Genomic DNA, 115,343 nt, shown 5'->3' with positions numbered 1-115,343 from the left:
CAATGTAACTTGAAACTTCTGTGATTAAAGCTTTTAATTCATCAGAAGTTACAACTGAGTTAACTAACTCTACAAATGAATCTTGAGGAATAACTTTTTCTTTTAGGTAACTATGTGTTTCCTCATCAAAGATGTTTCAAATAATTTCACCTAAGTTAATTTTGTCCTTGAATAAGTGAAGCGCATTTGTAATCAGTGAATATAAATCTTGTTGATGATTTCCTTGTTTAAGTGAGTTGATTACTAAGTTAAGCGATCTGATTGTTTTTTGTTCAAATCCTTCTTGTTTATTAATTGCACCAAGTGCACTTCTAATCGCTGAAGTAATATCTGAAGTTGTAATATTAGTTTGTCTTTGTAATAATAAGTTAACTATAGAATTTGCAACTTGCTCAATAATATTCAATTCATTATCAAATCCTTCAATGTTAGCTAAAAGCAGTTTAACTAAATGTGTAGGATCACTTATGTCATTGAAAATTGAAGCATAAGGCGATGATTTAAGATATCTTACAACTGCAGTCGCTACCATATCTTGAACATTTTGTTCGCTTGTGATTGTGTAAATAATTCTAGAAACCAAATTTGTAATTGATTCTTTAAGATCAGGTGTTTTTAATATAATCACAATCAATTCATCAAATGAGTTTGCATTGGCTCAACTTGATCAGTTTTTGAATAAGAATCTTAAGACTGTGTTAATTAATTCCTTAACTTCAGGCATTTTTACAATTAAATCATAAGCTTGTTTGATTTGGTCTTTTGTAATACCGAAGCTTTTAAGTAATTTATTTAATGGTAACTTAGAAATGATTGTTTCTTTAAGCTCATCATTAACTTTAATAGTTTCAATTATTGCATTAACTAATTTGATAACTTCATTTTGGTTAACTGCCAATGTTGATAAATGTTTGAATAATGATTTAACAATGTTAAATGCATCTGATTTTAGTAATCCTTTGATGTATTCAACTACAGCACTTATAGCTTGGTTTGTATCTTTAGTTGAAATAAATGTATCAACAAAGATATTTGCAACATCAGGTAATAATTTGGCAGAGATTGCAAATGAGTTTAAGTTTTGTAATAAATCACCTACAACTTTATCTAAATTAATTCCAGCTAATTGAATGTTATATTTTCTACCGAATGTATTGATTAAATCTAAAACAATAACTTTAGTTGAGTCAAACTTAAGCGTTTTTTCAATGATTAATTGAATTTTTGATTTAAGTAATTCAGTTTTTTCTGTATTAGTATCGAATTTTTCAATTACATCAAGTGGTAAATTTATGTAATTTGTTCAAGATTTATCTTCAAGTAATCAAGGAACAAACTCAAGAAGTAAATCATCTATCTCGCTAATTGAAATAAGTTCGTTTACAAAGCTTCTTAAATGTTCTTTAGTTGTGTATTGGAATAATGTATTTGAATCAGAAAGCTTATTAATTTGTGAATTTACAAGTTTTGTAATTGTTCCGTTGTTTCTTAACGCAATTATTACTTTAGGAATTAAGTTAATAATTGTTTCATAGTTATCAGTAACAACGTCAAGATTAATGATTCTGTCAACAAATCCTTTAATATCTGAAAGAACTTGTTTGTTAATTAAATCTGATAATTCTTGTGGAATTTGACCTAATATAGTTAAGATTTGTTCATTTTTAGCTTGTGAGGCTTTTGTTAACTTATCAAAGAATATATCCAAGGCAGGATTTACAAGTTCTAGTGAATCAATAAGTGATTTTAAGTTATTTGATAAATCACTGAACAATTTATCAACTTGAGGAGTAACTTCAATGTTTAAGTTTCCAAATAATTTCACAAGTGATTTATAAACAAAATCTTTTGTAACTTGGTTAGTTAATAATCCGTTTAATAATCCGATTGTATCTTCTTTAACTGATTGAGGGTCAATTAAAACAAACGCTTTCTTGATAATATCAATGTAAGAAGTTACATCAGCAAATTCGTTTGCTTTTTGAATTGCATTAGATGCAATCTTTTCAAATAAGTTCTTAAAGTGTTGATTACTTAAGATAAATTCAAGAAGCGAAATTAATTTGTCTCTAGAGAAGTAGTTTTCGATTGAATTTCCTGCTTTTGACATTATTTGGTTAACAATACTTGTGGCTAATTCATTAGCAGGAATAACATTGAATACATTGTCAATAATTTTTAGTAAATCATCCTTGCTCTTTGTGAATAAGTCAGAAGTAATTATTTCTTTGAATGTTGAAACAACTTTTGTTTCAAATGCTGATGGATCTTCTGAAATTCTTTCCTTAATTGTTAAAGTAAATGAAGAAAGAACTGATGAAATTGAGAAGTTTGTAATTCCTGATTTTTTAATGTAGTTAATTAAAGTACCAAAAGCGATTTCTGAAACACCAAAGTTTCTATTGATAATTGAGTAAATGTTAATAACGTTTTTAGCTAATTGCTCAGGTTCTTTAACACCTGCAAAATATTTTACATAATTAGGGTTCTTAATAAATGTTCCTAAAACTTGTGAAAGTTTTTCAAGTGCATTTGTTCCTGTCATTACCTGGTCAATCAAGCTTAGAACTTTTGGTTTGATTGAAGCAACAAAGTTCTGATTTGAAGCTATAGCAATAGCTAATTCGTCAAACGAGTTCGCTTCTTTTAGTGTTGTATTATTATCAATAATAAAGTTTGTTACTAAATCAATAATGTCTTTAGTATTTTGTGACTTAAGAATATCAACAAATAAATATGATAAAACTTGAGCATCAATTTTTAATTTACCAGCAATTGATGCAACAGGTATCATTGCTACAACTTTTTGGATATTTTCATCAACATAGTATTTAGAAATTACATTAGAAGCTAATTCTTTAATTTGATTTGAGTGATTTCAAATGTTTGAATTTAATAATGTTTTAATGTATCCAAATTCTTTAATGTTTAATAATGATTTTACATTTGAAGCAATGTACTTGATTAATTGATCTAAACTGTTTGACTCTAGTAGACCTGCATTAACAATTTCAATTAATTGATCCACCATTGTATTTGTAGGGTTGTAGTTAATTAATCGATTTAATGTTTGTTTAAGTGCTGTATAGAATTCAAGCGGTAATTCTGAAGATAATAAACCTTGTTCGGTAAGCATTTTATTTAACGCTTTATGCATTAGTTTATCTAAACCATTTGAACTTAAAATTGTATGAATAACACTTGCAAGTTCATATTTGTGCTCAGTTGTAACATTTGAATTTTTAAGAGCTTTGAAAATAACATCTTTAGGATTTGTAAAAATTGAATCTAATAAATCATTATCAACAATTGCATCAACTAATGAGTTAAGTAATATTGGTAAGTTACTATTTCTTAAAACATCGTTAGCTACTTGTGATGCGCCTTCTGATGAAACTAATTCACCTAAATTTCCATAATTAATCATTGAAGTTAATTTTGAAATCGTTGAATCTTTAACCAAGATTGTTGAAACTAAGTAGTGTAATAAGTTTTTGATGAATTGTTTGTTTTTTGAATAAATAGGAGAAGCTAAGATTTTGTTTACAAATGTTTGCTTGTCTTTATTAAATTCAGCGACAATTAATGAAACAATTTCGTTTGGTAATGTTTTAATCACACTTAATGGTTCATCTGCATTTTTAGCATTTGAAAGAACTTCAAACACATTGTTAAATACAGGTTGATAAATGTTTAATGAATTTAATAATGGAATTAAATTATCCACTAAATCACTTACAAAGTCTTTACTTAATTGTGAATATAAGTTAGGAAGAGTTTGTTTAACAACATTATTGATTAATTCTTTTAATGTAACTTTGTTATTTTCATTTTCAAATAATTCAGAAATGAAATTACTTAAGTTAGATTTTATTTGCTCATAATCAAGTCCTTTAAGAACTGTGATTATTAAATCATTGTAAGTTGTAAATTGCTCTGTAGTTGTAATTGAATTAAGAACATTTGTAAGTTGATTTAAGAACACAACTTTAAATGAGTCATTATTTAAAACAAATTTAACTAATTCTTTTAAGTTACCAAATGAAACATAATTTTCAATCTTTTCTTTTAAGTTTGAAGGAATTTTAGCGAAAATCGATTCAAACATTTGTGAGTCAGTAGCAATCTTGTTGTAAACATTTGTAATGATTTGCTTGATATCTTGATTATGTTTTGAAAGTAAGTTATCACATAAAATCTTGATTGCTTTAATAATGTTTGTTTCTTGATTTTCACCACCAAATTCTTCTGCAAATGATTTGAAAATTAATGTACCCAAATCAGATAATTTTGTGTAGTTTCCATTTTGATTAAACTCTTCTAAACCACTGTAGATATGTGCAAAAATATTGAATGTATCACTGTATTTTGGTAATAAGTCAAATAAATCAGAAACTAATCCATCAATGTTTTGAACATCTTTAAGTAATCAACTAATTGATTGATTTGTTTTGACAAGGTTGCTTACAAATCCAATAACAATTTTCTTAATTGTTGGATTTGATTTTAATCTATCAAATGCAGTTTTAAGCGAATCTTTAACATTGTGAATAAAGTTAGCGTCCTTAAGAACTAAAATTACTAAATCAGTTAAAGAAGATAAGTTAGCAATTTGTTTTTGATTACTTAAGATAAAGTCAGTTAAACTTGTTCCAATATTTTGAAGAGGTTGTGAAACAACAATATCGTTAAGTAATTGTTTAAGTTCGTCTGCTGAAACATTAAGTTTTGTAGCAATAGTATCAAGATTTAAATTATTAATAAATCCTGAAACTTTATCATTTGTTTTAAGTTGTGATAATAATGATTTAATAAATTCTTTTAATGAAGCTTTTTGAATGTCACTAAGTGGTGCACTTAAAAGATTTTTAATAAACTCAAATTCTGTCACCTTCAAGTTTTTAAGAATTACATTTGGTAATTGTGAAGTTAAACTGCTTAATGTAATGTTTTCATTATCGAATAACGTAATAACTTCAGCAACTAAATTATTAAGTTTATTATCTGCACTTAAGTTATTCATTAAGTTTGCAAATACAGTATTTAACATCGAATTGAATTTAACATCGTAAGTAAATCCTACTTTTTTAAGTAAAACTACAAACACTTTTGTAAGAGTTTTGTTAATTGTTAAATCAGTAACTACATTATCAAGAATTGCTTTGATGTTTGAAGTTAATATTGTTTTGAATTCAGGTTTGTTGATTACTAAATTAATTAAGTCAGTAATGTTTTCAACTGTTTTTAATTCTGCAATGTTGTTAAAAATTAAATCAAACACATTTGGAATTAATGAATTAATTTGGTCTGTTTCAAAAATCTTGTTAATAATTGTTTTAATTTCATCAATATCTGTATATTTAGCTAAAGTTTCATTTGAAGAAACTATAGAAATTAAAATATCTCTGATTTTCAAAACAACTGCATTGTTTTCATTTAATTCAACGAATACATTTTTAATAATTTCTTTTCAGATAAGTGCATAAGAACTAAATGTTTTTAAGTTAGCAACTTTTTTAAGTAAAGTAATAGGGTCAGAAGTTAATTTTGATTTTAAGAAATCAGTAATTTTTGAAGGTAATACTCTTACATCAGCATAAGGTGTGCTGCTTGATTTAATTGTTTCAAGTTGACTAAACACAAAATCAATAAGTGGATTAATAATGTTTAATGATTTTACAAAGTTTAATAATTCAACTTTTGAGTCGTTAACAAATGCTGTGATTTGTTCATCACTAGTTGCTTGATTGTATTTTTTAGCAATTGATTTAAGTACATTACCAAGTAAGTTAAAAGCAAGTTGATCGTCAGTTAAGTCAGTAACTAATCTTTCAAGGTGTTCTTTAACAGTTCCTAAGTTAGGAATTACTAATAATTTTTGAATTAATACATTTAAATCTTCAACATCAGCAAATTTTGAAAAATTATCTATATAAGATTCAACTAAGTAATTTACAAGGTCATGTAAGTTTTGATTTTTAAGTAATGAACTAACAAGTGAATTAACATTTTCTTCACGTATAAATGAAGTAATTTTTGTTGATGATAATGCTTTAGCAATCATTGATGGGATGTTTAAACGATCAAGATTGTTTAAAATATTCTTGATAAGTTGTTTAATAAATGTTTGGTTGTTTGTAACTAATTTTGAATCATTAATGAATTTAAAAATTTTGAAAACATTAAATTCATTTGTTTCTTCTTCAGAATATGAGTTGTTTATTTTAGCAACAAAATTATCAACAGCAATTTTTCCTGCTTGATTTGTAATTTGTTTAATGTTGTCAAGTGAAGATGATTCATTTTGATTTAATAAGTTAGCAAATTGAGAAATAAAATCTGAAATAAACTCTTTAATTGAGTCTGGTTTTACACTTGTTAAGTTGTTTAATAAACTATCAATAAAATCATCTGATTGAGCTTTGATAAGTTGGCTTGATAATCCATTGTTTTCAAGTAAGTTTCATAAAATGTCTTTAAGGATATTTTTTATAACATCATTTGAAACAATGTTTCATGCAAAATCAGAAATTGAGTTTGCAATTTTTTGAATGTTTTCTTTATCTGACAGGAAAACTTTGATTAATTGTTGTAAGTTTTCTACTTGTGCAAATTGTTCAGAGTTACTAATGAAACTTTCAAGTACAAGTCCGATAACTTTTGAAATGTTTGGATTAGTTACAATTTGAGTGATTAGTAATTTAAGATCATCTTTTTCAATTTTGAAAGGTTCAACATATTTATAAGCAAGGCCTGTGATCGCATCTGAAATCATTTCACTTTTTAGTGCAAATAAGTTTGCAATTACGCCTTGAAGAGCTGAAATTAATTCAGGTTTTTTATGTGTAATGAATTTTGAAGACGCAATTGCTCTAATAAGTTTGAATAAGTTTTCTTCTTTAAGAACTGATTTAATGAAAATTTGAGGAATTTCCATTAATTCAAGTTGGTCTTCTTTGTTTAATCTTGATAATTCATTTTGGAAATCTAAGTAAATTTCTTGAATTAATCCTGAATTAACAATAGATTCAACGATTGTAACAAAACCATTTTCACCATTGTTTTCTGTATCTAGAATTAAATCTTTTAATTTGCCTTCTGGATCTAGTTGTTTATAAAATTCATTATTTGTAAGACCATTAATTGCTGAAGCGGTTACATTTCTAAATGTAGCTGACATTCTTAAAAGTCTATCAGGGTAATTATATGGAGTTCTAAGTTTGTTAATTTCATCAATGAATGGAATTGAAGAATCTAAATATGAATTTGTATCAGGCCCGAATAATTGTAAGTTAGTTACAAGAGGTTCAATTTGGTATTTTAGTGTTGTAGAGTCGGTGAGTAAGTAATCTTGGTTAAAGTTATAGGTCGGATCAAAATTTGCGAGGTCAAAAGATGGAGATGTAAGTTTAATATACATATCCATAGCCATTTTTTTGTATCCCCTTGTGTTGGGGTGAATGTTAATATAAACATCAGAAATTTCATCTGAATGAGCAGATCAATAATCAACATTGTATGCATTTAGCACATTAACATCTGTAATTTTCGCAACATCATACAATGAGCTGTTAATTTGTTGTAATAAAACTTGAGTCGGATCTACCGGGATGTTTCCTAATTTAGATCGGAAGAATTTATCAATCGCTCTTTTTAAACCAGAAAGTGGTAATGGGTAAGCTACTAAGTTAATATTTGCTTTTGGAGCAAGTTTTTTAAGTTCATTAACTAAAAGTAAAACTCTTTTTCTAACTTCTGGAAGTGTGTTTGTAAGAACTTTGTTGAAAAAATCAATAATCTTTCCATAGTTAGGTTTTTCTTTTCTGAATTCATTAACAACTTCTATTGGTCCACTTTTTGAAACTGTATCAATTAACAAGAAGATAAAGTCATTAGCACTAATTGACATAGTTACTAAGTTTGCTTCTTTTAATTGATCCTTGATGATTTGACCCATTGCTTGCATATTGTCATTTTTGAAAGTTCTGTTAATAGTAGGTCAATCAGGTGTGTCATTGTAAGGGTTGTCATAGTCGATTCCCAAAATTTTAAATCAGTCAACTATACGAGCGCCAGAAGCTGAGAAGTTTTCAAAATATTCAAGTCTATTATTTGAATTTTGATTTAGTAATCTTGCTAAAAACGCAGCATAAGAAGATCCGGTGATTTCTCCGTTAGCTTCTAATTTACCTGGATAATCCTTTGGAAGTGCTCCATCATATCCTGCAGTGATTGAATCTCCTAATGCAACATATCTAATTTTTTGATCTTTTGATATGAAGTTATTTGAAACAAGACGTTTAGATAATTTTTCTTTAGCCCGTTCAACATCAGTTTTTCCGTCAGGGTTTTGGTTTGAGCTATTACCTCCGTTTTGTGAACCGCTACCATTATTTACTCCTGGTTCAGTAATTTTAATTTCACCAGATGGATCAACCGATCCAGGTTTAATAATGATTGGTGCGTCACCATCGTTTAAATCGGTTCATCTATCGATTGGTTTTGATGAACCTGGCGCTTGACAAGACGCAGAAATAACACTAGCTGAAGTTAAGATTGCAGCTAATGAAATTAACGTTAACTTTTTTTGTTTTTTCATAATCACCTCTCTTATATACACTATAAGTGTATATAAAACTAATTTCATAAAATTTTACCAAATTAGAGAGTAAACAAACAAATTGCAAAAATTGTTAAACTATGTTTAACAAAGCTAAAATAAAAGAGCAAGCCTTTAACTTTTATAGCTTGCTCATAGTATCAAAAGTTTTAATTTGCAAATGGATTGAGTGAATTTAAAACACAATAAAATATTCTACTTCAGTACAATAATGATATTAATTGCCCTAAAGTTTCTTCAAAATTATTTGCAATTTCAATTGTAATTGAGTTAACTTCGTTATTAAAACTTGATAAATAATTAACAAAAGTTTGATAAGTTTCATCTTTAATTTGATTAATTGATAAGTTTTGAAACCTGTCAATTAAGTCATCATTTTCAAGGTTTGAAGATAACTGATAATCAAAGAATCTTTGTTTAATTAAACCAAAAGTAACAAATTTATTCCCCTTTCCTGAAAGCAATGGTTGAGTATAAGTTGCAATTTGCCGTGGAAAGTTTATTGATGTGCTGATTGTTTTAATTTGCTTAGTTGTATTATTGAATTGATTTGCAAATCAAGCGAAATAATTATTTAAAAATAAATCATATGAAACAAAAATATTAGCAAATCCATCTTCTTTGTTTTTAAGAACACTTTCATTGATTAATAAAGCCAATTCAAGTGCTTTGTTGAAATAAACATCAGGATTAAGAATATTTTTTGAAGCTTCAACATAACCGTCAATAACTTTTTGAATATTAATCCCCTGAAGTGACATAATCAATAATCCAATTTCACTTAATACACTATATTCTGGATGAACATCATTTGAAACAAATAAAATATTGTTGCTTGCGAATTTAAATTTGCTTAAGTTTGAAAAATTAGTTTTACTACCTACATAAAACATATGATTTTTGACCATAAATTCATTTGAATGTTGCTCAAAAATATTTGTAATGTATGAAATTCATTCATTTTCATAATCACTATTTCCGGTTTCATTTAAAAACATAAAACCAACATTATCCCCAATTCCATTTTTAAAAGTTTGAATTAACTGTTCAATTTTATTAATTGGAATTGATGAATTAATAAAGATTAATTCAATTTTCTTATCCTTATTAATATCGATTTGTCCAAAAATAAATTCCATTGCAGCTTTAATTGAAAGTTCAATTGTTTTAGAAGTTCAAATAATTAATTTAGAAATATTTGTTGAATATAAATTGTTGCAAAATTGAATTATTTTATCTACACCGTTGAGTCCAAAGTTTAATGCAATATCATCGAAACCTAAATATGATGAACCATCAAAATTTAAAGATTTAATTTTATTAATTACTTCTGAAGCTTGCTTTTGTTGAATTTGCAACTCGTGTTGAGATTGAAAATAATTTTTCTTAATTGAAATTACTTGCATTTAACTACTTATTCTTGTGATTATTATTTTTATTGTCATATTTCTTATTTTCAACAAAATAACTATTTGTGTAATTAATTAAATTTCTAAATCCATTTTTTGTCGCTTTTAGTTCATTGTAATATTTTTCTCTTTTGTAAAAGTCTTTTCCTTGATGGTTTGGATGATTTTTTTTAAATGAACCTAAACCTTGTTTTTTATTGTTATCAAAATTTAAAACAATAAAATTGATAATCTCGCCAATTGAAAATAAATCCGACATTTGATGATGTGTAAAATCTGTAATGTCTTTTCTGTAAATTAAAAATGAATTACCATATTTGTCATGAAGTTTTATAAACTTTGAACCTGATGTAATTATTTTCGCTGAAGCAACGTCACCAGTTTTGTAACCTAAAAATAATTGTGGATTTTCTTTTCTTGAAACTTTTGAAGTTTGCCTATTAATATTTTTGTTAAGTAGTGTATTCATAATTATTTATTATTATAAATAATTTATTTTTTTATGTATGAAACTAAAATGACTATGGCATGGAAATAAAAAGTTTTAAGTTGCATAAAAAATAAGCTATACAGCTTAAATTTGTTTTTTGACTTTGACTAATTCAATTTTTGAATTTAGCAATTCTTGCTCTAGTTCTTTAATATTTTTAAGTTCATTTTCAAGTCTTAAAGCTTCCTGGATTGTAGGTTTTGTAACTGGTTCTTTAGGTGCAAATAGTTCACAAGTTTCATTAGCTTTAATAATTGAAATATTTTCTGTACCGATTTTTCTAGCAATATCAATAATATCATTTTTATCGTATGTTAATAATGGACGTAAAATTTGCATTCTTGTCGCTTCTCCAATTGTTGATAACGATTCAATTGTTTGAGATGCAACTTGACCTAAATTATCACCATTTGAAATTGCTTGTTGATTATATTTTTGTGCTATTTGCTCAGCTATACGGTAAAAACTTCTTCTCATTAAAGTGATTTTGTATGATTCTTTTGAAACAAATGAAATGTAGTTCATTAAGTGTGAGTAATCTGCGATCAATAAGTTTGATGTCACTTGATATTTATTTAAAACTTTAACCAAATTTGTAATTTTTTCTACAGTTCTAATATCTGTTTGAGGGGGCGTGATAAAGGTTAAAAAGTCAATTTTGAGTCCTCTTTTCATCATTTGTCAAGCAGCGACTGGAGAATCAAAACCACCAGAAATAAGGTGAAGAACTTTACCTGATACTCCTACAGGTAAACCTCCTAAACCTTTAGTGTAATCAGAGAAAATGTAAGTTTTTCCGTTTCTAACTTCAACATAAAAAGTTTGGTCAGGATTATGTACATCAACTTTAAGATTTGTGTTTTTTAAGACTACGCCACCTAAGTAATTGTTAATTTGGTCTGATGAGAATTCAAACTTTTTGTAATTTCTTCTAGCGGCAATTTTAAAAGTTTTTGAATCAGGTCTAATTGATGATAAAACTGCATTTGCAAAAACTTCCATATCATTTTCAACAACCATAACCGGTGAGTATGAACTGATTCCGAATACATAATTTAAGTTATTCATATTTTCTTCTGAATAAGGTAAATACATTCTGTCAAATTCAACTTCTGGAGTTGCACCAACAATGTGTTTAACATTAATTGCAAGTTGATTAATAAACTGTTTTCTGTTTTTCTTTTTCAGCACTAACTCACCGTAACGAATCAAAATTTTACTGTACATATTTCTCCTTTATTAAAAACTTTTTAAGTGCTAAATAAGCATTTTTATAATTATTTTCTTCTTTAATTACATTCTCAATACTTTTGCTAATATCAATGTAATTAGCAAAAGTTTCTTGATTATTTATAAATGAGTCATTTCTTTGAAGTTCTAATCTTATATTATTATAGATTTCTTTGTATTTTGAGTTGAGCGAAATCACTTTAATTAAAGTAGCTAATTTGCTAATGAATTCATCTCAAATTGTCTTAATTTTATTTCAAGACTTTTGCTTTTTGAAATTTCTTTCATATAAATAAATTAATTCAGTTCTTAATTTATTTATTTTTGAATCATTTGGGATTTCAGGATGGTAAATGCAAGATAAATAGACATCAATAGCTTCATCAATTTGAATTTGAAAATTATCATTTAGTTCTTTTAATTCTTTAGATTTTGATTCAATAACTACATTATTTTTTTCATAATTTTCATATTTAACAACTAAATCTTGAACTAATGTTTGGATGTTTTTTAATGATTTATTTTCAAAAGATTGTTTGATTTTGTCAAATGCGTTTTTTACTGATTCATAATTTTTTTGTTGAATACTATTTGGTGCAAGAATGTTTTTGTGAGTTTTATTCAATTTAGAATATAAATCACGAATAATTGGAATTGTCTTATCAATGAAATCTTTAATAGAAAACATTGAATTAACAAGGTTGACTAATTTGTAAAAAGTTTTATAAACTGACTTGATATTTGTATCTAAAGTTTCAGCAGTATTTTTACCTTTAATAGCTGATTGAAGTGCTGTGGTTTTATTCTTTAACTCTATTAATTTACCTTTAATTTGCTCATTATTTTTATCTTTTATCGCTTGGTCAAGTATTTTTGGTAAAGATTCAAAAAGTGAATATTCAATATTTTTTGATGCAAAAATGATTTTTGTATAGTTCTTCAATTCTTCTTTTCTCTTTGTTATGTTTTCAAGAGCTCTTAAGAAATCGGCTTTAACTTTAAGATCATCAATTAATGTGATTTGAATTGATAATTCAGCTAATTTGTTTTGAAGATTTTCATATTGATTAGGCATTGCTTTCTTATAACTTTTAAGCTTGCTATTTAAAAAGTCCCTAATCTCCAGGATCGTTGAAGTAATTTCATCAATGTTGTTTCAGTTCTTTGAATAGTCATCTGAAATTTTGTTAAATTCTATTTGTTTTTTAGAAACTTCTTTTTGTTGTTGTTTAATTGCTTTATATTTTTTGTAAGATTTAACTTTTTGTTTTTCAGCTAGCAATTCATCAAGTTCAGAAAGTTTAACTGAAATTTCTTGATTTATAGTTTCAATACTTTGTTTCACTTCAATCAATGAATTAAGCATATTTTCAAGCTCGTGATTAAAATAAGTCGTTGTTTTAACTTTTGAATATAAAGATTGATTTTGATGATTTTGTTTAGTTATCGCATCTTTTGAGCGTGCACTAAATTTTTGTAATGATTGTTTAAATAAGTTTACAGAAAGCAAGTAGACCAAAAGTAAAAGGACAATGATTGAAACAATTATTATAAGTATGAACAATACTTTTGCCATAATTTCTCACCTCCTGAGTCTATTATTAAATTTTCTATATTATATTACTTTTAGCTCTAAATGATAGCCTTATCAAGTTGTCTAAAAACTAATTTAAAGCAAAAAAGCAGATAGTTTTCTATCTGCTTTTAATTTCAAAATTCAATACTATTTGTAAGCTAATTTTTCTTCATACATTTCTTTATCAAATGCTTTGATAAATTCAGTCATTAAATCAATTGTAGCTTGAATATCAACAAGTGAAGCTAATCCAATTGGACTATGTAAGTATCTTTGTGGAATTGAAATTGTCATAACTGCAGCACCACCAGGAGCAAATTGTAATTCAGCTGCATCTGTTCCTCCACCTTCAGCAACATATTTGTAAGCTGGAATTTCTTTTGTAGCAGCAATATTTGTTAATACATTAATTAATTTTGGATCTGGTAATGTTCCACCATCTTTAACTAAAAGACTTACTCCCTTACCTAAAACTGGTGTTCCTGGTTTTGCACCTGTTGTATCGTGTGCAGCACCTGTGTCAACAGCAAAAGCAACATCTGGATTAATGATTGAAACTGATGTTTTAGCACCTCTTGTTCCAACTTCTTCTTGAACTGTTCCCACTAAGTAAACATCACATCCTAATTCTAAATCAGCAATATTATTTGCAATAAATTCTAAAGCAGTCACACCTGCTCTATTGTCCATTGCTTTTCCACCAATAATGTTATTTGCAAAATGAATTGTTTCTCCAGATAAGAAAATTTTGTCCCCAATTTGAATGTGTGCTTCTTCAACTTCTTTTTTAGATTTGAAACCTAAATCAACAAATAAGTCTGATTCTTTAAGTGCAACTGTGATTTTGTCTCTATCCATAATGTGGATACTTGTGTGTCCGAATACACCATAAAATCTTTTATTTGTTTTTGATGAAACTACAACTGCTTTTGTTCCAATAACTACAGATGGTCAAACACCACCAATTGTTGTAACTAATATGTTTCCGTTTTCAGCAATTGATTTAACCATATAACCAACTTCATCCATGTGAGCAGCTAACATAACTTTAGGTGCATTAGTAACTTTAGATTTTTTGAAGAAAACAATTGAACCAAATGAATCACGTAAAATTTCAAAACCTGGTTTAATGTTTTTTCTTAATTCATCTGCAACTGGTTCTTCAAATCTAGAAATAGCTTCAATTGACATATATTTTTCTAATCTAGAAGCTAATTTTTCATATTTTTTTTCCATACAAACTCCTTATATTTATAGATGTTATAAATTTTATACATTTTTAACTTTTATACCACACATAAGCTAATCTTTTTTACTAATATAAATGCTTGCTATTTCATCAAAATACATTTGTAAATATTCCTTCATTTGAGGTGTTAAATTTCTAATTTGATTAAATGATTTGCTTAACTTTTTTTGACTATCGTTTGAAATTTTATCTTCGCGAATAAAGCATAACTTTCCACTTGTGTCTCAATAAATAAGATTCTGTTTATCATAAATTTTGTGAATATCAGGTGATAAATTTAATAAATTATTTACATCAAAAATCATCGTTAATGCATTTATTTTAAATTTATCTATTGAATCAATAATGTTTTTGGTTTTAGAAAATCGTTTTTCTATTTCATTCCTTATTCTTTCCCTTATTTTGTAAACAGGATAAATATGAGCTCTTTCAATTATTGTATTTTCTTCTAAATTAAACGATTGAATTGATTCAGTAGGAATTTTTTGGATTTTTGATCTAGTTCTTGAAATTTGCTTTTCTATTTCATTTTGAATTTTAAATAATGTTTCTAGTGGTTTTTTAACTCTTTTGATTTTATTTCTAAATTCTTTTCTAGTTTCATCATCATTAAGACCTTTCGTTTTATTTTCGTATTCAATTGTATGAATTAAATCTTGAATAGGTAAAAATGAATTATTACCACTATTTTTGAAGTAATTAATAAAATCATTTTCATTTTTTAAAGAGCTAAGTAGATTGTTAAAATGATCTTCATTTGCTATAAAACTTTTAAAACTATTGTAATATCAATTGTCTTTAATAATATCCAAATACATAAGTGGATTATTTTTTAGATTTTCGTAACTAGACTTTACTTCGGAACTGTTGGGTTTTTCATAACTACCTGTTGGATTATTACCTTTTAATACACCAATTAAGTTATTAAAAGTTCCTTTATAATCAAAATTAACATAATAATTCAGAGCATCCAATTCCTGATTATTTAAAAATAAGATATTTTTATCATTTTTGTTTTCTCTAGGTTCTTGTTTCAAACCGTTACCGATAAGCGAAAATAATTTTTTCCTACATTTAAATGTGGTGGTTTCATCCTTAAATCATCTTGTAGTAGTTTTTAAATCTAAGGATGTACCTGCAAGAAATTTTATATATCAATAAATTAATAGTCCATTTGAATCAAAAAAGCAATAGATTTTTGCATTAAAATGATTTTTACTATTTTCTTTAGAAAATACGTTTAAAATGCTATAAATTTTAATTTGTTTTTTTAAATTTACAAATTCACTAGATTCAAAATTCATAATAATTAAAAATATTTTTTAATAACTTCAGTAAATATATCTTCTAAAACTTCAACAGATATGCTATTTCCAGCTGTAAAAATCATTTTATTTTCGTGAACTAAACCAGTTTGACGAACCTTTAATGCATCAATTTTTTCGAATCCCATATATAAATATGCTTCTTCTGAATTCATTAAAACTAATTTATCTTCTTCTAATAAAAATTTCAGTCTTGCATTTGCGCCAGAAGCAGTCAATGTAGGGTCTTTGTGATCTATTTTATAAATGTAAGATTCACTATTGAAATTAGTGTACCCTAATAATCTAGACTTATTGATTTTGTTTTTAGTTAATGTAAATGGTGTCTTTTTGTATAAATTTAATAATTTTGTCAGATCAATATGAACAGCATTTTCATCAATGATTTGATTAAGCATTAAGTTTTTTTCATTCTTTTGAATGAATTCAAAATCTTCACCATCTAAAATAGAAACCATAAAAACTCTTTCTCTATTTTGGGCTGAACCTGAATCAACTTCATTTAAAACTTTTCAATAACTTTTATAACCCAATGTTTCCAATGCATTTATTCATTTGAGAAAATCGTTTTTAAATTTAGATGAAACCAATGCTTTAACATTTTCTAATAATAAGACCTTAGGTAATCTATCTAAATTATTTTTAAGAATTCTTTCAATTTCATACAATAACCCTGATCTTGTATTTTCGTTAATTCCTCTTTGTTTGCCTTGTTGTGATAAATCTTGACAAGGGAATGAATAAGTAAAAATATCTATATTCTTAGGTAAAGTATTATAAGCAGTAATGTCCGTGCCGCTCTCTCTCTCTCTCTCTTAAGCCATATCTTTCACTCATATAGTCATTATCAACATATGAATAAAGATAAGAGAATAAATTTCTTAATTTATTTTCTGACATTCTCATAAAGTATTTTTTATTAACTGGTTTTTTGGAGTCGGCAGAAAAAAGATACTTGTTTAATTTATCAAGCATTTCTTCTTTAGACAACTTATTTTCTGCTTCTAATATACCATAATGAACACTTAAATAGGATACAATGGCATCGATATAAAAATCACATGTCCCTAGTGATCTAACTGAAAAATTCAATTTCTTAGATATATTTTTTAATGCTTTATATTGCGAACCTATTCCTGCAAACATTTCGAATAATGTAATTTCTTTTTTCATGATTTTTTTATTTTAACGGAATTAGAGAAGCATGATTAATAAGTTCAAATATTTTTTTAATTGAATTAAGAAAATCTATTTTTTATATTATAATATTTTAGATTATTGGGGCAGTACTCAAGAGGCTGAAGAGGCGGTCCTGCTAAGACTGTAGTGGTGGCAACACCAGCGGAGGTTCGAATCCTCTCTGCTCCGCCAATTGTTAACAAATCACTCTTTGAGTGTTTTTTTATGCACTTTTTTACTACTTTGTTCATTTTTGAAGAAATTTACTAAATATATGTATGAAAAAGATTAGTTGATTCAATATATTATTAGTAATTATTTGTTTAAGTTCAGGTGTTTTCATAAGTGTTGTTAAATTTACAGAAATAAAACAAACAAAGAAAATAGATGATCAACTAAATAAACAAAAGAAAATTTATAAATATACAGTAGCTGGTAATGTATTATTTCCTGCTACATTTGAATCAGACAAGCCTTTAACATACAGAGATGTTTTTAATAAAGTAAAACTTAAAACAAGTTCAGATATAAGCAGTTACAACTTAGATGATTTAGCAACTACATCTAGTGTCATTAATGTCGGTTTAAGAAAATACAAAATAAAATGAGAAGAAATCAAAGATGTTGAGACTTTAAAATGATTAGGTCTAAACTCAAGAGTTGCAAAGTTAATTTATAAACATCGCGAAAAGAATGAAAGTTTACACTCATGACGAGAATTGCTAGATATAAAAGGAATTTCTACTCGTACTATAGAATACTTACAAACGGTTATAGAATTAACTTAAGATGATTTAATTTCTTTTTAATTTTATCTGTATTTTGTTTACTCTTAGTCACTTCTGATTTGATTTTATTAGTATATTTAATTCCACTCTTTATTTTTTCCATTATTTTAAAAAGAAATGACTTCGTAATCTTGTTAGCAATATTATTAGCATTTTTGATATTTTTTAATCTTAAACATATTATCATAAATGCATAATTCTACAGTAACAAAGGCGTCTCCGAAACTTACACAGTGATTGATATGTCGGATAAAGCTCTTTATGTTGAGGATAAATTTATGAACAAATTCATACTCAGCAGGTCTGAATTAAAATCTACTAAAGATCAAATAACTATCTATTCAAAAATATTTATTTGAGGAACATTGAAGGAAGTTAAAGAAAAATCAAATTACTGTTTAAACTGGGACACCAAAAATGGACAGAAGGTTTAATTAGACATAATAACACCTCAATGTTGTTGGGGTGTTTTTCAATCTAATTTTGATTGAATTCTTTCATTATTGTATCAAAAAATAAACTCATTAATTATTTTGCTAAGATCATCAAAAGTTATCTGGGTTATATCAATTAATTTTAAACATTCAGACTTTAAAATGGAAAAGAAATATTCTGCTTCTCTGTTGTCTAGAGAGTTGCCAACTCTCCCCATTGAAACAATGCCATTATTTTTAGATATTGTTTGCAAATAATCTTTAGATGAATATTGGAAACCATGGTCTGAATGTGCTATTCATTGTTTGTTCAATTTTATTTTTGACATGTGTTTCATAACTAAATCTAAATCATTTATTTTTGACAAATTGTAATTTACAATAAATTTACTTTTGTGGTCAATGGCAATTGACAAAAAACAAAATTGTTTTCACAATCTTTTGGTGCTGTAATATATGTAACATCTGTTGCGATTATTTGGTTGGTTTTTCCGCTGTAATCACGTTTTACAAGGTCTACAAATTTAACATTTGTGTTTTTTCTTTCTCTATCTTTTTTCTTTCTTCTAATTAAACAATATAATTGCAATCTATTCATAATTCTGCCAATAGTCCTATAATTAAGCAAAATCTGATATTTTTGTTTGATGTAATTTTCTAATCTTTTTCTTCCAAATATACATTTATTCTTTTTAAAAGCTTCTAATATTAATTCATCATTTTTATGATCAATTTTTTTGGTTTTAGATTTTTGCTCTTTGCTTTTTCAATTATGAATTGTTGATTTTGATCTGTTAAATATAATCGCTAATTTTCTAGTTGAAACAGAAGTTTTTTTGATTTTAGATATATCAACATCAAAGTTATTCCTATCGAATGAATCTTTAAAAATTTCCAAAATTTCAATCAATTGTTCTTTTGGCATTTTTTCTCATTCTTTTTAACAATATCCATTGGTGTAATTTTTAATTTTTTAGGTCTCCCAGATCCTTTGCCTTTTTTAGGAGATTTACCTGTTTGTGATATTAGATTTGTCATTCCTAAATTATATCTTTTATATTTCTCTAAAAAATTCCTCTTCGAATATATAAATTTTTTGTCAAAAAAGCTAACACTTCTTATCGCTCGATATTTAATTTCAAAATCATTTTTTGACATTAAACTCTTCTTATAATCATCATAGTCTGAAAAAAGTTCTAGTCATTGTTCTTGTTTTAGTTGTTTCATAATAACTCCTTAATATAAAAAACACAAAATACGGTTTTGTCCATATTTTGTGTCCCAGTTTAGTTAGCTAATGAAATTGATTTTTTAATTAAACCTAACAAAGTTGTTGTTGTTAATAATTGATTCAATTTAAGACATATGTTTTATAATCATTTTCTAAACAAAAATAAAGCATATTCTGATTTTATTTTACCATTAATTTTTGGTATAAACACATCTACAAATAACGAAACATTAACTACCTTAAAAGAAATGGGAGTAGTTCATTTAATGATTGTTAGCGGTCTACATCTAGGTACTATTTACATATTCGTTAGAATGATATTTTCAAAATTTGATAAATATGGAATTTTACAAATTCTTATACTTACTATTTATTTTCTATTTTGCAAAAAATCAGTGTCAATCATAAGAACTTATTTATTTATACTTATCATTCATTTTTGAAAAATATTTAAAAAAGATCAAGAATTGAATGTCGGTTGTCCAATATTCATAATAGCATTTTTATTCTTATCTTTTAGACCTTATAGTGTCATGAATTTAGGTTATTGACTATTGTTATGTTAAATGTAGATTTGGATAAATTTTGAAAACCTAAAAAATGAAAACAAAAAGCAGCAAACTTTTTTGGAGGTTATTTCGTTCCCTGATTCATTTCTATATCCATAATTAGTGCATATATAAGAGAAATTAGTTTAATATCTTATGTTTACTCAATTATTTTGACACCAATATTTCAGTTTTTAATTATTTTCTTTACCTTAACTTTACCAATAACTTTTATAGCAATTCCATTTGCTGAATTAGCACAATCTTTCATCCAGCTATTATCAAAAGCAAATGTCACATATAAGTTTTATTATCAATTTTGATACTACATAATTTATCCATTTATATACATTTATATTTCCAGATTAATGTTCTTAAAAATGAAAAGATTAGAGAAAGTTAGTTCATCTGACTTTATAAAACATAGGATAGCTGAACTTGAATTAAGAATGGAGAAATTAGAATATGCAAATAAGTTCAAATAATAAAAATAGAGGGATGTTTTTAGAAAAAATAATCAACAACACTATAACTTATTTATGACAAGAGAAAATTGCATTCATCGAGAAAAAGTGCACTCCTCTTGATATAAAAAATATTCAATCAAAAACTAAAAATAATGTCTTGGGTTCATTTAGAATTAAGAAATCAACAGTGGATTATATAGGTATGTATAATGGTCAATTTATTTGTTTTGAAGTCAAGAGTACAAATGATAATTCACTCACTAAAAAATTATTTAAGAAACATCAAATCGAATATTTAACCCTTATACATAGCAATAAAGGAATTTCTTTTGCTATTGTATACTTTTCATTATATGATGAGTTCTACAAAATAACTGTTCCAGAATTATTGCAATATTTTCAAAATAAAAGTAGTGTCAAATATGAAGAAATAAAAAGAAATTCTAAAAAGTTATTTTTAGAATTTCCTGGATATTTAACATTTTTAAATTAAGCTTTAAAATCGATTAATTCACGTAAGTATTTTGAAGGTGTATATTTAACAACACGTCTTTGTGGAACCACAATAAAATCAGCATCATTTTCTGATTTTTTGAATTTATTTACCATTTTTCTTTGTGGTTTAACTGTTGTTGAAAAAATTCCTAAATGTGATAATCTAACTTTATCTTCCATGATTAATTGTTCTTTAAGAACGAAAACCATAGCATCGAAAACTCTTTCAACATCTCTTGGTGTCATTTCAGCACGATCTGCAACTTCTAAAATGTATTCTTTTTTAGTCATTTCAATGTCTCCTTTTAAAAGTTTGTAATAACAATATTATAATACAAAAAAACTTTTTTCCACAATTTTTAGGGATAAAAGTAATTATTTTTGTTTGATTGTAGGTTTAACTTTTGTTAAAGCGATTTTATCATAATCTTTGAAGCCGAGTCCGTAATACATAGCACCTGCAATTTTGTTACTGAAAAACAAAACAGGTGTTTTTTCTATGTATAGTATCCTTTCGCAAATGTTCGTTACACAATCCTTTGCATAGCCTTTCTTTCTTGCTTCAGGAATTGTGAAAACACCTCCTATCATAACTGCATCTTTTGATTGACAATTAATTGATGCATGTGATAAAACTTTCTCATTTTCATTTTTTAGTACATATCCTCAATATGCACCTTTTTTAAATGATCTTTTTAAATGTTTAATATCAAGCGTATGTGATGATAGTCCTACAAATTCAGGAATTAATTTTCTACTTTCAATGATATTTTTAAGATCTGAAATTTTAATCATTGTTGATTTTAAATTGGTTGGTCTCTTAAAATCTTTTTTATTCAAAGTTAAAACATATTGATAAGTGGGGACAATATTATTTCCAATAATTACTGATAATACATTATTTAATTCGTTATAAAGTTCTTTTTGATAGACAAAGTTCTTGATATTATATTTTTTAATAATATTCTCTAAATCTTCGTATTTACCTCTTAATTTTCTTCCGAAAATTAACAATGTATCATGGAATCTATAAAAAATTAAAACAGGTCTTTTATTTACATAATCAATGTAACTATCAATATTTTCGCCTTCTAGACCAAATGTTTCAATATCTGCAATTAACATCATATTAAGGTATTTATCTTGTGTATAAAGGAATTCTAAAATTCTATCTTTATAGTCATTAGTTAGCTTTAACATTTTTCTCATATTTTAATTATACTCTTTTGTAATAAAAATAACCAGTATATGCTGGTTAAATAAATCAATTTCTCTTTGTGATTGTTCTCTCACTAATATAGTTTTTATAGTATGCATTGTTGAAAGCAATACCTAAGAACATAAAGTAAACAATTCAGTTTATAAAGAATGCAATCGTAAGGAAGAACCCTACAGGTCCCCCATATTTGTCATAGTTAATGTGTTGATTAATTGTTTTAAACAATAATACTAATAAAACAATTGGAGTGGTTGATAAGATAGCTCCTTTATAAACAGATTTAATGGTTAACTTAAATGATGGAATAAGTTTGAATAAACCAACTAACATTCCAAACACAAAAACAAATGAAATTAATATATAAACAAACGTATTTAATCAAATCGTTCCATTATATTTTTCTGTTATTTTTGTTTCAATGATGATATCGACTGTTGAGAAAAATCAGAATAATATTGATACAAATAAAACTAAGAATAATCCTTTTATTTTATTGCCTCAATATGAACCAATTTTGTTATGTTTGTAAATGTAGTTATTTGCTGAAATTAACTTTCCATATCCTGTGCTTGATATATATAGTGATGATAAAAATAGAAAAATGTTAGGTAGCAATGCTTGTAAATTGAATGCAGATGTGCCTTGATCTTTCATTTGAATGCTTTGCAAGTAGTTTTGCGACCCAGGAATGAATCTTGACATAATAATTGTTATGAAGTTATCTTGGAAATTACTTCCAACTAGATTGTTATAGCCCGGAATAAAACCGAAAAATATGTTTAACAAGAAAACTACGTATATTACAGGGACAAATGATATTAATAAGTAAAATGCAGTAGACAATCAAATAAAGTTATATTCACTACTTGTGAATTTACTATATACATTATCCACAACTTTTAAACGTTTTCTATGATCTGATTCATTTCTAACTCAAATCAGTATGCTTGCGAAAAATCTAATCAAACATTTCTTGATTATAAACTCATAAATCTTTAAGAAAAATGTAAATCTTTCAGGAAAAATTAAGTTTTGATGAAAGGTTTTTTTAGTTTTTTTAGTTACATTTTTAAGCTTTATTAACTTATTATAATCAGTATTTGTATTAGTTTTTTTGTTTAATAAACTCATTGATTTTTTCTAAAACAATATCATTTGACAACTGTGGATTAACTTGTCCATTAGTTTCTTTCATTAATGCACCGAGTATAAATTTAATAACTCTTTCAGGTCTACTTTCATATTCATCTAACATTGAAATATTATTTTTAATAATTGTGTCTATATAACTTACAATAATATTTTTATCTGTTATTTGTTTTAATTTGTACGCATCCAATAAGTCATTTATGTCACCTTTATAGCTTGGTAATAGTGTTATAAGTTTTTTAAGTGACTTACTTGAAATAACTTCTTGATCTAATAATTGTAAACTTTGAACTAAATATTCAGGTTTAATATCAAGATCAATAACGTGTTTATTTTGTGCATTTGCTAATGAAACTACTTCTGAGAAGAAAATTTTTGATAAAGGTTCTTTATTATCATAATTAATAGAGTCAAAGTAATTAGCTAATGGTATATCATCAATTAAACTGTTAATGTAAATATCTGCAATATTTTCATCTTTATATCTTTTTACTTTTTGGTTTGGAAGCTCATTTAATTTAATATTATCAATAAATGATTGAGATAACTTAATGATTGGGATGTTTGGATCTGCAAAATATTTGTAATCAACAGAACCTGTTTTAGTTCTCATAACCACGTTTGTGTTGGTTTGATCATCAAAACGTTTTGTTTGTTGTAATATTTCTTCACCTTTAAGAAGTTTTTCTTTTTGAATTTTAATTTCATTATCAATTGCTTTTTTGATGTTAGAAATTGAGTTCATATTTTTTATTTCAACTTTTGTACCAAATTTATCTACACCATAAGGTTTAAGCGAAATATTAATATCGGCTCTTAAGGTTCCATGTTCTAACTTACCTTCAGAAATATCTAAAAATTGCACAATTTTTCTAATCATATCAACATATAATGCAGCTTCTTCACTGCTTCTAATCACTGGATAAGTTACAATTTCAATTAAAGGGATTCCAGCTCTATTATAATCTAATTTTGTAACTAAATTATCGTGGTGTTGTCTTGCTGTATCCTCTTCAAGGTGAATTCTTTCTATACCAATTTGTTTTAATCCATCTGAAGTTTGAATTTCTACATAACCATTGCTTCCGATTGGTCTAAAAAACTGTGTAATTTGATAACCTTTTGGTAAATCTGGATAAAAGTAGTTTTTTCTATCAAAATGTAATTCATCATCAATTTGCATATTAAAAGCTTTTGCAAGTTTGATTCCATATTCAACTGCTCTTTTATTAACTTGAGGTAATGTTCCTGGGTAAGCTAAGTCAATTTGGTGTGCTTTTGTATTAGGTTCTGCATTAAAGTCAATTCCGGCTGGTGAAAACATTTTTGTTTTAGTTTTTAATTCAACGTGAATTTCAATTCCTATAATAGTTTCAAAATTATTCATTTAAATCTCCTATAAGTTCTTCAAAGTATTCTGCATAACCTAATAATTTTCCATCTGAATATAATTTTGTTTCAAGAGCTAAGTTATATGGCATATTTTCATATTCCCCTAATGGAATTGTTATTGATGGGTGACCTGATAAATTTGCACCAGTTAAAATAAAGTCCATAACACCATTTTTTGATTTATCTTCAAATAATGGAGCAATACCTACGTAAGCCGGAAAGATTAAAACATCACCATGTGTTTTCAAGTCCTCAAAGTATTTAGCAATAACTCTTCTAGCCTTTTGAGCTTTAATAAAAATTTCTTCTTGATTTTCTGAATATAAAAAGTAGCTTCCTAAACTTAACCTCTCTTGAACCATTTTTCCAAATTTTTGACTTCTTGTATTAAACATAACTTCTTCTCAAGAGTTTCCGTCAACCCTTGATCCAAAAGCTATTCCATTTAAGTTAGCTAAATTTGAACTAGCTTCAGAAAAAGAAATGATTTTATAAACAATAGAAATTGTGTTTAAAATATCAAAATTTGGTTGCACTAATTTGACTTCTATACCTTGCTCTCTTAATTTTTCGAGTAACTGGTTAAATCTTGAATTCACATAATCTTTTGTTAATGAACTAAAATCAAGAGCGACTACTGATTTTGGTTTTGTTTTAATTGCATTGTTTATTTGAATATCAACTGAAGTCATATCTTTGACATCTTTACCAAAAACAGCTTGTGCAGTAATGATTGCATCATTTACATTATGAGTAAAGTAAGCAACTGTATCTAATGATGAAGCATAAGCAAACATTCCATATCTACTAATTGCACCATATGATGGTTTAAATCCTACTAAACCATTGAATGAAGCAGGTAATCTAACACTATCTCCGGTATCTGAAGCTAAGGCAATGCCTATATTTTTTGTCATCGTTGCAGCTGAACCTGATGAAGAACCCCCAACATAACGTTTAGTATCTTTAGGGTTAACTATTAAACCATAAGTACTATGAGTTCCTGTACCTCCTAAAGCTAATTCATCATTATTAACCTTAGCAACCGGAATTGCACCATTTTTTAAAAGTCTTTCAACAACAGTAGCATTGTAATAAGGTTTGAAATTTTCTAAAATCTTACTTGAAGCTCTAGTAATTTTATCTTCTGTGGCAAAAACATCTTTGATAGTTAAAACGACACCATTGAGTAGATTGTTTGAATTTGAAAATTGTTCTGATTTTTTATATAAGCAGCTAACTGCATTATTGTTATCATTTTGAAGTTCATTGTATGCAGTTTCAAAATTACCTTTATTTAAAAATTCTCTACTCATTATTTAACCACCTTTGCAAGTAAAATAAAGTCACTATCTTTTTCTTTTGCATTATCTAAAATATTTTCTTTTGAAACTGAATAACTCATATCTTCAATGTCCTCACGTAAGAGTTCTAAAATAGGCTGCTCATTAATTCTTTCCATTGGTTTTACATTTAATAAATCAAGTTTGTCAAGAAGTTTAATTCCATCTTGAATATCTTTTCAAATTAACAAAATTTGTTCTTGAACATCTTTAGTAGGTTCAAACATTAATGATTTAACTATTTGGTTTAATTTTTCAATATCTAATTTTTCCATAATTAACCTTTCTTTCAATTAGGTAAGCAATATAACTCTAAATCATTTAAATAACTTAAATTATTCTTCATATTTTTATATTTAACATAATATGAATGTAACATTAATCTAGTTTCTTTTTTACCACCATACTTTTTGTCGCCGTAAATAGGAAAACCTAAATTTGATAAAGTCACACGAATTTGGTGCTTTCTGCCTGTTTTAATTTGTGCAATTTTTCGATTTTTTTCTGAATAAAATAAAGTTGTTGCTTGTTTAGCATCTCTTATATTACTTTTTGCAACTTTCATTTTTTTATTTGATTCATCTTTGTAAATTCAATTGTTAACTACAAAAGGTTTATGTTCAGAAAAGTTATCTAACTTAATATCACTGATGAAAATATATTTTTTAATGACGAATTCACTATTATCATTCAATTGTCTAGCGGTCTCATAAGTTTTAGCATAAGTGATAATCCCACTTGTTTCTTTATCCAAACGACCGACGTGCGTTGGTTTAAAACTATCGGTAGGTACATAGTTTAAATATGATAAAACTTGTTCGTCTAATGAATCATCTTCATCATGAACTGAAATTCCAGTCGCTTTATTTAAAACTAAAATATTTTCATCTTCATATAAAACTTTCAAATTAACTGGAGTTGATTTTTTAACTTTATATTCTTGTTGCAAATCAGATTCACTTAAACCATAAATAGTGATAGCATCATTCTCATTTACAATTTGATTTTTTTGAATTTTTCTTAATCCATTTATTTTAATTTCATTTTTCCTAAATAACTTTTCAACAAATCCTTTGCTTAAATTAGGAAAATATTTTTGAATAAGTTTTAAGATTGTTCTTCGTGAATCATTTAATGTTGCTTTTATTTCTATCATTTCTACCTACTTTATTAATGTAATTATATTTTTTTATTTTATTAAATAAAATAAAAAATGTAATATCAATACTTTTAGTTAAAACATATTTTTTATCCTCTAATAAAGTATTGAACAACTTCCAAAATAGATATTCAAATTTCTAAAAATATAGTCTCCATGACTTAAACGAAAGCTATATATTTTATGTAATTAAATATAATTTATATAAAGAATAAAAGAGACAAATAAAATTTAGAAAATTATTAATTTTATCAGGTGTTTTAGCACCTACTATGACTATCACAGAATTTTTTGTATCATGTTATTCAACAGAACCAGAAGATAAAATCACAGATAAAAAAGAACAGAATTTACTACAGTATTCCAATCAGTTTATTTTCGATTGCCTGATAATAGTGTTATAGACACATTACTTTCACAAACGGCAAGCAAAATTAAAGAAATCAAATCAATATGTGTGACTTGATTGAATAAGTTAAAATCTTCTCAATCGATTTCTAGAAAAGAAATTGAGGAGTTTTCTAAGAAAATCTATGAAACAAGCTTATCAGTTACTTCAGTTTTGTTTCCTTCGTAAAAATATTTTAATATGAAACGTGCAAAGAGTATGCTTTATTCGTTTTAGCCACTTTTATCAGAAAAATAAAAATTACTATCACTAAATTTGTGATAGTAATTTTGTATCTTGAATATAATTATTCCTCTCTTTGACTTCCGAATAAGTCAAAGTCTTCATTTTCGTCTTCTACACCTTCTACATAGTTAAACTCAGTCATTTTAGGTAAGTCTCTCATACTTGTTAATTTGAAGTGATCATAGAATTTGTTTGTCACTCCATATAGAACAGGGTTACCTGGCGTAGGAGAAATCCCAACTTCTTCAATAACACCTTTCATTAAAAGTGTATTAACAACTTGGTCAGATGCAACACCTCTAATTGATGCAATTTGACCTTTTGTAACTGGTTGTTTGTAAGCAATGATACCAGCAACTTCGATAGCAGCATTTGATAATCTTTGTTTTTTAACAACTGAAACCATTTTTGTAACATAATCTTTGAAAGTTTCTCTAGTTGCTAATTTGTAAACATCATTGAAGTTAACTACTTTAAGCGCTCTTTCTAAGTCGTTAAACTCTCTTAAGAAATCTTGCATTACTTTTTTAGCTTCAGCTAAAGTAGCTAGTGAAAAAATGTCTTTAACTTGTTCTAAGTTAAGACCATCATCTCCTTGAATGTATAATAGTGCTTCTAAAATTTTATTTTTCATCGTAAAGTTCTCCTCTAATAATTGAGATTTCTTCAAATTCTTTTTCTTGAATTATTTTTAAATATTGTTCTTTAGCTAAAACTAATACAGCAAGCAATGTAACAACAAAGTGTCCCATACTTGGTTGTGAAAAGATCATTTGGAAAGTTAATTTTTCATGTTTTCTAAGTAACTCTTTAATCATTCCATATTGATCAGATGGTGATAGTTTAAATGTTTCTAATTTTGCTGTTCTAAGTTTTTGAGCATAAACTCTTTCAAACATTTTTCTTAAAACAGCAATTAATTTAACCGGGTTAGAATGACCATCTAACCTAGTGTCATTGGTATCAATTATAAATTCATCAACATTTGATGGATCTTTGATGAAAATATCTTGTCTATCTAATTCATATGTTTTAAGAGCTTCTTTAACTGATTTAAATTGTTCATATTCAGCTAGCTGTCTCAAAATTTGTCTTTTATCTTCTTCAATTTCTTCAGGAATTTCTTGTCCTGGTTCTTGTATTGCCATAGCTGCTTTGATTTTAAGTAATGTAGCAGCCATAACTAAATAATCAGCAGCTAAATCAATGTCTTGCTCTTTTAATTGAGAAATAATTTCTAAATATCTATCTGCTATTTCTACTAAGTTAATTTCATTAATACTGATCTTTTTATCTTTAACTAATGCAAGTAATAAATCTAAAGGTCCATCAAAATTAAACTTTTCAACTTTAAAGCTATATTCTGAATCGTAATTTGTGTAATTAGTTTTCATCTTTTTCCTTCAATAATTCTGACTCAATTAAGCTTTTAACTCTTTCTGCTAATTTTGATGTTTCTTGATTCATAAATGTAGATGGTTTTAATGCTGGTAAAAATTTAACAGTAACTTGTTGTCTTTGCTTTTTGTGCACACTGTCAGAACCTAAAGAGTTGATTATTACAGTAGGAACAATTGACATATAATCCTTCTGCGCAACTCTAAATGCACCAGCTTTAAACTCACCTAAACCTTCACTTTTAACTCTTGTTCCCTCAGGGAAAATTACACCATATGTTTTTTGAACTTTAACAAATGCACCGAAATCGCCTAATGCATTTAAACTGTTTTTAATACTCTTTCTATCAATAAAAACAGTATCTAAAAGTGACAAAGTATCTTTAACTATTTTTTTCTTTTGTAGCTCGCTCTTAGCTAAAAAAGTAGGTATCATAGCTTTAGCGCCTTGTTCATATGATTGTTGTTCTGTAGCTTTCATTAAGATTAAAGAGTCAAAGTTTGACTTATGGTTAGCCACTAATAACACAGAACCATTTTGTGGCAGGTTTTCATATCCCTCAATTTTTACATCCACATTGTAAAGATTTAGCATTTTTTTAGAATGTTTGAGTAAGAAAGCATATCTTTCGATTAATTTACTTGTTTCAGGTGATTTTCTATATTTTCTAGCTTTTCATTTAATTAAAAAATATCTTAATAACCAAACTGGTGAAAATAAAATCATCTTGAAAATTACATTTACATTATATTTTTTCATTTTTCTCCTTAGAAATAGCGACGGAAATAACTAAATTATCAACATATGTAATAGAAATACAGAAGTTTTTAAATTCTCAAATATTGTTTTTTTTAACTAAATCAATATTACGAAAATCAATGTAGCTATTATCAATTTTGTAAATAGATTCTTTAATAGCTCATGCTCTAGCAAGAAATTTAGTTTTCAAATTTTGATCAGTTATTTGATTATACTCTGCTAATTCTTGCGTCGATAAAACTCTATTTATAAAAGATGTTTTTTTATTAATAAATCTATTAATATTAGTTGCATCCACACCTATTTTGAACATGTTTTATATTATATAAAATTATTTGATAAAAGGAGTATAAAATAGACTTTTTTACCTATGTAATAGGTGTATTAGTATCATCACTTTCTTTTTTGATTAATGATAATTTCAAGATTTTTGCAAACTGATCATATTTGTTTAAAAAGTTAAGGAATACATCATCTTCTTTCGAATTCTGAAGGTTATATTTAATTTCACTACTGAATTTGTTAGTTTCATTAAATATATATTAATTGTAAAATTTCCGATGTACTAAATTCATCACAAATACAATATGGATTTGATCGAATAAATAAGTTTATTATATATTTTAATGTTTTAATTATTGAGATAGCTATTAAATTAGTAAATAAAAATCCATTCATATCTTCAAATGATTTCAGAAACTTTTGATAACTACTTATCAATATATTCATCATTTGACTATTTTCATAGTTATCTACATCATTTTTTAATATATCAATTAAATCTTTCTTTTTAGGTATTTTGAAATTTGTAAAAGCAAAATGTAATCCTAAATTTTTATTATTTCTACGAATTTTCTCTCATAATTTTGGAGCTTCGTAACCATCTTTTACATTGATGATGTTCTTAATTTTTGAATATTTAATTTCTTTTTTATAATATTCATCTGGTTCAATATTATTTAAACTACTTACATCAAAATTGTCATCCCTATTTTCTACGAAATTTATCAATTTGTTGAAATAAATCAAATCCTGTTTATCTATATCGATTTTATCTTTAGAACTTTCTATGTATAAATAATTTAGGCTATTTAATGGTTTCTTAGAAATAATATTCACTTTATTACTATCTTTTCTACTAAAAACTCTAGATCAAACTGTATTTATTCTCTTTTTGTAATGGTCATTTAATTTTTCAGTAAATATATTTTTAGAATACATAATATATTTAGCGACTGACTTATTAAGTTTCTTACTTTTACTTGATAAGTTCTCAATATCTAGAGGTCAATCATAAGGAATAACTGAAATACTTTTATCATCTCTTTTATATAACTGAATAGTATCTAAAATTAGTTTATCCTTATCTGCATAAGGAAGATGTTTGAATAAGAAAACATTAATAGGTATACCTACTCAATTTGTATGTGTTATTATAGTGTAATGTTCATCTGATGTTTTTATCATTTGATTTAAATTATTGAAAATAAATTTCTTATTTTTAAAATTCTTTTCTGTAATATTTGTAATATGTAAGTAAATATATTTATTGAATTTGTGAATTCTGTCTTTTTTTGTGAAGTTATGAACAAATCTATTTAAATTTTGCAAAATAATTTCTTTATTTTGATTTACTTTCTCAAATAAAATGTCATTAATGAACTCATCATTAGTATTTGTAGGATTGTATTTTGAAATTTTTTCATTCAGTAAATCAATATTTGATATTTTATTCGAAATGATATCTGTTATGACTTTGTAAAATCGTTTATGATCTATATCTTTTGTTTTGAATAGTAATCTCATTTCTTTAAACAAGACATCAAATAATTCGAAACCTATAAATCTATATGATAACTTATCATTATCTTTATTTATTAATCCTAATCTTTGCTTCACAAAATATAAAATAAATTTTACATCTTGAAAATAAATGAATTTCTTCAATTCTTTATTTACTCTTTCAATTTTATTATCAAATTCAGGTGATAATTCTTCATTCGTTAACTTCAGTACAAGGGTATTTGATGCATTAATCACATTACCTATTTGTCTTCTGCATAAATAAAGTTTGCTTAATTCTTTATCTTTCTTTAACTGAAGATGTCATTGTTGGCGTCTTTTTATATTTCTTTTAGAAATATTTGTTCTTTTTATTTTTGTCATATATTAAAATTATAATATTTTTTAATAAAATAAAAAAACACCATTAAAGGTGCTAAATATTCTTTGAAAACTGAATAGTTATTTTAATAATTCATTAAAATGTCTGAATACATCTTAATATACTTTTAAACCTATCAATTTATTAGTAATGGTCAGCTGAATGTATTACTACACTTACACTTCCATCCTATCAACCTCGTAGTCTACAAGGAATTTCAAGGGAATACTTATCTCTGAGGAGGCTTCCCACTTAGATGCTTTCAGCGGTTATCCCTTCCGTACTTAGCTACCCAGCTGTGCTTCTGGCGAAACAACTGGAACACCAGCGGTACGTCCACTCCGGTCCTCTCGTACTAAGAGCAGCTCTCATCAATATTCCAACGCCCACATCAGATAGGGACCGAACTGTCTCACGACGTTCTGAACCCAGCTCGCGTACCGCTTTAATTGGCGAACAGCCAAACCCTTGGAACCGACTCCAGCTCCAGGATGCGATGAGCCGACATCGAGGTGCCAAACCTTGCCGTCGATGTGATCTCTGGGCAAGATAAGCCTGTTATCCCCAGGGTAACTTTTATCCGTTGAGCGACTGCCGTTCCATGACGTACAGCCGGATCACTAAGTCCTGCTTTCGCACCTGCTCGACTTGTAGGTCTCGCAGTCAAGCACACTTCTACCTTTGCGCTCTTCATACGGTTTCTGACCGTATTGAGTGTACCTTTGAACGCCTCCGTTACCTTTTAGGAGGCGACCGCCCCAGTCAAACTACCCACCACGCACTGTCTCCCCACCGGATAACGGTGGCAGGTTAGAAACTCAACATACCAAGGGTGGTATTTCAAGGTTGACTACTCTAAGACTGGCGTCTTAGCATCACTGTCTCCCACCTATCCTACACATGTTAGGCCAAGTTTCAATACGAAGTTGTAGTAAAGCTCCATGGGGTCTTTTCGTCTTGATGCGGGTACCCAGCGTTTTCACTGGGACCATAATTTCACCGAGTCCAATGTTGAGACAGTTGAGAGATCATTGCGCCTTTCGTGCAGGTCAGTATTTAGCCGACAAGGAATTTCGCTACCTTAGGACCGTTATAGTTACGGCCGCCGTTCACCCGGGCTTCATTTCAATGCTTCGCGTAAAGCTAACAAATCCACTTAACCTTCGGGCACTGGGCAGGCTTCACCCCCTATACATCATCTTACGATTTAGCAGAGAGCTGTGTTTTTGATAAACAGTTGCCCCTCACAATTTACTGTGGCCAACTAAAAGTTGGCACCCCTTTCGCGAACTTACGGGGTTAATTTGCAGAGTTCCTTAACATTGGTTTTCTCGCTCGCCTTAGAATACTCATCTTGGGAACGTGTGTCCGTTCTCGGTACAGGTACCATTGACCTTAAAGTTTAGAAGCTTTTCTAGGAAGTATGAAATCACACAATTCGATGAAACCACCTATGCATCATAGCTCCCAGTTACAGAGTTCGCATTTAACTAAACTCCCCAGTTGCTACTTACCCCCAAATCCAATAATGGGTAGTGTTATCCTCCTTCGTCACTCCATCACAAATCAAGGTAGTACAGGAATATTAACCTGTTGTCCATCGGATACGCTTTTCAGCCTCTCCTTAGGTCCTGACTAACCCTGGGTGGACGAACCTTCCCCAGGAAACCTTTCCCAATAGGCGTTGAGGATTCTCACCTCAAATCGTTACTCATACCGGCATTCTCACTTCTTAACGCTTCACCAGTCCTCACGGTCTGACTTCACTGCGATAAGAACGCTCCTCTAACGTACTAAATGTACCCGTGGCTTCGGTATTGTGTTTTACTCCCGTTACATTATTGGCGCAAGATCTCTTGACTAGTGAGCTATTACGCACTCTTTAAAGGATGGCTGCTTCTAAGCCAACCTCCTAGTTGTTTATGAAATCTCACAACCTTTCTGACTTAACACAATTTTGGGACCTTAGCCGACGATCTGGGTTGTTGCCCTCGCGAGCCGGGACGTTAGCACCCCGGTTCCGACTGCATGATAATACACAATGATATTCGGAGTTTGATTATAGTCAGTACCGCTAGACGCGGCCATTCCATATTCAGTGCTCTACCATCAAAGTTTAACATCACACGCTAGCCCTAAAGCTATTTCGAGGAGAACCAGCTATCTCCAAGTTCGATTGGAATTTCTCCACTATTCACAAGTCATCCGGGCACTTTTCAGCGTACTACGGTTCGGCCCTCCACTTGGGGTTAACCAAGCTTCAGCCTGCTCATGAATAGATCACATGGTTTCGGGTATATATCAACATACTAAACGCCCTATTAAGACTTGATTTCTCTACGGCTCCGTTTTTATCTACTTAACCTCGCATGTTAACATAACTCGCCGGTCCATACTGCAAGATGTACGCCATCAGCCATTAACGGCCTCTGACTAATTGTAAGTAAGTGGTTTCAGATTCTATTTCACTCCCCTCCCGGGGTTCTTTTCACCTTTCCCTCACGGTACTAGTTCACTATCGGTGTCTGATTAGTATTTAGCCTTACCGGATGGTCCCGGCAGATTCAGACAGGGTTTCACGTGCCCGACCTACTCAGGATACTACTAAAAGACTTTGTTATTTCGCATACAGGAGTATCACCTTCTGTGCTTAGACTTTCCAATCTATTCTGCTATAACAAAATTTTGTAACTTTGTGTAAGTAGTCCTACAACCCCAATTAAAAATTGGTTTGGGCTCTTTCACGTTCGCTCGCCGCTACTGATGAAATCATTTTTTATTTTCTCTTCCTGTTGCTACTAAGATGTTTCAGTTCACAACGTGTCTCGCAAAAGGGACTATATATTCATCCCTCAGCAACTAGAACATTACTCTAGTTAGGTTTCCCCATTCGGAAATCCCCGTTTCGTAGCTTATATCCAGCTCCACGAGGCTTATCGCAGGTAATCACGTCCTTCATCGACTTCCAGACCCAAGGCATCCACCACAAACTCTTACTTATTTAAAAGTTGTAACAATATAACCTATTATTGTTGATGTATTCAAAGACATTTTAATAAATTATTATTTCTAATAATTCATAACTCGGTATCCAAAACAAATTGACTTTAATTTATTTTTGATGTCGTTGTTATATTAATATCTTTATAACTATTCAGTTTTCAAAGAACATTAGAGAGAAATTCTCTCAAAACTAGATATATCATGACAAAAATTATCGTAATAAAAAGATTTAGAATAGCAATATAAAATTGCTGATTGTACTCCGTAGAAAGGAGGTGATCCATCCCCACGTTCTCGTAGGGATACCTTGTTACGACTTCACCCCAGTCACCAGTCCTGCCTTAGGCGGTCGTCTCCGTAGTTGACATAACCGACTTCGGGCATTACCAGCTCCCATGGTGTGACGGGCGGTGTGTACAAGACCCGAGAACGTATTCACCGTAGCGTAGCTGATCTACGATTACTAGCGATTCCGACTTCATGTAGTCGAGTTGCAAACTACAATCCGAACTGAGAATGGTTTTTTGAGATTTGCTCCACGTCACCGTATTGCTTCTCTTTGTACCATCCATTGTAGCACGTGTGTTGCCCCACTCGTAAGAGGCATGATGATTTGACGTCGTCCCCACCTTCCTCCCAGTTACCCGGGCAGTTTCCTCGAATCATCTAACTAAGGACAAGGGTTGCGCTCGTTGCAGGACTTAACCGAACATCTCACGACACGAGCTGACGACAACCATGCACCATCTGTCATTCCGTTAACCTCCACTATATCTCTATAGCTTTGCGGAAGATGTCAAGAGTGGGTAAGGTTCTACGCGTATCTTCAAATTAAACCACATGCTCCACCGCTTGTGCGGATCCCCGTCAATTCCTTTAAGTTTCACTCTTGCGAGCATACTACTCAGGTGGATGATTTAATGCGTTAGCTGCGCCAATAGCTTCATCACTATTAGCTAATCATCATCGTTTACGGCGTGGACTACCAGGGTATCTAATCCTGTTTGCTCCCCACGCTTTCGTCTCTCAGTGTCAATATGCACCCAGTTAACTGCCTTCGCCATGTTGGTGTTCTTCCTTATATCTACGCATTTCACCGCTTCACAAGGAATTCCGTTAACCTCTATGCAATTCTAGCATGCCAGTATCCAACGCGATTTGGGGTTGAGCCCCAAGTTTTGACGTCAGACTTAACATACAACCTACAGACGCTTTACACCCAATAATTCCGGATAACGCTTGCAACCTATGTATTACCGCGGCTGCTGGCACATAGTTAGCCGTTGCTTTCTGATTTAGTACTGTCAAGATAATAGCATTTCCTCTACTATTTTTCATCCTAAATAACAGCAGTTTACAACCCAAAGGCCTTCATCCTGCACGCTGTGTCGCTCCATCAGAACTTTCGTCCATTGTGGAAAATTCCCTACTGCTGCCTCCCGTAGGAGTCTGGGCCGTATCTCAGTCCCAGTGTGACGGTTCAGTCTCTCAACCCCGTTAAACATCATAGCCTTGGTAGGCCATTACCCTACCAACTAGCTAATGTTACGCACCCCAATCCTTTAGTGGAGCTTTAAGGCTCCTTTTATATATAGAACATGCGTTCCATATAAGTATCCGGTATTAGCGATAATTTCTCATCGTTATCCCAATCTAAAGGGCATGTTAAGTACGTGTTACTCACCCATTCGCCGCTAAGTTCAAAGAACTTCGCTCGACATGCATGTATTAGGCACACAGCCAGCGTTCATCCTGAGCCAGGATCAAACTTCTCGAAAAAAATTGACTTGTCATGTCTTGTATATATCTAGTTTTCAAAGAACTTCTTCGCTATCAAAAGCATGAATATTATAACACTATTTTTTTTATTCAAAGTTTTTTTAAAAATTTTTTTCGAATTTTTTATTTGAACTTTTGATTTAAAAAATACTATCCACATCATAGTTTAATGGACAGTATTAAAGTTTTTATTATTTGTATATTTTTGAAATATCGGCAAACATCGAAGTTTCTTCATTGTATTTTCTTCTATTATTAGTGTCTAATAATTTATTATATGTTTTCTCTGTTATCAATTTATCATCATATAAAACTTTTAAATAGTATGCAATAACTTCGTCTGAAAAGAAATATTCATAATCATTATATAAAGAAATGATGTCTTTAATTTCATCATAAATATTCTTTCTTAATGATTCGGGGTATTTCATCTCTTTTGAATGTTCAGCAAATTCTTCTCTATCAACAATTTGCAATTCTTTATCTGGATAACATTTTATATCTAAATCATAATCAATAAATTTAAGCGTGTCATCTTCAAAAATTGGACGTGATGCAAGGTTTATATAATAATAAGAACCACTTTCTTTTAAAAGAACAATTGCATTGTACATTGAATCTTTCGGAATAAATCAAATTGCATTTTCTTTATATCTTCACCCATTTACATCTCTTTCATATTCAGCCACTTTAGTGTTTTTTAAAAATAAAACAATATGTCTCTTATTATGAAAAATTACTTTTACAGAATTTCATTGTCTATAAAGATGACCATTATGTTTATAAGCTTGAACATTAATCATTTGTCCAACTTTTAATTTAGAAAAATTTCATAGCATAAATTCCTTTCTGTTTACTTGTGAATATCTTAACTATGTAAATAATTTATGAAAATCTAATTTAACTTTGTTATCTATAGTTTTTATTATATTGTAAACATTTTCATTTTTTGTTGATCTTGCTGTTGTTACTCATCTATTTTCAGGAAGCGTTATTTCTTTTTCTATTAAAATTTCATTTTCTTCAGCAACATTATTGTTATTTAAATCTTTTCATAAATAAATAACTGAATTATTACTTGGTTTTATAATGAAATCTTCTGAAATATATGGAATAAATAAAGTGTTTGTATATTCATTTAATGAATTTGGATAAATTCTATTATTTAATTGTTCTTCTCTTTGCCGAGCTTGTTCTGATGTTAATGAATTTGATAATAATGCGCCTTTATCAAAAGATTTGTGGCCAAAAAAATTGAATGTATCTAAGTATTTGATTTTTGATGTTGCAGTAACTTGATTATTATCCGGATTAACGAAGACAAACCCTGTGTACTCATTTGAATCTAAGTAACCACTTAATTTGATTTTATGTTGATTTGCTTCATTATTTTTAATTTGCGAATGCTCTAAATCAATTCATTTTCATCCACTATTATCATAATATAGTTGTGAAATAGTTTTTCCATAACCCATTGCATCTAAAAATAATTTGTAAAAATCAACTGATTTATCTTGTTTTATTTTCTGAAGATTTAAATATTCAGTTTTAGTTCTATATCCTACTTGAGGTTGATATTCAGATAAAGCAAAAGGTGTTGTTGGTAGAAGAATTGAAGATTGATTTTTATAAGTTCTTGTTCTGTTTGAATTTTCTTGAATTGTCAAATCACCTTGTATGTATCATCCTTGTCTATATTGCGAATCAAAATTATTTAAGAAAACCTTACTCATATCATCTGCTAAAGATGTTGGTGAAATTGTGTAAGTTGTGGATGAAGATGTCTTATCAATATGAGCATAGCTAAAATAACTCATTGTAAAGATATCTTGACCTTTATTTCTTGAATCTTCTATAGCAGGACCAATTGGATTTGGTAAATTTATATTGAAGTAAGGTTCAAAACCGTATTTTAAATATTCTCTAGGAACTAATTCAGTCAATGAATAATAGTAGCGAATATTATTTGATGAAAGTCCAAACTTTGTATCAGGCGAATAATACAATTTTGAATGTTCATTTAATTTTTTATTAAGTTTAATGACATCAGGATTAGTTGGTGCTCCATTTGAAAGATCTCAAATATCTTTTGGACTGAAAACATTATGAATAAAACTATTCTTTTTATTATTATCTGCTCTTAATATTTCTCAAGCTTCATCAGAAATTTTTGATTTTAAAGTTACGTCATAGTTTAATAAATATTGAAATGAATTAACAAATGATTTATTTCAATATTGAATATAATGATGATTGTGTGGATCTTTAGTTGTTATTCCAGGGGAATAATAAATAACTGATGGATTAACTAAATCAGAATCATCATTTTCAAAGTTATAATATTTTGCAAGTACATCTTTTTTAAATGCAATTTCTGCATATGAGTTTGCTCAATGGTGCATATATTCGTGGAATGTTGTTTGCATCATATAAGCAATAATTTCATAAAGACTCATTCCTGATTCACAAAAAAAGAAACCATTAATAAAGATATTTTTAATATTTGGAATATATAATCCGTTTGCAGTATTATCTATTACACTAAAATTATTTATATTTATAGCTTCAAGATCAAAAACTTCAGTGCTGAATGGAATTTTTCTTTTAAATTCATGAGCATATAAAACTAAACCTTCAGGACCTAGTAAATATCTACGTTCGCTTTTATCTTCACTAACATAATATGCATAGTCTCTAAAAGTCACATTTGTGTACGGATCTATGTATTCAAAATAGTAGGTTCCATTAGTTTCTTCATATTCATGCACATTATTTTTTTCAGTTTCAAATCTATTTAATAATTGACCAACTTCATAATTACTTTTTGATGAAGTTTTCATAAATTCTTTATCGTTAATTGAGACTACATTAGAAGGTGCAATTGTAGGATGTGTGTAATTTGTAAATCTTAATTTAACTTTATTAACTTGTTTTTTATCACGATTTTCTGATGATTTAAAAATATCTAGAAAACTACATGAATTAGTCACAAGTGTTCCTAGACCTAAAATTGAACCAGTTAAAAATAATAAAGATTTACGTAATTTAGTCATATTTAAATCATACACTTTTTATCTTCAAATAAGATAAGAAGTGCTGTAATTATTTTTTTTCATAAATGTGAAAAATTTACTAGAAAATATTAAATTTTTGATAACTTAATCTCAAAAAGTTATAGAATAAAAGTGTAAGAAATCGGAGGTGCTTATGTACAAATACAAAGCAAAATTAGTAGCTAGTGGTGAAGTTATTGCACAAGCTAACACAATTGACGAACTAGAAGGTCAAATTAAAGGATTTCGCCGTGGTCAAAAACACGGATTACACACCAAGGGAAATGAAAAAATTGAAATATTCCATATAGAAAGAAACAATTTGGAAGGTAAATCACATTCTAAAGAAGTTTCAGTTAAAGTTGTTTAATTTATTAAATAGAATTTATATATTAGTTTTATAGATATGTACCACCAATTTTTGGTGGTTTTTATTTAAAAAACTCTAATTGCTATATAATAAAAAGAAAATTATAAGGAGTTAAAATGTCAAAACCTAGATTAGAAGATAATTTTTATGAATACGTTAATTATGAATGATTAAATACAGCTACAATTCCATCAGATAGATCATCAATGTCAGCATTCGGTGAATTAGATATCAAATTAGAAAAATTACTTAAAGACTTAACAGTTCAGTGAGCTAATGGTCAAAAAGAATTATCTAATGATCCTATGATGAAGCAGTATGTTGAATTTTACAAAATGATTATTGATAAAGATAAGAGAAAAGAAATCGGAATAAAACCGGCTAAAGATTTTCTTAAAAATATTGAAGAATTAGAATCATTTGAACAACTTGCTTCAAATTTTGATTACTTTAATAATAGATATGTATCTTTACCTTTATCTTTTGGTGTTGCAGAAGATTTTAAAAATAATAAATTACAAGTTTTATGACTTGATGAATTTAGCTTAATTTTACCTTCAAAAGAAACATATGAAAATGAACAAGAAGCAAATAGATTAATGACTGTATGAATTAATATGGTTTTTGATTTATTACAAAAATACGGATTTAACGAAAGAAAATCAAATGATTTAATTAATAAAGCTATTGCTTTTGATTTAAAAATTAAAGATTATGTTCTTTCAGATGTTCAAAAGGCTGATTATGTTTCATTATACAACCCTAAAGAAATCTTATGATATACCGATAAAAGTTCAATTTTTAATATTCCAAACATTGCAGAGCAATTAGTAGGTCAAAAAGTTGAAATGATACCTTGTTCAAACGTTAAATTTATTGAAAACTTAAACAATATTTTTAATAGTGAAACGTTCGAAGAATATAAAGCATTATTCTTTATTAAAAACTTAATTTTTGCAGCTTCATATTTAGATGAAGAAACAAGAATTAAAGCAACAGAATTTAAAAATGCAATTTACTCAATCCAAAAACCAAGAGATTTAGAAATGTTTGCTTATGATTTAGCTACTAAATATTTCAAAGAACCGTTAGGTATGTACTATGCAAAACATTTCTTTGGAGAGAAAGCTAAAAAAGATGTAGAACATATGGTTGCTAATATGATTGAAGTCTATAAAAAAAACTTAGAAGAAAACACATGATTATCAAAAGAAACAATTAAAAAAGCAATTACTAAATTGAACAAATTAGGTGTTATGGTTGGATATCCAGAAATCATCAAGCCATTTTACAAAGATTTTATTGTTAAGACCTATAAACAAGGTTCAAACATTTTAGAAAATGTTTTATTTTTTGAATCAATTAAGACTCAATATAACTTATCACAATACAATCAATTAAAGAATGATAAGTATTGAGCAATGTCTCCTGCAGAAATTAATGCTTACTTTAATCCATTTGCAAATCACATTGTTTTCCCTGCAGCAATTTTACAAGCTCCTTATTATGATATTAATCAATCTTCATCTGCAAATTATGGAGGAATTGGAGCAGTTATTGCTCACGAAATATCACACGCATTTGACAACAACGGTTCACAATTTGATGAAAACGGAAGCTTAAACAACTGATGAACTGATGAAGATAGAGTAAAATTTGACGAAAAAATTGCAGCTGTTATTAAGTTATATGATGGTAAAGAAACTAAATATGGAAAAGTTAATGGAAAACTAACAGTTTCTGAAAATATTGCTGATATCGGTGGAGTTTCATGTGCCTTTGAAGCTGCTAAACTTGAAAATGATTTTAATCCAAAAAACTTCTTCGAAAACTGAGCTAGAGTTTGAAGAATGATTATCACAGAAGGAAGCGCAAAAAGAAGATTGGAATCTGACGTTCACTCACCTTCAGAAATACGTGGAAATGTTGTTTTATTAAACAATCCAGATTTCACAAAAACTTATAACTTAAATGAAAATGATCAAATGTTTTTACCTGAAGAAGAACAAATCAAAATTTGATAGATAACTAAATTGAAAAATATAAACCTCAATATAACGAACACATTTTTTAGTGATAGTTATATTGAGGTTTTTCATAATTATTTTAATAATTTCAGTTTGATTTTACTCTCCTGAAATTGTTTCTGTTAATAAACCATTTACTAATATACATTTTATTAATTCGCACTTTTCTTTTGTTAAGAGATTGCTTTCTGTTTTGGCAAGTGCCCTAACATATAAAATATTACTTCCTTCCAGTTAATGAGTAACTCATTTTGCACACTCAACATTTGTATTAGTTCCAGCACTAAAGTAAAATCATCTCTTTGTTTAACAATTGGAAAATTCATAATGTATCTTAAGTTTCTATACATTGACTTGTTCAAGGCTTCAAAATCAAAGATGTCAACTAATTCACTCTTAATATCATATAATGACTTGTTTTTCATAAAATTACTGTATTTTGTAATCAAAATTTTTCGAGTCTCATGATAAAGCAACTCTTAACTTATTTTTATTTTTTGCAAATTCTAAGATATCTGATTTTACAACCGATGAAAACACATTATATTCTTTTGAGAAAAAATTTCTCATAAACACCCGAGTGATCATTCTTTTCTGATGTTTTATAGAATTTTATTGTATAACCAGTAAGATCTCCAGGGATTTTAACAGTTTCTACTCCTTTTTTATTATTATTGTTAGGGATCTTTACTCATTTTCTATTTTCTATTGTGTCTTTAAGTGTTTTATATTTAATTGACACAAAATCTGAAATTGTATATTCATTATTAGCATGATATGGTTCATATTCTCCTCCATTAAATGTCTCAAGACTCTTAAAATTATCTATAGAAAATGAATAACTTTATCAACTATTTTAATTTTTTTAACTATTCTTGCAACTAATTACTTAATAGTTCAAATTTGAGAAAAATTACTAAATTAATGAGGTGATTATGAAAAAATTTTAGTCTGTTTAATAATTTTTATGAAGTTAATGTTTTGTTGCAGTTTTTTTACTCCTTCATGCAAGACTGATAACCCTCAATTAAAAAAAAATGAATAAGAAAAGCCATAATACAAATTCTTATAAAACAACAAATAGTTTATTGAATCAAAAATATTTAAGTAATTTTTCTCCGTTATTAATTAATAATAAAATTTTGCTTGGTTCAGGAAAAATGAATTGAGAAAATATCAAACTTGACAAAAATAATCAAATTAACCTTAATGTTCAGCATGAAGATATGATGGATAATGTATTTAAAGTTTCATTTCATAACTATAACCCTCATAACAGAATGAACTCACAATCTAAATATATGATTCATTCAGGTACTATCAGTTTATTTGATTATCATCTTGATGATAATGGTGAAATTGAAAAATTGTATTTCGTAACAAATGCTCATGTTCTAAATAACTTTGTAAAGAACAATACTGATGGGTCAATATTTTCAAATATTATCAGTGATAATCAATTATTAAATGATGAAAGTAACCCTATAACTTCTCAAGTTCAAATTTCAAAGTTGCACTTTGATACGAATAAAAACCAAGAAATTAAGCAAATTTTCAACTTTAATCCTAGTGATTTTAAAATTGTATATTTGGCATTAGATTTTTTAGAGTCAAGTCCTAAAAATTACATCCATGATATGGGCAATGTTGAAGAAATGATTGATTTTGGTATATTGGAATTAGATTTGAAAAATATTCGTAATAAAAGTAATTCAATTTTTGAATACTCTAAAAATGAAAATTTAATCAGTTGTAAAAATATGACGTTTAATGAATGATTAGGTAAATTTATTAATATTAAAAAAATTAACACAATATCATCAAATAATATTTTGGAAAATCATGAATTTTTCTCAATAGGTTACCACAATAAGGAAAATGAGTTTACTTTTAATAATTCAAATAATTTAAATCACTCAGAGCAATTTCGTTTTTTAGAAAACTATCCCGGTTTTGTTGATATTTTGCTTAACTTTAGGTACATAAGTAATTTAAATAATTTTAAGTATGTAAATAAATCTGTTTTCAAAACAAATAAATTTGTTAATTATGGTTTAAGATTCGTAATAAATAATTATCAACCATATTACGGTTCATCAGGATCTCCGGTTGTTAATCAAAATAACCAATTACTTGGTTTAATGTTCGCTACATATGATGTTGATTTTAAAAATAAAGCGTCAATATCTTGTCTATTAAGATCGCCTAAATTAGATTATTCACATAACTTTGGATCATACAACATAGAACCATATGATTTAGTTTATGGAGGATATCAAAATCAAAAATCATCATATAAAGATGCGATTAGAAATTTATATGGAGACAATTATAAAACTTGGTTAATAAAATAACCAGGTATTAATCTGGCTAAATAAATTATTTATCAATATTTGTTTTTAAAACCGATAAGAAAGCTTCTTGTGGCACTTCGATAGAACCTAGTTTTTTCATACGTTTCTTACCTTCTTTTTGTTTTTTAAGTAATTTTTGTCTTCTTGTTACATCCCCACCATAAAGTTTTGCAGTAACATCTTTTCTATAAGCTTTAATTGTTTCTCTTGCAATAATTTTTCCACCAATAGTAGCTTGCACAGGTACTTCGAAGTTTTGCCTAGGTATTGCATCCTTGAGTTTTATACACAACTCTCTAGCTGCTTCATATGCTTTTTCTCTATGAGTGATTATTGAGAATGCATCAACTTTATCACCATTTAATAAGATGTCAACTTTAACTAAATCTGAAGGTCTATATCCAATTCACTCATATTCAAATGAGGCATAACCTTTTGTAGTTGATTTTAATCTATCAAAAAAATCAAAAACAGTTTCAGCTAATGGTAATTCATAAATTATTCTAGTTCTTCTAGAGTCAACTGTCTCTAAAGTTTTATAAATACCTCTTTTATTTTGACAAAGTTCCATAACATTGCCAATATATTCGTTTGGTACAAAAATACTTGCTTCAACATATGGTTCTTCTATTTGTTCTATAAAAGTTCTATCAGGGAATAAAGTAGGGTTAGAAATGTATTCAATTTCTCCTTTTGTAGTAGTTACCTTGTACTCAACACTTGGGCTTGTTGCAATAATTCCAACTTTATATTCTCTATCAAGTCTTTCTTGAAGAATTTCCATATGCAACATTCCTAAGAAACCAACTCTAAATCCAAACCCTAATGCTTTTGATGTTTCTTGTTCTCATGTGATTGATGAGTCTGATAATGAAATTTTTTCTAAACTTTCCTTAAGATCCATGTAATCTTTTGTGTCAATTGGGTAAAAACCAGTAAATACAACAGGTTTCATTTTTTTGTAACCTGGAAGAGCTTGTTTTGTTGGATCAGAAATTAAAGTGATTGTATCCCCAACGTTAACTTCTTTTGCATCTCTAATTGCTGCTGAAACTCATCCAACTTCTCCTGCAACTAATTTGTCTTTTTTGGTTTCATTTGGATTTTTAATACCTAAGTCAATAACATGATACTCATTTTCTGCATCCTGTCTTGACATAAATTTAAACTTATCTCCTGTTTTAAGCTTGCCTTCGAATACTCTAATAAACATAACAACTCCACGATAGGGATCAAAGTAACTATCAAAAATCAATGCTTTTAAAGGTTTATTATCATCTGCATTTTTAGGTGCTGGGATATATTCAACAATCGCATCAAGCAATTGATGAACACCTTGACCTGTTTTTGCAGACACCAAAATAGCATTATCAGTTGGTATACCAATAACTTCTTCTATTTCTTTTTTGACACCTTCAACATCAGCACTTGGTAGATCGATTTTATTTATAACAGGTAAGATTTCTAAATTATTTTCAATCGCTAAATAAACATTAGCTAAAGTTTGAGCCTCAATACCTTGTGTTGCATCCACAAGCAATAAAGCTCCCTCAGAAGCTGCAAGGGATCTAGAAACTTCATAATTAAAATCAACGTGTCCAGGTGTATCAATTAAATGAAAAATATAGTCTTTATACTTGATTTGAACTGCATTTAGTTTAATTGTAATACCACGTTCCTTTTCAAGATCCATTGAATCTAAAAATTGAGCAGTTAACTCTCTTGTGTCTACTGTATTCGTGTATTCTAAAATACGGTCAGCTAAAGTACTCTTACCGTGATCTATGTGAGCTATTATTGAGAAATTACGAATTTTACTTTTTTTCATAGTTCTTTAAATTATAGATGAAAAATTTTTTCATTTTTTGAATTTTTATCTTATAATAATACTAGTGCTTTATCCTTGAACTTGATTCGGATAAAGAATGTGATGTCCATAAAACATCCTTCTTGTGTTAAATTATTAAACACCTGTCACTAAATAATTTTATGTAAAACACATAATCATTATTATGCCTTACATAAATTCGCCACAGCTTCTAGTTGTGGTTTTTATTTCAGAATTCACCGAATAAAGAGTGTAACTAGAGAAAAAATACTTAATTTTTCACAAAATGTGAAAAAAATAAGAAAAAATTACATATTTATTACATAATATTTGAAAAATGTGCTTAAATTTAAGTAGATAAATTAATTTTCAGGAGATGATTATTATGAAAAAATTAAAAACTTTACTTATGAGTATTGCTGGATTATCAGCTATTGTGGCACCAGCCGTGGCAGTGTCATGTAAAGACACTAAAAACCCAGAGCAACCTGGTGACACAAACACAGGTTCACCTGTGCAAGCTGACCCAGAAATTGCTGAATTAGATAGAATCGGTGAAAGATTAGCGGCTAAAGGATCTGAATTATTCACATTCTTACCAGAAAAAAGACAAGCTGTTATTGACAAATTAACAAAAGGTGAAGTAAGAAAAAGACAATTATTCTTCTCTAACTATAATGCTCAATTAGCAACAGGTGCCGGTAGAGATTACAATGTTACAGAACCTTCAGCAGAAATTAAGGCTGTTAACAGTGAAAAAGAAATTCGATTTATCAAAAATGGTTACATGATTGCTAATGATGTAAAACCTGAATACGAAAACAAACAAGGTATTCAAGGGGCAAGTGGATGACTTAACACAGTTTACAATGATTCGCAAGGAACAGTTACAATTAAATTCAAAGTTGCTAAATATGTTGATGATGCAACACCAGTTAAGAGTTCATCAAAAGCATTTGAAGTTACATTAAAACTCCCAGCTGCTCCAGCCGCTACTGCAGATTCAGCAGATAAACCAGCTTAATAATTTTTACATAGATTTTATACAACACTAAATCAATTAGATTAGTGTTGTATTTTATGCTTTTGCAAAAAGAAAAACACACATTTTTTATTCTTATAGACTAGGACAAGAAAAGTAGACAGAAAATAAAAAACTGTCTGCTTTTTGTTTACAATAAGAGAAAGGATTTTACAAATGGCTAAACAATTGAAACATTATGAATGATTAGATCTATTCAAATGAATAGAAAATTGAGAATACACAAATCAATATGAATACAAATTTGCATCTTATATTTCAGAAAAATATAATAAGGATTACTTTAAAGAAAATGTTAGACGTAGAATTTGAAATAAATTTAAGGAATATCAAAAAGATGAAACTGTAATATTTTCAAAAACAGGAACGGCTCCTAAAAAAGGGAAGGGTTCTGGAAGGCCTAAAAAGAAACCTATTGAAACAGATGATTCAATGATTGAAGAAATGACTGATGAGCAAAAGAATGAATTCATAAAAATTATGATTGAAATTTTCAGAGATAATAAAATGGAAATTGATTGAAGCAAAATCAAGAAATCATCTTCTGTTACAAATAAACAATTTATATATTTTTTAGGAATACCAAAATCTACTTTTTATAAGAAAATTTCGCAATTAGACAAAGAAGTCTCTCAAAATTCTGAAAATGAAGAATTACATTCAATTGTCAAAAAGGCCTTTTATGAAAATAAAGGTCGTTTTGGTCGTTGAAGATTGAGTGTTTATATACTAAAAGTATATAAAATGGACATAAATTACAGGACATTAGGAAGAATAATGAAGAAATTAAATCTAATTTGTGTAGTTAGGCCAAAACGTAAAGTCAGAGAAATCAAGAATACAAATGTTAAGATTAAAGATCTTGTAAATAGAGATTACAATGGAATTACAAATAATATTATTGCGACAGATGTTTCATATATAAAAGCACCAAACGATATAGATGAAAACCACGTTTATCTTTCAGTTGCAATACATCATAAAACAAAGAAAATTTTAAATTGAAACTTATCAAGAAGAAATGACACAGATTTAGTTATTTCACACATCAAGGATATCAAGTTTAAAAAAACCTTGAATCCTTCATTCCGATCACGGATTTCAATATTCATCATCTAAATATCTCGATGTAGTTGTCAAAAACAATGGTAATGTATCTATGGGTAGGGTCGGAAATTCATTAGATAATAGGGAAGTTGAATATTTCTTTTCAAACATCAAATCTGAGTGTTTAAACTTTGTAAATTACAAAACAATTTGCTTTGATAAACTCAAAAACATTATCAAAGATTACATTGAATGATATAACAATGAAAGATTTCAATTTGTGTTAAATTGAAAAACACCTCAACAATGTTGAGATGTTTTGAGTTTTTTATAAATTGTCTATAAGACTTGTCCTAGTTTATTAATAGAACTAAAAATAAGTGTTTTATTAATTGTGATAAAAAGGGTAAATTTATTGACTAAGTAATTTTTCTTCAGCACTGATAATTGATAATGCTTCTTGCAATATTTGTTTTTCATCTTTATCATTTGTGTCTATGACATAGTACTTAAGGTTGTATTTTGAAGTTATCTCTTTAAAGATTTTTAAATAGTTAGAATGTAAATTTTTAAAATATTCGTAATTAGAATCAAAATTCTGCACTTCTGATTCTCTATTTCTTGCAAACAATCTTTTCTTAAATGTTTCAAAATCTACATCCAAGAAAATTGCAAAATGTGGCATTTCATCTTCAGTTACTAACTTTTCAAACATAGCATCATAAGCCTGTAAATATTTTTCACTTTTTGCCGATAATATCAACTTAGCAAAAATATAATGTTCTAATGCAAATCTATCAACAAAAATGTGATCTTTTTTAATATTTGAATTTGATTGATTGTATTCATATAATAATTTTGCAAATTTATCTGAATGATTTTCAGCTATATAAGATTGAAAACTAATTGTTAAATTTGGTTTGTTTTCATACAATCAATTTAAGAAAGTGTTGAAAACATCATCGGATTCTTCAAATTCTCTTAATATTTTTGAAGTAGGAAACTCTTTTTGTAAGTTTTTAACTAAAGAACTTTTTCCTGCAGCAATCATTCCACTTATGCCTATAACCATAAATACCTCACTTTAATAAATTTGGATAAAAAATCAACTCAATTAATTTAATGAGTTGAATTTACTTAAAATTATTATTACTATTTAACTAAATCTACATCATATAATGTATTAACTGATTTACACATTTTGTTAAGAGTTTTAAACTCTTGTTTAAACTCTTCTAACTGCATAAACTTTTCATAATCTAATCTTGTAGATCATCTTTCTAAAACAATTACTACTCCCTCAGGATCGACAGAATATTCGAATGATAAGTTTTCTTCTTTCATTCTTGTTTTTTTAGTTAATATAAATAAATAATCAATAAATCCTTTTAACTTTTCTGGATTTATTACATATCTTGATGCTTTGGCAAAAATCAAAATCGCCTCCTTAATAAGATCAAGTTATTTTTTTAAACGAGCAAAGAGCATATACTCATTCCCTTGATTAATATTATCAAATTTTTGATAATCTTCTATTAAATCAATAGAAAAACTATCAAAACCTAATGCAGTTGCTACTTCTTTTGTTTTCTCTTTTAATACAACTGATAAATAAGTTGATACTGCATAAATACCATTTAGAAGTCTTACTAAAATTTGCTCTAATCTTGGTAAATCTTCTTTTAATTTTCACGGTTCTGTTAAATCAACATATTTATTTAAGTCGCTTGATAAATTAATAGCAACTTTTAATGCTTTGTCAATTTCTAAATTGTTAAAATATTTTTTGTACTCGAAGATAGAATTTCTGATTTTCAAGTCTATGTTCAAGTTATTTTGATCTTTTGATGACTTATATTTTAAAGGACCTAAAAAACTATTTGATTTCATTTTTAAAGTTCTTGAAACTAAGTTTCCATAATTATTAATTAATTCAGAGTTAATCACATCAATAAATCTATCTTCATCTCAAACACCATCTTCTCCTAATGTGATTTGTGATGTTAAATAGTATTTAATCATTTCTTTATCGTATTTAGCTAATAAATCATATGGATCAACTACATTATTTTTTGATTTTGACATTTTTCCTGTTGGTGTAACTAATCAACCGTGCGCTTGAATTCTTGTAGGTTGTTTTAAGTTAAGCGCTTTAAGGAAAATAGGTCAATAAATCATATGGAATCTTGCGATTTCTTTACCAATTAAGTGAATAACTTCTGAGTCTTTGCTTGCTCAAAATTTCATAAACTCATCTGGTTGTTGTTTGTTTTTTACATCATACCCTAAAGCAGTTATATAGTTGCACAATGCATCTAATCAAACATAAAGTGTATGTGTTTGATCTTCATCAATTTTGATACCTCAGTCAATGTTAGTTCTTGTAACTGATAAATCTTCTAGTCCTTTAAGTAAGAAATTATTTTTAATCTCATTGATGATTTTGTTAGGTGCTAAAAATCCTATATTACCATCAATATACTCAACTAATCATTTTGCAAACTCATTCATTTTGAAAAAATATGAATCTTCTGAAACTAAAATTAGCTTGTGACCACTTGTCGGATGATAATATCCATCTTCTTTTTTAACTGCTTGTGTTTCTGTTAAAAACTCTTCATCTGAAACTGAGTATAAACCATTGTATTGCCCTTTATAAATAAAACCTTTTTCTAAAAAATAAGAGAAAATGTGTTTTACTGAATCTTTATGGAATTGTGATGATGTCCTTGAAAAGAAATCGTATTCTATTCCAAAATCAAGTCACATTTGTTTATATTTAGCAACTAAATTGTCAACAAATTCTTGTGGATTTACGTTTTGCTCAGCAGCTTTTTGTTGAATTTTTAAACCGTGTTCATCGCTGCCTGTAAGCATTTTAACTTCATAACCAAGTAGTTTTTTATAATTAGCTAAAACTCAAGCAACTGTAGTTGTGTATAAGTGTCCGATGTGTAAATTTCCACTTGCATAATAAATAGGTGTTGTTATATAACTTGTTTTTTTATTCATCTTCTCCTCCACTTTTATAGGTCTATAAAGTTTTTTAATTTCAGGTAAATAATCGTGATTATTTTTGTCGCTATTATCATGAAGATATAAGTTAGGTAAGAAATGAACACCTCAACCTGTCTGATATCTTGCTTCAAGTAAAATAAATTTAGGTTTATCGTCTATTCTAGGATAAATAAGTTGAACTCTTTTCGGCTCAAATTTATATTTTCTTAATAATTCAAAAGCATCAACCATTCTTTCAACAGGTAATACTAGTGATAAAAAACCTTTTTGCTCTATTATTTTAGAAGAACCTAAAATTAATTGTTCTAAATTTAAATGAATTTCGTGCGTTGCAATTAGTTTTTCTTGCGAAATGTTATTTTTAACTTTTGTTTTATCATAAGGATAAAAAGGTGGATTACAGAAAATAATTTGATATTTCTTTTGTGCATTCTTTGTGTGTTGTTTGTAAAAATCATTAAAGTCTTGGTTAATAATATGAATTTGATTTTCCATATTATTAATCTTCACATTTTCTTTTGCTAACTCTGCTGCTTTTTTTTGAATTTCAATTGCATCAATTTTTAATTTATCATATCTAGAAGCAACAAAAATTGATAAAGCACCATTATTAGCACCTATTTCAAGTGCTCTAGTACTTTTTTTATTTAAATAAATAAAATTACCAAGCATAATGGTGTCAACTGAATAATTAAACATATCTTTATCTTGTTTGATTACTAATCCAGCATCGAAACCTAATGAATTTTCCTCTAAATTTCTATTTTTATTTTTCATTTTTATCCTTTAATAAATATTTTTAATTATATTAAATAAGTTGTATAAAAGATAACTTTTCATTATAAAAGCGCATAGCTTTTTATTAGCTTTGCGCTATTGTTTTATTTTTTGAAATTTTTTCTTGGTTTTGAAAATCTTGCTTATTTTTAGAAGCTCTTTCAGCTTCTTCTTTTTGCTTTTTAGCTAATCAAGCTTCGTATAAATCAGCTAATACACAAGTAACTTTACCTTCAACTAAATCAACTTCTGTAACAATTACATCTACAAAATCACCAATTGTAAATTTTCTATCTTTAGAAATCAATTTAGTTAAGTTTTCATTAGCTTCATATTCTCCATCAATCAATGTTGACTTATGAACTAGTCCACTAGCTTTAAAGTCAAATTCAACAAAGAAACCAAAGTTAAGCACACTTAAAATTTGAACTCTAAATGATGAACCGATTTTATTTTTTAAGAATTCAGCAAACTTAAGATCATTAACATTTCTTTCAATTTGAACTGCCTTTTGTTCTGATTTAGTATTTAAATCAGCAAATACAGGTAAGTTTAATCTAAACTCTTCAAGTTTTTTAGTTTGTTTATTAATAATAAAATCTCTAATTATTCTATGAATTATTAAATCTGGGTATCTTCTAATCGGACTTGTAAAATGACAATAATATTCACTTGCTAATCCAAAGTGTCCAATGTTTACATCTGAATAAATTGCTTTTTGCATTGAACGCAAGAACATTAATTTAATAAAATCATCATCTCTTTCAGTTTTAACTTTATTAACAAAATCTGCAAATATTTTAGGAGTAATTGAGTTTGCTTTAAGTTTTGATGCGTCTATTGAAACTGCTGCTAAAGAGTTTTGTAGTAATTGAATTTTATCTTCATCCGGTGCTTCGTGAACACGATATAAAACAGGTAACTTAGCATTAAAAAGATATTTAGCAACTGTTTCATTTGCTCTAACCATAAAGTCTTCAATTAAAACTTCGCTAAATCCACGTTTATTAATCACGATTTGTTCAACTCTACCATATTGATCAAGTTTAATTTTAGGTTCATCAATATCAAAATCAACATATCCTTCTTTGATCTTGCAATCGTGAATAATTAAACTTAATTCTTTAGCTACATTAAGCATTTGTTTTAATTTAGTTACATTTTCTTGGTTTGGATGATCTTCATTAATTTCACCTGTATTGTAGTATTTATCAACTTGTTTATATGTTAATCTAAATTTGCTTTCAATAATACCTTGTGAAATATCTGCTCTAACTGTATTTCCATTTTTATCAATTTCCATTTCGCAAGCTAAAACAAATCTTTTTACATTTGGATTAAGTGAACAAATTCCATTTGATAATTCAACAGGCAACATCGGAATAACTCTGTCAACTAAATAAATACTTGTCCCTCTATTTAAGGCTTCTTGGTTAATGAATGAACCTTCTTTAACATAATGAGAAACATCAGCTATATAAACTCCAAGGAAATAATTTCCATTATCTAACTTTTTAACTGTAATTGCATCATCGAAATCTTTTGTATCATCACCGTCGATTGTTACAATCATTTCGTTTGTAAAATCACGTCTATTTGTTTGGTCTTCATTATCAATTGTTTCAGGAATTAATTTAATTTCATCTTCAGTATTTTCAGGGAAAGCTGATGGAACTTTAATTTGTTCTAAGTATGATTTAACAAAAACCATCGGGTCAGCTTCGTTTGTAATAACTCTTTCAACACTTATTGTTATGAATTTGTCTTCGTAAGCTAAAACTTTAGTTAAAACTAAGTCATTTAATTTGTTTGGAACACTTGAAGGAATTAATTTAAATTTGACGCTTTTAAATCTAGCATCAATAGGCGCAAATGATTTAACACCATTTTTTTCTTTTATAAATCCAACAAAACTTTCACTGTTTCTTTGAATAATCTGTGTAACTACACCATCTTTTAATTCTTCATCACCTTTTTGAAGTTTGTAAACATTAAGCTTAACTTCATCACCATTAATAGCTCCATTAAAATTAAAAGTTTTTACATAAACACTTTTTTTAGTTCCTTCTTCTTCGTTGATGTCATAATCAACAAATCCAAAGTTACCTTTTGTAGCAACTTTTAAAATTCCTGTAATTGTTTCTTCTAGTTCAGGTGAATAATATTCATCATTATTATTTCTAAAAACTAAATATTCAGATTGCAAATCTGAAATAGCTTTAGTTAAGTCTTTATTATTTCTCAATGAAACTTTAAAATGTTTTGCAATGTCTAAAAATGACCTTGACTTATATTTTCTAATGTAATTTAATATTTCTTGTTTTTGCATACTTTTATTTTTTCAGTACTATTCTTAAAACAACTGAAGCAATAATTAAAATTGCTCCTAAAACTATCATTGAGTATTTTAAGAATTTCTTAACTCCTCTTTCTTTTGAATTTTTAAATAACTCCAAGTCTCCTGAACCAACTAATGCTCCTGAAAAACCATTTGAATCAGGCGACATTAAAAATGAAACGAAGACAATTAGAATTCCAACCATTATCAATATAACTGTTAAAAATGTTGACATTATTACTCCCAATATTTACTTAGTTTAATATAAGTTAGATTAATATTTTAAATAATACCACAATATCTATTTTTTGTGCTTTACTGATATAACTATATGCTAGATAAAAATGATTTTTTAATAATAAAAATAATAAAGTTTAATAAAATTAAAATAATTATGAAAAAACTAGTTAAAAAATTCTTATTAACAATGCCGGTTGTAATATCTGCTACATTACCAATTATTGCACTTTCTTGCAACAATCAACAAAAAGAGGATCAAAATTTAAAATCATTTAAAGGTGACTACTTAAAAACAGCGAATGTTTTATTTAACAATATTGTTAATACAGCTCAAAAATGATTAAATATCATTGAAAATGATTCTGCAGCTAATGAAAGATTAAATAATTTCTTTAGTCAAAATGAAAATGCTAAAGACACGGTTATTTATGTTTTAAAATCAGATCCAGAATCGTTTAAAAACAACATTATTGACTCAAACTTAAAATGAATTGAACAAATTATTAATGGTGAAATCCAAAATACTTATGAATACTTTAATGAAGTTTCAAAAATCACATGAGCTGTAACTCCACAGTTTCTTAACGGTATTCTTTCTACATTTATTAGATTCATGCCTGAAAGTGAAGAAATTCAACAATTAATGAAATCTGACTTTAGTAAGTTAGTTGGATACTTATTTTATTCAAATAGTAAAGTTGAAATCATTAAAAATTACATTCTAATGAATGAGAGTGAAAATAGAGCTAATAAAATTAAATCATTAACAAATGATTCTACACTTAAAAATTCAGTTGATCAATATTTATTATCAAATCAAAATATTATTGCTGAGTATAAAAAATTAAATGATGCACAAAACTATGCATATGATTCAATCACTTCATTATCTGAAGAGAAAATCAGAGAAATGTCTGATGAATATTTAAAATTCCAAAAACAATTTATGAGTTTTAGAGAGCAGTTTAATGTCCCATATCTTGAATTAACACAACCAGAAAGTTTGCTAAATAAACAATTTAACTCATTAATTGTTCCTAACTTTGCAAAAATACTAAATACAAACGAAATTGGTAAACCTATTCTTGACGAAAATGGTAAGGAGAATTACAAAAACCAAGCAACAGCATATGATAGATTATTAGATAAATACAAAAATAACCAAGAAATTAAAGCTCTTATTGAAAAAATCAAAGCTAAAAACTTAAAAGAAAAAGTAACAATTGAAAATCCAAGTGTATTAAATGATCTTACAAACGGAAAAATGTTGCCTTTATCAATTTCGTTCACAACTAATTGAAATCAATCTTTCAAATTTGGTTCTGTAATTTACTCAAAAAACAAGGAAACAAATTCATTTGATAAATTAAATCTTGAAGAAAAAATTACACAAGGTTCAAAATTAGTTTCATCAATGATTAATGACTGAAATGCTGATCATATTTTAAAATTATCACTACCTATTGAAATTATTAATTATTGAGGAGTTTTCAACCCTAATGAAGCTAATACAAAGATAAATAAACAATCAAGCGATGAAAATATTAGTGAATTAACAAAACTAACTGACTATATTACATTAGGATTTAACTCCGTTCAACCAATTGAATATAAGATTAAAGAAGAAACTAATGGCAACAACAAATACAATTTATTGCAAATCGGAGTTGTTAGAAATTCATTATTTGCCGGGAGACATTACAAAGATTTTTGAGATACATTCTTCTTAACTACATCATATGAATACTTAATTGATAAAAATGCTGTTAAACTTTCTGAGCAAGGAATTAATCTTAATGCTTCATTTGACTTATATATAACATTGAGTGATGAAATTTATGAAAACCAAATTAAACCATTAATTATTAACCAAATGTCTGATGAAGAACTTGCGAAAGTATCTGAATTAAAAGCTAAAATTTCAGCACTTGAAGATAAAGAAATCACAATAGCAGATGATGATAAGGTAATGATTTCTAAATTTGGTTATATGTATAGATTTAAAGATGTAACTGATGAAAAATATCCAACTCAAGCTATTCCTGTTGATCAAATTCCATCTGCATTACCTCAAAAATACTTAATTGATGCAATTAACAATTACATTAATGTATCAACAAAAGGTTCAGAATACATTTTTTCTTATGAAAGTGAAATCTCAAATTACACATCTAGAATTGATACATACAAAAAACAAGTAATTGCACCTGCTGAAGAGAAACTTGCTACGTCACAAGAAGAAGAAGAAAAACAAAAATTAAGAGAACAAATCGAGCTTTTCAAAGCTGAAGTAGATAAATTAGAAGGGCAAAAAGAAGAAGCAACAACAAGATTAGATGCTGCTAAAGTAGAAAAAGAAAAATGAAATATTTTTGACACCGATAAAGTTGCATACTTCAAAAACAAATTAACTGAATTAACTGATCCAAAAATTGCTAACCCTAATAAAAATGCTGAGAGTGATCCTGAACAAATTTCAGATCCAAAAAACTCAATTAAATACAATAAAGAAGAGCTTGAAAAAGTTTATACAGCTTATGAAACAAGAAGAGCTCAAGAATTTAATAAATTAGTTATTGGATTCACATTTAAAGTAATTGATTAATTATGGAAACAAATTACATTTATAAAACTCTTTTAGAAGGAAATGCAAATTTGAATCTATTATCAAATGACGAATTTGAAAAATATGTTCAAATAATTCCAATTATTTAACACATTTGTCTGAATGAAATAAACTAATGGTGAATCAACATTAGTTTCAATGTTTGATAACGTTTATCTTGCAGATTTATGAACTCAGTTATCCAATAGAAGATCACTGTGCTATGATAAAACTGCGCTAATTAACAGAAAGAAGTTTCTACCCGAAAATGATGATTTAAGTCTTGTGCATAGTTATTTTAGTGAACTGCCAAATGAGTAAGACTATAGATTTTTAAATACAATCTAACTACTAGATACTAAGACATCTTGGTGAATTCACACACCTAAAGGAATTCAAGATAAAGGTATCGCTATATTTTGCGACAATAGATATGATGCAATATTTCTATACCATAATAGTGCTGATTCATATTATTCTTCTAGAGTTTTTAGAATTAAAGTTAAAATCATTTAACCTATGCACATAGATACAACAAGTAAGATATTTAATTTCATATCTTGCTTTTTCTTTTTAATTAGTTACTAAAAAAGATAAAGAAAAAGCTACCTAAAAGGTAGCTAGTTAATAATTTATTAAAATTTATCTTCTGGTAAGTAAATTAAACCATCAATACTTTTAATATCTGAAATAGAGATAAATGCATCTTTGTCAACTTTACGAACATCTTTAATAATACGTAACACGTGTCTGAATAATGCGATTGATGTAATAACATCAATATCTTTTCCTTCGTATCCACCTGTAGCTTTGAAAATTGTCATACCTGTAACAATTTTCTTATCGCCTGTGATAATTTCTTTAACTTTAGGAGCATTCTTTGTAAAGATTTGAACTCTAACAAGTTTAAATTTAGGGAATAATTTATCTAATACACCGATATAAACAACGTTTACTAATAATGTAGCGATGAAGTTAGGTGAGAAGTAAAGTTCAGCGTGTCATATTTTTGTTTTCAATGCTTCTGCTTGTCTTGTGAATTCAGTTACTTGTGAATCTGTTAATCCCATAATAGATTTATTTTGAGCAACTAATGAAGGTTGAACTTTTGATAAAAGAATTGAACCTGGTAATCAAGATCCAACTAAAACAGCGACAATCATAATTGCTATATTCATATATCCACTAATTGAACCAAATGATTTTTGCTTTGTGTTTGCGTATCATTCTCCAATAACACCTGTAACACCAGCTGTTCCTCCAATGATTTGGATAATAGCAAATACATAAGATAATAATACTCCATAAACAATTGCATAAAGCATTAATGCTAACACACTACCTGATGAGTATGAGTCTCATAATAATGGAACTAATCCTGAAAGTGATTGGTATTCTTCAGGTAAAGCGGCCTTAACAGCTTTGTTTGAGAAGTCCCCAATAATATATGTTGAACCAGCACCTGGGATCATTCCGATTCCGAATGAAACTAATGATGAAACAACTAAAAATAAAATTGTTAAGTTTGTAAATAATTTTCCAACTTTCTTATAACCGAAAATGAAAATAGGAATACTTAAAATAACATAAGCAACTCAGAAGACGAATTGATCAATCAAGTTAAGGACTGTTCCATCAACTTGTTCAGCTATAGAAACTACTAAGATCTTTGCTCCAGCTTGTCCAAAAGCAGCTAAACCAAAGTTGTAAATACCAACATTTTTAACAAAGAATACACCAATGATACCGAAGATAACTGCTGTAATATTTGTTATTCAAATAATTTTTCAAAGCGGCATTTGTTGGTAGAAGTAATTTAATTTAAGACCAAAGTTAGACATTTTTGTTCTTTTGTATAAAGTGTTCTCTTTTTTAATGTGCACTTTTTCTAAGTTTTCAACTGTGTCTTGTCATTCAGAAGAATTTTGGTCTTTATGACTATTTGACTTTTTAAAAATCATTTTGCTCCTTTCTTTAAAATTAAAAAATATGTTACCTATCAACAAGATAACTAAATTACTATTCTTATTCTATCACTTTTACAAATAAAACAAAATTTTAAGAATACTAAATAAAAACCACATATTTTTAATATGTGGAAATTGGTCGCTTAAACGAAATGGTAGACCGTACAGGGTTCGAACCTGCGACCCACTGGTTAAGAGCCAGTTGCTCTACCGACTGAGCTAACGATCCATTAATATTATAAAACTTTTAGAGTTATTTGACAGTCTCTAATTTAAATAATCTAATAAATTAAAAATTAAATTTTACAGTAGTGCTCTGGGTTTAAAAGTTGAATTCGATTTCTCTAAATTAAAAATAAATAAAAAATTCCATACATTAATTTGTGTATGGAATAAATTTATATTAAGCATTAACTTGTTCTTCTCTTCATCTAGCTACTTCAGCAGCACAATCATCAATAACTTGTTCAACTAAATCAAGTGAGTCAATAATAGCACCTGAGGCTCTTTCGTGCCCTCCACCACCTCATTTAACAGCAACATTTCTAACAATTGGTCCATTTGATCTAAATTCAACTCTAACTTTTCCGTTTTCTTCTTCTGTGAATTGAACTCACATTGGGAATCCATCGATGTTAGCAATTGAATTTACTCTAATTGATTGTTGTGGTGTTTTGCCAAATTCATTTGTTGTTTTTAAATCATTTTGAATGTAAGCTACACCATCTCTTGTTTTTAATGTTGTCATTAATCAAGCACTGTATTTTAAGTCATCTAATGTAACTTTTGCTAAATTTGAGTGGATAAAATCTTGTTGTAATCCTGCTTCATATAATTTAGCAGCTAAATTTAATGTTCTAGCTGTAGTGTTATTGAATAAGAATCTTCCTGAGTCAGTGTTGATTCCTAAATATAAGAAATTAGCAGCTTTTTGTGTGATTTTTCAGTTGTTTACAATCGCAATTTCTGTAATCATTTCATCAGCTGCAATATATGATGAATCAACTCATCTAATGCAATTTTCCCCTAAATCGTCATCATTTGGGTGGTGGTCAATTCTGATAACTTGAGCAAATAAGTCTTTGTCTAAAACTTCTCTATATTCAATTCTGTCTTTGAAGTTTGCATCTACAACAACTCCTAAAGCAGTTTTTAAAAATTCATCTGATGGAATTTCATCCATTTTGATATCTAAGAATGAGAATGAACCTTTTGAATCACCTATTGCATAAACTTTTTTATTTGGGAAGTTTGTTTCAAGTAATTCTTTTAATCCAAATTGTGAACCTAAACAGTCTCCATCTGGACGAATGTGATGAAAAATAACGATGTTATCGTATTTTTCTAATTGTTCAGTAACTAATTTTAAATTACCAATAACCATAATTATTTAGCCTCTCACTCAACGATAGCTTGATTTAAGTCAGCTAAAACATCTTTAACTTGGTCTCAATGTTGAAGAGTAATTCCGGCAGCGTTATCGTGCCCTCCACCATCATATTTGTTAGCAACTAAGTTAACTAATGGTCCATTTGAACGTAATCTTCCTCTAACTGTTCCATCTTCAAGTTGAATGAATAATGCTCAACAAGACTTATCTTCAATGTTAGCTAATTCATTTACGTATTGAGCAGCTTCAAATGAATCCATATCATATTTCTTTAATGTTTCTGCATCAATTTCGTAGTAAAGAACTCTTCCTTCTTTTTTGAATCCATTTAAAATGTGTCCAACAAATTTAAGTTGTTTGAATGTTCTTTTTGAAAGTTCTTTTAAAATGAATGATGGGTGAAATCCTGTTTCCATTAAGAATGCTACTAATTTGTGTGTTCTAGCTGATGTGTCAGGGTATAAAAATCTTCCTGAGTCTGTGTTAATTCCTAGGTAAATGTGTGATGCAGCTTTTTGTGTAACTGTTCATCCTGCATCAAATGCAATTTGAGCAATCATTTCAGCAGCTGCAACATAGTGTTCATCGATTCAATTGTAATCGTAATCGATGTCAGCTGAATTAGGGTGATGATCAATTCTTAATTTAGCTGTTGTCTTGTTTTCATATAATAAGTTCGCACATTCAATTCTGTTTCCGCTTGAAGCATCAACTACAATTCCTAATGAATTTGTAAAGTCGATTTTTTCGATGTCATCAAAGTGGTAACCCATAAAGTCAAATAAGTGTAAGTTATCACCTACTGTGTAAACATTTTTATTAGGGTAGTTTGTTCTAATTAATTCTGCAAGCCCAGCTTGTGAACCTAAACAGTCTCCATCTGGACGAATGTGGTGAAAAATAACAATATTGTCATATTTTTCAATAGCATCAATTGCTACTTTTGAATTTCCTATAACCATAATAATTTTCCTTTCTTAATAATGATTTTTTAATTTAAATTAAATATTTCTAAATTATATAGCATTTAATTTTTATTAACATAACTTTCAAGACACCCCTATAGGTCTTAAAATCTTTATTTTCATTATTTAAATCGTTAGATTAAAAAATAGATGCAATTTGATGTTGCATCCAAAATCTTAAGATGTTTTTTCACTTAATTCACTAATTAATTTAAGTTTAATAACCGCTGTTTGTGGATTTTTTGATGAAAGTTGTTTTGTAATCATTGATTCAATTATCACTCCCATATATGGATAGTCCACAAAAATCTTATCAACATAAACACCTAAACTATCGTAAATTGATTGGTAACCAATGTCACTAATTCTAAAGTGTTTTGAAGCATACGTGTTAATTGAAATAAACGAATCGTGAGTTGAAGAAATAATATTTGAAACATTATTTGTATTTGCAAAAGCAATAATTTCTTTAACTTCTTCTTTATTTTTCTTAGCACTGATTGGATATCTCATATAAGTCATACTATATTCTGAACAAGCTTCCTTGAATCCTGAAATTCTTTGGAATTTTTGATAATCAGATAGCTTTTGGTCTTCTAAGAAAATAATTTTGTTTGAGTTTCTCGCTCTTGGAATTCTTCTAATAAATGATTTTGTAAGTTTGTAAAATGCTTCTTTATCATCTGGAACAACTCAAGAAACACCATCAACTTTGTATCCATAAACTAAGACAGCAACATCCTTGATGGTTTTAAGGAAATCAAATAATTCTAGATTTTCTTTACTAATAAATACAACGATTGATTTTGGTTTTCATAATAAAAGATATTTTAAAGTTTCAATATATTCATCAACTGTTGGCACAGTGTAAAATGTAACAACTCTTCTATTATTTTTTGATGCACCAGCAATAATTCCTGAAATAATGTTTTGAATATAATTTTGACCATAAAGAGGGCAGATAACAAAAATCGAGCTTACTTGAACTTTATTAATTCTAATTCTTGGATTAGGAACATAATCATATTCCTTTATAATTTCTTCAATTTTTCTTCTGTTATCTTTAGAAACATAACCATCATTATAGAAACGACTAATCGTAGCAACTGAAACACCTGTAAGTTTTGAAATCTTTTGATATGTTATTGGTTTTCTTGAAATTCTTTTACTAAGTCTACCAGGCATTTTCACTTCGATTGAGTCATCTAATATTTCTAACGCTTGCTCGTGGTGATTTTCTAAAATCCTAGGATCTAATCCTTCCCTAAATTGCCTTTTGCTCTTTTTATATTTATTATTAATCATATAATTTAAATTTGATTTCATATATTTAAATTATATGAAATTCTAAAATTAATTGTTTTATATAAAAAAGCAAAAACTTCAAATACTTTTTTTGTGTTTTTTCAAACTTTTACACCTAGAGCACTATGGTGAAAGTTTAAAAATAGCATTTTTTATTAAGTTTTTTCATTGCAAGAATATTGTTTTATAATTTTATAACTTTAATATTCAGCTACAAAGGAGTTATTTTACTATGAGCAAAAAAATCAGAACACGTTATGCTCCAAGTCCAACAGGATACTTACACATCGGTGGAGCTAGAACAGCTTTATTTTGTTATTTGTTTGCTAAACATTTTGATGGCGATTTTGTTTTCAGACTTGAGGACACAGATGTTAAACGTAATGTTCCAGGTGGTGAAGAATCACAATTAAATAACTTGGCTTGATTGGGAATTATTCCAGATGAATCTCCATTAAATCCGAATCCAAAATGTGGCAAATACAGACAAAGTCAAAAGTTAGATAGATACAATGAAGTTTTAAATGAACTTTTACAAAAAGATCTCGCATATAAAGCTTACGACTCATCTGAAGAATTAGAAGCTCAAAAATTAGAATCAGATGCTAAAAGTATTCCAAGTTTTAGATACGACAGAAACTGATTAAAAATTTCTGACGAAGAAAAACAAAAAAGAGATGCTAATGGTGAATATTCATACCGTTTAGTGATGCCTAAAAATCACACTTTAGCTTGAAATGATATTGTTAGAGGTGAAATTTCATTCAACTCTGATGAAATAGCTGATTGAGTTATTTTTAAATCAGATGGGTATCCAACTTACAACTTTGCAGTAGTAGTTGATGACCATGATATGGAAATTTCACACATCTTACGTGGAGAAGAGCACATCGGAAATACACCTAAACAACTTGTTTTATATGAATACTTAAATTGAGAGAAACCACAATTCGGACATATGACAATTATTACAAATATGGAAGGTAAAAAACTTTCAAAACGTGATCTTGAAACAAAACAATTTATCGAAGATTACAAAAATGAAGGATATATGCCTGAAGGTATTTTTAACTTCTTATCATTATTAGGATGAACAGCTGCTGATGCATCTGAATTAATGAGCAAAGAAGAAATCATTGCTAAATTTGATCCACAAAGATTATCTAAGTCACCTTCAAAATTTGATGTTTCAAAAATGGATTGATTCTCAAAACAATACTTAAAAAATACAAACAATCAAAAATTAATTGACTTAATGAATTTAGGAAACTCAAATTTAGATTGAGAATGATTAAATATTTTTGTTGACACATTTAAAGCTAGCTCTGTAACAATTTCAGAATTAAAAACTCACTTAAATTCATATTTAAATCCTGAATACTCAAAAACTGAATTCAATGAAGCTGAATTAAATACAGTTAAAGAATTTGCAAATAACTTCAAAAAACTTGCTGCTGAGCACTTTACAATTGCAAATATCCAAGAAGCAATTAATTTAACCTCTTCAAATTTAAATGTTAAAGGTAAAAACTTATTTATGCCAATTCGTCTTGCTGCAACAGGAATTGCTCACGGGCCTGAATTAGCAAAAGCCATTTGATTATTTGGAAAAGAATTAATTTCAGAAAGACTTAAAGAATATGAAAATTAATTTCAAATCAATTATTAAGGTTCCTACAAATGATGAACCTCAGGTTATTGAATTTTTATCACAACTTGATTTATATAACAAAACTGAAGATGGTGTTATTGAACTTAAATTCAATGAACCTAAATACAATGAAACAAATAGAATTGACATTTCAGAAAATGAAGTTAATATTTACACAAACTTAACAACTGTATGCGTAAAGAAAAATGAAGAGGGTAATGCAAACATTTCAGTAGTTGACTCTTCAACACAGAAAAAATTTGAAATTAATTTAAAAACTGTATGTAAAAACTTCTTCACATCAATTAATGAATTTAACTTTCAATATGACTTATTCACATATGAAAATGATGAAGTTCTAACATCAATTAATATGACATTAGAACTTTACGAATAATACAAAAAATACTTTTATGCCTTATGCACTAATAAAAAAATCACTACATATAATAAATACTATTAAAATAATATGGTATTATTTATATACAACATTAATTATATTTAGAGGTAAGAGAAAGGAGTTGCGAAAGCAGCTCTTTCTATTTACATTTTTATAGGAGCAAAATGTTTGATGAAAAGATTTTAAAAGAGCAATTTTCTAAAGTTTTATCAGTAAAAATGGAACACGACCCTCTTTTAGGAAAAACACTAGAAGTGGTGGTTGATTATAGAAGTTTGGATGAAGTTAACAAACTTGGAAAAGAAATTTCTGCATTTTTAGAGACACAAAAATGATTTACTGATGATATAAATTTAGTAGTATTATCAAAAGGAACAGACCTTAAAATTTCAATGGAAATGTTAGATCAATACATTGATAAATATATTGAAGTCAAAACTCAAAAAAGTTTTGAAGGACAAAATAATTTTGTAATTAAATTAACTGAAGTTCAGCTAGATCACATAGTGGGTAAATGAAATAAAAAAGGCCAAATTAGAACAATTAAATTAGATCTTTCTAACATAAATGAAATTGAAGAATATATTAAGTTTTAACAAAAAATATAAGGAGTAAATTATGGCAAAAGCCAAAAATAAAACACAAGTCGATGTTGAAAGTCAACAACTATTTAAATATATTGAACTTCAAGCAGAAGGTCTAAACTCTCCATTTGAAGAAGTTTTAGAATTATTTAGATCAGAAACTCAAAAAGCAATTACTAAACAAGTTGACCCTAATGCTGAAATTCAATTTGAAGTAGACTTTGATAATAAAGCTGTAAATATGTTCAACTTAAACGGAGAAGTTATTGAAGATGAAGAAATTTCAGAAGATGATGAACCTCAAGTTTTAAGTGAAGATGATGCATTAGCTAAAATCTACACAATTCAACTTTCAGAAGCTAGAAAAAACGATTCAAATGTTCAAGTTGATGATGTAGTTAGAATTCAATTTAAGTTTGCTGGACTATCAGATAAATTAAGAAGAGCAATCACAAGTGGCGTTAAACAATCTTTAAACTTAACAAACAAATCAAAAGTTGTTGAAAAATATTCAAAAATGATCGGACAAAAAGTTCCTGCAGTTGTTTTAAAACACTTATCTAACAACTCATACAATGTTATGTTAGAAGATAAACAAACAGCTTTCTTACCTGGGGCTAAAAAGCCTAAGAACTTAAAATTAAACTTAGGTCAAAAAATTATGGTTTATGTTGATTCAATTAATCCTGAATCAAGATTAAGCATTGTTACAGTTTCATTAAACTCAACAGAAGAATTAGTTGAAATCTTAAGAAACGAAATTCCAGAAATCAAATCAGGTCAAATTGTTATTAAAGACATTCAAAGAGTACCTGGAGAAAGATCTAAAGTTTCATTTGCACTTAAAGATCAAAATAGTGATCAAATTAATTTAGTTGGTTCAATTACAGGACAATTTGCTTCAAGAATTCAATCAGTTGTTACTGAATTAGATGGTGAAAAAATTGACGTTATTGTTTACTCACCAGACACACTTGAATATGTTAAAAATGCTATTGCTCCTGGTAAAGCAGTTGATATTAAATGAGCTGATCAAGAAAGAAGAAAGGTTTATGCAATTGTTAAACCAAGCGATGCAACAGTTGTTATCGGAAAACAAGGAATTAACATTGAACTTGCTTCTAAATTAACAGGAACAAGAATTGAAGTATTAACAACTGAAGAAGCACTTGTAAAAGGAATTAAATTCAAAAATGATTATGTTCACGATGTACATTACTTCAACACAACTCAACCAAAAGTAAATGCAAGTAAAAAACAATCAAAAACAAACTCAATGCTTAAAAACATTGATATGTACATTGATACAGACTCATTATTTGAAGACTTTAACAACAATATTTACACAGAATTAGAAACAGAAACTGTTGTGGAAGAAGCAAAACAAAAATCAGAAGAAGCTAAAAAACCTGCAACTAGCGAAGTTAAAACTAAGAAAAATAAAGCAGAAGAAATTAACAATATTTTTGAAGAAGAATCTTCAAACCTTGAAAAACTTCTTAACTCATTAGATGAATACAGTTTCGTGGATGAAATTGACAAATACAATGATGAATTCACAGATGAAGTTGAAGATGAAACTCTTGATGAAAAAACTGAAAACGCTAAAAAAGAAGAGAAAAACAGAAAAATGCTTAATGAATTTAAGAGAACTAAAAATCAACTTAAAGACTTTAAAGTGGATGATGACCTTACAAACTATGGATTATCAAACGTAAAACTTGATTTAGATGACTTAAATTCAGATGACTGAGATTAAAACAGTTTTTCGTAAGTGTATTGCGACAAATCAAGTTTTACCAGTTGATGAGCTCACTAGATTCAGTTACGATAAAGAAAATAATTTATTAGTTTTAGACTTACATAAAAACAAAAAACATAGAGGAGCTTATTTTGTTGCAAGTTTAGAAAACTGACAAAAAATAAGAAAAACAAAAGCTTTAAATAGAACATATAAAACTAACATATCTGATGAACAATATGATTCATTAGAAAACGAACTTAAGGAGGTGTTATATGGCTAAAAAACAAAATAGAATTTCAAACGTAAATGAAATTAAAAAGCAATTGCAAACGACAAAAACTGAATTAAAAGATGGTGTATTTATTTTCACTGAAAAAATGTCAATTGCTGATTTTGCACAAAAAATCGGAGTACCTGCTACAGAAGTTATTAAAAAATTTTTTATGCAAGGTAAAATGTACAACCTTAACACACTTTTAGATGAAGAGCAAATTGCTGAAATGGCAATTGAATATGGATATGACTTCAGAAAAGAAACAAACATTAATGGCTCAAACTTTCTTGATGAAATTGAATTTAAAGATGATCCAAAAGATTTAGTTAAAAGATCTCCAATCATCACTGTTATGGGGCACGTTGACCACGGTAAAACTACATTAATTGACAAAATTAGAAACTCAAACATCGTTTCAACAGAAAGCAGTGGAATTACACAACATACAGGTGCTTACCAAATTAGTCACAAAGGTCAAAAAATCACTTTCTTAGATACACCTGGGCATCAAGCGTTCACACAAATGCGTGCTAGAGGAGCTAAAGTTACTGATATTGTTGTTTTAGTTGTTGCAGCTGATGATGGGGTTATGCCTCAAACAAAAGAAGCTATTGATCACGCTAAAGCAGCAAATGTTCCAATGATTGTTTTTGTTAACAAAATGGATAAACCTAACAAAGACCTTGACAGAATTAAAGGTGAATTAGCTGAAAACGATGTTCTTATTGAAGAATATGGTGGAGATATTCAAATCGTTTATGGTTCAGCACTTAAAGGTGAAGGACTTACGGAATTATTTGATGCTATTATGTTATTAAGCGAAATTTTAGACTTAAAAGCAAATCCAAAAAGATATCCAATGGGAACAATTATTGAATCACGTGTTGATAAAGGAGTTGGAGTTGTTTCTACAATTATTGTTGAAACAGGAACATTGCACAAAGGAGACTTCTTAATTGCTGGTTCAAAATACGGAAGAGTTAGAATGATTACTGATTCTAATGGAAACCAAATTGAAGCAGTTGAACCGGGAGCACCAGCAATTATTTCAGGTCTTAACTATGCACCTGATGCTGGAGATAAATTTGTTGGATTCAATGATGAAAAATTCGCTAAGAAATTAGCTCAAGAAAAAGCCACAGCTGATCGTATGGATTTACTTCACTCAAAAACTATTACAGATCAAAATATTGATGGTAAAAAAATTATCAACATTATTATTAAATCAGACGTTTACGGTACTTCTCAAGCTATAAAAGATCAAATTGATGGTTTAGAAAATGAAGATGCTATTGTTAAAGTTATCTCAGCAGCAGTTGGAAATGTTAATGATACAGACTTACTTTTAGCTAAAGCATCAAATGCAGTTATTTTCGTATTTAACTTGAGAGTTTCACAAAATATTAAACAAAATGCAGCTGCATCAAACGTTACTGTTATTTCTCACGATGTTATTTACAAAATTATCGAAGATGTTCAAGGTATGCTTGATGGAGAAAAAGCACCCATCTATGAAGAACAAAAAATTGGAGAAGGTCATATTATTCAAATTTTCTTCTACTCAAAAGTTGGAAACATCGCTGGTACAATGTTAGATGAAGGTGTTGTAAGATCTAACTGTAAAGTTAAAGTTTACCGTAAAGGAAAACTTATTCACGAAGGTGTTATTGACTCACTTAAACGTGAGAAAAATGACGTTAAAGAAGTTCTTAAAGGTAAAAACTTTGGAACACACATCAAAGGATTTAATGATATTGAAGCAGATGATGTCCTTGAATTTTATGAAGATGTAAGAGTTAACTAATAATTATTATGAAAAATCTTAAAGATTTAATTACTGACATTCCTAATTTTCCTAAACAAGGAATTGTATTCAAAGATATAGCGCCACTATTAGCTAATCCTGATGCATTTACCCATGTCATAGACAAAATGACACAATTATGCAAAGAAGCAGACATCATTGTAGCACCTGATGCAAGAGGATTTATCTTCGGAACTCCTGTTGCTTATAAACTTAATAAACCATTTGTAATGGTTAGAAAAAAAGGCAAACTACCAGGCCATACAATTTCTCAAAAGTATGATTTAGAATATGGCGATAATACTTTAGAAATTCAAGATGAAGTTCTAAAACCAGGTCAAAAGGCAATCATTATTGATGATGTTCTAGCGACTGGTGGAACTACAAAAGCTATTATTGATTTACTTCAATCTCAAGGTGTAAAAGTTTTAGCTAATGTTGTTTTAATGGCCTTAGATGAACATGATGGATACAAAAAAATCAGTAAATTAATTGAAGTAAAATCAATTCTATAAATTGCAAAATAAAAATACTAGACTTACCAAATCTAGTATTTTTTTACATAACTATTTAGACTTGACTTCAAGAAATAATTCTGTTAATTGCCCTGAATCAACACTTGAAGGAGCTTGGGTCATAAGGTCTTCATTTTTTGAATTTTTAGGGAACGCAATAACATCTCTAATAGTTTTTTGGTTAGCTAAAATCATAATTAATCTATCAATCCCAAGACCAATACCACAGTGTGGTGGGACTCCATATTCAAAAGCTTTTAAGAAAAATCCGAATTTGTTTTGTTGTTCTTCTTTTGATAGATCGATCATTTCAAACATTTTAGTTTGAACTTTTTCATCATAAATTCTAGCTGAACCTGAACCTAATTCAAAACCGTTAAGAACTAAGTCGTAACTTTTTGCTCTAATTTTTTCTTTAGGTAATTTATCTAAATCTTCTGACGGATTATCGAATTGAGTAAATGGATGGTGAGCTGCTGCTCATTTTCCTGTTTCTTCATCATATTCGAACATAGGTCAATCAATAATTCATTTGAAGTTATATTCATCTCTAGCTCATCCATATCAAGAATTAAGTTCAACTCTTAATGCTCCTAAAGCTTGTGAAGCATTTTCGAATTTATCTGCACAAATCAAGTATGTTCCTTCACCAAATTGTGAAATTAATTCTTGGACATCTGATGGATTTAATTTTTGGGCAAAGTTTGTTTCAATAAATTCTTTATTTTCATTAACAACCAAGTAGAATAATGCTTTAACTTTGTTTTTCTTAGCTATTTCTTCAAGTTTCTTATATTCTTTTTTGTTAATTTTTTCTTCAAAATAAAGCAATCTGATTGAAGGAGCTGATGTTATGATGCTGAAATCGCTGTTTTTAGCAAATTCAGGAATATCAACAATTTTGTTTTCAAATCTAAAGTCAGGTTTGTCTGTTCCATAATCTCTAATACAGTCATCAAATCTTACTCTATCAAAAGGAACTTTGATATCAACATTCATAACTTTTTTCATAAAGTGTTTGAATAAACCTTCAATGTATGAATGGAAGCTAGGAACGTCCATAAAACTTACTTCGATATCTAATTGTGTAAATTCAGGTTGTCTATCTTTGCGTGAATCTTCATCTCTGAAGCATCTTGCTATTTGATAGTATTTTTCAAACCCTGAAATCATTAATAATTGTTTGAATAATTGAGGACTTTGTGGAAGTGCATAAAATGCATTTTCTTTATTGCGTGTAGGGACTAAAAAGTCTCTAGCACCCTCTGGTGTTGCTTTAGATAAAATTGGCGTTTCAATTTCTGTGAATTCTTGAGATTGTAAATATTCTCTAATTGCGAAAATTACATCATTACGTAATTTAATATTATTTTGCATCACATTTCTACGTAAGTCTAAAAATTTATATTCAAGTCTTAATTCTTCTTTAACTTCAATGTCATCTCTAATTTGAAATGGTAATTGTTCTTTAGATAATGATAAAACTTTGTATTCATCAACTAAAATTTCAATATCTCCTGTAGGTAAGTCAAGATTTTTATCTTTTCTTTCACAAACTGTTCCAGTTACTTCTAAAACAGATTCTTTTGTGAAAGAAATAGGTTTTTTAAATACTAATTGTGTAATTCCAAATTTGTCACGTAAGTCAACAAAGTTTAATTCACCAAATCTACGTTTGTTAGCTACTCACCCGTATAAAGTAATAACTTGCCCAACATTTTCTAATCTTAATTGATTATTTTTAATTGTTTTTTTCATATTATTTTCCTTCTTCTAATTCTTCAATAAGAAGTGCAACATCAACTAATTTCGAGTCACTGATTGTGATGTGTTCATCACCATTTTCTAAAATAAAGTTAAGTGCAGAAATGATGCCCTCTTCATTTTTTGAGAATGTAACTTTTTCTCCTGTAACCATATCTCTAATAATTAATAAGTTAGGATTAATCATTTTGTTATCATAAACTAAGAAGTCAGCAGTTCTCTTTGCTGCTTTTTCAAATAACTTTTTATTTTTAATTAAAGAATGTTCTGTGTAAACTGACAAACCAGCTGTTGCAATATAATTTTGTCCCATTATAGTACCAAAAGCAATATTATCTTCATCATTTGTCATTGCAATATAAACATCAGCGTGTCTTAATTCTATATCTGGTTTTAAAATTTCCATCGCATTTTCTCTTACAACATCAACAACACGATCAATTCCCATTCCAAAACCAACACTTGAAATATTATCTCCACCTAATTGAGCTATTAAGTTTGAATATCTTCCACCACCAATTAATGTAAGTCCACTTGTTGAACCTTTACCTGCTGTTACAAATTCAAATACAGTTTCATCATAGTAATCGAGACCTCTAACTAATTCAGTTGAAACTTTGTATTCAATATTTGCTGCATCAAGTGCTGTAGTAACTTTTGCAAAGTATTCTTTTGATTCATCCGATAAATAATCAGCAATTTTAGGAGCATTTTTAATAAAAGGTTTTTGCGAATCTTCTTTATCGTCAAGAATTCTTAAAACTTTTTTGCTTTCTAATCTTTCTTGTGAAATTTCACTTAACTCAGATTTGTAAGGTAATAAGTAGTTATATAAAGCTTCTTCATATTGTTTTCTACTTAATTCATCACCAATTGTGTTGATTTTTAATTCTCAATCAACCATCAAGTTATCTAAAATGTGCGCAGCTAATAAAATAACTTCGACATCCTTTGTATAAGCTTTTTCACCTACAAATTCAACACCAGCTTGATAGAACTGTCTGTATCTGCCTTTTTGAGGTTGCTCATATCTAAACATTGGCCCATAGTAAGCAAATTTACTAAATCCATCATTTAATCATTTTTGTTCAATAAGTGCTCTAACAAAAGGTGCAGTTCCCTCAGGTCTAAGCGCTATATCTCTGTCGCCTTTGTCTTTAAATTCATACATTTCTTTTTTAACAATTTCTGAATCATCTACAGAACGTCTGAAAAGTGTAGCTTGTTCCATAATAGGGGTTTCCACTAAAACATAACCTGCTTTAGCAACTGTTTCAGTGAACATATCGGTTACAAAATCTTTTAATAAAAACTCTACTGGTGAATAGTCTTTTGTTCCTTTAATTTTTGTAATCATAGTAACTCCTTAATATATTTGGAAATTATACTTTTTTCTCTTGCAGCTTATTTATTTGTTTAACAATTTTTAAAATTCTTTTTTTGATTTTATTTTTAACTAAATTAGCACATATAGTTTCTAAAAATGGATGAAATTTATAGATATGAGATTGAAATTCAGTTTTAATTTCAATCTCTTTTTTAGCTTTCTTGCAAGAAACACTTGTAATAGTTGAAAATCTTTTACCTTTTGTTTTAACTTGAAAAATGTAATGTTGTTTTGTGTTATCTCAATCAAGTAATTGGAGTTTATTTATTTTTGATTTTTTAAGAAAGCCAGTTGGTTTATTTATTAAATAATCAAAAACATTTTTCATATCTTGAACAGTTTTGTTAATGTACGAATAAACATAGTATGTTTTATTCATTGATTCAATCATTTTGTTGTGTTTAAGTGTAAGTAAGTTATTGTTTTCTAAATACTCTTGCAACATCACACAGAAGTTAAATAGAAAATTATAATTTTCAAAACTTAAATGTTCATTAATATCATTTGAAAATGAATTTGAATTGTATGCAAATAAAATGTTGTTCGGGTCATTCATTTTATTTTCAAATTCATAAGGAATTTTAAAAGTATTAAGTAAGTTCATAATTAACTCTGAAGCATCTAGTGGAATAAAAATATTTGGTTTATCAGTTAACTTAGTTTCTTTTCATTTTAAATATTGGTTTGAAATAAAAAGATAAGCAATTTGATCATTATTTAATTCAACAAATCTATTTTTAACTCTAACAAATAACTTAATATCATTATGTTCATCCATAACAATAATTAAGTTAGCATTGTAATTAGTTGATAGAGCTCATTTAACAATAGAAAAAGTTGAATTTTTATTTTTTAAATCTTTGTTAAGTGTTGGGTTCAATTTTGAAACCTTAACATTTAAATTTGATAAAAATCTATTAATAATGTAGTTTGATAAATTGTCACTAATAAGTGTATAAACAACCAATTTGTTGTTTGAATTAAAATCAAATTCAGATTTAACTGATTTTAAGAAGTTTTCATAAGCTGAGTCAATAACTTTGTCTGTGTTTAAAACAATTGAATAGTTTGAATCAGAAACAAATATGTGATCCTTAACTTCATAAAGTTCATTAATTAATTTTTCTTGTTCTTCAAGTGAAATTAATTTATTTTTGTTGTAAATTTTTAAATAAAACTTATTATTAGTTTCTTTGTAATCTAAATAAACTGAATAATCTAAATCCATATTGTTTACAGTTGTATTGATAAAAAAATCATTTAGCTTATCAATATTAAAAGTATAAACATGGTATTTTTTATCATTTAAAAATCTAATTAATAAATCTTGAAGTTTTGAATTAATATTAACTTTGTTTTTTAATGCAACTAAAACTTTTCTTCTTTTATTAAAAATTGACTTTCTAGGAAGTAATTTATCAAAAAGTGAAATCAAATTAAGCAATGTATAAGGGTTTAAATTGTTGTAACCAAGTTGGTTTTGTGTATCAAATTCGATTCCATAAACAGTTGATTTTGCTCTTGTGTAAAATTCACCGTTTGGAAACTGATTATCAACATTTCTAACAAATTCATTAATGTCTGAGTTTATTAGTTCTTTGGATTTATAAAAATTAAATCAATGTGTAATTTTATTGTTAATTTGACTCATTTTCACCTTTCTTAAAATTTATTTTAATTTTATCAAATTAAAAAATTACTTTTCAAGCATTTAGAGTAAAATTAAAAACGTAATTATTAATTAAAAAGGAGTTTATTCATGTCACTAAAAGCAGGTATTGTAGGTCTTCCAAACGTAGGTAAAAGTACATTATTTAGTGCAATTACTAAAAAGCAAGTTGAATCATCTAACTACGCTTTTACAACTATTGAACCTAACATTTCATCAGTTCCTTTAATTGATCCAAGATTACAAAAAATTGCAGACATTATCAAACCTGATAAAATTGTTTGAGCTACATTTGACTTTGTTGATATAGCAGGACTTGTTGAAGGTGCATCAAAAGGTGAAGGATTAGGAAATAAATTCTTATCAAACATTAGAGAAGTTGATGCAATTATTCACGTTGTTAGATGTTTTGAAGACAAAAATATCTTGCACGTAGCTAATTCAGTAAATCCTGTAAGAGATAAAGATGTTATTAACTATGAGTTAATGTTAGCTGACTTAGAAACAATTAACAACGTAATTAATAGAGTTACTAAAAAAGCTAAATCAGGTGATAAAGATGGTTTAATTGAATTTAATGCTGCTAACAAAATTAAAGATGCATTACTTCAATCAATACCGGCTCGTGATGTTGAACTTGATGAAAATGAATTAAAAGCTGTTAAAGGTTATCATTTACTCACATTAAAACCAATAATTTATGTAGCTAACTTAGGTACAGAACAGTATGCAAATTACACAGATGATAAACTTTATAATCAGCTTAAAAATTCATTAAAACAAAATGAAAAAATCATTCCAATTTCAGTTCAATTAGAATCTGAGTTAATTGATTTATCAGATGAAGAAAAAAATGAGATGCTCTCAATGTATGCTGTAGAACGTAGTGGTCTAGATGTTTTAACAAGAGAATCATTTGATCTTCTTAATTTAGAAACATACTTTACAGCAGGTAAAATGGAAGCAAGAGCTTGAGTTTACCATAAAGGTTGAGCGGCTCCTAAATGCGCAGGAATTATCCATACAGACTTTGAGAAAAAATTCATTAAAGCAGATGTTATTGCATATGAAGATTACATCGAATACAATGGTGAATTAGGCGCTAAAAACGCTGGTAAAATGCGTTCTGAAGGTAAAAACTACATTATGAAAGATGGCGACGTTTGTCACTTTAAATTCGGGAAATAATAATAAAAAATCATCATTTTAGGTGATGATTATATGAGGGGGTTTAGTATAGTGGTAGTGCTGCAGTCTCCAAAACTGAAAGTAAGGGTTCGATTCCTTTAACCCCTGCCAATTTCAAATAAATTTTCTGGTGTTTTTGTAGTACCAGATTTTTTTATTTTTGATATTTATTTTAATAGAAGAATTTAAGAATATTTTTAGCTAGTTTGTTTAATTATTTATAAAAATAATATCTAATTTAAATTAAATTATTAAATTTTGTAATTAAATTTAAAAATTGCTAATTTGTCAAAATAAACAATAAGAAAAACGTATATAACTCATTATAGTATAGTAAATATAGTTTATAGTAAAAGAAAGAATAATGCATAACAAAATGAGATAGTCAACCTAAATTTCGTTCTGAAATTTATACAATAAGTAAATTAAAAGACCTAAAAGGAAAACGTCTATTGATTATAATCCCCCCCCGACTGCCAAAGAAATTTTGTTTATAATCAAGAAAAAACATCAAAATTAATAGAATCTGCTCTTATGCGTATACTAAACTAAGACAAGAAAAGTAGACAGAAAATAAAAAACTGTCTACTTTTCTTGTCTAAACTGGGACACAAAATATGGACAAAACCGTATTTTGTGTTTTTTATATTAAGGAGTTATTATGAAACAACTAAAACAAGAACAATGACTAGAACTTTTTTTCAGACTATGATGATTATAAGAAGAGTTTAATGTCAAAAAATGATTTTGAAATTAAATATCTAGCGATAAGAGGTGTTAGCTTTTTTGACAAAAAATCTATATATTCGAAGAGGAATTTTTTAGAGAAATATAAAAGATATAATTTAGGAATGACAAATCTAATATCACAAACAGGTAAATCTCCTAAAAAAGGCAAAGGATCTGGGAGACCTAAAAAATTAAAAATTACACCAATGGATATTGTTAAAAAAGAATGAGAAAAAATGCCAAAAGAACAATTGATTGAAATTTTGGAAATTTTTAAAGATTCATTCGATAGGAATAACTTTGATGTTGATATATCTAAAATCAAAAAAACTTCTGTTTCAACTAGAAAATTAGCGATTATATTTAACAGATCAAAATCAACAATTCATAATTGAAAAAGCAAAGAGCAAAAATCTAAAACCAAAAAAATTGATCATAAAAATGATGAATTAATATTAGAAGCTTTTAAAAAGAATAAATGTATATTTGGAAGAAAAAGATTAGAAAATTACATCAAACAAAAATATCAGATTTTGCTTAATTATAGGACTATTGGCAGAATTATGAATAGATTGCAATTATATTGTTTAATTAGAAGAAAGAAAAAAGATAGAGAAAGAAAAAACACAAATGTTAAATTTGTAGACCTTGTAAAACGTGATTACAGCGGAAAAACCAACCAAATAATCGCAACAGATGTTACATATATTACAGCACCAAAAGATTGTGAAAACAATTTTGTTTTTTTGTCAATTGCCATTGACCACAAAAGTAAATTTATTGTAAATTACAATTTGTCAAAAATAAATGATTTAGATTTAGTTATGAAACACATGTCAAAAATAAAATTGAACAAACAATGAATAGCACATTCAGACCATGGTTTCCAATATTCATCTAAAGATTATTTGCAAACAATATCTAAAAATAATGGCATTGTTTCAATGGGGAGAGTTGGCAACTCTCTAGACAACAGAGAAGCAGAATATTTCTTTTCCATTTTAAAGTCTGAATGTTTAAAATTAATTGATATAACCCAGATAACTTTTGATGATCTTAGCAAAATAATTAATGAGTTTATTTTTTGATACAATAATGAAAGAATTCAATCAAAATTAGATTGAAAAACACCCCAACAACATTGAGGTGTTATTATGTCTAATTAAACCTTCTGTCCATTTTTAGTGTCCCAGTTTAGTCCTAGTTTATCTTTTAATTGTTTTTATTTAATCTTTTTAATAAATGTCCGTGATTTTCGATTAAGTCAATTTGTTTATTATTCTTTTCTTCATTGTATGAAACATCACTTCATTGGATTAACTCGATTATATGATTTACTGTTAAATCATCTTTTAAATTACTTGTATAAGGATGTTCTTTTTCAAAACTATCTAATAACACTTTTAATTCATTATTTCTTTGATAAGAGGTTTTAGAATTATCATTTAAAAGATTTATACCTTTATCAATTGTATTAAGATATTCTCTTTGATAATCTAAATACTCATTTTTAATATCACGATTATTACTTAATAATTTAATCATTTGAAAATCATTAAAGAAAGGAATTAACTTATTAACTATTAATTCTCTTTTTTCTTTTAAAGATTTTAAACTCTCTTGTAATTTTCCAACTTCTTTTTCAAGACTTATTTCATCTTTTTTACTTTCTTTTTCATTTTCCTTTTCTTTTTTGATAACTTGTTTTTGTGTTTTAGAACAAGAAATTACACTTACAGGTATTAAAGTGGCAACACCAATTGAGCTATTAAATAATCAAAATAAATTTTTCTTAATTTTCTTCATAATAATGATAATATAACACAAAATTATTTAAAACTAAAAAAATACTACTTTTATAAAAGTAGTATTTATATTATTTGTAAACTAGGACAAGAAAAGTAAACAGTTTTTTTATTTTCTGTCTACTTTTCTTGTCCTAGTTTAACCTATATTTTTTTATTATTGATTATTTTACTTTTGAATATCTAATTTTGCCCCAATGGCATTAGCATACGCTTGGTAAAGATCGCTAATATGAGGCACGTATTTTTGATCTTTTAGTGTTTCTTTATATTCTTGTGTTTTGGCTGTAATTAATGTTTCTTTAATTTTAGCAGCTTCTGTGATAAATCATTCTCTTGTTTTTTGGTTCATATTTTCTAATAATGATTTAATAGCTTTTAAAGCCACATATTCAGTTCTCATTTCACCATAATAAAGTGATGCGGCGCCAAGTTGTTGAGAAGCTAAATGGTATTCTTGCTTTTTAATGCTTTCTTGACTTTTAGCCACTGCTTCTTGGCTTAATTGTAATAGTGCTTGGAAATAATCTTTACCTAAATCAATTGTTATTTGATTATGTTTATATGTTTGGCTTATTTCTTTCATTAATGTAATTACCTTAGTTGTAAGTGGTAAGATTTTTTCATTTTGTAAGCTTAAAAGACTATGTTTAATTGAACCATCAAATTTTTCTAATTTAGTTTTAGTTTCTTTAAGTTCTGTTTTTGCTTTGGTTAATTCTTTTTTAGTTTCATCTAATTCTGTTTTTAATACTTCATCTGCTTTAATTTCTTTAACTTCGTCATTTAACGGCGTTTTTTTAGTTTCTTTAATTTCTTTTTTAACACAAGACATCGCTACCAAAGGTAAAGCAGCAGTAGAAAGCATAGATCCTAAAAGTAAATAACTTTTTTTAAATTTCATTTTTATCTCCTTCAATTGAAATATTTTTATATAAAATTATAACATGGTTTTGTTTAGTTTGTAATTTTTTATAAAAAAGATAATAATAAAAAGAAAGCATTTAAAACTTTCTTTTCTTTATCTACTTCTATCTTTTGATTTATTTAATTCTTTAACTTTTTGATTAATATGTTCTCTTAATAAATCTAAAATTAATATACTGATTTTAACGGTTTATTATTTTATTTGTTTTCCTTTTTAAATTTCTTTTTAAGAAAGTGATTAATTTTTCGTTATCATCTGTTTCATAATAATCAACAAATAAACTACGGTATTTTTCTATATCTTTCACAACTAAAACTTGATTGAAATGTTTTGATAGTAGTAAATTAGTAAAAATCATTGCACTTCTTTTATTACCGTCATTAAGTGGTTGTAATTTCATTAATTTACATTGCAAGGATAAGACACTATCAATATTTAAGTCATATAAATTATCTAAAATTAGATTATTAATTAATTCATCATTTACCACAGGCGGCTTATAAGAAGTTCCGGTAATTAAAACACTTTGTTTTCTAATTTTTCCATTATCAACAATAATTCTCTTTCCAATATTTTTTGTTAATTTTCATTAGTGTTAAAACAGGGAATTTTTCATTATATTCGATTTCATCATGAATTACTTTTTTATATGTATGATATAAATTTAAAACAATGTTTTTATTATAAAAATTCAAATTTAAATCATCTAAATCATCAACTAATTTTTTTGTTTGATCGATAGTGATATCAATATTTTCTAAATTAGATGCATAAGTAGTTAGTTCATAAATATATTTTTCAATCATTATCACTCCTTTGCAATTACTCAATCTCAAACATAAACATGATCATTAAAGTAAATAGTATTTTCTTGACAAGTGCGATTAGTCTTTAATTCTAAATAATCTTTAATGTTTTTAAATGCAATCAAATAATCCTTTTTAGGAGATTTACCTGTTTGTGATTCTAAATTAGTCATACCTAAATTATATCTTTTGTAATTTTTAATAAAATATTTTTTCACTTCTACGAATTTTTTATCGAAAAAGATAATTCCTCTGATTGAAAGAAATTTAATTTCAAAATCATTTTTCCAATTAATTTTTTTTAAATCTTGATAAATTGAAAAAAGTTCAATTAATTTATGCTGTTTAAATTGTCTGATATATTCTCCTATACAAAAAACACGAAATATGGATTCTCCATATTTCATGTTCCTGTTTACTTTGAGATTTGTCTAGGTTTTTTATTTTGTTTTCCAATGATTTCTTAGTTATCGGTTCTGGTGCAGCTGTTTTTTGAAAGAATAATCTTATCTCCTTTACATACAACCTTAACATATTGTTCAGTCTCGAAGCTTGCGACCCTTAAGACTGTCTTTTTAGGATAATGGTCGGAACCTAAGTGTAGCTGCTGCTACTCATTGATTGCTCGTATACTTTTAGTTTTCTTGCTATAAAGTTCCTTTCTACTCTTAATTCTTTGAGAATAAAACAGGAGATGCCATTCCTTTCTTGCAATATGTATCTGGGATTCTGGTATTGATATATTTCTTCCTTATTTCTTCTTCAGCGATTTCGCCGTCAAAAGCAAATCGTGATGATTTTTCATCTGGCGACCTATACCAATCTTTTATTTTATAGACTTCCTTTACTATTCCGTCAGTCACAGAAAATACATATTTATATTCTTCTACTGATCTTAGTTTTATTTTTCACTCTTTTCTTGTTGCCTCATATCTATAAGTAGTCGGAAATTCAGATTCTAATTGTTCCAATCTCCACCAACGGACTTTTATAATTAGATACTTAAAGTCAGTAGGTTCATCATAAGTTTTCATTGATAGTCTCATTTGAAGTTCTTTAGCGTTTGTAACTCCAAAATCCGAATGATGACCAGACTGGATATTTGACAACCCTTGGTACGCATCAATTAAAGCAGATTCTACTTGGAATGCTTCACTTTCTGTCAGATTCCACCTTTGTATGATGTGGATGACTTCAAGTCCAGCCTCTCTGATGCTTTGTATTATTTTGAATTTATTTGGATCTTCTTCATTAATTCCTTTAGCTCCATCATAGTAATCGATAACACACTTCACATGCTGAAACACTCTGTTGCCTTTTCCTTTTCCAACATAAAATGTCTGCCCGTTTCGAGGATCGATTAATCTATAAACATAATATTTTAATTGTTCTGCAACTTCCTGTGAAAACTCACTAATCATATTCAGTTTCCTCCTATCGATTTTTATATCAGATAAAATGGTCAAACTTCCTCTTTCTAAAAGGAACAGTTATTCCAAACTCATCAAGTTTATTTGTGATGAAATCATTATAAGATTTATAGTCATATGTATTCACTCAATGCTGGACATTCGACTTATTTATATCTTTTATATCTTTGAACATCTTAGGTAATGACTCTTTCAATATAGTATCCAATATTGAATAATCATCCTTACCATAAAGATTCTTGTTGTGGTAACAGGAATACTTGGATGCAAATGAGAACAGATTAATCTTTTCGTTAGCTCTAGCAATAGTCGCTACAACTTTCGGATCGCTGTTTTTAATCCTTTCATCAATATTTGGAATAGACGATATTATTTCGGCTAATTCAACAACACTGATAAATCTTTCATATCTAGAAATATTTGTAACTTATATTAATCATATCTTTTCATATTTTTTAAAACTTTGATCATTTTCTTTCCAACACTTTTGGCTAAGTTTACTTGGACTGCATTTCCAATTTGCTTACATTGATTTGCAATTGATCCTTTAAAAGTTCATTCATCTGGAAATGATTGAATTCTTGCAGATTCTCTAATTGTAAGCGGTCCGTTTTAGAACGGACGGCACCTGTCTGTTTGCTTCATCTGAGAGTTGCTAAGATAATTAATGATGGTTTATCAAGGCTTAATCTTCTTAAAATACAAGTTCTTCCTCTATATGAATCTCAACCGGATTTCATATATTACTTTGTTATTTTCTCAGGTATATCTCTTCAATATCCACCTGGTAGGACAAGTGAGGAAATAGCTTCTTTTTCCTTAAAATATTTAGCGCATTCACTAGAAAGAACATCTAATAAAATATCTCTTAAAATAGGTTTAGGATACTGTTTATTCGGGAAGTGAAAATTAATTTTGTCAACTAAATCATTACGAATTCCGATTAAAATTAATCTTTCTCTTTTCTGAGCCACATTATAATCTCAAGCATTTAGAACTTAAGATATCAAATTCAACTTAAAAGAAATATTAAAATTAGACTTTATTACTTATTAAGCAATTGTTTAATTAGATAATAAAGTAATTCTTTATGCTTTTATTAAATTTTGAATAAAAAAGAACAGCTAACACTGTTTAATTACTCTAAAATAATTAATATTCTGTTGAATGTTCTAATGAATCGATGCTTAATTCAACAGAAGTTCTTTTTCCGAATGATTCAATTTGAATTGTAGCGATATTTGCGTCTAAGTTTAATGATTTAATTGGGCCAATTTCACCTTTAAATGGACCATCTAAAACCACAACTAAATCATTAACTTTAAGTCCTTGTAAGTTTTTACCTAAGTTAAATAAGTGTGTAGCTTCTTCAGCAGCTTTTTCCATTTTTCTAATTTCTCTAGAAGAAACAGGTGTAGGTTTTGCTCCTTTACCAGATGATCCAATGATACCTGTAACATTTTGTGTGTTACGTACAATGTATCAAGCTTCATCAGTCATATTCATATTTGCAAAAATGTATCCAGGGTAAAGATTTGTGTATTTAACTTTGTATTCTTGACCTAAACGTCTTTTTTCTAATTCTTTAGCTGTTAAGATAGGTTTTTTAAAGATTTTAAAAGCGCCATCTTGTGTTGCATATTGATTAAATGATTCTGCAACATTTTCAGCAATAATACGGTTATTTAAAGCTTCAATAACTTGTTCTTCTTTTCCTCTAACAGTAGAGATCATGTATCATTTAAAATTATTCATAATTTACCTTTCTAAACTGAACCAAATACTTCTCATAATTTTGTAAATCCAATTGTTACTGCATAAACAAATAAAGCAAATATAGCTGTAAAAACAAGAATTTTAACAAGGTTTATTCAATTTTGTCTTGGAGTTGCTCAACGAACACGTTTAATTTCTTTAACAGTCTTTCTAAAAAAATAAATTTTATTTCTGCTTTCAAATCTGTCTTTTAAAGACATTTTTCCTGTTTCAACTTTTCTAATTTTTACTTTCTTATTTTTTCTCATAATTAAACTTCTTCTTTGTGAATTGAGTGTTGTTTGCAATGAGGACAATATTTTTTGATTGCTAAACGTTCTACATTTCCAGCACTTTTAATTGTCACGTAATTTTTCTTTCTGCATACTTCACATGCAATTGATACCTTGTTACTTTTCATAGTGTTTTAATTTTACCACAACATTACAATATACATTAAGTAAATGAATGCTATGCAATAGGTTTAATCGAAATTATTTACATACATAAAAAAACATAACACATTACTTTCTTCATCTAAATATTGATCTCACTTTTGCAAATGCTAAACGCACTCCTAAATTAACTGTTGGGGATAAATTGCCTCTAACTAAACTTAAAAATAATCTATTTCTAAATTGATTCTTAATAATAAGGCTAATAAGCATAATGTTGTTAGAACTAATAAGTTTCATTTTTGGTGTTTTTAGTATAAAGTTAATTGTTTCATTAATGATTTTATTTTGCATTTTAGTCATATTTAAGTTGCTCAATAACTTATCTACATATCTATCAAGAGCTTCAAAATCTTTTCTTGAGAGATATTTATAATCAATCTTGCAATAGGCTAAAATGAATTGAATTAATTCATCTTTATCAGTGAACAATTGTTCTAAAACAATGTTAAGAAACTTAAATGATATTTGTTTGATTAGCTCTTTGTTTTGAATAATAAAACTATTAAAGTAACTTTCGAAGCTAACAAAATTTGAACTTGATAAAAAGTAATCTTTAAAAATAATTAAAAATTCATCTAAATCATTTTTTACTAATGAAAAATCTAAATTAAACTTATAATCAATCTTTTTAATATCAATTGGAATCTTAATAAATTTTCTTTTATTTAACTCTCCAAGGATAAAATGAATTAAATCAATTATCTCTTCTTTAAAATTAGGGTACTTTTCAAAGAATTTTTTTGTTATATCAAACAATGTTTTTTCATTTGAGACTAAAAAGAATTGTCAAAACTTATTAAGGGAAATGTTTTTGTTTCTAGTAAAGAATTTTTCAACATTATCAATCAATGTAACAAACTCTTGATTATTAGCTAAAAAGTCAATTAATGTATCTGTGAATTTCAGTGAAGTGAATTTATTTTCAATATATTCAAGTACGTTTTCGTCATGGAAAATCTTACCAATGAGCGACATAACATTCTCATTTAAAAGTGCGCTGAAATTAAGAGTGATATCTAAACCTTTAGTTAGTTTCTCATTAATCAATGAATTGCTAATTGTGCTTATATAAATTCTAATTAGTGAACCTTCTAGAACGCCTAATTCTTTGTATCAAGTTTGAATAAGCTCAATAATTTTGTTATCCGGGTATATTGGAATGCTTCTAAATTTAGTTCAAGTAAATTTATTTAAATGATGCTCTTTAGCAAAATTTAAATAAAGTTTCTTACCAATGTATTTATAACATTTCTTACTGCAATGAATATCTAAAAACAACTGATATCATTTACGTTCATTTCTTAAACATTGTTCAAAGTCAAATATTTCAACATATTTAGTATTTGTTGCTGTTGAAACTTCTACAAAAATATTCTGAAATACCTTGTATATAGATTTAAAAATAGAATAACTCTTGTTTAAAAGATTATCTTTGTTTTTGAGAATCAACTTGTTAAGCACAGGTAATGAAGCAATAGGATAATCGACTAAATAGATTTTGCAATTTGTATTAACTTCTTTAATTTTGTTAACTAAAACAATATATTCATTAATGATTTGCTGTGTTGTACGCTTAACATTTTCCAATAAATCATCAATTTGTTTATTTTGAAGGTAGTAATCTTTTTGAGACATTACTTCAACTAAGTCTACATAGGAAATACTGAATAAAAATTCAATTCCACTAGAGTTTATAAATAAGTAATCTGCTTCCTTAATTTCTTTTAAATATGAATCAAAATCATAATTAAAATAAGTGTGATTAAATTTTTGAGCTAGAACTTTATTTATGTGCATTAACTCTCTTGTTTCATCCGTAAAGTTTTCACCAGAAACGATATTAATTCAAGTACTAATCTTGCTTGCCGATAGACCTAAATTGCTATATTTAATGTCTAAATTTCTACCAATATTCTTCTGAATTAATTCAATGAAATAGTCTGAATAAGCATAACCTGGTTCATCTAAATTTCCATATGTTCCAGTTCCTTGAGATAAATCAAAACCTTGCGCTATTGAGTCACCAATAAATACAAATTTTTTATTTCTAAAATTACGATTATTCATATTACTAAAATATTAGCACATAATATAAAAAGATAAAATTTACAAACAGAGGATATGAAAACCACTTAACTTAAAAAGTTAAGTGGAAAATCTAATAGACATTCTAAAAAATTAAATAATAAAATTAAAGAAAGATGTTTGACATTTAACAGAAAATGTCTAACTGATGAGAGAAGAAGAAAATAATGAATTTCGGTTCATTTAGAACCAATTTTATATTTCGTATTTAATAATAAAGTCTTATATTGAATAAAAGTCAATAAATGGATCAATATAAGAAAGTCAAATACTTTTTAAATGTTTAGAAAGGAATAATCCAACAAATGAACTAAAAACCATATTAAATTTTGTTTAAAACACTATAAAAATTTAATGAAAATCAAAGTGAGTAATGAAGAACATAAACTGGAAAGTGAAAAAAAAGTTCAGTCTTCACAACATACAAGAAGATAACTGTAATTTTGAGAAGTACCCAAAAATTTACACTAATAAAAATAAAAAGCAACAAGAGAAAACATATTAATCAAACTTATGAATTTTCCTTAACCCATAAAACTTAAATTCAAGTTTAATTAATTTTAACCATCTCAAACACTTCCCCAAGCAACCGAGATGATAAGTTTTCATAACCTAACACTTACCCAATGTTATTAATATGCAAGAATGAATAATTATTGGAAATAAAATCCAAGTGAGTTTACCTAAAATATGGAAAAATCATAGATAGAATCAAAAAAACGTCTATACATGCATATTTTGTAAGTGAAAATAAGTGAAAAAATAAAATAAATATAGATGGGACAAAATCGCCAGAGAGTAAAAACGATTTGTCACAAAAAATTATAAAAATAATGGAGCAACAAGCAAAATATAGCTTGTTTATAAAAAACGTTAAAAATCAACACAAAATAATTTGAAAAATTTACTGCGTTTTATACAATAAAAAAAATTTCCTAAACTTATGTAAATATACTATAAATATATATGAGAAAGAAGAATTAAAAATTTGGACATATAAGTTATAACATAAGCTCTATTTAACTTTATATCAATGTAGTAATAAGGTTATTTGAACAAATAATGTCAATATCAATTGATGAACCAACGTTTAAATCTGTTGTTTTCATAACTGAGTGTTTCTTTTTATAACTACTATTTAAAAAATGATTTCTTGAGTGTATTTTTTGAGTATTAATTTGATAATCAAGTTGTTTTGTACTACGTGAGTTATCAACTACACTATTTTCCATGTCTATTAGAATTTTTTGTAAATTTACCCTTTTGTTAGCAATACCATCATCAAAAATATATTGAGAGTTAATTTCTGAGTGGAAGAAATTCAGAGTATTTAACTTTAATTTATTTCAAATGAATGATTCGAAATGAGAATAGGATTTAAAATCCATACGAAAAACTTCTGAAGAAACTTCTAGAAAAATTCCTAAAAATTCATGAAGTGTAACATTTTTAATTTCTGCTAGTTCAATAGATACCTTACCAAAGACTCAACTAACTTTTCTAGATAAAACATCTATTGACTTGCTGTGCTGCATACTAAAAGCAGAAATGATTTTTGAAACTGAATAATACTTGTCATTTTCGAGTTTCAAAAATTCAGAGAGAAACTTATCGTTCAAATGATATTTTCTTATCATTTAGTTAATGCATCGAACACAATAATACCTGTTGCTACTGATACATTTAAAGATTGCACATTCCCCCTTTGTGGAATATAGATTGTTTGATCTGTGACTGAAAGCACACTTTTTGATACTCCATCACCTTCGTTACCCACAACTAAAATTGTAGGTCTGTCATATTCCACTGTTGTGTATGGGAGAGCTTTTTCATTTAATACAGTTGAATAAACTCAATAACCTCTTTTTTTGAGTTGAGTTAAAGCTGCATTAAGACTATTAACTCTGTAAAAATTCATATTTACAAATCCACCTGATGAAACCTTTAATACAGTTGAATTAATTACAGCTGCATTATCTTTAGGGAAAATAATATGCTTAATTCCCCCAGCATTTGCTGTTCTTATAATTGCACCAAAGTTATGTGGATCTTGAATTTTATCTAACACAAGAATTGGCGAATTATCCTTATGCAATCTTTCTAAATCGTCAAGTCCCTTGTAATTAACAGATTTTAAGATTGCTTTAAAACCTTGATGGTTTTCTTTTGTTTCTTCATCTAAAGTTTTCTTATCAGTGATAACAATTTTTATACCCCTTAAAGTGTTATCACCTTTAAAATACTTTAAACTTCCTTCATCAGTTATGTGTATTTCAGAAATATCTAATTTGTTATTGACACAGTCAATAACGGAATTTTTCCCATACACAATTAATTCTCCCACTTTTTTAGTGGTCATATCGTATTTTTTTTGTTTTTCGTGTAATTTTTTCATATTTACCCTATATTAAATTATTTTCAATCAATTCGTTTCTTAATTTGTCAGCATTTTGATAATCTTTTTGAGCTAAAAACGCTTGTCATTTTTGATAAATTGGAACATATTTTTTGTAATCAAATTTCTTAAATCCAAAACCTAAATTATTAAAAATATATACTAATGTAGCTATGTCTAAGGTGTTTTTGTCTTTATTAATATTTTTAATTAGATCATTAATAAGTTTATTAAAGTCAGAAAATCTCTGTTCAAAAATATATGTGAATGCTTGTTTAGCTAATTCATTGTTAATTTGTGAATTGTTTTGTTTGTTTAACCGTGCATTTAAGAAGTAAATTTTGCTAATTTTCTTGAAAGTCACTTCAACATTATTAATTAAATTCTCATCAATATTGATCAAACCTGTAAATGAGTTTAATATTAAAATCATTTTAAAATAATCAGCTGAATATTTTTTAAGAAAGTCAGAAGCTAAAATTACGTTTTGTAATGACTTAGACATCTTAATTCCATTTAAATTAATTTGACCTGTTCTTAATCATTTACTTGAAAGCTGTTTTTGATTTAAAACATAGAATTGAATATTTTCATTTTCATGGTGTGGGAACGTTAAGTCCATCCCTCCTCCGTGAATATCTAAACCAGAATCTCCAAAATGTTTTTCAATTAAGGCAACGCATTCTGTGTGTCATCCTGGCCTACCTTCGCCAAAAGAAACATTGTATTTAACACCCTCAGTTGTATTTTTTCATAAAGCAAAATCAGCAGGTGATTTTTTATTTGAAGAAAGTTCGCTATCTTCAAATTTCATGTTTTCAATTTTTTGATTTGAAATAATACCATAGTCATTTTGGTTTTTTATGACATCAAATCAAACATTACCTTCATTATCTAAATATGCATTATTTGATTTGATTAATCTTTGAATGAAGTTATCAATTAAATCAATATTTTCGGTTACGTATTCAATGACAGTTATAGTGTCAACATTGAATTGTTTAAGTAAATCTAAATATAAATTACCATACTTTTCTGATACTTGAGTTTCTGAAACACCTTGTTCTTGGGCTTTTTTGATAATTTTGTCATCAATATCAGTAATATTATGAACAAATTTATATTCAATTCCTAGTTGCTTTGCAGCTTTTAAAATTAAGTCCATAGTTACAATAGGTCTCATATTTCCTATATGAACATCGTTGTAAACTGTGGGTCCACATACATATATTTTTAACATATTGTTATTATAATAAAAAATAATATTTAATTACCATTTTATATAAGCAAAATTAACTTTTATAACTATGTATAAGGCACGTAAAACTAGTTGTTTCTTAGCTATATAAAAAATATTTTTTAATATAATAGATATATAAAATATATCTATAAATAAGGAGGATTATGACACTAAAAGAACAGTTAAAACAAAACATTATTGACGCAGTTATAGAGTTACAAAATGAAGATTTTGTTAATAAGGATCTTAATGTTAAAGATTTAGTTTTTAATATTACTCAACCTAATGTTCCTGACAATATTAACATTGATCAAGTTGTTTATGACTTTAGTACAAATATTGCATTTATTTTAAAAAATCATTGTACTGTTAAAAATCCAATTGAAGTAGCAAATAAATTGGTTGCTAAAATGTCAAATTCAAATATCTTCCAAAAAATAGACATTGCTGTACCTGGATTTATCAATATTGTTTTAAGCAATCAATTATTTTTATCAACAATACAAAACATTAATTTAAATCCAACGAAATATGGAGCTGACTTTATTAATAAAGAACATGTTAATGTTGAATTTGTTTCAGCTAATCCAACAGGATTTTTGCACGTTGGTCACGCTAGAGGCGCTGCTTACGGAGATTCTTTAATTAGAATTTTAAGACACGCTGGTTACAATGTTGAAGCTGAATATTATGTAAATGATGCAGGCAATCAAATTAATGTGCTTACAAATTCAGTTTATGTAAGATATCAAAACTTATTTGGTATTGATGCACAATTACCTGAAGATTGTTATAGAGGCCAAGATATAGTTTGATGTGCTACAAAAATTAAAGAAAAATATGGTGATTATTTCTTAAATGCTGATGAAGTTAAATTAAGTGAATTATCAACTGTAGCTAAAGATATTATGCTTGAAAAAATTAAAGAAGATCTTGGTAGATTAAATGTTTCATTTGATACATTTTCTTCTGAAAAAACAATTAAAGAAGATGGTTTAATTGAGCCAGTTCTTAAAAAATTAAGCAAATACACATACACTGAAGATGGTGCATTATTCTTGAAAACCAAAGAATTTGGCGATGATAAAGACCGCGTGCTTATCAAAGCTGATGGAAATTACACTTATTTCTTACCTGATATTGCTTATCACGAACTTAAGTTCCAAAAGTCACCTAAACTTATTAATATTTGAGGTGCTGATCATTCAGGATACATTCAAAGAATGAAAATCGCGATGCAATGCTTAGGTTACAATTCAGACAATTTAGATATATTAACTATTCAATTAGTAAGATTAATCAAAGATGGAGAAGAATTTAAAATGTCTAAAAGAGCCGGTACAGCAGTTACTTTGCAAGATCTTTTAGATTACTCTTCAGCTGATGCAGTTAGATTTATGATGCTCATTAGAGAAATCAATAATAAATTTGATTTTGATATTGATGCAGCTAACTCATCTGATGTTAACAATCCTGTATTTATAGTTCAATACGCTCACTCAAGAGCTGTATCATTATTAAATAGATTAAAACAAGAAGAAGTTAATGATCAAATTAACTTTACAAACAAAGCTAAAAAACTTATTATTGAATTAGACTCATTTCCTGAATTAATTAAAACAATTGTGTCAACTTCTAAAGTCAACTTATTAACACAATACTTAATTAATTTAGCTAAATCATTTAACAGTTTTTATGCTGAAACTAAATTATTAGGTCACGAAGACGAAGGAACATATGCTCACCTTATCAAATCAGTTCAAGCGATTTTAGCTCTTGGACTTAACTTAATTGGTGTTTCTGCACCTTTATCAATGTAATTAAAGGAGAATTTATTATGTACAAAACAATGTTAGAAATCGCATACGAATTAGTATCATCACGTCCAACAGACGAATTTGCATTTATGGAAATCTTTAACACTGTCGAAGACGAGTTAAGATATGACTGAGAAGACAGATTCGTTACAATGAACACACCATATGAAAAAGTTAGAGAAAGAAAAATTGGTGAGTTATATCGTTTATTAACAGTTGATAAAAGATTCAACAGACTTGCAAATGGGAACTGAGAAGCAAGAAATATCTAATAAGTAGGTTTTTATGTCATTAGTTAATGCAAAAGATATGCTCAAGAGAGCTAAAAAGGGTAAGTACGCAGTTCCTCATTTTAATATTAATAATTTAGAATGAACAAAAGCAATTCTTACAACATGTCAAGAAATGAATTCACCTGTTATTTTAGGAGTTTCAGAAGGAGCACTTAAATATATAGGTGGATATGAAACTGTAACAGGTTTAGTTTCAGGTCTTATTAAGGACTTAAAAATTTCAATTCCTGTAGCTCTTCATTTAGATCACGGTTCATTTGATGCTTGTGTTAAAGCTATCGAGTCAGATGGTTTCACTTCAATTATGTTCGATGGTTCACACCTCCCATTTGCTAAAAATAAAGAATTAACTCAAAAACTTGTTTACTTAGCTCAAAGCAAAAATATGACTGTTGAAGCTGAGGTCGGTTCAATCGGTGGTGAAGAAGATGGTGTTATTGGAAACGGCGAAATTGCAGATATTGAAGAAGCTAAACAATTAGCTGCTGAAAAAATAACAGTTCTAGCAGCAGGAATCGGAAACATCCACGGTAAATATCCAAAAAACTGACAAGGTCTTAATTTTGAAGTTCTTCAAAAATTATCAAGTGAAACTGGTTTAGGAATTGTTCTTCACGGTGGTAGCGAAATTCCACTTGACCAAATTCAAAAAGCAATCAGTTTAGGTGTTACAAAAATTAACATTAACACCGATTTACAATTAGCAAATCACGCTGCAATTAGAAAATTTATTATTAGCAACAAAGATCTTGAAGATAAAAATTATGATCCTAGAAAACTTTACAAACCTGGTTATGAAGCTATGTGCAGGGTGATTAAACAAAAAATATTAGAGTTTGGATCAAATGATAAAGCTTAGCATCATCTTGATGCTTTTTTTATACACATTATTTCTAAATAGGAATAAAATTATATTTATATACAAATAGAAAAGAGAGAAGATGAAATTTAAAAAATTATCTTTATTCAGTTCACTTGCAATTTTACCAGTTGCTACTACATTATCTATTTCATGTGATAATAAAAATGATGTTTTAAAAGAACCATCAAATCCTATTAGTAATGCAAATAGTGAACTTATCCAAAAACTAGAAACAGTTAAAAATAATTATTCAACTGACAATAATTTGGTTGAATTAGTTGACGGCTACAAAAATAAAATAAACTCAAACAGTACTAATCAAGATTTATTAACTCAAGCGGGAAATGTTGTAAAAGTTTTCAATAGTGCTGATGAAATGACTGCTGAAATTAGACATCAATGATTTTTAGGTTCAAAAACATATAACAATTTAACTGAAACATCAAAATTTTTAAGACAAACTTATGCAAATGAGCAAAACTTAATTGAATCACTTAATGCAATTGATGTAAATTTAGAAATTTATAAAAGTAAATTATTTTCAGCTTTTGCTAATCAGCGAGAAATGGATTACTTATCATCATTAAATTTACAAACAAGTTTAGGTTTTAGCACAACAATTAAAAAATCATTACCACAAAACTATGCTGTTGTTGATATGTCAGGAATTGTTGATGGTGACACATTATATGGTCCATATATGAATTTAGTTAGTGGTATTCAACCAGGAACTCAATCAAATAATCGTAATGGTAGAAATCTAGGATTAAGATCTAGAGGAATCGATACTCCCGAAACAGATAAAGGTTCAAATTCAAATCAATTAGCTTCAAAAGAAAATTATTGAGCTCAAGTTTCTAAAAAATACTACGTAGAACACGTTCAATCACATGGTTTCTTCTTTTACTTTAATAAGTTAAAAGAAGATGATTATGGAAGATGAGTTGTATTCTTATATCCAGATGAAAGAAAAAATCCTGATTTAGAGTTTGGAAACCAGCTAATTAGAGCAGGTTTAGCTAGAGTTGCTTACATTACATTAGACCCTTCAGATAAAAAATTCTACGCAGAAACTGAAGAAGAACAAACAATGTATCAGACAATTAAGAATTCTCAAAATTATGCAAAAGAAAATAGATTAGGTTTCTGAGTTGACCCAATTGAAAATGTATTTTATAAGAACCCTAGAAAGAACTGATAATGTGATCAAGCGAAAGCTTGATTTTTTTATCTAATTTGATTAGCTTAAATTATGCATATTACATATACATATATGAATTAGTAAAAATAGATATTTTTTCACTTTTATGATAGTGTACAAGCTGTAAAAGTAAAAAGGCACTTGCTCAAATATAACAATCTATTTTTCTTAAAAATCTATATAATATTTTAATAAATATATAATATTTATTAAAATTTACATTCGCACATGGAGGTATAAATGTCTGAAGTTCAAAAAAAACATAATTATGATGCAAGTAATATTCAGTTTTTAGAAGGATTAGAACACGTTAGAAAAAGACCTGGTATGTACATTGGATCAACATCTAAATCAGGTTTACACCACTTAATTTGAGAGATTGTAGATAACTCTGTCGATGAAGCTATGGCTGGTTTTGCCAATAGAATTGATATTATCATCACACAAGATAATTCAATTATTGTTGAAGATAATGGTCGTGGAATTCCTGTTGATACCCACGCAAGATTTGGAATTAGTGCACTTGAGGTTGTTTTAACAAAACTTAATGCCGGTGGTAAATTCGAATCTAATGCATATAAAGTTTCTGGTGGACTTCACGGGGTTGGAGCTAGTGTTGTTAATGCTTTATCAGACTCATTTAAAGCTTGGGTTAAAAGAAACGGAAACTTATACTATGCAGAGTTTGCTAATGGTGGAAAAACTATCAAGTCAACAGAAGTTATTGAAAAACTCACTAACCCAAATGAAACAGGAACAAAAATTCAATTCCATCCTGACTATTCAGTTATGGAAGAATTACCATTTGATAAAGAAATTATTTTAGACCACGCGAAGCAAATTGCACACCTTAACAAAGGTTTATATGTTTCAGTATCTGACTACAGAGATAATACACACTATGAATTCTTATATGAAAATGGAATTATTGACTACGTGCACGAATTAAGCGATGGTTACAAACCAGTTACACCTGTTATTTATGCAGATGGAGAATTTGCTGTTAAAAATAACAAAGATGAGGATGTTGTTATTGGTGTTGAAGTCGGTATGCAATACTTGTCTGATTTATATCGTGGAAACATTATTTCATATACAAACAACATTTCAACACACGAAGGTGGTTCTCACGTTTCTGGTTTCTATGATGCTTTAATGCGTTTAATTAATAACTATGCAATTGAAAAAGGTGTTATCAAATCTGAAAGTGAAAAATTTACTCGTGACGATTTAATCGAAGGTGTTACAGCAGTTATCTCAATCAAACACCCTGATCCAGAATTTGAAGGACAAACAAAAGGAAAATTAGGTTCAAAAGATGCTCGTCAAGCTGTTAACAGAGTGTTTAGTCCAATTTTAGAAAGATTCTTAAATGAAAACCCTGTTGATGCTAAGAAAATTATTGAAATTGCATCTATGGCTAAAAAAGGACGTTTAGCTTCCAATGCAGCTAGAGAAAATGCAAGAAGAAAAAATGTTTTTGAATCAGGTGGATTACCAGGTAAATTAGCTGACTGCACATCTAAAAATCCTGAAATTTCTGAATTATATATTGTCGAAGGGAACTCAGCTGGTGGTTCGGCTAAAATGGGTAGAGATAGAAAAACTCAAGCTATCTTACCATTAAGAGGGAAAATTATTAACGTTGAAAAATCTCGTCAAGAAAAAGTTCTTTCTTCAGAAGAAATTTCGTCGTTAATGACAGCTATTGGTACAGGTTGAGGAGAAACATTTAACATCAACAAATTAAGATACCACAAGATTGTTATTATGACTGACGCCGACGTCGATGGTGCTCACATTAGAACTTTATTATTAACATTCTTCTACAGATACTTTAGACCTTTAATTGAGTATGGATTTATTTACATAGCTCAACCTCCTTTATACAAAATTCAACAAAATAAATTTGTTGAATATGCTTTCAACGATAATCAAAAAGATGAAATAATCGCAACATTAAACCCAAGTCAAAAAATTACAATTCAACGTTACAAAGGGCTTGGAGAAATGGATCCTGAGCAACTATGAGAAACAACTATGGATCCTGAACGTAGAAAAATGCTTCAAGTGCAAATTGAAGACATTTACAAATCAGATTCAATTTTTGAAACCTTAATGGGAGAAAGAGTTGAACCGAGAAGAGAATTCATTCAAAAGAATGCAAAATACGTAAAAAATATCGATTTATAATGTTAAAAATGCACATCCAAAATGAACTGGATGTGCATTTTCTTCACTAAAATTTAGAATTAAATTTAAAACTTTATTGCAACTAATTTTTAACAAAAATTGCAAAATCCTAAAATTACATGAATGGAATATATGAAATTTTTTGAATCTCAAAAATAAGAAAAAACTTTTATCACTTACACACTATTTTAAAAGTCAAAAATTATTTTAAATAAATATTTTTATGCTCATAATTTTATTTACTAAAAAGGAATATGATATAAGTGCGACAAGTATATTGTCGCAACAAAAGGGAAATTCTTTTATATATTAAAAAATATTCTATTATTTTAAAAATTTAATTTAGCAAGTTATAAAATAGACATACATTTATTATTAATCATTAAAATTATTGGTTTTTTATACAAGTTTATTATTATCAATAAAGATATTCACTATATTTTTATCACATATTATATTTAGTTGTTTTAATTTTTTATTTTTATTATTATTTTAATAGAGTAAATTTTCCATTTACACTTCTTTAAAATAAAGAAATTTTAATCATATTTATTTGAGTAATTTTATAAATTTAAACGCACAGTTTGTCATATATAAATTTTAAATTTTCAAAATATTAACTATCTTTATTAATTAGCAGATATTAATATTATTTGGTAATTCCATAGATTACTCCTTTATAAAATTTGTTTTTCAATTAAATAATTTGGTTCACTAGTCGTCACTTGAACCAATCAAAAAAATATACATATAATATCCTATTAGCACGTCCAATTTAATGGTAGTTGGATGTGTTTTTTGTACAAAAAAAGATGCAAAAGCATCTACATTTTGTTCATTTTTTCGTCAATTTTAAGCAAATTATGAATTGCTTTATTAACTGCGTCAGTTGCAGCTTGTCTACTTGTAGCCATCACTTCAGCAACTTCTGCATATGACAAATCTTGTTCATAATATAACTTAAAAACTTGTTGTTGATTTTGAGTTAATAAATTACCATATTTATCAAATAACTCTGTGTATTTAATTACGTTTTCTAATGATTTATTGTTCATTATCAATTAATGCTTTTGTCATTTGATAAATAAATAATTCAAGATCAAATTCTTGTAAGTCATCTAGTTTTTCACCTAAACCAACATATTTAACATCAAGATTATATTCATCTTTAATTGATAAAACAATTCCACCTTTTGATGTTCCATCCATTTTAGTAAGAATAATCCCAGTTAAGTTAGCAATTTCTTTGAAGTTTCTTGCTTGAGATAATCCATTTTGACCTGTAGTTGCATCAAGAACTAATAATGATTCATGTGGTGCTAAAGGTTCAAATTTTCTAATAACACCAATCATTTTTTCAAGCTCTTTCATAAGGTTAACTTTATTTTGTAATCTACCGGCAGTATCGATGATTAATAAATCATAATTTTCTTCTTTAGCTTTAGAAACTGCTTGATAAACAACACTAGAAGGATCAGCCCCTTCGTGAGCAGGTTTAACAATTTCTGCACCAATTCTTTGTGCTCAAACACCTAATTGATCAACAGCACCAGCCCTGAAAGTATCAGCAGCAGCAATTAAAACTTTTTTTCCTTCTTTAACATATTTGTTTGCTATTTTAGCAATAGAAGTTGTTTTACCTGATCCATTAACACCAACAAAAACAAAAACATTTAATCTACCAACTTCATAGTTTGGATTTGTATTAACAACTGAGTTGTTTGTATAAATTGTAAACATTTGATCAGCAACAATTTCTCCAATCATTTTTGGATCATCAATATTGTTTAATCTAATTTCTTGTTTAATTCTTTCTACCATAACATCAACTAATGAAGCATTAATATCAGACATAATCAATAACTCTTCAAACTCATCAAAAAAGTCTTCATCAAGTTTTACGTGTCTATTTTGTAGCTCTAAAAGTTTTTTACCAAATGATGCAGAAGAATTTAAACCTTGTTCATATTTCTTAAATTTCTCACTTGTGATTATTTTCTTATATTCTTTTTTGTCTAATTCTTCTTGAACTTGTTCAACATCTTTAGGTTTTCTATTAAAAACCTTATTTACTAAATTTTTAAAAAATCCCATATCTATATTTTACTTTATAAATCAAAATATCACATCAGTCAAATAAAACTTAAACCATAGTGTACAAGTCCTAAAAATAAAAATATATTTGTACTTTATATTGAGCATAGATATTTAAATATAGTAAAATAATTTCATGAGTAGTTTAGTAATGGTAGCTATGCAAGTAATAATTACTTTAATCATTTATTACTGTGCATATAGATTAATCAATTATCTTAAATTAATTAAGGGTAGATTTGCATACAAAGACATGCAAATGAAATCAATTTATTCAGCATTAGCTGGATTTGGTTTCTTTTCAATTAGCTTAATTTTATTTGTTTTAAATGCTACAGAAGTAATTAAATTAATTGGTTCACAAGTTAATGAAGAAACAAAAACAGCTGAAAAGGTCACCCTTTCATTCAGTGCAATTTCAGTTTCATCAATAGTATTCTATTTATCTTGTGTTATGCTTGCAGTTTTAATTTCATTTATGATTATTGTGATTGTATTTGTTCAAAAATCAAGAATTCAAATTTCTAAGAAAGAATTTGATGAATTTGATATCGAAAAATATGACATTAACATTCTTGGTTCATTCACAAGAGCAAACAAATATTCAAGAAACATACCTGTAACATTCAAAGATCAAGTTGGGAATATGTTGTTTTTCAAGAAATTCGGAACAAAAATGTTTCTAAGCAAAATTGTAGATCAATCAATTTTCTTTATTTCACAATCACCATATGTTAATAAAGTTTATGAACAAAATGAAGTGACTTTTACAGAAGATACATTGTTAGCTTCACATTTTAGCAATAACAAAGAATATATCCTTTTTGTACTTAAATCAGCACAAAAAGAAGTGTCAGTTATTAACAAAATTGATGAAAAATTATTTGAGGAAATAGTACTTAAAAAGTTTGCATAAAGAGCTTAAATGCTCTTTTTTGTAATAAATTAATATAATTAATTTATTATGTTAAAATAAAAAAGAATTTAAAGAGGTACATAAAAATGAGTGTTGATAGAGAAACTAAATTATTTAAAAGAATCAAAATTCTTGCAATAAATGATGATGTTGAATTGAAAAAAGAATACGAATGGTTGTATAAAACATTTTCAAACGCTTCTATTTTCATTCCAAAATACATCAACACCATTTCAAACACTAAAACAATACCTAAATCAGATTTGTATAAACCTGATGAACAAATCTTAAAAATCAAAGAGCAATTAAATAAACTTGAATTAAATCTTGAAATCAATTCAATTGACTTCATGGATGATTATGTAATTTTCGATAATAATCTACCTGAATTAAAATATGTTCTAAATTCTCTTTATCCAGAGAACAATAAACAGGAAGATACAAAAAGTACAAAAATCAATAAAAATAAAATAAGACTTTAAAGAGGAAAATATGAGAAAAGTTAATATAGCTATTGATGGTCCAAACGGCGTTGGTAAATCAACTGTTTCTAAAAATCTTGCTCAAAGATTACATTACATGTTTATTAACAGTGGTTCAGTTTATAGAGCAATCACATTAAATGCTCTTCAACGCAATATTTTAACAACTGATACAGAAGGTGTAATTAAATCTCTTGAAACAATCAACATTGAGTTATTACCAAACGATATAACTTTATTAGATGGAACTGATATCTCACTCAAAATTAGAGCTGACTATATTTCAAAAGTTACTCCTACTGTGGCTAAAATTCCTGAAGTTAGAGCATTTGTTGTTAAATTTATTCAACATATGACTTTAAGACAAAAGGGTTACATCATTGATGGAAGGGATACAACTTTCAGAATTCTACCTCACGCTGAAGTTAAAATTTTCTTATGAGCTACACCAGAAGTCAGAGCGCAAAGAAGATATGAACAAAACAAAATATTAGGTTATAACACAAACTACCAAGAAGTTTTAAAAGAAGTTGAATTACGTGATCAACAAGATATCTATAGAGAAGTTGATCCATTACATAAAACAGAAGATGCTATTTATATTGATTGTACTGAACTAACAACTGAAGAAGTTGAAAACAAAATTATTGATATTGTTAACCAAAAATTAAAAACAAAGAAGGAACAAAATGCGTAATACAGTTGCAATTGTAGGGAAACCAAATGTAGGGAAAAGCACTTTTTTCAATAAGCTTGTAGGAAGAAAAGTTTCTATTGTGCACGATGAACCTGGTGTTACACGTGACAGACTTTACGAACGTATTGTTTGAACTGGCCACGAAATTAAAATCATTGACACTGGTGGCATTGAAATTGAAAACAGACCATTCCAAGAACAAATTCAAATTCAAGCTAAAATCGCTATTGAAGAAGCTGATGCAATCATCTTCTTATTTGACGGAACTAGTGAAATTACAAATGATGACTTATTCATTATGAACATTTTACGTAGATCTAAAAAACCAATCATTGCTGTAGCTAACAAACTTGAAGACACACAACAATTTGATTACTCTTGATATAGTTTAGGAGTTGATCACATTTATCCAATTTCAGCTCTTCATGGAGAAGGGATCGGGGATGTTTTAACTAAATGTATTGAAGTTTTAGATTATTCAGACCCTGAAGAAATTGATGCATTTAATTTAGCTATTATCGGAAAACCTAACGCAGGTAAATCTTCACTTTTAAACAATTTAGCTAAAGAGGAGCGTTCAATTGTTTCAGATATCGCCGGTACAACCCGTGATTCAGTTACATCATTAATTGATATTGATGGAAAAACATACAATGTTATTGATACTGCCGGTATAACTAAGAAGTCAAAATTAGTTGAATCAGTTGACCACTATGCCCTTATGCGTGCTATGAACTCACTTTCAGAAGCTGATTTATCACTTATCGTTATTGATGCTTCACAAGAAGAAGTTTCACACTTTGATTCAAGAATTATCGGTTATGCATTAGATAATGAAAAACCAGTTATCATTGTAATTAACAAGTGAGACTTAATTGAAAAAGAAACAAACACAATGACTGAATATGAAAAAAGACTTAGAAACAAATTCCACTTTGTTCCATGAGTTCCATTTGTATTTATTTCAGCTAAATACAATCAAAGATTAAACAAACTTTATGACACAATTAACTTAGTTAGAACAAACTTAGAACGTCAAATCAAACCATCATTATTATCAAACTTGATCTTAGAAACTCAAATTATTCAACCTGCTATTCCATTCAATGGTGGTAGATTAAATATTTACTTTGCAAGACAAGAAAAAGGAAAAATTCCTACATTCACTTTCTTTGTTAACAATAAAAAATACCTACACTTCTCATATCGACGATTCCTTGAAAACCAATTGCGTCAAACATTTGATTTTAGAGGTTGTCCTATTAAAATGAACTTCAAAAACAAGAAAGATACTATTGAATAATTAAAAACTATGCATATGATTTGAATCATATGCATTTTTTTAAACATTTTGTAGAAAATTAGAATATTTCTGACTTTTTTCTTTAATTTTTTAGAATAGCAATTAAAAAATTGAATGCAAATTTAGTTTTATTAGTGCTTAAAGCTTCTCTTATAAGATATTTAAGTAATTTTGATTTGAAATCACTGATTTAAAAGTATCATTTTTACTTGCAACAAGTAAAAATAGATATTAAATTTTAATATTTTGAAAGGAAATTTAAGAAATGGGAAAGCATTTTTTTATCAGTGCCTATATTGGTATTATGAATTTTAAGTAGATTTTTAATTATTCCTCTAATTTTATCACTACTCTTGTCAGCTAATGGAGGATATGCTGCTGGTGTGGGTCCTGTTGTGATTCTTGTTTTATTTTCAATTATTGGAATTACTATAGCTTTATTTGTTATGTAAACATTGGTACAATTAGAATTTGTAATATGAACATACCTGTCGCAATTTTATACATAGTAGGATTTCTTTTCCCGATTTGTACAATTGTTGGAGCATCAATAGGCATTCATAAAAAAACTATTCTGGTAATTATTAGATAAGATGAATTTAATGGATGATCGAATAACAGTCATCCATTTTTATCGAAACATAAAACTCTCTTAATAACATGAAAAATAAAATTAAAATAAAAAAGATAGTTTAATGCTATCTTTGAATAAATTAATTAACCTTCTTAATATCTTTTCATAAATAAGGAAATCTTTTCGGTGTATTTTCTAATTTCTTAATTGAGGCAACGTAATTTTCTCTATCAATATTCTCATCAATAAAAGGCCTTATCGAATATTGAACTTTAACATCTTTCAAAATGCTCTTTGTGTCATTAATTTCTTGAATAGCTTTTTTACCTTTTAATAAAGATAAAAAACCATTAACTTTAACTAAGTGTAAAGCTGCCATACTTAAAGCTTTTACAGTTGCTACAGCTCTTGCTGTAACAACATCAAATTGATTAATTTCCTTTACATTTTCAGCTCTATATTTGTAAACGGTTACATAATCTGATAAGTTTAACTTCTCAATAACTTCGTTTAGGAAGTTAACTCTTTTTAAAAGTGGTTCATATATAACTACTTTGTTTTTAGGCTTTGTTAATACATATGGAATTGATGGGAAACCTGCTCCAGCTCCAATGTCTAAAATAGTTCCATTTTGTAAGTCTTTAGTGATCTCAATCATGAATACTAAAGATTCGTAAATACCTTCATTTCAAAGTCTTTCATTTGAAAAACCAGTTAAATTCATAACTTTGTTTTTCTCTTCAATTAGATTAACATAAGCTTCAAATAAACTAAAATCTCAGTTATTTTTAATACACAATTCTCTAACAAGTTCTTTACTTTTCATCATTGTAATTATTTATTTGTTCCTTTATTTCTGCGTATACATTTGTAATGCTTCCACCATTTAAAGATGCATTAATAACTTTCCCTATAAATTCACCTAATGAAACAATTTGTAATTTTGAGTATTTTTCTAGTAACTCATAGTTATCGATACTGTCTGTAACAATAACTTTTTCAATGTTGGGGTCGTTTTCAAAAATATCAAACCCTTTTGAAAACACACCATGTGTTGCAACAACAATAATTTTATTAGCACCGTTATCTTTTAATGTTTGTGCTGCTTTTTTAATCGTTCCACCTGTATCAATAATATCGTCCACAATAACCGCATTTTGATCTTTGATGTCACCGATAATGCCCATTACTTCAGTTTGATTATCAGCATTTCTTCTCTTGTCTATAATTGTAATTTTAATCGTGTTTGCTATTAATTCAGCAAGTTTTCTAGCTTTTACAGTTCCACCGTGGTCCGGAGATACAACTGTGAATGATGTATTAAGTTTTCTTAATGCTAATGCAAGTGGATATTGTGCTCTTAAATCATCAACAGGGATATCAAAGAACCCTTGAATCGAAGGGTTATGTAAGTCAACACAAATCATTCTAGTAGCACCTGCTACTTGAAGTAAATTAGCAACTAATTTAGCTCCAATCGGTTGTCTTCCTGATGCTTTTCTATCTTGGCGAGCATACCCGTAGTAGCTTAAGCATACATTAATCGAACCTGCGCTTGCTCTTTTAAGTGAGTCAATAAATAACAATAATTCCATTAAATTATCATTTACAGGCTTTGATGTTGAAGCAATGATGTAAACATCTTTGTTTCTAACAGTTTCTTCAGCTACTAACATGGCTTCACCATCAGTATAAACTGTTCTTGTTGCTTTCGAAAGTGGTATATTAACAAGTTCAGAAATCTTTTTTGCTAATTTTTCTGAATTATGCATACCAAAAATAACTGTTTGATCTTTATTCATTTTTCCTCATTTATATTTTACCCCTTTTGTTGCTTTATTATTTAAATAAAAATATTAAAAAAATACTTTGTTTTATTTTTTCTGTGTTATAATATTCAAGCAAAAAGAAATGCCCAGGTGGTGGAATGGTAGACACAAGGGACTTAAAATCCCTCGGTAGCAATACCGTGCTGGTTCAAGTCCAGTCCTGGGCACCAAAAAATGTGCGTCCTTAGCTCAGCAGGTAGAGCAAATGGCTTTTAACCATTGGGTCAGAGGTTCGAATCCTCTAGGACGTACCATTTCAAGAAATTGACCGAGGAACCTTAAAAGGTTCTTTTTTTTTTTTTTTTTACTTTTACAGTAGTGAGCCAGTCAGATAAGTAAAAAATAATTTCTTTAATTTATAAAAAAGAACAAGAAAAACCAACTATTTCTAGTTGGTAAAAATAAGGTCATCTTTATGAAATGGTGCGAACGAATGGACTTGAACCATCGACCTCACGATTATCAGTCGTGTGCTCTAACCAGCTGAGCTACGCTCGCATAAATGTACTTCTATTATAGCATAAAACTATAAAAATAGAAGTACAAAATATTATTAATTTTATTAACGTTTTGAGAATTGTCTTGCACGACGTGCTGCACGTAAACCTGGTTTTTTACGTTCTTTAGCACGAGCATCTCTTGTAAGCATTCCGGCTACTTTTAAAGCTGAACGATATTCAGGGTTAGCTTCTAATAAAGCACGTGCAATACCTAATCTAATAGCACCTGCTTGACCACTAAGACCACCACCACTTACGTTTACACTAACATCAAATGTTCCGAAAGTATCTGTTAAAACAAAAGGTTGGTTAGCATCTTTTAAGTAAATGTCAGATGTTAAGTATTCTCTAGCATCACGATTGTTAATAACAAATTTACCTTTACCTGGTGTTAATCTAACACGAGCAACTGAAGATTTTCTTCTTCCTAATCCACGGTACATAACTGTTTCTTTAGCCATAATTATTTAACCTCTAATCTTTCTGGTTGTTGAGCTTCGTGTTTGTGGTTTGGTCCAGCGTACACAAATAAACTACGACGTTGTTTGTTTCCTAATTTTGTGTGAGGAATCATTCCACTTACTGCTTTTTCAATTAAAGCTGTAGGTCTTTTAACTCTTAATTTTGCTGCTGTAATGCTTTTTAATCCACCTGGGTATCCTGAGTGTGAGTAGTAAATTTTGTTTTCTTCTTTTTTAGCTGTTAAAACTACTTTTTCTGCATTTACGATGATAACAAAGTCACCCATATCTGCGTTAGGTGTAAATGTAGGTTTGTTTTTCCCTCTTAAAATTGATGCAACTTGAGCAGCTAAACGCCCTAATACTTGTCCTTCAGCATCAATAACATATCATTTTTTGTTAGCTTGTTGAGTATTAACTATTGTTGTTTGTCTCACGCTATCCTCCTATATACGTTAATAATAAAAAATTTATCTCGGTTTATAAATTTATAAATTTGCTAATTTATTATACCACATAAGTTTTTTTATACTCATTTTTTTACATATGGTTTGTTATGTTTTTTAAACCTATATTCTAGGTATTTTATATATTTTCTTAATTAATTTTATTAATCAATTTTCATTTGCGATAACATGAAAATTGCTGCTGTTTCTGCTCTTAAAATTCTTGAACCTAATGAAACAACTTTTACATTATTTTTTGCAGATAAATTGATTTCTTCATCTGAAAAGCCACCTTCAGGTCCAACTAAGAAAATAACATCACTATCAATTGGTTGAGATAAGTTTGATGAAATATCAATTTTTTCATGCGCTATATATTTATTTTGAATTGGTAGATTTAACACTTGTTTTAATGTCATTAATTCAGTTAAAACTGGAATTTTATTTCTAAATGATTGCTCAGCTGCATTTTGTAAAATAGTTTTAAATCTTTCATATTTTGAACTAAATTTATTAAATTTAAGCAAGTCGTGATTTGTGTATTGAGTTTTTAGTGGAATTATTTTTGTAACTCCAAGTTCTGTAGCTTTTTGTAGCGCTCATTCAAAACGATCTAACTTAATTACAGCCATTGCAAGAACAACTTCGTATTTATGTTCGTGATTTTGTTCTATTTTTTTAATTATTTTCGCTGCATTATTATCTAATACACATTCATAAAATTCTTCATTATAAACACAAATAAAAGGTTTTGTGTCTATTCTGATAACTTGAAGATGTTTTAATGTTTCTTTTGATAAAACAAAAGAGTCATTGTTTTTCTCTGTTACAAAAAATCTATTCATAATTAGTTATCTTGCATAATTTCTTCATATTCTTCAAGAGAACCTCTGAATAAGAAACTCTTTGTAGGTGATTGAAGTTCTAAAATAACATCAGCACATTGGTTAACAAATGCTCTGTTATATGTTGTGAAAATTGCTCCACCCTTGAAGTTTTTAACACCTTCAATAACTGAGTCAATACTTTCAGCATCTAAGTGATCTAATGGTTGATCTAAGATAATAAAGTTAGATTCAAGAAGCATCATTCTTGAGAACATTAATCTAGCTTTTTCTCCCCCACTAGTTACTTTAACTTTTTTGAATACTGAATCATTGCTAAATAACATACGCCCTAAGAACCCACGCATTCTAGCATCATCATTTTCTCTGTTTTCTTTTTCTTTATTTTCAAGTGGTCACTTAGAAATTCATTCAAGAATATTTTCATCTGTATCAAAGTATTTACTATTGTCATTAGGGAAGTATGAAGGTGTAATTGTTTGTCCTCATTCAACTGTTCCTGAAGTTGGTTTATTAATTCCAAGTAAACATTCTAATAATTTTGTTTTAGGAATGTCATCTTCTCCGACAACAACCATTTTTTCACCTGGTTTCAGTGAGAATGATACGTTTTCAAATAAAATTTCACCTTTATCATTTTTGTATGTTAAACCTTCAACATTTAAAATTTGTTTACCGTGATCACGGTTCATTTCTCAACGAACGAATGGATATTTTCTATTTGAAGGTTTAATTTCATCAAGTGAAATTTTTTCAAGAGCTTTCTTACGTGATGTAGCTTGTCTTGATTTAGATGCATTAGCACTGAAACGCGCGATGAATTCTTTAAGTTTTTCGATTTGTGCTTCTTTTTTAAGATTTGATTGTTTCATCATTTCTCTAGCTAACTCTGAACTTTGTTTTCAGAATGAATAATTACCTGTGTAAATTTTTGCTTCATTGTAATCAATGTCAACAATATGTGTACAGATAGCATCTAAGAAGTCACTGTCGTGGCTAACTACAATAACAATGTTAGGGTAGTCAATCAAGAAGTTTTCAAGTCATCTAATACTTCTAAGGTCTAAGTGGTTTGTTGGTTCATCCATAATTAAAATATCAGGATTTCCAAATAATGCTTTAGCTAAAAGAACCTTGATTTTTTGATTAGCTGTAAGTTCTCTCATTGGAGCTTCTCATTTTTCTTTAGGTATATGTAAGTTACTTAAAAGTTCTTGCGCATCATTTTCTGCCGTTCATCCACCTAACATACCATATTTTTCTTCTAAATCAGCTGCTCTTTCATAATCTTTATCAGTTGCATCAGGATTCATATAAATTGCATCTTTTTCTTCTTTGATTTTGTATAAATCAGTGTTCCCCATAATTACAACTTCAGTAACATTGTAATCATCATATGCATTATGATCCTGGCTTAAGACAGAAATACGTTTGTTTTTCTCGATAACAATATTTCCACCTGATGGTTCAATATCACCTGCAACTATTTTTAAAAATGTTGATTTACCAGCACCATTAGCACCTATAATTCCATAAGTGTTACCTTCTGTGAATTTTAAGTTTACGTTTTCAAATAATTTTTTATCACTAAAAATCTTGCTTAAATTTTGAACTTCAATCATATTTAGCTCCTTTGTTTTAATTAACAATATATAAATCAACGATTTATATATTTTATATTATTTTGAATAAAAAAACCTTCAAATTGAAGGCAGTACACATCTAAGTTTTCACTTCGATGTCGGCTCCTAAAAATAATACCATAAAAATAAAAATCACATAGCAAATTTGCTATGTGAAAGATAAATTATTTTTTGAATTCTGCAATAACTTCTTCGCTGTATTCTCTGAATTTGTTTGCAACCGGTTGTAATGTGTAGTAGTTTTGAACAATAACTTCTTCAACTACTTGTTCTGTAGCTTCACTAACTGCTTTTTCTATTCTTTCTTCAACTTGTTCACAGTTACATTCACCTTCACAGCATGTTTGTTTTTCTTCTTCACATCCGCATTCTTCTTTAGCTAATGCTGATGAACTGTAAACAACTTCTGCTTCTCTTTTAACCATATTAGCGTTTCTATTTGCCAAGCAGTGTCCGTCGCATCTATGTCCACCAACAGGTTCCATAACATTTTCTTCACGTGTTAAGTCTGATTCAACATAAACGTATTCTTCTTTAGATTCTTCTTTTACTTCTGAATATACAACTGTTTCTTTTTCTTCTACTAGTTGTTCTTCTTCAACTACGGTTTCTTCTACTAATACTTCTTCATTTTTAACTTCTTCAACAATTGTCATTTGTTCAACGTCGTATTTTCCACCTGAACAAGGACATGAGAAACAAACACATTGAATTCTTGGTGATTTACATACTTTACAATTTCCATCTAATTTAACTTCTAATTCTACTTGTGCCATAAGGAACTCCTTTTATTTTCAAACTATTTAGATTTAATAAATTTATGATTTTGAACAATTTTTATTTATGGTTTACATAAACATTGATATTTAGTCTCGGTTTTTGTGGTTGTCTTCTTTTTGGTGAAAGAGCTACTGAACGACTAATTTTATGTTCATTATCTTTAATATAAGCAATATTACTACAATTATAAAGTTTATTATCAAGATTTATAGCAATATTTTTATTAGTTTTATTACTTTGTTTTCTAACTTTTTTTGGTTTTTCATCTAATCTAACTACTTCTTGATTTTGTAGTTGATTTTCGACCAGAACTTCAATTGGTTCACTAGTTGCTTGAGCTAATTTTTCTTGCTCAGCTTTCTTTTGTTGCTCTAGCTCTTCCATTCTTTTCTTAATTAACTCGTAAGTTTCAATAACAACTCTTTCTTGCTCTTCAATTGATTTGTATGGATCAATTCTGAATGATGAAAGAATTTGTTGGAATATTGGGTCAGCTTTCATATCTTTTGTGAATAATGACTTCATTCCTAATCTGTCTGAGAAGACTTTCAAAAGCACTCCATAAGCAATATCATCAATCATTTTATAGAAAGCTTTTGTCCCTTCCTCTGTATAAATTTGGTAGGGGTTCTTTTGTGAATATTGAGCCAAGTTAACGTTTGAACGTAATTTGTCCATTAAGTTAATATGATTTTGTCATTTTTCATCTAATGTCCCTAAAATAAGTGTTCTTAAGTGTTTTATTAACTCTTCTTCTGAAGTGTTTTCTATCACATTCTTTTCTCAATCTTGATAAATTGAAAGAATAATGTTAGCAATATATTCTGGTAAATCTGTTTCGTGAACTTTTGAAATGTCATTAATATCAAAGTGGAATTTAATGAATTTACCAATGTTTTCATTTAAAAAGTCTACAAGAGCTTCATAATGATAAACATTATTATGCAATCTATATTCACCACTTCTAACAATCGATCTAGCAGCAGATGCTATCATTCTTTGAACGATAAACACTATGTCACTGCTGTATAAGATTAAATCACGTTGCGCATAAATCAAGTCACGTTGTTGTCTAATAACGTCGTCATAATTTAAAACTGATTTACGCGAGTCATAGTTGAAACCTTCGATTTTCTTTTGAGCGTGGTTGAAAGCAAATCTAAGTTGTTTATTAGTAACTTCTTTGTCACCATCTTTTGAGTAAGCTTCTCTAAAACTTTCATAGTTCGCAAAACGTTGCATTAATTGATCATCAATAGAAATAAAGAATTTACTTGTACCGACATCTCCTTGACGCCCTGAACGTCCTCTTAACTGGTTATCAATTCTTCTTGATTCAGCTTTGTCTGTTCCTAAAACGTATAATCCACCAAGTTCTAAAGCTTCAGGTGTAGGCTTAATGTCAGTTCCACGACCAGCCATATTTGTGGCAATAGTAACTGATTTAACTTCACCAGCATGCGAAATAATTTCAGCTTCAGATGCATTTTGTTTAGCATTTAAAACTCTATGAGGAATTGCTCTATGTGTTAAAAGTCTATGAATAACCTCTGAATCTTCAATTTGAGCAGTACCAACTAAAACTGGTTGACCTTTTTTGTAAAGTTCTTCAATTTTCTCAGCAACTGCGTTTCATTTTGCTTTAGAAGTTGCAAAAATTGCATCAGGTTCATCTACACGAGCAATTGGTTTATTTGTAGGAACAACATTAACTCTCATATTGTAGATATCAATGAATTCTTGCTCTTCAGTTTTTCCTGTACCAGTCATTCCACAAAGCTTTTTGAACATTCTGAAAAAGTTTTGATAAGTAATGGTTGCTAAAGTTTTTGTTTCAGGTTCAACTTCAACCATTTCTTTAGCTTGGATAGCTTGTTGAAGCCCTTCTGAATAGCTACGTCCATCCATTATACGACCAGTGAATGCATCAACTAATTCGATTTTTCCTTCACGGACAATGTACTCAACATCAATACGCATAATTTTATGTGCTCTTAATGCGTTTTGGATCAAGTGAACATTTTCAGAGTTTTCAATTTTATAAAGTCCATCAGTTTTGTAAAACTCATTAGCTTTAGCAATCCCTGAGTGTGTTAGTGCTACAGCTTTTGACTCTTCATCAATTATGTAATCTTCAGAACCAAGAGTTCTAACGAATTGGTCAGCAGCAAAGTAAGCTGCTGTATCATCTTTTTCTCCACCTGAAATGATAAGAGGTGTTTTAGCTTCATCGATTAAGATTGAGTCAACCTCATCGATTAAACAGAACTGAAGTCCTCTTTGAACTTTGTTATTCTTATTTGAGACCATATTATCTCTTAAGTAATCAAACCCAAGTTCAGAGTGAACTGAATAAGTAATATCAGCTGCATAAGCTTTTCTTTTATCATCCTCATTCATTTGTGCTTTATTAATCCCAACAGTAAGTCCTAAGAAATTAAACACAGCACCCATTTCAGTTGCATCACGTTCAGTTAAGTATTCGTTAACTGTAGATACAATTGCACCTTTGCCTAAAAGAGCATTCAAGTAAACTGGAGCAATAGATGTAATTGTTTTACCTTCACCAGTTTTCATTTCAGCTACTGAACCTAAATCTAAAAGTAATCCACCTAATATTTGAACGTCATAAGGTCTTTTACCTAAAACTCTTTTTGTTGCTTCTCTAGCTACTGCAAAAGCATCATTACGAATGCCTTCTAATGAATAACCTTTTTCTAATAGTTTTTTAAAGTATTCTGTTTTAGATTTAAGTTCTTCATCTGTAAATTTAGAAACTATGCTTTCAAGCTGATTAATTTTCTTTAAAGCTTTCTCAGCAATACGCATTTCTGATGTTTTGAAGTCTAATAATTCTTTTCAACTTTTCATAAGTTCAATTATACTTTTTTATTTATAAAATAAAAAAGACCTATTAACTTTTATGAGTTGAATAGGTCTTTTTGACTTTTAACACTATGTGTGTTTCGAAAAAGCAATTTTCAGGTAAATAATTATTGTATGGATATTTAGTTAAAAATAAAGTTTTACGTCATTTATTTTTAACGTTTTTTAGATATAAAAATTAAACTAAAAATCATAATCTTGTTTGTAGTTATTTGCTAATGTGAATTTTCGTTTTGATAGTTTAATTTTTTTCCCAAGCACAGATCTCCTATACTCATAATGGAACATCTCAGGTTTTAATTCTATTTTCCTTAATTTTCATAATCCATCATCACAAAATAACAGAGCTAAATAAACATCCATTTTTCTTGTTTTTGATTTCTTTAGGAAACTTAATCTAAGGTGCATTCATGGATAAACAGATGCATTTATATTGTATTTGACAGAATATCATACTGTTTTTAGTCTCACTTTTTCATTTAATAGAAATTGCATTTCATGATCAGGATTTTTAAATCTATTATCATAAAAATTATCCTCAGGTAATGATTTTGATTTATCACGATATATCTCTACTTCTCTCAGAAAATATTCTCAACGTTCTCTTATTACTCCATATTTTTTAAATACAAACATAAAAATACTACTACTTACTAGGAAACCAATACTAAGACCACAATTCGACACTAAAAACATAGATAATGAATCGGATAAATTTACATAAACCCTGTTCAAAGCAAATAAGACAATACACGCAGGAATCAAATACAAAACTGATAATGACATTAAAATATAAAAGATTCTCTCATAGATTACTTCGAATTTTAATCTCTTTTTAAAAATTATTGTCAAGTAATCAAATAATTCATCTCTTAATTTAAAACCTGAATCCACAAGCCTTATAACAACATAAAACTTATATTCAGCAAGTCTCAGTCTTGGTTGAAAAAGTTTTGTGAGGAATAATAATAATGCAAATATCATAAATTACTAGTATTAATAAATAAATTGATAAATTAACCTAGATTATCCTCTTTAGTTTTATTTGGAATTCTCTTAATATATTGTCCGCGAGTTTTTGATTTAACTTTTATAAATCCATTCATAGCCAATTCTCTTTTAGATATTATATTTAAAAAGTGTGATAAGTGCCTTGTTTGCTTTGTTTTCAAATTGAAGAAATATTGGTTTTTTTCTCCTCTTCCACCTTCATTATATGGTTTATCTAATTTCGTTTCATCAATTACAACTCACTCAATTGTTTCCATTTTTCACATTTGATTTGAAAATCCAGCAATTCTATCTAATAAAGCATTTTGTTTTTTTAAATTTGCGTTTAAGTCTTTACCTGTTTCAACTAAATCCATAACACCTGAAGCCAAAGAAATTACTGAAGAACCAAGCGAAAACAATTTTGATTCCATAGTTATTTTTCCTTTAATTAATTAAATATTCTTTTTATGTTTTAATGTTATCACTATGAAAAATAAATGATTCAAAATAGTGATATTTCTTCTTATTTTTTCACAAAATGTGAAAAAATATAAACAAATTAATACTAAATAATAATCATTCATCATAATTTTGAAGTTCACATTAGTCATTCATTAGAAATAAATTTAAAAAAGAGTCAAAATTTTGACTCAATTATTTACATAGAAGTAAAAAAACTTAAATATCAATTTCTCTAGTCTTATAATTTTGACTCAATACAAATTTTTGTTTTGGTGGTTTTATATTTTCATTAAGAATTGTTCTTTTATATTCATAATAAAACATTTCAGGTTTTAATTCGATATTACTAAGTTTTCAGATATCATCACCACATAATAACATTACTAAATAAACATCCATTTTCTTAGTTTTTGATTTCTTTAAAAATTTAATTTTAATATGCATTCAAGGAAATCACACTGAAGATATGTTCACTCTAACTGAAGGCCACACTGTTTTAAATTTTGTCTTTTCATTTATTAAAAAATGAACTTTGGAATGACCATTTAGAATTAAATTATCATATAAATTTTCATTGGATAATCTTGCATTCTTACTTGAATATTCTGGTATTAAGTAATTTATATAATCATCTAAATATGATTTTAGATTACCTGATATTCAAAGACTCAAAAGTGAAGAACCCTCACATAGTAAAATAATAGAAGCAGGTAATCCTGTGTAGAAACAGATACTAGTGATAGTATTTATTTTAGCAAAATAAATGGATGCCAAAATTATCGATATAATTGTGTGTATAGCCGATATTATGATGATTACAAGAAAAACGATTAATAATATCTGTTCGAATTTCAATCTTTTAAGAAATTTTTCTTTTAAGTAATCAAAAATTTCAGGATGTACTTTCGTGCCTGAATCAATTAATCGTATAATGTCAAACACTTTATGTCATATAAATCTCATTTTTCCATCTATCAGCCAGGATAGATAATAAATAATCATTAATATCATTTTTGATTCCATTTCTTAATATTTAAATAATATCACCTATTCTGTGAAATAATTAAAAATAAATAGTTATTGAATGTTAAGTAAAAAGAGAGCTCGTCGAGCTCTCAGATTTATCTAATATCCTAAACTAGTTTTATTAATCACATTTTGTGTATAAACTCATTTTAAAAATGGATAAATTGCTATTGAAATTATTACTAAAACACCTCATTCGACCAGCATATTTACTCAAATTAATGTTAATCAAACCGATGGTGATGATACTTCTTTTATGCCTATGAATTGAATTCCGATAAAAATAAAAATCGAAACAAATAATGTATTGGCAGCAAAAATTAAGAAAGCAAAGATTGTACTTGTGAATATATTAAATTTACCTATTTTAAAGCATAAATAATATGCTCCTATTAAAAATAAAGCTAAAGCGATTCTTGGTACAAATGAATATAAGATGTTATTGAAAATTGGATAACCTAAAACAATCGAACCTATTCAAGATCAAAAACCAAATAACAGCGTGTTTCATAAAGTTCCAATCATACCTAAATGAATTGAAGCAATTAAAATAACAATTGGAACAGTTGTTATTGATATAACACCAATCGTAATATACCCTGTGTAAGGTGTAAAAGTTAAAATTACAATAATCGCCATATACATAGCTAAATAAGCTATGTTTTTTATTGTGAAAAAATTTTGTTTGAGTTTATGTCTAGTTTGTTGTTCTCTATTTGAATTTGTAATTCATATTAATTCTTTATTAGAACAAGAATTATGATTTTGTGAATTATGTAGTTCCATAATTAAGAAAAGAAAAATTCAGCTTAATTACTGAATTTAACGCTTAAAATTTCAATCATGTATTTTGTTTGTGCATCAACTTCAACAACATCACCAGCAACATGCCCCATCATTGCTACTGCAAGTGGACTTTTGTTTGAAATTTTATTTTCGAATGGGTTTGTATCGTGTGTACCCATAATTGTAACTTCTTTAACTTGATTTGTGTCTTTTTTAACAAATTGAACTGTTGTACCAATTCCAACTGTGTTTTGTGTTGACTCATCTTTAGCTTCAA

The 115,343-nt window shown here is 27.9% G+C and carries 96 protein-coding genes, 6 tRNA genes, 2 rRNA genes and 2 pseudogenes (2 of these 106 cut by a window edge); 34 read left to right on the top strand and 72 right to left on the bottom strand.

What is annotated here, in order from left to right; genetic code table 4:
- The 9 genes from U5U50_RS01185 to dcm_N form a co-directional block, all read right to left on the bottom strand.
- Nucleotides 1–8,599, bottom strand: the 5' portion of a protein-coding gene (locus tag U5U50_RS01185; RefSeq protein WP_324673140.1) for an SGNH/GDSL hydrolase family protein. 1,838 nt of this gene lie to the left of the window's left edge; the window shows 8,599 of its 10,437 coding nt (coding positions 1–8,599); it begins with the start codon at nucleotides 8,597–8,599; its stop codon lies beyond the left edge, outside the window.
- A gap of 170 nt (nucleotides 8,600–8,769) precedes the next feature.
- Nucleotides 8,770–10,026, bottom strand: coding sequence for a hypothetical protein (locus tag U5U50_RS01180; RefSeq protein WP_324673138.1), 1,257 nt, complete (start codon nucleotides 10,024–10,026; stop codon nucleotides 8,770–8,772).
- Nucleotides 10,027–10,030: 4 nt separating this feature from the next.
- Nucleotides 10,031–10,498: a hypothetical protein gene (locus U5U50_RS01175; RefSeq protein ID WP_324673136.1), complete on the bottom strand. Its 468-nt coding sequence runs from the start codon at nucleotides 10,496–10,498 to the stop codon at nucleotides 10,031–10,033.
- A gap of 105 nt (nucleotides 10,499–10,603) precedes the next feature.
- Nucleotides 10,604–11,746: a tRNA uracil 4-sulfurtransferase ThiI gene (gene thiI, locus U5U50_RS01170; protein WP_324673134.1), complete on the bottom strand. Its 1,143-nt coding sequence runs from the start codon at nucleotides 11,744–11,746 to the stop codon at nucleotides 10,604–10,606.
- Nucleotides 11,736–13,325: a hypothetical protein gene (locus U5U50_RS01165; RefSeq protein WP_324673132.1), complete on the bottom strand. Its 1,590-nt coding sequence runs from the start codon at nucleotides 13,323–13,325 to the stop codon at nucleotides 11,736–11,738. The genes thiI and U5U50_RS01165 overlap by 11 nt, the downstream gene beginning before the upstream one ends.
- Before the next feature lie 147 nt (nucleotides 13,326–13,472).
- The gene (locus tag U5U50_RS01160; protein ID WP_324673130.1) at nucleotides 13,473–14,561 is read right to left on the bottom strand and encodes a M42 family peptidase; all 1,089 of its coding nucleotides are present in this window, start codon (nucleotides 14,559–14,561) and stop codon (nucleotides 13,473–13,475) included.
- Between the two features lie 66 nt (nucleotides 14,562–14,627).
- Nucleotides 14,628–15,878 (bottom strand): MAG4270 family putative restriction endonuclease, encoded by a 1,251-nt coding sequence (locus U5U50_RS01155; RefSeq protein ID WP_324673127.1) that lies wholly within the window; start codon nucleotides 15,876–15,878, stop codon nucleotides 14,628–14,630.
- Nucleotides 15,879–15,883: 5 nt separating this feature from the next.
- On the bottom strand, nucleotides 15,884–16,651 hold the full coding sequence (gene dcm, locus U5U50_RS01150) for a DNA (cytosine-5-)-methyltransferase (RefSeq protein WP_324673341.1): 768 nt from the start codon (nucleotides 16,649–16,651) through the stop codon (nucleotides 15,884–15,886).
- 22 nt (nucleotides 16,652–16,673) lie between these two features.
- Nucleotides 16,674–17,072 carry a DNA (cytosine-5-)-methyltransferase N-terminal subunit gene (dcm_N, locus tag U5U50_RS01145; RefSeq protein ID WP_324673124.1) on the bottom strand — a complete coding sequence of 133 codons (399 nt, stop codon included), beginning with the start codon at nucleotides 17,070–17,072 and terminating at the stop codon, nucleotides 16,674–16,676.
- A gap of 107 nt (nucleotides 17,073–17,179) precedes the next feature.
- Between dcm_N and U5U50_RS01140 the strand changes: the two genes are divergently transcribed.
- Nucleotides 17,180–17,270 (top strand) — tRNA-Ser (locus tag U5U50_RS01140).
- Nucleotides 17,271–17,356: 86 nt separating this feature from the next.
- A complete protein-coding gene (locus U5U50_RS01135) occupies nucleotides 17,357–17,866 on the top strand; it encodes an MAG0490 family ComEA-like DNA-binding protein (RefSeq protein WP_324673122.1) in 510 nt (169 codons plus the stop codon).
- Between the two features lie 430 nt (nucleotides 17,867–18,296).
- Here the strand turns inward: U5U50_RS01135 and U5U50_RS01130 are convergent.
- Nucleotides 18,297–19,527: pseudogene (locus U5U50_RS01130) on the bottom strand (IS3 family transposase).
- Nucleotides 19,528–19,665: 138 nt separating this feature from the next.
- Between U5U50_RS01130 and U5U50_RS03235 the strand changes: the two are divergent.
- Genes U5U50_RS03235 through recU form a run of 3 tightly spaced genes read left to right on the top strand, consistent with a single transcriptional unit; the run spans nucleotide 19,666 to nucleotide 21,039 of the window.
- Nucleotides 19,666–20,097 carry a ComEC/Rec2 family competence protein gene (locus tag U5U50_RS03235; protein ID WP_416383402.1) on the top strand — a complete coding sequence of 144 codons (432 nt, stop codon included), beginning with the start codon at nucleotides 19,666–19,668 and terminating at the stop codon, nucleotides 20,095–20,097.
- Nucleotides 20,091–20,564 carry a hypothetical protein gene (locus U5U50_RS01125; RefSeq protein ID WP_324673120.1) on the top strand — a complete coding sequence of 158 codons (474 nt, stop codon included), beginning with the start codon at nucleotides 20,091–20,093 and terminating at the stop codon, nucleotides 20,562–20,564. Before U5U50_RS03235 ends, U5U50_RS01125 begins: the two co-directional genes overlap by 7 nt.
- Nucleotides 20,545–21,039: a Holliday junction resolvase RecU gene (recU, locus tag U5U50_RS01120; RefSeq protein ID WP_324673118.1), complete on the top strand. Its 495-nt coding sequence runs from the start codon at nucleotides 20,545–20,547 to the stop codon at nucleotides 21,037–21,039. Before U5U50_RS01125 ends, recU begins: the two co-directional genes overlap by 20 nt.
- Here recU and U5U50_RS01115 read toward each other — a convergent pair.
- The 16 genes from U5U50_RS01115 to U5U50_RS01040 all read right to left on the bottom strand — a co-directional run bounded on the left by U5U50_RS01115 (nucleotide 21,036) and on the right by U5U50_RS01040 (nucleotide 40,093).
- Nucleotides 21,036–21,332, bottom strand: a complete 297-nt coding sequence (locus U5U50_RS01115; protein ID WP_257089537.1) for an HU family DNA-binding protein — start codon at nucleotides 21,330–21,332, stop codon at nucleotides 21,036–21,038. The genes recU and U5U50_RS01115 overlap by 4 nt on opposite strands.
- An 84-nt stretch (nucleotides 21,333–21,416) precedes the next feature.
- Nucleotides 21,417–22,250: a GNAT family N-acetyltransferase gene (locus U5U50_RS01110; RefSeq protein WP_324673115.1), complete on the bottom strand. Its 834-nt coding sequence runs from the start codon at nucleotides 22,248–22,250 to the stop codon at nucleotides 21,417–21,419.
- A gap of 46 nt (nucleotides 22,251–22,296) precedes the next feature.
- Nucleotides 22,297–23,391, bottom strand: coding sequence for a YihY/virulence factor BrkB family protein (locus U5U50_RS01105; RefSeq protein WP_324673113.1), 1,095 nt, complete (start codon nucleotides 23,389–23,391; stop codon nucleotides 22,297–22,299).
- Entirely contained in the window at nucleotides 23,366–24,796 is a 1,431-nt protein-coding gene (gatB, locus tag U5U50_RS01100) for an Asp-tRNA(Asn)/Glu-tRNA(Gln) amidotransferase subunit GatB (RefSeq protein ID WP_324673111.1), read from the bottom strand. The genes U5U50_RS01105 and gatB overlap by 26 nt, the downstream gene beginning before the upstream one ends.
- Complete coding sequence (locus tag U5U50_RS01095) at nucleotides 24,789–26,117, bottom strand: amidase family protein (RefSeq protein ID WP_324673109.1); 1,329 nt, start codon at nucleotides 26,115–26,117, stop codon at nucleotides 24,789–24,791. The genes gatB and U5U50_RS01095 overlap by 8 nt, the downstream gene beginning before the upstream one ends.
- Nucleotides 26,117–26,419: a glutamyl-tRNA amidotransferase gene (locus tag U5U50_RS01090; protein ID WP_324673107.1), complete on the bottom strand. Its 303-nt coding sequence runs from the start codon at nucleotides 26,417–26,419 to the stop codon at nucleotides 26,117–26,119. The genes U5U50_RS01095 and U5U50_RS01090 overlap by 1 nt, the downstream gene beginning before the upstream one ends.
- A gap of 2 nt (nucleotides 26,420–26,421) precedes the next feature.
- On the bottom strand, nucleotides 26,422–27,300 hold the full coding sequence (locus U5U50_RS01085) for an RluA family pseudouridine synthase (protein ID WP_324673106.1): 879 nt from the start codon (nucleotides 27,298–27,300) through the stop codon (nucleotides 26,422–26,424).
- A 698-nt stretch (nucleotides 27,301–27,998) separates the two neighbouring features.
- On the bottom strand, nucleotides 27,999–28,571 hold the full coding sequence (gene scpB / locus U5U50_RS01080) for an SMC-Scp complex subunit ScpB (RefSeq protein WP_257089513.1): 573 nt from the start codon (nucleotides 28,569–28,571) through the stop codon (nucleotides 27,999–28,001).
- Nucleotides 28,561–29,331, bottom strand: coding sequence for a segregation/condensation protein A (locus U5U50_RS01075; RefSeq protein ID WP_324673103.1), 771 nt, complete (start codon nucleotides 29,329–29,331; stop codon nucleotides 28,561–28,563). Before U5U50_RS01075 ends, scpB begins: the two co-directional genes overlap by 11 nt.
- Nucleotides 29,321–30,094, bottom strand: coding sequence for a lysophospholipid acyltransferase family protein (locus tag U5U50_RS01070; protein ID WP_324673101.1), 774 nt, complete (start codon nucleotides 30,092–30,094; stop codon nucleotides 29,321–29,323). The genes U5U50_RS01075 and U5U50_RS01070 overlap by 11 nt, the downstream gene beginning before the upstream one ends.
- A complete protein-coding gene (locus tag U5U50_RS01065) occupies nucleotides 30,081–30,407 on the bottom strand; it encodes a 4'-phosphopantetheinyl transferase superfamily protein (protein WP_324673099.1) in 327 nt (108 codons plus the stop codon). Before U5U50_RS01065 ends, U5U50_RS01070 begins: the two co-directional genes overlap by 14 nt.
- 218 nt (nucleotides 30,408–30,625) lie before the next feature.
- The gene (locus U5U50_RS01060; RefSeq protein ID WP_324673097.1) at nucleotides 30,626–32,260 is read right to left on the bottom strand and encodes a hypothetical protein; all 1,635 of its coding nucleotides are present in this window, start codon (nucleotides 32,258–32,260) and stop codon (nucleotides 30,626–30,628) included.
- 121 nt (nucleotides 32,261–32,381) lie between these two features.
- Nucleotides 32,382–35,265 (bottom strand): 23S ribosomal RNA (locus tag U5U50_RS01055).
- A 264-nt stretch (nucleotides 35,266–35,529) separates the two neighbouring features.
- A 16S ribosomal RNA gene (locus U5U50_RS01050) occupies nucleotides 35,530–37,041 on the bottom strand.
- Together the 16S and 23S rRNA genes form the textbook arrangement of a ribosomal RNA operon.
- Nucleotides 37,042–37,231: 190 nt before the next feature.
- Nucleotides 37,232–37,879: a DUF402 domain-containing protein gene (locus tag U5U50_RS01045; RefSeq protein ID WP_324673095.1), complete on the bottom strand. Its 648-nt coding sequence runs from the start codon at nucleotides 37,877–37,879 to the stop codon at nucleotides 37,232–37,234.
- Between the two features lie 33 nt (nucleotides 37,880–37,912).
- Nucleotides 37,913–40,093: an MYPU_1760 family metalloprotease gene (locus tag U5U50_RS01040; RefSeq protein WP_324673093.1), complete on the bottom strand. Its 2,181-nt coding sequence runs from the start codon at nucleotides 40,091–40,093 to the stop codon at nucleotides 37,913–37,915.
- Nucleotides 40,094–40,247: 154 nt separating this feature from the next.
- On the opposite strand from U5U50_RS01040, the gene U5U50_RS01035 reads away from it, so the two are divergent.
- Together U5U50_RS01035 and U5U50_RS01030 are read left to right on the top strand one after the other, a co-directional pair.
- The gene (locus U5U50_RS01035) at nucleotides 40,248–40,463 is read left to right on the top strand and encodes an MAG6790 family protein (protein WP_257089500.1); all 216 of its coding nucleotides are present in this window, start codon (nucleotides 40,248–40,250) and stop codon (nucleotides 40,461–40,463) included.
- A 116-nt stretch (nucleotides 40,464–40,579) separates the two neighbouring features.
- Complete coding sequence (locus U5U50_RS01030; RefSeq protein ID WP_324673091.1) at nucleotides 40,580–42,487, top strand: M13 family metallopeptidase; 1,908 nt, start codon at nucleotides 40,580–40,582, stop codon at nucleotides 42,485–42,487.
- A 176-nt stretch (nucleotides 42,488–42,663) separates the two neighbouring features.
- On the opposite strand, the gene U5U50_RS01025 is transcribed toward U5U50_RS01030, so the two are convergent.
- Nucleotides 42,664–42,915, bottom strand: coding sequence for a hypothetical protein (locus tag U5U50_RS01025; RefSeq protein ID WP_324673088.1), 252 nt, complete (start codon nucleotides 42,913–42,915; stop codon nucleotides 42,664–42,666).
- A gap of 612 nt (nucleotides 42,916–43,527) precedes the next feature.
- Between U5U50_RS01025 and U5U50_RS01020 the strand changes: the two genes are divergently transcribed.
- On the top strand, nucleotides 43,528–44,844 hold the full coding sequence (locus tag U5U50_RS01020) for a DUF31 family putative serine protease (RefSeq protein WP_324673086.1): 1,317 nt from the start codon (nucleotides 43,528–43,530) through the stop codon (nucleotides 44,842–44,844).
- Nucleotides 44,845–44,869: 25 nt separating this feature from the next.
- Here the strand turns inward: U5U50_RS01020 and lepA are convergent, their stop codons facing one another.
- On the bottom strand, nucleotides 44,870–46,672 hold the full coding sequence (gene lepA / locus U5U50_RS01015; RefSeq protein ID WP_324673084.1) for a translation elongation factor 4: 1,803 nt from the start codon (nucleotides 46,670–46,672) through the stop codon (nucleotides 44,870–44,872).
- A gap of 385 nt (nucleotides 46,673–47,057) precedes the next feature.
- On the opposite strand from lepA, the gene U5U50_RS01010 reads away from it, so the two are divergent.
- The 3 genes from U5U50_RS01010 (at nucleotide 47,058) to U5U50_RS01000 (ending at nucleotide 49,095) form a co-directional block, all read left to right on the top strand.
- On the top strand, nucleotides 47,058–47,696 hold the full coding sequence (locus U5U50_RS01010) for a variable surface lipoprotein (protein ID WP_324673082.1): 639 nt from the start codon (nucleotides 47,058–47,060) through the stop codon (nucleotides 47,694–47,696).
- Nucleotides 47,697–47,870: 174 nt separating this feature from the next.
- Nucleotides 47,871–48,833 carry an IS3 family transposase gene (locus U5U50_RS01005; RefSeq protein ID WP_324673080.1) on the top strand — a complete coding sequence of 321 codons (963 nt, stop codon included), beginning with the start codon at nucleotides 47,871–47,873 and terminating at the stop codon, nucleotides 48,831–48,833.
- Nucleotides 48,834–48,873: 40 nt separating this feature from the next.
- On the top strand, nucleotides 48,874–49,095 hold the full coding sequence (locus U5U50_RS01000; RefSeq protein WP_324673077.1) for an IS3 family transposase: 222 nt from the start codon (nucleotides 48,874–48,876) through the stop codon (nucleotides 49,093–49,095).
- Nucleotides 49,096–49,173: 78 nt separating this feature from the next.
- Here the strand turns inward: U5U50_RS01000 and U5U50_RS00995 are convergent, their stop codons facing one another.
- The 5 genes from U5U50_RS00995 to secG all read right to left on the bottom strand — a co-directional run bounded on the left by U5U50_RS00995 (nucleotide 49,174) and on the right by secG (nucleotide 55,129).
- Nucleotides 49,174–49,833 carry a deoxynucleoside kinase gene (locus tag U5U50_RS00995; protein WP_324673076.1) on the bottom strand — a complete coding sequence of 220 codons (660 nt, stop codon included), beginning with the start codon at nucleotides 49,831–49,833 and terminating at the stop codon, nucleotides 49,174–49,176.
- Nucleotides 49,834–49,913: 80 nt separating this feature from the next.
- Nucleotides 49,914–50,198 (bottom strand): putative quinol monooxygenase, encoded by a 285-nt coding sequence (locus U5U50_RS00990; protein WP_323177608.1) that lies wholly within the window; start codon nucleotides 50,196–50,198, stop codon nucleotides 49,914–49,916.
- Nucleotides 50,199–50,222: 24 nt separating this feature from the next.
- Complete coding sequence (gene metG / locus U5U50_RS00985) at nucleotides 50,223–52,556, bottom strand: methionine--tRNA ligase (RefSeq protein WP_324673073.1); 2,334 nt, start codon at nucleotides 52,554–52,556, stop codon at nucleotides 50,223–50,225.
- A gap of 85 nt (nucleotides 52,557–52,641) precedes the next feature.
- Nucleotides 52,642–54,885 carry a ribonuclease R gene (gene rnr / locus U5U50_RS00980; RefSeq protein WP_324673071.1) on the bottom strand — a complete coding sequence of 748 codons (2,244 nt, stop codon included), beginning with the start codon at nucleotides 54,883–54,885 and terminating at the stop codon, nucleotides 52,642–52,644.
- A gap of 4 nt (nucleotides 54,886–54,889) precedes the next feature.
- A complete protein-coding gene (secG, locus tag U5U50_RS00975; protein WP_324673069.1) occupies nucleotides 54,890–55,129 on the bottom strand; it encodes a preprotein translocase subunit SecG in 240 nt (79 codons plus the stop codon).
- Nucleotides 55,130–55,288: 159 nt separating this feature from the next.
- Here secG and U5U50_RS00970 point away from each other — a divergent pair, with 159 nt between their 5' ends.
- Together U5U50_RS00970 and U5U50_RS03230 are read left to right on the top strand one after the other, a co-directional pair.
- On the top strand, nucleotides 55,289–57,739 hold the full coding sequence (locus tag U5U50_RS00970) for a hypothetical protein (RefSeq protein WP_324673066.1): 2,451 nt from the start codon (nucleotides 55,289–55,291) through the stop codon (nucleotides 57,737–57,739).
- A gap of 363 nt (nucleotides 57,740–58,102) precedes the next feature.
- Nucleotides 58,103–58,255 (top strand): annotated as a pseudogene (locus U5U50_RS03230) (DUF4256 domain-containing protein); the annotation flags it as partial.
- A 119-nt stretch (nucleotides 58,256–58,374) separates the two neighbouring features.
- On the opposite strand, the gene U5U50_RS00965 reads toward U5U50_RS03230, so the two are convergent.
- From U5U50_RS00965 to U5U50_RS00945, 5 genes are all read right to left on the bottom strand, one after another.
- Nucleotides 58,375–59,700, bottom strand: coding sequence for a DUF2179 domain-containing protein (locus U5U50_RS00965; RefSeq protein WP_324673064.1), 1,326 nt, complete (start codon nucleotides 59,698–59,700; stop codon nucleotides 58,375–58,377).
- A 159-nt stretch (nucleotides 59,701–59,859) separates the two neighbouring features.
- Nucleotides 59,860–59,935 (bottom strand) — tRNA-Lys (locus U5U50_RS00960).
- Between the two features lie 174 nt (nucleotides 59,936–60,109).
- Entirely contained in the window at nucleotides 60,110–61,090 is a 981-nt protein-coding gene (locus tag U5U50_RS00955) for a bifunctional oligoribonuclease/PAP phosphatase NrnA (protein ID WP_324673062.1), read from the bottom strand.
- A gap of 2 nt (nucleotides 61,091–61,092) precedes the next feature.
- The gene (locus U5U50_RS00950; RefSeq protein ID WP_324673060.1) at nucleotides 61,093–62,058 is read right to left on the bottom strand and encodes a bifunctional oligoribonuclease/PAP phosphatase NrnA; all 966 of its coding nucleotides are present in this window, start codon (nucleotides 62,056–62,058) and stop codon (nucleotides 61,093–61,095) included.
- Nucleotides 62,059–62,238: 180 nt separating this feature from the next.
- On the bottom strand, nucleotides 62,239–63,387 hold the full coding sequence (locus U5U50_RS00945; protein ID WP_324673058.1) for a LacI family DNA-binding transcriptional regulator: 1,149 nt from the start codon (nucleotides 63,385–63,387) through the stop codon (nucleotides 62,239–62,241).
- A 211-nt stretch (nucleotides 63,388–63,598) separates the two neighbouring features.
- Here U5U50_RS00945 and gltX point away from each other — a divergent pair, with 211 nt between their 5' ends.
- From gltX to U5U50_RS00910, 7 genes are all read left to right on the top strand, one after another.
- Nucleotides 63,599–65,017, top strand: coding sequence for a glutamate--tRNA ligase (gltX, locus tag U5U50_RS00940; RefSeq protein ID WP_324673056.1), 1,419 nt, complete (start codon nucleotides 63,599–63,601; stop codon nucleotides 65,015–65,017).
- Nucleotides 65,007–65,414 carry a hypothetical protein gene (locus tag U5U50_RS00935; RefSeq protein ID WP_324673054.1) on the top strand — a complete coding sequence of 136 codons (408 nt, stop codon included), beginning with the start codon at nucleotides 65,007–65,009 and terminating at the stop codon, nucleotides 65,412–65,414. Before gltX ends, U5U50_RS00935 begins: the two co-directional genes overlap by 11 nt.
- A 167-nt stretch (nucleotides 65,415–65,581) precedes the next feature.
- Nucleotides 65,582–66,013, top strand: a complete 432-nt coding sequence (locus U5U50_RS00930; protein ID WP_324673052.1) for a hypothetical protein — start codon at nucleotides 65,582–65,584, stop codon at nucleotides 66,011–66,013.
- 22 nt (nucleotides 66,014–66,035) lie between these two features.
- Nucleotides 66,036–67,760, top strand: coding sequence for a NusA N-terminal domain-containing protein (locus U5U50_RS00925; RefSeq protein ID WP_324673050.1), 1,725 nt, complete (start codon nucleotides 66,036–66,038; stop codon nucleotides 67,758–67,760).
- Nucleotides 67,747–68,025, top strand: a complete 279-nt coding sequence (locus tag U5U50_RS00920; protein ID WP_257089457.1) for a YlxR family protein — start codon at nucleotides 67,747–67,749, stop codon at nucleotides 68,023–68,025. The genes U5U50_RS00925 and U5U50_RS00920 overlap by 14 nt, the downstream gene beginning before the upstream one ends.
- Nucleotides 68,018–69,823, top strand: coding sequence for a translation initiation factor IF-2 (gene infB, locus U5U50_RS00915; protein ID WP_324673048.1), 1,806 nt, complete (start codon nucleotides 68,018–68,020; stop codon nucleotides 69,821–69,823). The genes U5U50_RS00920 and infB overlap by 8 nt, the downstream gene beginning before the upstream one ends.
- Before the next feature lie 8 nt (nucleotides 69,824–69,831).
- The gene (locus tag U5U50_RS00910) at nucleotides 69,832–70,338 is read left to right on the top strand and encodes an adenine phosphoribosyltransferase (protein ID WP_324673045.1); all 507 of its coding nucleotides are present in this window, start codon (nucleotides 69,832–69,834) and stop codon (nucleotides 70,336–70,338) included.
- 51 nt (nucleotides 70,339–70,389) lie between these two features.
- Here U5U50_RS00910 and aspS read toward each other — a convergent pair whose 3' ends face one another.
- Genes aspS through U5U50_RS00895 form a run of 3 tightly spaced genes read right to left on the bottom strand, consistent with a single transcriptional unit; the run spans nucleotide 70,390 to nucleotide 75,140 of the window.
- Complete coding sequence (gene aspS / locus U5U50_RS00905; protein ID WP_324673043.1) at nucleotides 70,390–72,096, bottom strand: aspartate--tRNA ligase; 1,707 nt, start codon at nucleotides 72,094–72,096, stop codon at nucleotides 70,390–70,392.
- A gap of 1 nt (nucleotide 72,097) precedes the next feature.
- Nucleotides 72,098–73,459 (bottom strand): histidine--tRNA ligase, encoded by a 1,362-nt coding sequence (hisS, locus tag U5U50_RS00900; protein WP_324673041.1) that lies wholly within the window; start codon nucleotides 73,457–73,459, stop codon nucleotides 72,098–72,100.
- A 25-nt stretch (nucleotides 73,460–73,484) separates the two neighbouring features.
- Nucleotides 73,485–75,140, bottom strand: a complete 1,656-nt coding sequence (locus U5U50_RS00895) for an MAG5620 family putative phospho-sugar mutase (RefSeq protein WP_324673039.1) — start codon at nucleotides 75,138–75,140, stop codon at nucleotides 73,485–73,487.
- Between the two features lie 108 nt (nucleotides 75,141–75,248).
- On the opposite strand from U5U50_RS00895, the gene ychF reads away from it, so the two are divergent.
- The 3 genes from ychF (at nucleotide 75,249) to U5U50_RS00880 (ending at nucleotide 78,241) form a co-directional block, all read left to right on the top strand.
- Nucleotides 75,249–76,346: a redox-regulated ATPase YchF gene (gene ychF / locus U5U50_RS00890; RefSeq protein WP_324673037.1), complete on the top strand. Its 1,098-nt coding sequence runs from the start codon at nucleotides 75,249–75,251 to the stop codon at nucleotides 76,344–76,346.
- Nucleotides 76,347–76,383: 37 nt separating this feature from the next.
- A tRNA-Trp gene (locus U5U50_RS00885) sits at nucleotides 76,384–76,457 on the top strand.
- Nucleotides 76,458–77,077: 620 nt separating this feature from the next.
- Nucleotides 77,078–78,241, top strand: coding sequence for an IS3 family transposase (locus U5U50_RS00880; RefSeq protein ID WP_324673035.1), 1,164 nt, complete (start codon nucleotides 77,078–77,080; stop codon nucleotides 78,239–78,241).
- 46 nt (nucleotides 78,242–78,287) lie between these two features.
- On the opposite strand, the gene U5U50_RS00875 is transcribed toward U5U50_RS00880, so the two are convergent.
- The 15 genes from U5U50_RS00875 to U5U50_RS00805 form a co-directional block, all read right to left on the bottom strand.
- Nucleotides 78,288–78,881 (bottom strand): hypothetical protein, encoded by a 594-nt coding sequence (locus U5U50_RS00875; RefSeq protein WP_324673033.1) that lies wholly within the window; start codon nucleotides 78,879–78,881, stop codon nucleotides 78,288–78,290.
- A gap of 168 nt (nucleotides 78,882–79,049) precedes the next feature.
- On the bottom strand, nucleotides 79,050–79,784 hold the full coding sequence (locus U5U50_RS00870; protein ID WP_324673031.1) for a hypothetical protein: 735 nt from the start codon (nucleotides 79,782–79,784) through the stop codon (nucleotides 79,050–79,052).
- Nucleotides 79,785–79,989: 205 nt separating this feature from the next.
- Complete coding sequence (locus U5U50_RS00865) at nucleotides 79,990–80,298, bottom strand: hypothetical protein (protein WP_324673029.1); 309 nt, start codon at nucleotides 80,296–80,298, stop codon at nucleotides 79,990–79,992.
- A 55-nt stretch (nucleotides 80,299–80,353) separates the two neighbouring features.
- The gene (locus U5U50_RS00860) at nucleotides 80,354–80,614 is read right to left on the bottom strand and encodes a hypothetical protein (protein ID WP_324673027.1); all 261 of its coding nucleotides are present in this window, start codon (nucleotides 80,612–80,614) and stop codon (nucleotides 80,354–80,356) included.
- Nucleotides 80,614–80,787, bottom strand: a complete 174-nt coding sequence (locus tag U5U50_RS00855) for a hypothetical protein (RefSeq protein WP_324673025.1) — start codon at nucleotides 80,785–80,787, stop codon at nucleotides 80,614–80,616. The genes U5U50_RS00860 and U5U50_RS00855 overlap by 1 nt, the downstream gene beginning before the upstream one ends.
- A 495-nt stretch (nucleotides 80,788–81,282) precedes the next feature.
- Nucleotides 81,283–82,035, bottom strand: coding sequence for an LEM-3-like GIY-YIG domain-containing protein (locus tag U5U50_RS00850; protein ID WP_416383401.1), 753 nt, complete (start codon nucleotides 82,033–82,035; stop codon nucleotides 81,283–81,285).
- 441 nt (nucleotides 82,036–82,476) lie between these two features.
- Nucleotides 82,477–82,623: a DNA cytosine methyltransferase gene (locus U5U50_RS00845; protein ID WP_324673339.1), complete on the bottom strand. Its 147-nt coding sequence runs from the start codon at nucleotides 82,621–82,623 to the stop codon at nucleotides 82,477–82,479.
- Between the two features lie 164 nt (nucleotides 82,624–82,787).
- Nucleotides 82,788–83,018, bottom strand: coding sequence for a DNA cytosine methyltransferase (locus U5U50_RS00840; protein WP_324673020.1), 231 nt, complete (start codon nucleotides 83,016–83,018; stop codon nucleotides 82,788–82,790).
- 178 nt (nucleotides 83,019–83,196) lie between these two features.
- Nucleotides 83,197–83,799 (bottom strand): transcription termination/antitermination protein NusG, encoded by a 603-nt coding sequence (gene nusG, locus U5U50_RS00835; RefSeq protein ID WP_324673018.1) that lies wholly within the window; start codon nucleotides 83,797–83,799, stop codon nucleotides 83,197–83,199.
- A gap of 11 nt (nucleotides 83,800–83,810) precedes the next feature.
- Complete coding sequence (gene secE, locus U5U50_RS00830; protein ID WP_324673016.1) at nucleotides 83,811–84,068, bottom strand: preprotein translocase subunit SecE; 258 nt, start codon at nucleotides 84,066–84,068, stop codon at nucleotides 83,811–83,813.
- Between the two features lie 2 nt (nucleotides 84,069–84,070).
- Entirely contained in the window at nucleotides 84,071–84,220 is a 150-nt protein-coding gene (gene rpmG, locus U5U50_RS00825) for a 50S ribosomal protein L33 (RefSeq protein ID WP_324673014.1), read from the bottom strand.
- Between the two features lie 103 nt (nucleotides 84,221–84,323).
- On the bottom strand, nucleotides 84,324–86,324 hold the full coding sequence (locus U5U50_RS00820) for an SGNH/GDSL hydrolase family protein (RefSeq protein WP_324673011.1): 2,001 nt from the start codon (nucleotides 86,322–86,324) through the stop codon (nucleotides 84,324–84,326).
- Nucleotides 86,325–87,367: 1,043 nt separating this feature from the next.
- Nucleotides 87,368–87,979, bottom strand: coding sequence for a hypothetical protein (locus tag U5U50_RS00815; protein ID WP_324673009.1), 612 nt, complete (start codon nucleotides 87,977–87,979; stop codon nucleotides 87,368–87,370).
- Complete coding sequence (rlmB, locus tag U5U50_RS00810) at nucleotides 87,973–88,737, bottom strand: 23S rRNA (guanosine(2251)-2'-O)-methyltransferase RlmB (RefSeq protein ID WP_324673007.1); 765 nt, start codon at nucleotides 88,735–88,737, stop codon at nucleotides 87,973–87,975. The genes U5U50_RS00815 and rlmB overlap by 7 nt, the downstream gene beginning before the upstream one ends.
- 7 nt (nucleotides 88,738–88,744) lie before the next feature.
- Complete coding sequence (locus U5U50_RS00805) at nucleotides 88,745–89,977, bottom strand: class I tRNA ligase family protein (RefSeq protein ID WP_324673004.1); 1,233 nt, start codon at nucleotides 89,975–89,977, stop codon at nucleotides 88,745–88,747.
- 164 nt (nucleotides 89,978–90,141) lie between these two features.
- On the opposite strand from U5U50_RS00805, the gene argS reads away from it, so the two are divergent.
- From argS to U5U50_RS00780, 5 genes are all read left to right on the top strand, one after another.
- Nucleotides 90,142–91,797 (top strand): arginine--tRNA ligase, encoded by a 1,656-nt coding sequence (gene argS / locus U5U50_RS00800; protein WP_324673002.1) that lies wholly within the window; start codon nucleotides 90,142–90,144, stop codon nucleotides 91,795–91,797.
- 17 nt (nucleotides 91,798–91,814) lie between these two features.
- Nucleotides 91,815–92,066 carry a DNA-directed RNA polymerase subunit delta gene (gene rpoE, locus U5U50_RS00795; RefSeq protein WP_324673000.1) on the top strand — a complete coding sequence of 84 codons (252 nt, stop codon included), beginning with the start codon at nucleotides 91,815–91,817 and terminating at the stop codon, nucleotides 92,064–92,066.
- A gap of 13 nt (nucleotides 92,067–92,079) precedes the next feature.
- Nucleotides 92,080–92,946 (top strand): class II fructose-1,6-bisphosphate aldolase, encoded by an 867-nt coding sequence (fba, locus tag U5U50_RS00790; protein ID WP_324672998.1) that lies wholly within the window; start codon nucleotides 92,080–92,082, stop codon nucleotides 92,944–92,946.
- An 82-nt stretch (nucleotides 92,947–93,028) separates the two neighbouring features.
- Complete coding sequence (locus tag U5U50_RS00785) at nucleotides 93,029–94,150, top strand: thermonuclease family protein (protein ID WP_324672996.1); 1,122 nt, start codon at nucleotides 93,029–93,031, stop codon at nucleotides 94,148–94,150.
- A 240-nt stretch (nucleotides 94,151–94,390) separates the two neighbouring features.
- Entirely contained in the window at nucleotides 94,391–96,343 is a 1,953-nt protein-coding gene (locus U5U50_RS00780) for a DNA topoisomerase subunit B (protein ID WP_324672994.1), read from the top strand.
- Between the two features lie 824 nt (nucleotides 96,344–97,167).
- Here U5U50_RS00780 and U5U50_RS00775 read toward each other — a convergent pair.
- Complete coding sequence (locus tag U5U50_RS00775; protein WP_324672992.1) at nucleotides 97,168–97,398, bottom strand: sigma factor-like helix-turn-helix DNA-binding protein; 231 nt, start codon at nucleotides 97,396–97,398, stop codon at nucleotides 97,168–97,170.
- On the bottom strand, nucleotides 97,388–98,437 hold the full coding sequence (ftsY, locus tag U5U50_RS00770; RefSeq protein WP_324672990.1) for a signal recognition particle-docking protein FtsY: 1,050 nt from the start codon (nucleotides 98,435–98,437) through the stop codon (nucleotides 97,388–97,390). Before ftsY ends, U5U50_RS00775 begins: the two co-directional genes overlap by 11 nt.
- A gap of 136 nt (nucleotides 98,438–98,573) precedes the next feature.
- On the opposite strand from ftsY, the gene U5U50_RS00765 reads away from it, so the two are divergent.
- The 4 genes from U5U50_RS00765 to der all read left to right on the top strand — a co-directional run bounded on the left by U5U50_RS00765 (nucleotide 98,574) and on the right by der (nucleotide 101,835).
- Nucleotides 98,574–99,353: a hypothetical protein gene (locus tag U5U50_RS00765; RefSeq protein WP_324672988.1), complete on the top strand. Its 780-nt coding sequence runs from the start codon at nucleotides 98,574–98,576 to the stop codon at nucleotides 99,351–99,353.
- 86 nt (nucleotides 99,354–99,439) lie between these two features.
- Nucleotides 99,440–99,835, top strand: coding sequence for a hypothetical protein (locus U5U50_RS00760; protein ID WP_324672986.1), 396 nt, complete (start codon nucleotides 99,440–99,442; stop codon nucleotides 99,833–99,835).
- Between the two features lie 10 nt (nucleotides 99,836–99,845).
- Complete coding sequence (gene cmk / locus U5U50_RS00755) at nucleotides 99,846–100,532, top strand: (d)CMP kinase (protein WP_324672984.1); 687 nt, start codon at nucleotides 99,846–99,848, stop codon at nucleotides 100,530–100,532.
- Nucleotides 100,525–101,835, top strand: coding sequence for a ribosome biogenesis GTPase Der (gene der, locus U5U50_RS00750; protein ID WP_324672981.1), 1,311 nt, complete (start codon nucleotides 100,525–100,527; stop codon nucleotides 101,833–101,835). The genes cmk and der overlap by 8 nt, the downstream gene beginning before the upstream one ends.
- A 713-nt stretch (nucleotides 101,836–102,548) precedes the next feature.
- Here der and rsmG read toward each other — a convergent pair.
- Nucleotides 102,549–103,238, bottom strand: a complete 690-nt coding sequence (gene rsmG / locus U5U50_RS00745; RefSeq protein WP_324672979.1) for a 16S rRNA (guanine(527)-N(7))-methyltransferase RsmG — start codon at nucleotides 103,236–103,238, stop codon at nucleotides 102,549–102,551.
- Entirely contained in the window at nucleotides 103,225–104,211 is a 987-nt protein-coding gene (locus U5U50_RS00740; RefSeq protein WP_324672977.1) for a ribose-phosphate pyrophosphokinase, read from the bottom strand. The genes rsmG and U5U50_RS00740 overlap by 14 nt, the downstream gene beginning before the upstream one ends.
- A gap of 111 nt (nucleotides 104,212–104,322) precedes the next feature.
- Between U5U50_RS00740 and U5U50_RS00735 the strand changes: the two genes are divergently transcribed.
- Nucleotides 104,323–104,408, top strand: a tRNA-Leu gene (locus tag U5U50_RS00735).
- Between the two features lie 8 nt (nucleotides 104,409–104,416).
- Nucleotides 104,417–104,492: transfer RNA gene (locus U5U50_RS00730), tRNA-Lys, on the top strand.
- Nucleotides 104,493–104,659: 167 nt separating this feature from the next.
- Here U5U50_RS00730 and U5U50_RS00725 read toward each other — a convergent pair.
- The 12 genes from U5U50_RS00725 to greA all read right to left on the bottom strand — a co-directional run.
- Nucleotides 104,660–104,736 (bottom strand) — tRNA-Ile (locus tag U5U50_RS00725).
- Between the two features lie 64 nt (nucleotides 104,737–104,800).
- A complete protein-coding gene (rpsI, locus tag U5U50_RS00720; protein WP_323176655.1) occupies nucleotides 104,801–105,199 on the bottom strand; it encodes a 30S ribosomal protein S9 in 399 nt (132 codons plus the stop codon).
- Between the two features lie 2 nt (nucleotides 105,200–105,201).
- Nucleotides 105,202–105,636 carry a 50S ribosomal protein L13 gene (gene rplM, locus U5U50_RS00715; protein WP_257089389.1) on the bottom strand — a complete coding sequence of 145 codons (435 nt, stop codon included), beginning with the start codon at nucleotides 105,634–105,636 and terminating at the stop codon, nucleotides 105,202–105,204.
- A gap of 173 nt (nucleotides 105,637–105,809) precedes the next feature.
- Nucleotides 105,810–106,490, bottom strand: a complete 681-nt coding sequence (locus tag U5U50_RS00710) for a 16S rRNA (uracil(1498)-N(3))-methyltransferase (protein ID WP_324672974.1) — start codon at nucleotides 106,488–106,490, stop codon at nucleotides 105,810–105,812.
- Nucleotides 106,491–106,492: 2 nt separating this feature from the next.
- Entirely contained in the window at nucleotides 106,493–108,112 is a 1,620-nt protein-coding gene (locus tag U5U50_RS00705; RefSeq protein ID WP_324672972.1) for an ABC-F family ATP-binding cassette domain-containing protein, read from the bottom strand.
- Nucleotides 108,113–108,297: 185 nt separating this feature from the next.
- The gene (locus U5U50_RS00700) at nucleotides 108,298–108,909 is read right to left on the bottom strand and encodes a hypothetical protein (protein WP_324672970.1); all 612 of its coding nucleotides are present in this window, start codon (nucleotides 108,907–108,909) and stop codon (nucleotides 108,298–108,300) included.
- A gap of 61 nt (nucleotides 108,910–108,970) precedes the next feature.
- Nucleotides 108,971–111,784, bottom strand: coding sequence for a preprotein translocase subunit SecA (gene secA, locus U5U50_RS00695; RefSeq protein ID WP_324672968.1), 2,814 nt, complete (start codon nucleotides 111,782–111,784; stop codon nucleotides 108,971–108,973).
- 198 nt (nucleotides 111,785–111,982) lie between these two features.
- Nucleotides 111,983–112,783, bottom strand: a complete 801-nt coding sequence (locus U5U50_RS00690) for a hypothetical protein (RefSeq protein ID WP_324672967.1) — start codon at nucleotides 112,781–112,783, stop codon at nucleotides 111,983–111,985.
- 32 nt (nucleotides 112,784–112,815) lie between these two features.
- Nucleotides 112,816–113,223, bottom strand: coding sequence for a hypothetical protein (locus U5U50_RS00685; RefSeq protein ID WP_324672965.1), 408 nt, complete (start codon nucleotides 113,221–113,223; stop codon nucleotides 112,816–112,818).
- Nucleotides 113,224–113,470: 247 nt separating this feature from the next.
- The gene (locus U5U50_RS00680) at nucleotides 113,471–113,926 is read right to left on the bottom strand and encodes a hypothetical protein (RefSeq protein WP_324672963.1); all 456 of its coding nucleotides are present in this window, start codon (nucleotides 113,924–113,926) and stop codon (nucleotides 113,471–113,473) included.
- 453 nt (nucleotides 113,927–114,379) lie between these two features.
- Nucleotides 114,380–115,066: a hypothetical protein gene (locus U5U50_RS00675; protein ID WP_324672961.1), complete on the bottom strand. Its 687-nt coding sequence runs from the start codon at nucleotides 115,064–115,066 to the stop codon at nucleotides 114,380–114,382.
- Nucleotides 115,067–115,089: 23 nt separating this feature from the next.
- A protein-coding gene (gene greA / locus U5U50_RS00670) for a transcription elongation factor GreA (protein WP_324672959.1) crosses the window boundary here: on the bottom strand, nucleotides 115,090–115,343 show its 3' portion. 241 nt of this gene lie beyond the right edge of the window; the window shows 254 of its 495 coding nt (coding positions 242–495); its start codon lies beyond the right edge, outside the window; it ends in the stop codon at nucleotides 115,090–115,092.

The sequence above is a fragment of the Mycoplasma sp. 888 genome, assembly GCF_035609225.1.
GTDB lineage: Bacteria > Bacillota_I > Bacilli_A > Mycoplasmatales > Metamycoplasmataceae > Mycoplasmopsis.
This window is presented reverse-complemented; position numbering and strand designations above follow the sequence as displayed.